General features: G+C 45.2%; 85 protein-coding genes. 67 read left to right on the top strand and 18 right to left on the bottom strand.

What is annotated here, in order from left to right:
• Positions 1-148: 148 nt before the first annotated feature.
• The 5 genes from V6C21_RS05315 to V6C21_RS05295 all read right to left on the bottom strand — a co-directional run bounded on the left by V6C21_RS05315 (position 149) and on the right by V6C21_RS05295 (position 5,478).
• The gene (locus V6C21_RS05315) at positions 149-1,786 is read right to left on the bottom strand and encodes a DAK2 domain-containing protein (protein ID WP_034840315.1); all 1,638 of its coding nucleotides are present in this window, start codon (positions 1,784-1,786) and stop codon (positions 149-151) included.
• 56 nt (positions 1,787-1,842) lie between these two features.
• Positions 1,843-2,202, bottom strand: coding sequence for an Asp23/Gls24 family envelope stress response protein (locus V6C21_RS05310; protein ID WP_034840312.1), 360 nt, complete (start codon positions 2,200-2,202; stop codon positions 1,843-1,845).
• A 191-nt stretch (positions 2,203-2,393) separates the two neighbouring features.
• On the bottom strand, positions 2,394-3,890 hold the full coding sequence (locus V6C21_RS05305) for an ABC transporter substrate-binding protein (RefSeq protein ID WP_479268519.1): 1,497 nt from the start codon (positions 3,888-3,890) through the stop codon (positions 2,394-2,396).
• A gap of 147 nt (positions 3,891-4,037) precedes the next feature.
• Positions 4,038-4,958, bottom strand: coding sequence for a S1 RNA-binding domain-containing protein (locus tag V6C21_RS05300; protein ID WP_034840306.1), 921 nt, complete (start codon positions 4,956-4,958; stop codon positions 4,038-4,040).
• Positions 4,959-5,094: 136 nt separating this feature from the next.
• Entirely contained in the window at positions 5,095-5,478 is a 384-nt protein-coding gene (locus V6C21_RS05295; protein WP_045085253.1) for a hypothetical protein, read from the bottom strand.
• Positions 5,479-5,738: 260 nt separating this feature from the next.
• On the opposite strand from V6C21_RS05295, the gene V6C21_RS05290 reads away from it, so the two are divergent.
• The 6 genes from V6C21_RS05290 (at position 5,739) to V6C21_RS05265 (ending at position 10,903) form a co-directional block, all read left to right on the top strand.
• Entirely contained in the window at positions 5,739-5,945 is a 207-nt protein-coding gene (locus V6C21_RS05290) for a DUF951 domain-containing protein (RefSeq protein ID WP_034840301.1), read from the top strand.
• Positions 5,946-5,986: 41 nt separating this feature from the next.
• Positions 5,987-7,063 (top strand): peptide chain release factor 1, encoded by a 1,077-nt coding sequence (prfA, locus tag V6C21_RS05285; protein WP_034840299.1) that lies wholly within the window; start codon positions 5,987-5,989, stop codon positions 7,061-7,063.
• A gap of 54 nt (positions 7,064-7,117) precedes the next feature.
• Positions 7,118-8,146: an L-threonylcarbamoyladenylate synthase gene (locus V6C21_RS05280; RefSeq protein WP_479268518.1), complete on the top strand. Its 1,029-nt coding sequence runs from the start codon at positions 7,118-7,120 to the stop codon at positions 8,144-8,146.
• 54 nt (positions 8,147-8,200) lie between these two features.
• Complete coding sequence (gene coaE / locus V6C21_RS05275) at positions 8,201-8,845, top strand: dephospho-CoA kinase (protein ID WP_479268520.1); 645 nt, start codon at positions 8,201-8,203, stop codon at positions 8,843-8,845.
• A gap of 1 nt (position 8,846) precedes the next feature.
• Positions 8,847-9,425: a lytic transglycosylase domain-containing protein gene (locus V6C21_RS05270; RefSeq protein ID WP_052659820.1), complete on the top strand. Its 579-nt coding sequence runs from the start codon at positions 8,847-8,849 to the stop codon at positions 9,423-9,425.
• 77 nt (positions 9,426-9,502) lie between these two features.
• The gene (locus tag V6C21_RS05265) at positions 9,503-10,903 is read left to right on the top strand and encodes an aminopeptidase (RefSeq protein WP_034840288.1); all 1,401 of its coding nucleotides are present in this window, start codon (positions 9,503-9,505) and stop codon (positions 10,901-10,903) included.
• Between the two features lie 191 nt (positions 10,904-11,094).
• Here V6C21_RS05265 and galE read toward each other — a convergent pair whose 3' ends face one another.
• Positions 11,095-12,105, bottom strand: a complete 1,011-nt coding sequence (gene galE / locus V6C21_RS05260; RefSeq protein ID WP_034840286.1) for a UDP-glucose 4-epimerase GalE — start codon at positions 12,103-12,105, stop codon at positions 11,095-11,097.
• 450 nt (positions 12,106-12,555) lie between these two features.
• On the opposite strand from galE, the gene leuA reads away from it, so the two are divergent.
• Together leuA and V6C21_RS05250 are read left to right on the top strand one after the other, a co-directional pair.
• Positions 12,556-14,232, top strand: coding sequence for a 2-isopropylmalate synthase (leuA, locus tag V6C21_RS05255; protein ID WP_045085256.1), 1,677 nt, complete (start codon positions 12,556-12,558; stop codon positions 14,230-14,232).
• A 239-nt stretch (positions 14,233-14,471) separates the two neighbouring features.
• Complete coding sequence (locus V6C21_RS05250; RefSeq protein WP_034840282.1) at positions 14,472-15,332, top strand: DUF975 family protein; 861 nt, start codon at positions 14,472-14,474, stop codon at positions 15,330-15,332.
• 203 nt (positions 15,333-15,535) lie between these two features.
• Here the strand turns inward: V6C21_RS05250 and gap are convergent, their stop codons facing one another.
• Complete coding sequence (gap, locus tag V6C21_RS05245) at positions 15,536-16,555, bottom strand: type I glyceraldehyde-3-phosphate dehydrogenase (RefSeq protein WP_034840279.1); 1,020 nt, start codon at positions 16,553-16,555, stop codon at positions 15,536-15,538.
• A gap of 300 nt (positions 16,556-16,855) precedes the next feature.
• On the opposite strand from gap, the gene V6C21_RS05240 reads away from it, so the two are divergent.
• Together V6C21_RS05240 and V6C21_RS05235 are read left to right on the top strand one after the other, a co-directional pair.
• On the top strand, positions 16,856-17,992 hold the full coding sequence (locus V6C21_RS05240) for a sensor histidine kinase (protein ID WP_034840277.1): 1,137 nt from the start codon (positions 16,856-16,858) through the stop codon (positions 17,990-17,992).
• Between the two features lie 299 nt (positions 17,993-18,291).
• Positions 18,292-18,753 carry a chemotaxis protein CheX gene (locus V6C21_RS05235; RefSeq protein WP_479268517.1) on the top strand — a complete coding sequence of 154 codons (462 nt, stop codon included), beginning with the start codon at positions 18,292-18,294 and terminating at the stop codon, positions 18,751-18,753.
• Positions 18,754-18,755: 2 nt separating this feature from the next.
• Here the strand turns inward: V6C21_RS05235 and V6C21_RS05230 are convergent, their stop codons facing one another.
• Positions 18,756-19,409, bottom strand: coding sequence for a hypothetical protein (locus V6C21_RS05230; RefSeq protein WP_034840272.1), 654 nt, complete (start codon positions 19,407-19,409; stop codon positions 18,756-18,758).
• 293 nt (positions 19,410-19,702) lie between these two features.
• Here V6C21_RS05230 and V6C21_RS05225 point away from each other — a divergent pair, with 293 nt between their 5' ends.
• From V6C21_RS05225 to V6C21_RS05065, 33 genes are all read left to right on the top strand, one after another.
• A complete protein-coding gene (locus V6C21_RS05225; RefSeq protein ID WP_479268516.1) occupies positions 19,703-20,101 on the top strand; it encodes a helix-turn-helix domain-containing protein in 399 nt (132 codons plus the stop codon).
• Between the two features lie 111 nt (positions 20,102-20,212).
• The gene (locus tag V6C21_RS05220; protein WP_479268515.1) at positions 20,213-21,181 is read left to right on the top strand and encodes a DMT family transporter; all 969 of its coding nucleotides are present in this window, start codon (positions 20,213-20,215) and stop codon (positions 21,179-21,181) included.
• A 380-nt stretch (positions 21,182-21,561) separates the two neighbouring features.
• The gene (locus V6C21_RS05215) at positions 21,562-23,982 is read left to right on the top strand and encodes a methyl-accepting chemotaxis protein (RefSeq protein WP_479268514.1); all 2,421 of its coding nucleotides are present in this window, start codon (positions 21,562-21,564) and stop codon (positions 23,980-23,982) included.
• A gap of 247 nt (positions 23,983-24,229) precedes the next feature.
• Positions 24,230-25,345 carry a THUMP domain-containing class I SAM-dependent RNA methyltransferase gene (locus V6C21_RS05210; RefSeq protein WP_034840266.1) on the top strand — a complete coding sequence of 372 codons (1,116 nt, stop codon included), beginning with the start codon at positions 24,230-24,232 and terminating at the stop codon, positions 25,343-25,345.
• 282 nt (positions 25,346-25,627) lie between these two features.
• Positions 25,628-25,912 (top strand): co-chaperone GroES, encoded by a 285-nt coding sequence (locus tag V6C21_RS05205; RefSeq protein WP_034840264.1) that lies wholly within the window; start codon positions 25,628-25,630, stop codon positions 25,910-25,912.
• 26 nt (positions 25,913-25,938) lie between these two features.
• Entirely contained in the window at positions 25,939-27,576 is a 1,638-nt protein-coding gene (groL, locus tag V6C21_RS05200; RefSeq protein WP_045085260.1) for a chaperonin GroEL, read from the top strand.
• 175 nt (positions 27,577-27,751) lie between these two features.
• On the top strand, positions 27,752-28,456 hold the full coding sequence (locus V6C21_RS05195) for a DUF6062 family protein (protein ID WP_034840259.1): 705 nt from the start codon (positions 27,752-27,754) through the stop codon (positions 28,454-28,456).
• Positions 28,457-28,882: 426 nt separating this feature from the next.
• Positions 28,883-29,422, top strand: coding sequence for a translation initiation factor IF-3 (gene infC / locus V6C21_RS05190; RefSeq protein WP_084228649.1), 540 nt, complete (start codon positions 28,883-28,885; stop codon positions 29,420-29,422).
• 29 nt (positions 29,423-29,451) lie between these two features.
• Entirely contained in the window at positions 29,452-29,649 is a 198-nt protein-coding gene (gene rpmI / locus V6C21_RS05185; protein ID WP_034840256.1) for a 50S ribosomal protein L35, read from the top strand.
• Positions 29,650-29,688: 39 nt separating this feature from the next.
• Positions 29,689-30,042: a 50S ribosomal protein L20 gene (gene rplT, locus V6C21_RS05180; protein WP_045085261.1), complete on the top strand. Its 354-nt coding sequence runs from the start codon at positions 29,689-29,691 to the stop codon at positions 30,040-30,042.
• Entirely contained in the window at positions 30,017-30,910 is an 894-nt protein-coding gene (locus V6C21_RS05175) for a TrmH family RNA methyltransferase (RefSeq protein WP_051492472.1), read from the top strand. The genes rplT and V6C21_RS05175 overlap by 26 nt, the downstream gene beginning before the upstream one ends.
• Positions 30,911-30,976: 66 nt before the next feature.
• Positions 30,977-32,503 (top strand): DNA-processing protein DprA, encoded by a 1,527-nt coding sequence (dprA, locus tag V6C21_RS05170; protein WP_479268513.1) that lies wholly within the window; start codon positions 30,977-30,979, stop codon positions 32,501-32,503.
• A 187-nt stretch (positions 32,504-32,690) separates the two neighbouring features.
• Positions 32,691-34,769, top strand: a complete 2,079-nt coding sequence (gene topA, locus V6C21_RS05165) for a type I DNA topoisomerase (RefSeq protein ID WP_045085262.1) — start codon at positions 32,691-32,693, stop codon at positions 34,767-34,769.
• Positions 34,766-36,079, top strand: a complete 1,314-nt coding sequence (trmFO, locus tag V6C21_RS05160; RefSeq protein WP_034840249.1) for a methylenetetrahydrofolate--tRNA-(uracil(54)-C(5))-methyltransferase (FADH(2)-oxidizing) TrmFO — start codon at positions 34,766-34,768, stop codon at positions 36,077-36,079. Before topA ends, trmFO begins: the two co-directional genes overlap by 4 nt.
• A gap of 18 nt (positions 36,080-36,097) precedes the next feature.
• Positions 36,098-37,093 carry a phosphate acyltransferase PlsX gene (gene plsX, locus V6C21_RS05155; protein WP_045085263.1) on the top strand — a complete coding sequence of 332 codons (996 nt, stop codon included), beginning with the start codon at positions 36,098-36,100 and terminating at the stop codon, positions 37,091-37,093.
• A gap of 240 nt (positions 37,094-37,333) precedes the next feature.
• Complete coding sequence (acpP, locus tag V6C21_RS05150) at positions 37,334-37,567, top strand: acyl carrier protein (protein WP_034840583.1); 234 nt, start codon at positions 37,334-37,336, stop codon at positions 37,565-37,567.
• A 199-nt stretch (positions 37,568-37,766) separates the two neighbouring features.
• Positions 37,767-38,450 (top strand): ribonuclease III, encoded by a 684-nt coding sequence (gene rnc, locus V6C21_RS05145; protein ID WP_045085922.1) that lies wholly within the window; start codon positions 37,767-37,769, stop codon positions 38,448-38,450.
• On the top strand, positions 38,447-39,460 hold the full coding sequence (locus tag V6C21_RS05140) for an elongator complex protein 3 (protein WP_479268512.1): 1,014 nt from the start codon (positions 38,447-38,449) through the stop codon (positions 39,458-39,460). The genes rnc and V6C21_RS05140 overlap by 4 nt, the downstream gene beginning before the upstream one ends.
• Positions 39,461-39,483: 23 nt before the next feature.
• On the top strand, positions 39,484-43,056 hold the full coding sequence (smc, locus tag V6C21_RS05135) for a chromosome segregation protein SMC (protein WP_479268511.1): 3,573 nt from the start codon (positions 39,484-39,486) through the stop codon (positions 43,054-43,056).
• A gap of 281 nt (positions 43,057-43,337) precedes the next feature.
• On the top strand, positions 43,338-44,249 hold the full coding sequence (gene ftsY, locus V6C21_RS05130) for a signal recognition particle-docking protein FtsY (RefSeq protein ID WP_034840238.1): 912 nt from the start codon (positions 43,338-43,340) through the stop codon (positions 44,247-44,249).
• Positions 44,250-44,264: 15 nt separating this feature from the next.
• Positions 44,265-44,861: an RdgB/HAM1 family non-canonical purine NTP pyrophosphatase gene (rdgB, locus tag V6C21_RS05125; RefSeq protein WP_034840236.1), complete on the top strand. Its 597-nt coding sequence runs from the start codon at positions 44,265-44,267 to the stop codon at positions 44,859-44,861.
• Between the two features lie 50 nt (positions 44,862-44,911).
• Positions 44,912-45,199, top strand: coding sequence for a YhbY family RNA-binding protein (locus V6C21_RS05120; protein WP_034840234.1), 288 nt, complete (start codon positions 44,912-44,914; stop codon positions 45,197-45,199).
• Positions 45,196-46,425, top strand: a complete 1,230-nt coding sequence (gene nadD / locus V6C21_RS05115) for a nicotinate-nucleotide adenylyltransferase (protein ID WP_034840232.1) — start codon at positions 45,196-45,198, stop codon at positions 46,423-46,425. Before V6C21_RS05120 ends, nadD begins: the two co-directional genes overlap by 4 nt.
• A 121-nt stretch (positions 46,426-46,546) precedes the next feature.
• On the top strand, positions 46,547-47,563 hold the full coding sequence (locus V6C21_RS05110) for an LCP family protein (RefSeq protein ID WP_479268510.1): 1,017 nt from the start codon (positions 46,547-46,549) through the stop codon (positions 47,561-47,563).
• Positions 47,564-47,577: 14 nt separating this feature from the next.
• On the top strand, positions 47,578-47,976 hold the full coding sequence (rsfS, locus tag V6C21_RS05105; RefSeq protein WP_479268509.1) for a ribosome silencing factor: 399 nt from the start codon (positions 47,578-47,580) through the stop codon (positions 47,974-47,976).
• 29 nt (positions 47,977-48,005) lie between these two features.
• A complete protein-coding gene (leuS, locus tag V6C21_RS05100) occupies positions 48,006-50,411 on the top strand; it encodes a leucine--tRNA ligase (RefSeq protein WP_479268508.1) in 2,406 nt (801 codons plus the stop codon).
• Between the two features lie 205 nt (positions 50,412-50,616).
• On the top strand, positions 50,617-50,790 hold the full coding sequence (gene rpsU, locus V6C21_RS05095) for a 30S ribosomal protein S21 (RefSeq protein WP_084228655.1): 174 nt from the start codon (positions 50,617-50,619) through the stop codon (positions 50,788-50,790).
• A gap of 251 nt (positions 50,791-51,041) precedes the next feature.
• Positions 51,042-51,554, top strand: a complete 513-nt coding sequence (locus V6C21_RS05090) for a YqeG family HAD IIIA-type phosphatase (protein WP_034840222.1) — start codon at positions 51,042-51,044, stop codon at positions 51,552-51,554.
• Entirely contained in the window at positions 51,554-52,426 is an 873-nt protein-coding gene (locus V6C21_RS05085) for a TIM barrel protein (protein WP_479268507.1), read from the top strand. Before V6C21_RS05090 ends, V6C21_RS05085 begins: the two co-directional genes overlap by 1 nt.
• A gap of 2 nt (positions 52,427-52,428) precedes the next feature.
• Positions 52,429-52,869: a type II 3-dehydroquinate dehydratase gene (gene aroQ / locus V6C21_RS05080; RefSeq protein WP_034840575.1), complete on the top strand. Its 441-nt coding sequence runs from the start codon at positions 52,429-52,431 to the stop codon at positions 52,867-52,869.
• A gap of 61 nt (positions 52,870-52,930) precedes the next feature.
• Complete coding sequence (locus V6C21_RS05075) at positions 52,931-53,998, top strand: M24 family metallopeptidase (RefSeq protein ID WP_034840218.1); 1,068 nt, start codon at positions 52,931-52,933, stop codon at positions 53,996-53,998.
• A 206-nt stretch (positions 53,999-54,204) separates the two neighbouring features.
• Complete coding sequence (efp, locus tag V6C21_RS05070; protein ID WP_034840199.1) at positions 54,205-54,762, top strand: elongation factor P; 558 nt, start codon at positions 54,205-54,207, stop codon at positions 54,760-54,762.
• A 63-nt stretch (positions 54,763-54,825) separates the two neighbouring features.
• Positions 54,826-55,278: a CD1247 N-terminal domain-containing protein gene (locus V6C21_RS05065; protein ID WP_479268506.1), complete on the top strand. Its 453-nt coding sequence runs from the start codon at positions 54,826-54,828 to the stop codon at positions 55,276-55,278.
• A gap of 214 nt (positions 55,279-55,492) precedes the next feature.
• Here the strand turns inward: V6C21_RS05065 and V6C21_RS05060 are convergent, their stop codons facing one another.
• Complete coding sequence (locus V6C21_RS05060; RefSeq protein WP_479268505.1) at positions 55,493-55,618, bottom strand: hypothetical protein; 126 nt, start codon at positions 55,616-55,618, stop codon at positions 55,493-55,495.
• Between the two features lie 320 nt (positions 55,619-55,938).
• Between V6C21_RS05060 and V6C21_RS05055 the strand changes: the two genes are divergently transcribed.
• From V6C21_RS05055 to V6C21_RS05035, 5 genes are all read left to right on the top strand, one after another.
• Positions 55,939-56,397: a CtsR family transcriptional regulator gene (locus tag V6C21_RS05055; protein WP_479268504.1), complete on the top strand. Its 459-nt coding sequence runs from the start codon at positions 55,939-55,941 to the stop codon at positions 56,395-56,397.
• 41 nt (positions 56,398-56,438) lie between these two features.
• Positions 56,439-56,972 carry a UvrB/UvrC motif-containing protein gene (locus V6C21_RS05050; RefSeq protein ID WP_034840136.1) on the top strand — a complete coding sequence of 178 codons (534 nt, stop codon included), beginning with the start codon at positions 56,439-56,441 and terminating at the stop codon, positions 56,970-56,972.
• Complete coding sequence (locus V6C21_RS05045) at positions 56,969-57,985, top strand: protein arginine kinase (RefSeq protein ID WP_479268503.1); 1,017 nt, start codon at positions 56,969-56,971, stop codon at positions 57,983-57,985. Before V6C21_RS05050 ends, V6C21_RS05045 begins: the two co-directional genes overlap by 4 nt.
• A gap of 144 nt (positions 57,986-58,129) precedes the next feature.
• On the top strand, positions 58,130-60,613 hold the full coding sequence (locus V6C21_RS05040; RefSeq protein WP_034840131.1) for an AAA family ATPase: 2,484 nt from the start codon (positions 58,130-58,132) through the stop codon (positions 60,611-60,613).
• 242 nt (positions 60,614-60,855) lie between these two features.
• Positions 60,856-61,596 carry a YebC/PmpR family DNA-binding transcriptional regulator gene (locus V6C21_RS05035; RefSeq protein ID WP_034840128.1) on the top strand — a complete coding sequence of 247 codons (741 nt, stop codon included), beginning with the start codon at positions 60,856-60,858 and terminating at the stop codon, positions 61,594-61,596.
• A 233-nt stretch (positions 61,597-61,829) separates the two neighbouring features.
• On the opposite strand, the gene V6C21_RS05030 is transcribed toward V6C21_RS05035, so the two are convergent.
• Entirely contained in the window at positions 61,830-62,675 is an 846-nt protein-coding gene (locus V6C21_RS05030) for an alpha/beta fold hydrolase (RefSeq protein ID WP_045085925.1), read from the bottom strand.
• Positions 62,676-63,152: 477 nt separating this feature from the next.
• Between V6C21_RS05030 and V6C21_RS05025 the strand changes: the two genes are divergently transcribed.
• Positions 63,153-63,437 carry a hypothetical protein gene (locus tag V6C21_RS05025; RefSeq protein ID WP_034840125.1) on the top strand — a complete coding sequence of 95 codons (285 nt, stop codon included), beginning with the start codon at positions 63,153-63,155 and terminating at the stop codon, positions 63,435-63,437.
• Positions 63,438-63,484: 47 nt separating this feature from the next.
• Here V6C21_RS05025 and V6C21_RS05020 read toward each other — a convergent pair whose 3' ends face one another.
• Complete coding sequence (locus V6C21_RS05020; protein ID WP_479268502.1) at positions 63,485-64,528, bottom strand: peptidylprolyl isomerase; 1,044 nt, start codon at positions 64,526-64,528, stop codon at positions 63,485-63,487.
• 577 nt (positions 64,529-65,105) lie between these two features.
• Here V6C21_RS05020 and V6C21_RS05015 point away from each other — a divergent pair.
• Genes V6C21_RS05015 through V6C21_RS05005 form a run of 3 tightly spaced genes read left to right on the top strand, consistent with a single transcriptional unit; the run spans position 65,106 to position 66,229 of the window.
• Complete coding sequence (locus tag V6C21_RS05015) at positions 65,106-65,906, top strand: dihydropteroate synthase (RefSeq protein WP_479268501.1); 801 nt, start codon at positions 65,106-65,108, stop codon at positions 65,904-65,906.
• Positions 65,896-66,051, top strand: coding sequence for a hypothetical protein (locus V6C21_RS05010; RefSeq protein WP_479268500.1), 156 nt, complete (start codon positions 65,896-65,898; stop codon positions 66,049-66,051). Before V6C21_RS05015 ends, V6C21_RS05010 begins: the two co-directional genes overlap by 11 nt.
• 46 nt (positions 66,052-66,097) lie before the next feature.
• Entirely contained in the window at positions 66,098-66,229 is a 132-nt protein-coding gene (locus V6C21_RS05005; protein WP_479268499.1) for a hypothetical protein, read from the top strand.
• A gap of 92 nt (positions 66,230-66,321) precedes the next feature.
• Here the strand turns inward: V6C21_RS05005 and mnmA are convergent, their stop codons facing one another.
• Positions 66,322-67,407 carry a tRNA 2-thiouridine(34) synthase MnmA gene (mnmA, locus tag V6C21_RS05000; RefSeq protein ID WP_034840116.1) on the bottom strand — a complete coding sequence of 362 codons (1,086 nt, stop codon included), beginning with the start codon at positions 67,405-67,407 and terminating at the stop codon, positions 66,322-66,324.
• A 30-nt stretch (positions 67,408-67,437) separates the two neighbouring features.
• Complete coding sequence (nadA, locus tag V6C21_RS04995) at positions 67,438-68,358, bottom strand: quinolinate synthase NadA (protein WP_084228661.1); 921 nt, start codon at positions 68,356-68,358, stop codon at positions 67,438-67,440.
• 658 nt (positions 68,359-69,016) lie between these two features.
• Between nadA and rny the strand changes: the two genes are divergently transcribed.
• From rny to V6C21_RS04975, 4 genes are all read left to right on the top strand, one after another.
• Positions 69,017-70,570 (top strand): ribonuclease Y, encoded by a 1,554-nt coding sequence (gene rny, locus V6C21_RS04990; protein WP_034840113.1) that lies wholly within the window; start codon positions 69,017-69,019, stop codon positions 70,568-70,570.
• 59 nt (positions 70,571-70,629) lie between these two features.
• On the top strand, positions 70,630-71,448 hold the full coding sequence (locus V6C21_RS04985; protein WP_479268498.1) for a TIGR00282 family metallophosphoesterase: 819 nt from the start codon (positions 70,630-70,632) through the stop codon (positions 71,446-71,448).
• 91 nt (positions 71,449-71,539) lie between these two features.
• Positions 71,540-71,800, top strand: a complete 261-nt coding sequence (locus tag V6C21_RS04980) for a stage V sporulation protein S (protein WP_034840110.1) — start codon at positions 71,540-71,542, stop codon at positions 71,798-71,800.
• Positions 71,801-71,958: 158 nt separating this feature from the next.
• On the top strand, positions 71,959-73,425 hold the full coding sequence (locus tag V6C21_RS04975) for a recombinase family protein (protein ID WP_479268497.1): 1,467 nt from the start codon (positions 71,959-71,961) through the stop codon (positions 73,423-73,425).
• A 79-nt stretch (positions 73,426-73,504) separates the two neighbouring features.
• Here the strand turns inward: V6C21_RS04975 and V6C21_RS04970 are convergent, their stop codons facing one another.
• On the bottom strand, positions 73,505-74,635 hold the full coding sequence (locus V6C21_RS04970) for a GGDEF domain-containing protein (protein WP_479268496.1): 1,131 nt from the start codon (positions 74,633-74,635) through the stop codon (positions 73,505-73,507).
• Between the two features lie 35 nt (positions 74,636-74,670).
• On the bottom strand, positions 74,671-75,189 hold the full coding sequence (locus V6C21_RS04965; RefSeq protein WP_045085273.1) for a glycosyl-4,4'-diaponeurosporenoate acyltransferase CrtO family protein: 519 nt from the start codon (positions 75,187-75,189) through the stop codon (positions 74,671-74,673).
• 615 nt (positions 75,190-75,804) lie between these two features.
• Here V6C21_RS04965 and hpf point away from each other — a divergent pair.
• Complete coding sequence (hpf, locus tag V6C21_RS04960; protein WP_479268495.1) at positions 75,805-76,323, top strand: ribosome hibernation-promoting factor, HPF/YfiA family; 519 nt, start codon at positions 75,805-75,807, stop codon at positions 76,321-76,323.
• 99 nt (positions 76,324-76,422) lie between these two features.
• Here hpf and V6C21_RS04955 read toward each other — a convergent pair whose 3' ends face one another.
• Positions 76,423-77,265, bottom strand: coding sequence for an undecaprenyl-diphosphate phosphatase (locus tag V6C21_RS04955; protein ID WP_034840560.1), 843 nt, complete (start codon positions 77,263-77,265; stop codon positions 76,423-76,425).
• A 704-nt stretch (positions 77,266-77,969) separates the two neighbouring features.
• Here V6C21_RS04955 and thrS point away from each other — a divergent pair.
• From thrS to V6C21_RS04930, 5 genes are all read left to right on the top strand, one after another.
• Positions 77,970-79,883 carry a threonine--tRNA ligase gene (thrS, locus tag V6C21_RS04950; RefSeq protein ID WP_479268494.1) on the top strand — a complete coding sequence of 638 codons (1,914 nt, stop codon included), beginning with the start codon at positions 77,970-77,972 and terminating at the stop codon, positions 79,881-79,883.
• A gap of 505 nt (positions 79,884-80,388) precedes the next feature.
• A complete protein-coding gene (locus V6C21_RS04945) occupies positions 80,389-81,282 on the top strand; it encodes a GDSL-type esterase/lipase family protein (protein WP_034840097.1) in 894 nt (297 codons plus the stop codon).
• A gap of 255 nt (positions 81,283-81,537) precedes the next feature.
• Positions 81,538-81,831: a FeoA family protein gene (locus tag V6C21_RS04940; protein WP_051492469.1), complete on the top strand. Its 294-nt coding sequence runs from the start codon at positions 81,538-81,540 to the stop codon at positions 81,829-81,831.
• Between the two features lie 122 nt (positions 81,832-81,953).
• On the top strand, positions 81,954-83,780 hold the full coding sequence (gene feoB, locus V6C21_RS04935) for a ferrous iron transport protein B (protein ID WP_034840095.1): 1,827 nt from the start codon (positions 81,954-81,956) through the stop codon (positions 83,778-83,780).
• Between the two features lie 138 nt (positions 83,781-83,918).
• Entirely contained in the window at positions 83,919-84,341 is a 423-nt protein-coding gene (locus V6C21_RS04930; RefSeq protein WP_479268493.1) for a Fur family transcriptional regulator, read from the top strand.
• A 93-nt stretch (positions 84,342-84,434) separates the two neighbouring features.
• Here the strand turns inward: V6C21_RS04930 and V6C21_RS04925 are convergent, their stop codons facing one another.
• Positions 84,435-85,214, bottom strand: coding sequence for an NYN domain-containing protein (locus tag V6C21_RS04925; RefSeq protein ID WP_479268492.1), 780 nt, complete (start codon positions 85,212-85,214; stop codon positions 84,435-84,437).
• 228 nt (positions 85,215-85,442) lie between these two features.
• On the opposite strand from V6C21_RS04925, the gene V6C21_RS04920 reads away from it, so the two are divergent.
• The 4 genes from V6C21_RS04920 (at position 85,443) to V6C21_RS04905 (ending at position 88,680) form a co-directional block, all read left to right on the top strand.
• Positions 85,443-85,619, top strand: coding sequence for a hypothetical protein (locus V6C21_RS04920; RefSeq protein WP_479268491.1), 177 nt, complete (start codon positions 85,443-85,445; stop codon positions 85,617-85,619).
• Between the two features lie 147 nt (positions 85,620-85,766).
• Positions 85,767-86,573 carry a glutamate 5-kinase gene (gene proB, locus V6C21_RS04915; RefSeq protein WP_034840089.1) on the top strand — a complete coding sequence of 269 codons (807 nt, stop codon included), beginning with the start codon at positions 85,767-85,769 and terminating at the stop codon, positions 86,571-86,573.
• 86 nt (positions 86,574-86,659) lie between these two features.
• Complete coding sequence (locus V6C21_RS04910) at positions 86,660-87,904, top strand: glutamate-5-semialdehyde dehydrogenase (protein ID WP_034840087.1); 1,245 nt, start codon at positions 86,660-86,662, stop codon at positions 87,902-87,904.
• Between the two features lie 74 nt (positions 87,905-87,978).
• The gene (locus V6C21_RS04905; protein WP_479268490.1) at positions 87,979-88,680 is read left to right on the top strand and encodes a hypothetical protein; all 702 of its coding nucleotides are present in this window, start codon (positions 87,979-87,981) and stop codon (positions 88,678-88,680) included.
• 41 nt (positions 88,681-88,721) lie between these two features.
• Here the strand turns inward: V6C21_RS04905 and sleB are convergent, their stop codons facing one another.
• Positions 88,722-89,429: a spore cortex-lytic enzyme gene (gene sleB / locus V6C21_RS04900; protein ID WP_479268489.1), complete on the bottom strand. Its 708-nt coding sequence runs from the start codon at positions 89,427-89,429 to the stop codon at positions 88,722-88,724.
• Between the two features lie 376 nt (positions 89,430-89,805).
• Here sleB and V6C21_RS04895 point away from each other — a divergent pair.
• On the top strand, positions 89,806-90,006 hold a 201-nt coding region (locus V6C21_RS04895), incomplete at its 3' end, for a hypothetical protein (protein ID WP_479268488.1).

The following is a 90,006-nucleotide window of genomic DNA, read 5'->3' as shown; positions in this document are numbered from 1 at the left end:
AGAACAAACGGATTCTGAAGTACAAGGCAAAGTTTGCTGCATAAAAAGAGCTACCACCATTTGGCAGTAGCTATTCAATAACCATGTTTTAATTATTTCCCTGGTCTACATTGACAGGGGCGGATCATAATTTGCAGGCCTTAATTTATTATTCTATTGAAAGAATAAAGTGATAAACAGGCTGTCCGCCGTCTATTATATTGATTTCAACTTGCTCGCCGAGCTTTTCGCTTACGAGAGCTTTTATAGTTTCCGCCTGCTCTTCCGTAGTGTCAGCGCCAAAGATAATTGTCACAAACGAGGTGGATTTATCCGACAGCTTTAAGATAAGCCTTGCTGCTGCCTGAACAGGATCCGTTTCGGTGAACAATATCTTTCCGTTTGCTATAGCGAGAATTTCATTTTTGCTTATCTTGTTGCCGTCGAAGTCAGAGTCACGGGCCGCAAAGGTAACAAGTCCTGTCTTGACTTTTTCGGCCGCAGCCTCCATGTTGCGCATATTGGTGGTTATGTCTTCATCCGGGTCAAAATTGACGAGAGCGGTCATACCCTGGGGAAGGGTTTTTGTATGGAGAACGTAAACCGTTCTGTCTGCCAGTGACGCTGCCTGTTCTGCCGCTAGAATAATGTTTTTGTTGTTGGGCAAAACGATAACCGTTTCGGCAGGCGTTGCTTCTATATTAGAAAGGATGTCGTCGGTGCTGGGGTTCATTGTCTGCCCGCCCTCAACGACGCGGTCAGCTCCAAGCTCTTTGAAAATTTGAGCGAGTCCCTCACCTGACGCGACAGCGACAAAACCATATTGTTTTTCAGGTTCGACTCTCTGGAGCGTCTCCGCGTTATTTTTCTTCTTTTCTGACTGAATCCTCATGTTGTCGATTTTTATATCAGTTAAGTACCCGTATGTCAAAGCTTCCTGAATCGCATTGCCGGGATTGTCCGTATGGCAATGGACTTTTATAAAACTTGTGTCATCGGCAACGAGAACGCAGTCGCCTATCGACTCAAGAAACGCCCGGAGTGCCAGCGGGTCTTTTGCCGGCTCGCCGGTTTTATTAATGATAAATTCGGTGCAATAAGTAAAATGTATTTCCTCATCACTGGTTCCAACTGCGGCAGGCGCATTTTCGACCTTTTCTGTTTCGCTTTCCCCGATAACGCCGCCCTCTTTTAGCGAACGCAGCATAGCGTCGAAAATGACGACAAGGCCTTTTCCGCCGGAATCAACGACTCCTGCCTTTTTGAGTACAGGCAGCATATCTGGCGTCCTTGCAAGTGTATCGGACGCTGTTTTGCTGATAGCCTCCATAACAGAGACAAAATCATTTTCACCCTCACAGTTTGCGGCAGCCACGCCGGCCTCGGCGGCTTCTCTCGCAACAGTGAGAATGGTACCTTCCTGCGGCTTCATAACAGCCTTGTAGGCGGCTTCGACACCAGCGGTCAAGGCGGCGGCAAAATCCGCGCCAGTCGCTTCATCTAAGCCGTTAAGTTTTTTCGCGATACCGCGGAAAAGCAGTGACAGTATTACACCGGAGTTACCTCTTGCCCCTCTTAGGAGGGAAGACGCTGCAATTTCTGTAACCTGTGAAACTGTGCATGAATCAAGCCGTGAAAGTTCACGGACAACTGAATTCATTGTCATTGACATGTTGGTTCCGGTATCACCGTCAGGAACGGGGAATACGTTAAGCTCATTTATTTCCTGCTTGCGAGCCTCCAACACATGGGCAGCAGATAAAAGCATATCTTTTAGCTGACGGCCGGAAACACAAAGATTTTCCATGAGAATTAATCTTCCTTCACAATATCAAAATACGTTGTTTATTTATTTTGAATTATTTATTCTGGTTTCATTTCATCAACGAATACGTTGACGCAGTCTACCTTAAGTCCGGTTGCTTCTTCAACCGTGTATCTGACCTTTTTTATTATGCTTTTAACAATTACAGTAATATTAACGCCATAGGTAACGATTATATGAAGATCAATAAAGAGCTTTCCGCCGACTGAACTTACCTTTACACCGCGTTTGAGCTTATCGCGTGTCAAACGCTGTGTAAGCCCCTGTACCTTGTTGCTTGCAGCCATTCCTGCGACGCCATAGCACGATGAAGCGGCAAGTCCTATCAGTTTAGAAAAATACTCATGGCTGATTTCTATATATCCATTAGGGTTTTCCAGGCAAATCAAGCTCTTCACTCCTTTACTCCTTTAAGTAGTCTCTCGGCATTAAATATATTTTACCTTATTTTCGCCGGTTTAACAACTATGTTTTTATAATATACAGAATTTATTACTCTGCCGCCGGCGTCACAGCCGTTATTTATTCAAAATAGAAGCGTTGTAATTTTAAAAAAGTCAGTGTGATTATGGGCATTTAAGCAGCGTTCCTACTTCCATTTTTCAAAATTGAAGAATACATCGTTGTCCATTGATTGAACCCCGGTAAGCCCCTTTGTATATGAGGTAAGGCCTGTGCGGTAACAAAGAGGAATAAACGGCATTTCAGCTTCAAAGGTATCAGCCACATAAGCAATGTCCTTATAACCGTTTCGCCAGTCGTTGAATGCCGAGAGAGTGGACGAATTTGGAACAGTGCTGAAGGCTGCCGTCCCGCCGGCTGCAAGCAACGGACTGATGTCCATATTGTTTGAGAGTCTTACCTCACCCAGATACATATCAAAATTACCGCTTTTGATAAGTGATTCATACTCCTCGTATGGCACGGATTTTACTGTCACATTTATGCCTGTCTTATTAAAACAAGAAGCGAGATATTTAGCGACATTGTTTCGGACAGGGTTTTCCTGATTGACGAGGAGGGTCAGCGTTATTCCAGAGGTATTGCCTGCCTGCTGCATCTCAGCCGCAACGGCATCAAAGTCAGACGACAGCTTTTGAGGAATTTTTGAAATCTCGGACCACTTCGGATTAAATGGATAAGCACTGGGATATGCGCGGTTTGAGTAGTTCTGTGAGACCAGCAACTCCCTGCTTATCGAGAAGGAAAGCGCACGCCTGAAATGGGCATTGCTGAGATGTGGTTTTCCGGCATTGATTCCAACATAAATGAGCTGGTTTAGGTTTACGGGCGAAGTGTCGGTATTGGGCACCGAAGCTGCCGAGTTGGTGCCATCGTCTGAATAAACAAAATTAATTTCGCCAATAGCCAGACTCGTCATAATGGCATCGCTGTAAGGTATGTTTACAAGCGAAATCTTGTTGAATTTGGATGAGTTGCCGTTATACCATTTCGGGTTTTTGGTGAGCACAGCGTTTGTGCCGCTTTTTGAATATTTATACCGCCCTGTGCCGATAGCGTTGCCATTTTTATCGCTGTCTGCCTTAATAATCGGTATATCGAGCATATTGGCAATCAGCGGGTCTGGGGTTATAAGCGTCAGGGTCACTGTATTGCCGTTTCCCTTGACTTCAGACACATTGGCAAGCCTTGAATAATAAGGTGAATTGGCGTTTGAGCGTACGGCGTTAAATGTATATACTACATCGGCGGCGGTAAGAGGCGAACCGTCGGTGAATTGGACACCACTTTTAAGTTTTATGGTGGCTGTAGTGCCGCTTGAGTTGACCGATTCGGCAAGGCGCATTACCGGATTAAAGTTTGCGTCTGGCTCGCAAAGGCAGTCGTAGATAAGCGGCCATAAAACCATATTGGCATTAGACGCAGGCGACAGCGGATTAAAGTTTTCCGTTGTCGTATAGGGCAATGAAAACGTTTTCAGCGTTTCGCCTGTTTTTTTTGTCTGGCTTAAAGAGGACTCTGATGCCTTGCTTGAATTGTTTTTTCCTGAAGAGCAGCCTGTAAAAATAATTGTTATTGCCAAGGCCAGTGCAAGGAAAGCGGCCGGCTTCAATCTTCTATTCATAAGCTCCCCATTTTAACTTCATTATGCAGATAATTTTACCGGTATAACACACGGTTATATTTATAATATCACGATTAATATATAAGGGCAAGAAAAAAGGCTGTTTTACAATGATTTCATCATTGAAAACAGCCACAAATGCTGAATTCACTTAAAAACAGTTTCAATAACTTTTTCACATCCGGGGGGAGAATAGACCCATCTGTCTATATGGTCACCGGTTATGTAATAATAAGGCTCTTCCGGCTTATACTCCGCGTCAAAAGCGTCGACAATAATAAGTTTAACTTTCATCTTTTCGGGTATAAGGCTTTTGATGAATACACTTGCGTGCTGACCAGGTTTGACGCCTTCCTTCGGCTCAGCAAGCCCTGCCAGATTCGGCGCCAGCTCAACGAAAATGCCGTAGCTCTCAACAGAACGCACAATCCCCGCAACAGTTTCTCCGGGCGTGAAGTTTGCTGCGTTTTCCTCCCATGTGCCCAGCAGCTCCTTATGCGTCAGGCATACGCGGCTCGGGCCTTCGACTGATTTTACGACGGCGCGTATATCCTGACCGACCCTGAAACGATCGCGCGGATGAGCTATGCGTGAAACTGAAATAAGGTCTATCGGGATAAGCGAGGCTATGCCACATCCGATGTCCACGAAACAGCCGAACGGCTCAAGGTGTGTGACCCGGGCGTCGATGATATCCCCAGGTTTAAGCTTTGATATATAAAGCCTGACGGCTTCTTCCTGCGCTGCACGGCGGGATAATACAGCCATCTTATCCGGCGGATGCGGCAGGCTTATTATTTTGAAGCAGACGGCTTTATTTACCCTTGAAATCACGGCTATATCCCTTGTCGTGCCGTCATCAAGACCCAGCGCGCCTTCTTCACGCGGAATGATACCTTTCATGCATCCAAGATCGACTATAAGATTGTGCGAGCTGTCACATACGAGCGCGCGCGCCTCAACGGTGCGGCCCTCCTCTTCAGCCCTTAAAAGATTTGCGGGGCTGCGCAGAGCCTCACGGTTTTCGGCGGTGTCCAAAAGCCATCCCTCAGGCTTGATAACAGCCATTGCGATTTACCTCCCTTTTTTTCGCTCCACTCAATTTATATGCAAGGGTCAAAAAATATTTCACAAATGACTGTTATTTTATAAATAAATATTTTTTAGTATAAAAAAAGCTTTTTGGACACATTCAAAAACATGGCTATTTTTTTACGATAGAGACGCCGCGCCCGCCGAGGTTTCTGAGAATATAAGACACTGTTTGGGCCGTTTCTTGGTCTTTGGTTTCAACTTTTAAGAGCGCGTCACGCCGCCTTGAAGGCTCGAAGTTTTCGCCCGACTCATCGTCAAACCCACGTGAAAAGGGTATCGAGTAAAACGGGCCGCCGCCAATTCCGCTCGTATACGACCACCCCGTGCCTACGGGAATGAAAGGCAGCGTTGTATCGTTTTCGTCCTCAGCCCGTGCTGCGAAACGGTTTCTCAAAACCTCTATGCCAACAACGCCTTGCATATCGCGTACTTTGCCTGATGCTAAATCGGCCAAATCAACAGAATCAAATTCAGCTACCGTATAAATGCTCATAAAAACAGCCTCCAAAATAAAGCCAGCCTTAGCCTTTTTATAATTCTGCTGATATCATTTCCGTAAAACCCTTTCAAATACCGAAAAGTCGCTGAAAAATTTATACAATATATCGCTGACAACTTTTGCCCAAATAGCTTTGAGATAATCCAAGATTTATGATATACTATAGTGACCGGCACAGTTTATAATCTGTAAACTATATCATATGCGCCGCAGAAATGTGGCTGCGGTACATAAAATGAAAGGCGGAGTCTTTTATGGATATAGCAGTCGGTGACATCATTGTAATGAAGAAAAACCACCCATGCGGTTGCAATAGGTTTATTGTGCTGCGCATCGGCGTAGATTTTAAAATTAAATGCGAGAAATGCGGCCATGAGGTGATGACACCTCGGGTCAAGATAGTAAAGAAAATAAAAAATGTCATTAAGGAAAATACAGCATCTGACAGCTCGAATGCCTGAATCTGCAGGCTGTAGTATCTATTTCGGGGGAAGCAAATGTAATGTTTGAACAGCTTGAAAGTGCAGAAGAAAGATATAATGAGATAACAGAAAAGCTCGCCCAGCCTGATGTGCTGAGCGATAAGGATAAACTGAAAAAATTAATGCTTGAGCATAAAAATTTGGGAACGCTCGTTGAAAAATACAGGGAATATAAAAATGCCTGCCAAACGGAAAAGGACGCACTGGAGATTATAGAGTCAAAGCCTGAACGCGAATTGCGGGAGATGGCGGAAGAGGAGCTTGCGAAAGCAAGAAAAGACAAAGAGCGGCTTACAAATGAGCTGAATATCCTCCTTCTGCCGCGAGACAAAAACGACGACAAAAACGTGATAATGGAGATAAGAGGCGGTGCAGGCGGAGAAGAGGCTGCCCTTTTTGCGGCTGAACTTTTCCGCATGTATTCTATGTATGCCGAGCATAAGGGTTGGAAGATAGAGGTGCTGAACCTCAATGAAACTGAGCTTGGCGGCATCAAGGAAATCAGCTTTATGATTGAAGGGGACGGCGCATACAGCAGGCTCAAGTATGAGAGCGGCGTCCACAGGGTCCAGCGTGTCCCAGAGACCGAGGCGTCGGGGCGTATCCATACGTCAACCGTCACTGTTGCAGTTTTGCCGGAGGTAGAGGACGTCGAGGTCGAAATCAACCCGAATGACATTCAGATTGACACCTTCCGTTCAAGTGGTGCGGGCGGCCAGCACATCAACAAAACCGATTCTGCAATCCGCATTACGCATATACCCACTGGGATAGTTGTCGAATGCCAGGACGAGCGCAGCCAGTACAAGAACAAGGATAAAGCCATGAAGGTGCTTCGCTCAAGGCTTTACGAGCGCCAGCAAAGGGAGCAGGAAGAGAAGATTGCCGCCGAGAGAAGGTCGCAGGTCGGCACCGGAGACCGCAGCGAGCGTATCCGTACCTACAATTTCCCGCAGGGCAGAGTTACGGATCACCGCATAGGACTTACGCTTTATAAAATAGAGTCAATTTTAAACGGCGAGCTTGACGATATAATTGAGCCGCTCATCACTGCCATTCAGGCAGAAAAGCTCAAACAGGGCGGCGCCATAAGCTAACTGCAAACTTTCAGAATTTTTAATCTTCTCTTGGATATCTTAAGGGAGAATCAAATGTTAACAGAAGTTATAAATTGTGAAAAAAATATTGATAAAGAGGGCATAAAGCGCGCGGCTGAGCTGTTAAGGGAAGGGAAACTGGTCGTAATCCCGACGGAAACCGTCTATGGGCTTGCGGCTAATGCCCTTGACGAAAAGGCCGTCGCCAATATATTTACGGCGAAGGGCAGGCCGCAGGATAATCCGCTTATCGTTCACGTCGCGTCAAAGGACTGGCTGCCGCGATACGCCGCCGAGATACCTGAGTCCGCCAAAAAGCTCATGGATGCGTTTTGGCCTGGGCCTCTTACGATAATCTTAAAAAAGCTGCCTGTTATCCCGTCGATAGTTTCGGCAGGGCTTGATACAGCCGGTTTTAGGTGTCCCTCCCATCCTATCGCCCATGCAATAATAGAGGAAGCGGGTATCCCGCTGGCAGCACCGTCCGCAAACCTTTCCGGCAAACCCAGCCCGACGCTGGCGTCCCACGTTTTGCAGGATCTTGACGGGCGCGTTTCCGCTGTTGTCGACGGGGGCTCCTGCGGAGTCGGGGTTGAATCCACCGTCATAACATTGGCGGACGGGCATCCGCGTATACTCCGGCCGGGAGGAGTCACGCCGGAACAGATAAAAGACGTTTTAGGCGAGGTTTTTATCGACCGCGCTGTTACGCATAAAGTGAGCATGGGCGAAAAAGTGGCCTCGCCGGGTATGAAGTACAAGCATTACGCCCCAAAAGCCCATGTCTCGATTATCAATGCCCCGCTTGACAAGATGGCGGAGTTTGTGAATGAGAGGGCAAAAGACGGGGTCGCGGTGCTTTGCTTTGAGGGTGAGCAGAACCGCTTCAATGTTCAGTGTGTCACCTACGGCCAGTCTGACGACGGCGCCTCACAGGCTCAGAGGCTGTTCGACGCCTTAAGGGAGCTTGACGAGATTGGGGCCAAGACAGTTTATGCCCGCTGCCCGAGCCTTGACGGAATTGGGCTTGCCGTATATAATCGACTGTTGAGAGCTGCAGGGTTTGAAATAATTAACCTGTAACGCCATATTTTCGCATTAATATGGAATTTTGCTGCATTATAAACTTGAAACTTGGTGAATATAAAAGTAGTAATCGAAAAGGAACTTAAACGTATGTTTGTTTTAGGTGTTACCGGACCGTCAGGAGCAGGGAAAAGCCTTGCTTCACAGCATCTTGTAAAACGCGGATTTGCTCACATTGACGCCGACAAATCCGCCAGAGCGGTGGTAACCCCCGGCAGCCCGTGCCTTTTAAAGCTCAAAGAGGCTTTCGGGGACGACATAATATTGGATGACGGATCGCTCGACCGAAAAAAACTCGCTCATCTCGCATTTGACGGCGGCAAGGTTGATCTATTAAACAGCATAACCCACCCCTATATCCTTCAGCAGATTCAGTCTGAATTAAAGGGCCTTGCAGACAGCGGCTGCAAGTTTGCGGTCCTTGATGCGCCGACGCTGTTTGAAAGCGGCTCAGACAGGCTCTGTGACAAGGTGATGGCGGTTTTGGCGAACCGTGAACTTCGCATTAAGCGCATAATGGAGCGCGACGGTATCAGCAGAGAAAAGGCTCTTGAACGCATAAGAGCACAGCCTGACGACGAGTTTTATAAGAGTCGGGCGGACTATGTTGTGATAAGCGACGGCGGCGACAAGGAGCTTTTTGCCGGCGTGGACAAGATAGCCGATATTATTTGCGGCGACGGAGGTTTACATTAGCATGAGAAAACGGCGGCAAGGCATAAAGACCCTGACAATTTTGCTGATTATTGCTGTTGCGGCTGCTTTTCTCTGGGAACCTGCCTATAATATCTTTCTTAAATCAGCCTATCCGGACAAGTATAAAGAGTATGTCACCTTATATGCTGAAAAAAATGGAGTTGAACCAAGCCTTGTCTATGCCGTTATAAAAAGTGAGAGCAGCTTTGACCCCAATGCGGTTTCAAAAGTCGGCGCGATTGGGCTTATGCAGGTGACACCGCCGACTCTTGAATGGATAATGAAGAAGAGCAATGATTCGTCGGAATATACGGCCTCTGACCTCTATGACCCGGAAATCAATATTCGTTACGGAACGGCAATTTTAGCGGAACTGCTCAAAGAGTACAATGACGAAAAGGTTGCCCTTGCCGCATATCATGCGGGAAGGGCCAATGTCAGAAAGTGGCTCAGCAACCCTGACTATTCAAAAGACGGAAAAACGCTCAACTACATTCCTTTTTCCGACACGCGGGCTTATGTCAGCAAAGTCAAGAACATCAAAGAGATTTACAAAAAGCTCTACTATGGCAATAAATAAAGCGACTTGCAATCGCTGGTCATAAAGCAATAAGTATGTTAATAGGCTATTTATAAATTCGTTTTGGAGGAATAATAATGGAGGAAAAATCTAAGGCAAAAGCTTTAAAGGAAAAGCTGTTGATGAATCCCAAGAACGGCGGAATTGTGATGTCTGATGAGGAGATTAAAACCGCGTTTAATTACTGCAACGGTTATAAAGCATTTTTAGACGCCGCTAAAACAGAAAGGGAAGCCGTAACTTACGCCATAAACGAGGCGCAGAAGCTCGGATTTGTTCCGTTTGACAAAAAGCAGAAATATAAGAAGGGCGACAAGGTTTACTACAACAACCGCGGCAAGTCGATAATACTCGCCGTCATAGGTTCAAAACCCCTTGACGAGGGCGTACACCTCACCGCGGCCCATATTGATTCACCGAGGCTGGATTTAAAGCAGCGCCCGCTTTATGAGGAATCACAGCTTGGCCTTTTCAAGACGCATTATTACGGCGGCATCAAAAAATATCAGTGGCCTACAATCCCGTTGGCACTTCACGGCGTGATTGTCAAAAAGGACGGAACGCAGATAACTGTCCGTCTCGGCGAGGATGAAAACGACCCTCAGTTCTGCGTAACCGACCTTCTGCCCCATCTTGACAAGGACATGGGCAAGAAGACGATGGACAAAGCGTTCAATGGTGAGCAGCTCAATGTCCTTATCGGCAGCCTGCCTTTCCGCGACGACAAGGAAAGCGAGCTTGTAAAGCTCAATATTATAAAACTGCTCAATGAAAAATACGACATTGTTGAAGCAGATTTCCTGTCTGCTGAACTCACAATGGTTCCAGCGTTCAAAGCTGTCGATATCGGTTTTGACCGCAGCATGATAGGTGCCTACGGGCATGACGACCGTGTTTGCGCTTATCCGGCGCTGACTGCACTCTTCAAATGCGGCGTCCCGGAAACAACATGTGTCTGCTGCCTTACTGATAAAGAGGAAATCGGCAGCGAGGGCAACACTGGTCTTATTTCTTCCTATCTTAAGAATTTTATCGCCGACCTCGCCCGTCCTTACGGACTTGAGGCCAGAGACGTGCTCAGCAACTCAAAATGCCTCTCCGCTGATGTAACGGCGGCGTTCGACCCGACCTATCCGGACGCAATGGAAAAGAACAATGCTGCGTTTTTAAATTACGGCGTCGGCGTCAACAAATTCACTGGCCACGGCGGCAAATATAGTACAAGTGACGCTTCTGCAGAATTCACAAGCTGGGTACGCCAACTGCTGGACAGCAAGGGAATCATGTGGCAGATGGCCGAACTCGGCAAGGTCGACCAGGGCGGCGGCGGAACAGTTGCAAAATATATTGCCGAGCTTGATGTAGATGTCATAGATGTGGGCGTCCCCGTTCTTTCAATGCACTCACCATTTGAGGTTGTCTCAAAGCTCGATGTATATTCCGCCTACAGGGCTTTCTACGAGTTCTATAAAGCGTAATAACGCATAAAAAGCGGTCTGTCTCCTTTTGGGGGCAGACCGTTTTTTCCTTTCAGAGGGGTAATGAGTTTTGTCTTCGTGAATTTAAGTTTTGGCCAAGCCTATTGATTTATTACAAATTAGCATATAAGCCAGAAACAAAAATAAACCTCTGTACTGGATACCAGTACAGAGGTTATTAAACGCTATTTTTACTTGCTGTAACCGTTGGGGTTTAAGGACTGCCAGCGCCATGAGTCGGCGCACATATCCTCAATGCCGAGCTCGGCCTTCCAGCCAAGCTCCTCATAGGCCTTTGTCGGGTCTGCATATACCTCAGCGATATCACCGGGACGGCGATCAGTAATCTCATAGGGGATTTTTACGCCGGAGGCCTTTTCAAACGCCTTGACAACGTCAAGAACGCTGTAGCCTACGCCTGTGCCGAGGTTGTAGATGTGGGTGCCGCCTGCAAAGGCCTTTTTAAGGGCTGCAACATGGCCTTTGGCAAGGTCGACTACATGGATATAATCGCGCACCCCTGTGCCGTCGTGGGTAGGATAGTCGTTGCCAAAAACGCGGAGCTTTTCGAGCCTGCCCGTCGCGACCTGGGTGATGTAAGGCATGAGATTGTTCGGGATGCCGCGCGGGGAGTCACCGATAAGCCCGCTTTTGTGGGCACCAATCGGGTTGAAATAGCGCAGCAGGATTACAGTCCACTCGCTGTCCGCCTTGCTGATATCCATAAGTATTTGTTCAATAAACAGTTTTGTGCGTCCGTAGGGATTGGTTGCCGAGAGAGGGAAGTCTTCTTTTACAGGCACTTTTTTGGGTGAACCGTAAACAGTTGCAGAGGAACTGAATATAATGCTCTTGACGCCGGCTTCACGCATTGCCTGACAAAGCGTGATTGTGCTGCCGATATTGTTTTGATAGTACTCCAGAGGCTTCATGACGGATTCACCGACTGCTTTGTAGCCTGCAAAGTGGATGACGGCGTCGATTTTATTTTCAGTGAAAATGGTTTTCAAAAGGCTGTAGTCATTGACATCGCCTTTGTAGAATTTAAGCGTCTTACCTGTAATCTTTTGGACGCGCACAAGTGCCTCTTCATCACTGTTGCTCAAATTGTCTATAACGACTACCTGATGTCCACTTTCAAGAAGCTCGACACAGGTATGGCTGCCGATATAACCTGCGCCGCCAGTAACAAGAATATTCATAGATTTACTCCTTCTAATCTGTTTTTCATATCGTATTTATTGTTGGTTTGCAGTATATTATATCACTGACTCGAAAAGAGTACAAGACTTTGTAAAATTGTTTAATAAACTTGCGTCAAATCTTCCTTCGCTATTGACTTAAAGAGATTCGGTTGATATACTAAAAGCAAAAATGAATATGCTACCTACAAAGGCTGTGAAGGAACAAAGACCTGTTTATTGCGGCAAAGAGAGACCGCGTTTTGGTGCAAGCGGGGGCGCGGAACAGGTGTATAACTCATTCCGGAGCTGCCGTTCTGACAAGGGACGGACGTTAGAGTTTGCGTTAAAAACCGGGTCTTGTTTGAGACCTTAGAGGGCGGCTTTGCCGTCGAAACAGGGTGGTACAGCGTGGATATAAGTCCTCGCCCCTGATATGGGGCGGGGATTTTGTAATATGGAGGCATTTCAATGGTGCGAGCATATGAAAAATATCATCCGTTTCCACAAGTGCCTATTGAGAATCGCGAATGGCCTTCTAAAACTATTACAAAAGCGCCCATTTGGTGCAGTGTCGACCTGCGCGACGGAAATCAGGCACTTGTGGAGCCGATGAACCTCGATGAAAAGTTACTCATGTTCAACACACTTATAAATATCGGATTCAAAGAGATTGAAGTCGGGTTTCCGTCCGCGTCTGAAACAGAATATGAGATAATCAGGACGCTTATTGAGGAAAATTATATCCCCGACGACGTGACAATTCAGGTGCTCGTTCAGGCAAGAGAACATTTGATACGCAAGACGTTTGAGGCTATCCGCGGTGCCAAAAACGTAATTTTGCATTTTTACAATTCTACATCTGCCTTGCAGCGCAAGGTCGTGTTCAAGACGGATGTGGACGGAATTATAGACATCGCGGTAAACGGTGCAAAGCTTATAAAAAAGCTTTCAAAAGAAGTTGACAGCGATATGAACCTGCGTTTTGAGTATTCGCCGGAGAGCTTTTCCGGAACTGAAATGGACAACGCGGTAAAAATCTGTTCAAAAGTCATGGAGGTTTTTGAGCCTACCAAAGATAATAAAATAATTCTGAACCTTCCGGCAACGGTTGAATGCAGCACGCCGAACTGCTATGCCGACCAGATAGAGTATTTTTGCAAACACCTGCCGGGCAGGGAAAACGCGATTATAAGCATTCATCCTCACAACGACAGGGGAACCGGTGTTGCGTCTGCGGAGCTGGGACTGCTTGCCGGGGCGGAAAGAGTAGAGGGAACGCTTTTCGGCAACGGCGAGCGCACAGGGAACGTAGACATTGTAACGCTTGCGCTGAATATGTATTCGCAGGGCATTGACCCGAAGCTGAATTTCAGCAATATAAAAAAGATAATGGAAGTCTATGAAAAGACGACAAAGATGAAAGTCCCGCCGCGGCATCCTTATGCCGGCGAGCTGGTGTTTACGGCGTTCTCCGGGTCACATCAGGATGCGATTAACAAGGGTATGGAGTATATGAGGAGCACAGGCTCCAAGTATTGGGAGGTGCCGTATCTGCCCATAGACCCTGCGGACATAGGAAGGGACTACGAGCCGATTATCCGCATAAACAGCCAGTCGGGCAAGGGCGGCGCTGCTTATATCATGCAGACCGAGTTTGGATACAACCTGCCTAAGGAAATGCGGGCTGATTTCGGCGCGATAGTCAAGGCTCGGTGCGACGAGACGGGCAAAGAACTCAAGCCGCAGGAAGTGTTCGACCTGTTCAAATCGGAGTATATCGGCATAAACGAGCCTTATGAACTTTGCGGATATAGCTTTAAGCACGAGCGGACAGACAAGGGCACAGTTGTGAAGTTCATAGGCGAAATAAAACATAACGGCGTTGAAAAGGTAATCTCCGGAACCGGTAACGGCCCCATAGACGCATTTTTCAGGGCTATTAAGGGCACAGGCCTTGACAAATATGTATTTGTCTCCTACAACGAACAGGCCATATCCGACGGCTCTGATTCCCTTGCGGTGAGTTATATTCAGTTGAAAGACCCGGACGGCAGACCTGTATTCGGAGTAGGCATTGATTCCGATATCAGCATCGCGTCGCTTAAGGCAATAATGTCCGCTATTAACCGTTCTTTGAAAAAATAATGTTCAAATATATAATCCGAGGCGCGGAGCGCTTAAATTAAAAGCATAAGATTTTCTAAATGAATATCTTATGCTTTTTGTTTTAAGGTGATATAATACATAAAACAGGAAAAATTAATTTTATAAAATGCCGTTTTGACAATATGGCTCTAATAGAGTAAAATTGTTATATTGCCGGTAATGTGTAAATATGTCTTTAAAGGTTTTAATTATAGGAAATTAAACTTGGAGCTGATTTAATGGTAAATTTGCGCGTTCTATCGAAATATAATGGTCTTAAAGCTCTTAAAAACTCGTGGTTAAAGGCAATAGCTGTATTGCTTATATTAGGGCTTTTGGTTTTTGGCATATCTCAACTTGAGAGCGCGTACAGAAAAATCACTGAGATACCTGAGTTAACGGATAACGGGCTTATTAATCTAAATATTTATTCTTTTATAATAAGTCTTGTATTTAGCATTATTGCGTTCTTTATTATGACGCCGCTAATTCTAGGAATGACTGAGTGGTATTGGAATCTGACAAGCGGCGCAAAGCCAGCGATAGGGGATATTTTCGGCTGGTTTGGTTCCGGAAAACTGTATGGGAAAAGCCTCTGGCTCAGATTTTATGTCGGTGTGCGCAAGGCATTGTGGTGGCTTTTAACTTGCGGGCTTCCTGCGGTTTTGCTTGTTGCCGCCGAGTATTATCTTTCAAATGTAAATATCAATAATCCGCAAAACCTTTCGGATTCGGATATCCGTAAGGTGCTGATTGCCGGTGTCCTCTCGTTTTTCGGCGGGACGCTGATGATTGGCGGTATAATCCTCTTTTTATTTGTAACCTCAAGATACACATTGGCCAACTACCTAATTGTAGAAGACAGCAGCAGGAAAGTTTCTGACGTTGTGCGCGATTCTATCAGATATACTAAGGATTACAGATGGGAAATTACAAAATTCTTCCTGTCCTATATCGGATGGGCCATTGCTTGTATCGCAATAGTTCCCATTTTATTTGTTGTCCCGTATTTTTATTCGTCGTTCACAGTTTATTCAAAGCATATAATCTATGAGCAGAGAAAGATTGAGAACAACGGCGCGCCTGTTAATCAGCAATGAGCTGTAATTTGTTTATGAAGAGGGGAACTGTCCCCTCTTTTTTGTTTTGCTGCATTTTTAATAAGCGGGAGCCAATAAGGGTTTGCAGTTATTTTAGCAAAATGAAGGAATATAGCTATTCTTTTAATAAACAAGTGTTGTAAACAAAAAAGCTGGTTTAAGCAAATTGCTTAAACCAGCTTTTATAAAATGCGGAATTTAAATTATTTCGCATCAACTTCGGCCATATGCTTAATCAGCTCAAGGACCTTGTTGGAATAACCCCACTCATTGTCGTACCAAGCAACCAGCTTGACGAATGTCGGGTTCAGCATGATACCAGCCTTAGCGTCGAAGATTGAAGTGCGAGGATCGGTGAGGAAGTCTGATGAAACAACATCCTCGTCAGTGTAACCGAGAACGCCCTTCATTGTGGTCTCGGAAGCCTTTTTGACAACTTCGCAGATCTCTTCGTAGGTGGTTTCCTTTGCGAGCTTGCAGGTGAGGTCAACAACTGAAACATCAAGAGTAGGTACGCGGAATGACATACCAGTCAGCTTGCCCTTGAGTTCAGGAATAACGAGTGCGCAAGCCTTTGCAGCACCAGTTGATGAAGGAATGATGTTGCCAGCAGCTGCACGGCCGCCGCGCCAATCCTTCTTGGAAGGACCGTCAACAGTCTTCTGGGTAGCTGTTGTTGAGTGGACTGTAGTCATAAGGCCTTCGACAATGCCGAAGTTATCGTTGATAACCTTGGCAAGAGGAGCAAGGCAGTTTGTTGTGCAGGATGCGTTAGAAACAATGTTCATATCCTTTGTATACTTGTCAAAGTTAACACCGCAGACAAAGGTCGGAGTAACTGAATCCTTTGCAGGTGCGGAGATAACAACCTTCTTAGCACCGGCTTTGAGGTGAGCGGAAGCCTTTTCAGAGCTTGTGAAGACACCGGTTGATTCGACGACATATTCAGCGCCGCATTCTTTCCACGGAATCATGGCAGGCTCTTTTTCAGCATATACGCAGATTGCGTGGCCGTTAACGACAAGTTTGCCGTTTTCAGACTTGATGTCACCGTTGAAACGTCCGTGCATTGTATCGTATTTTACCATATAGACCATGTAGTCGACATCGATAAACGGATCGTTTATGCCAACAATCTCATAGAGGTCCGGATTTGCTACAGCAGCACGGAATACGAGTCTGCCAATGCGGCCGAAACCGTTAATACCAATTTTGATTCCCATATTGCTTAACCTCCAATTAGTAAATTCCTCAACATATTTTATAACATTTTATCCAATAATACAAGTGATAGTTTGTTAAATATCAAATTTATTAAATTTGACAGCCAAATAAATAATCACTTCGTTATATTTGGCAAAAAGGAATATGGCGTTTTAATATTTTGCCCAAAGTATAGAAAATGTACCGAAAAATTGTTATAATATATAAAAGTTGATTGACCGACAGACACATTAGTATGATGACCAAATGACAGAAGAATTAATTATATTTAATCCTGCATGTGGTTTGGATGTGATGTAATGGATATTGATGAATTTGTCCTTACCGGCAAACGGCTGTACGAAAAAACCAAAGAACCTATAGCGATTACTGATTCGGAGCTGAATACTGTATGGGCAAATGAAGCGGCTTTGAAGCGCTACCCCTCTTTATCGTTGCAAGACGGTGTCCGCGAGCTTATCAGCAGCTATGATTTTGATAAGGTTTTGTCGCAGCTTAAGACCGGAGTATCATTTGAAGCAAAAAAGCAGTCCGAACCATTGAGCGGGTTTACGGCACAGCTTATACCGATTTTAATTGAAGATAAATTTATTGGTTGCCATGTTTTTATAAAAAATGCTGATAAGAATGAATCAGTACTCCCAGACGGGGAGCCGGAAAAGATTATAGCGTCATTTTCAAATGAGTACAAGATTCCGCTGACTGTGATTTTCTCGACTCTGGGACTCATGGCAAGGCATCTTGAGGACAGCGACGACGAGGTAACAAAAACCTATTTAAAACTTATCACCCAGAACTGCTATCGGATTTTGCGGCTGTCCAACAATATCGTCGAGGTTTCAAAATATCGTTCAGGCATAGCTAAGTTAAATCTCAAAAAGGGCAATCTTACAAAATTTATTTCAAACTTGTGCGAAGCTTGCAAAATACTCACAAGGTCGATAAATATTGAGCTTGACTATATTGTTCCGGAAAAAAATATAATCACAGTGTTTGACCCGGACAGGCTTTCTACAGCGATAATAAACCTCATTTCAAATTCCTGCAAATACACAAGAGAGGGCAACCGAATTGTGGTCAAGCTTGAGGACCAGGGCGAAAAGGCGGTAATAAGCGTCAGCGACAAGGGTCAAGGCATAAAAAGCGAGATTATGGGGAGGATATTTGACCCGTACTTTTCGTTTAAAAACGAAAGCGAACTGTCTGGAGCGGGCCTGGGCCTTTCGATTGTAAAATTTATTGTGACACAGCACGGCGGTACGGTCGCCCTGCATAGCAAGGAAGGCGAGGGAACAACGGTGGCTCTGTCCTTGCCGATTCGTGTTGATGACAACATGCCGGATTATATCGCAAAAAACGGAGCCGACTATCTTGCAGACAGATTTTCGTCGCTTTATGTCGAATTATCTGATGTTTGCGGCTGTCCACTTCCATAATATGTATATTACCATTCACATACTTAATAAATATTAAGAAAATTTTTAAGGCGGCTCTTTAAGGAGCCGCCCTTTATTTTATTACCTGCCCTGCTTCTATTATAAAGAATTTTTGCAACAAATTTAAGCCCTACAAAAAGGCTTTATGATGCAAAGATACAAAAGGAAAATTTTATGAAAAAATAATGTTGAAAGGCGTATTTAAAGCTTGATATCTGGTAAAATTTATGATACACTATCCAATTAAAATGAGCTATTATTCAAACCACTATAAAAAATTAAATTATGGATGGAGAATTATGGATAAAACAATTACAGAAAGCATACTTGAATCAGCTTCTACAGTTTTGTCACAAATGGTAGGAATGAATTTTAAAACAGGCGAAATTACATATGAAAAAACGCCTTTTAATGGTCAGAATCTATTGATTTTAGTTGGGATTACGGGCAGGATACACGGAAATGCTGTTATTAGTTTTTCAAATTCTCTTGCCTGTAAATTTGCCGGTACCATGATGATGCCGGACATTACTGAAATTGACGATTTTGCCCAGAGCGCTATTTGCGAATTGTGCAATATGATAATGGGCAATACGGCGACAGCTTTGTCACAAAGGAGCGTTATAATAGACATAACTCCGCCGACGGTTTTGACGGGACAGAATCTCGAGGTTCATGTCGAGCAGACAGAAAACATTAACATTCCTTTGATTTTTGATGGAAATGATGTGTTAAATATAACTGTATCCTATAAAGAGTGAGATCATTTCTCTTTTTCGGAAAATTTTCTGGCAAATATAATAGAGGTTCCAATTAAAATCACTGACATTATGATAAGCGGCAATGCAGAATTGTTTTGACTGCCCGAATTTTCAAACATTTCTGAGTCCGTGTAGTAATGTGCGGCATTGCTGCTTTTTGAAGAATTATCAGGTTTGTTCGGTGAGGAAACATTTGTGCCGTTTACCTCAGAAACGGGAGCCATATAGTAAGAAGTTCCGCTTTCATTAGACCTATTGGTTTTAGTGGAAGCGGAATTTTTGCTGGTGGATGAGGATGCGGAAACTGCTGAAATGCTTTCAGCCACTCCGTATATCGTACCCTCTGCGTTTGTTCCGTCTTTCTTTTTTAATATTGCAGTAAGTATATATGTTTTGCCGGAAACATTGGTGTGTTTGACCGTTTTTTGTCCCTTGGCGAGATTTATTGTATCGAGATAAAAATCACTTTCATCGTCTTTGTTTTTTGAGAGCACAATAACCTGAGGATATGTCCTTGATGAAACGCCGCTGACGGTGACAGTAAGAACACCGTTTTCGACAGAACCCGACAAAGCCGGGACAGCAGCAAACGCAGTATATGGGAATAAAACCATAATAAACGAAGTTACGATGACATATGTCAATAACTTTTTCATTATATGTTTTCCCTTCACTACAAATAATAAAATAACTATGAAATTTGTAGTTGAAATTATTTTTAATTGCAGTATAATACCCTTTTGGGTATTGAAAATAATCTGGTATATATCGGATTATAGTTATGTTGAAAAAACATGTCAAGATTATATCGGATTAACCGGATAATGGTATAACGGCTAACGGCCTGAGTTCAGATGGAGGACTGTTTTTTTCAGTCATACTAAAAAAATGAATATTTATACATGATTAGCTTATAAAAACAAATTTTAACTGAAAGGGGTGATTGCGATTGTTTTCGGAAACATTGCGTAGATTAAGGCATGAGAGACACCTGACCCAATACGACATGGCAAAGGCGCTTAACATTTCACGTGTTGCTTATACAAATTATGAGCTGGGAAACCGTGAGCCCGATTTTAATACCATGTTGAGTATTGCTAATATACTAAATACAACAGTGGACTACTTGCTCGGAAGTTCCAATAACAAAGACAAAGTGGATTACAGCGATACGACTTTAGCAATTCCTTATAAATATGAGCATATGATAAAAGACATAATGACATTAAGCCCGGAAAGCCTTGAAGACCTCAGAAAATATTTGGAGCTTCTTAAAATAAGAGAAAAGGCCAAGCTGACAGAAGACGAAGATAAAAAAAGGACAAAAAAAGGAAATTCAAAGTTATAAAAATACAAACGTGTCTTTTAATATGGACGTAAAACTGTTATAATTAATACCGCTGTGAAAAAACAGCACCATAAAATACAGTATATTTAATATAGAAAACAGGGGTTTTAATTGAAAAAAGGTTATCTTTACATCATTTTATCTACCATTCTATTCAGCACCATGGAAATAGCTTTAAAGATCTCATCAAGCAGCTTTAACCCGATTCAGATGACGTTTCTTCGGTTTCTGATAGGTTCACTGGTGCTAATTACTCCAGCGGTAAGTGCTCTTATAAAGCGGGGTATAAGACTATGTATTAAAGATTTAGGGTATTTTGCCCTGACAGGTTTTATCTGCGTCGTTGTCAGCATGGTGTTTTATCAGCTCGCAATATTAAACGCTCCCGCTTCCTTTGTAGCTGTATTGTTCAGTTGCAATCCGGTTTTTGTGGTATTACTGGCGTTTTTCTTCCTAAATGAACAGATAAATAAATCGACGGTAATTTCACTGACTATAAGTTTCACCGGGATAATGTTCATAATGAACCCGTTTAAGATGTCGGCGAGTGTTCAGGGGATTGTACTCACGCTGCTCGCAGCAATCACCTTTGCGATATACAGCGTTGCAAGCAGGGGGCGCAGCAAACAGTTCGGCGGGCTTGTCCTAACCTGCTTTAGCTTTATTTTCGGAAGCGCTGAGATGCTTGTGTTGATTCTTATTACAAAAATAAGTCCGGTAGCGTCGTTCCTCCAAAGCGTTGGACTCAGTACATTCTCAAACATTCCAATTTTCGGCGGTATTACGCTCCAAAATATAGCGCCGCTAATTTACATAGGCGTTTTTGTAACCGGCTTAGGTTATGCATTTTATCTGCTTGCCATTGAAGTTACAAACGCCTCGACTGCATCATTTGTTTTCTTTATTAAGCCGGCGCTGTCACCTATCCTCGCATTAATAATATTGAAAGAAAAAATAAGTGTTCCAATGATAATAGGCATTGTATGTCTGCTCGCAGGTTCTTCGTTTTCAATTCTTCCCGGTGTTATCGGAAAACCCAGCCTGAATTGCGCAGCAGACGAAAAAGATGAACAAGCGTAAACGGTGGTATATTATTTTGATAAAAACACCCTAAACAGGGTGTTTTTTTATTTAAATTATTGAAAAATAAGGTTCTTTATCTTGATTGTTTACATATTTTTTTTGTATATTATAAATGAACACTAATACACTTATTCCAATATATAAATTAATTGACATCAAATAAAATTTTTTGAAAAGAGGAAAAAACTATGAAAAAAGAAAACATCAGGCAAAACAAACGCAAAATAGCACTGCCCCTGCTAGTAGCTTATATCCTAGCATTTTGCGCAGGACTGTTCGGAGCGTGTGCAATTACGGGGCCACAGTCTTCAAAAATCATTTTTGGAGTACTTTTCTTTGTATTTTTTATTGCTTTACTAATAACAGTTACTTTGACGGTGAGAAAAACAAACAATATATTTAAGTCAGTTAAGAAACTGTTAGATGACGGCAAATATTACAAGGCGGTTCTTGACTGCATACCTTTTCCGGTCCATGCGGTTGACAATAATATGAAATGGAAGTTTGTCAATAAGGCGTTTGAGAAAAGTCTTGTCAAAAGCGGCAAGATAGCTGACCGCAAAAGCGCATACGGCATGGTTTGCAGCACTGCCGGTGCAAATATATGCAACAATGAGAAATGCGGCATTAAGCAGTTGCAAAAAGGCGTTCACGAGAGCTATTTCGAGTGGAGTGGCAACAAATGCAGGCTGAATGCAGCGGCTATTGTCGGCGAAAACGGCGAGAAACTGGGATATGTTGAAACCGTAACCAACTTGACAAAACTCATTGAAAATGAAGAATACTACAAAAAAGCGATAGCCAATCTCATGAGCAATCTCGAGAAGCTCTCAAGGGGTGATCTTGACCTTGACCTGTCAGTTCCAGAGGCCAACAGCAACACCCAAGAATCCAGAGAAACATTTGTCATGATTAATGAGAGTCTCGGTAGAGTAAAGGAATCGCTTGAACTTTTAACAAACGACGCTGCGTATCTGCGTGCTGCGGCTGTTGAAGGACGTTTGGATACAAGAGTTGATGCTTCAGGACACAGCGGCGTATATCAGAAGATTATCAGCGGCATCGACGATACGCTTGAGGCAATTGTTAAACCGGTTAAGTTCACCACTGAATACATATTAAAATTAGCTAATGGCGAAGATTTAGAGGAAATTGAAAATACATACAGCGGCGATTACGCAGTTTTAATGAATAGCCTTAACAGTGTAAGAGAATCATTATATACGCTACTCGACGAATCCATTAAGTTGCTAGAAGCCGGACGTGAGGGTAATCTTACAGCGAGAGCGGATACATCGAAGCTCAAAGGCGGATATGCAAAAATAATTGCCGGCATAAATGGTATGTTTGAGGCTTTCGCAACACCGCTCAATGAAGCGAATGAAATACTTGCTTTAATGGCAAATAACGATTTCACCCGCGGGATGGATAAAGATTACAACGGTGAGCTCGGCAAACTTGCAGAGTCTGTAAACAAATTAAGAGAGACTTTCCTGATAATTGAGGAACTTCTTATAGAAATCTCGAATGGTGATTTGAGCCAGCTCGAAGAGATAATGAAAATGCCGAAGAGAAGTGAAAACGATAGGTTACGGCCTGCTTTCATTGAAATGATGAAATCAGTTAAGCAACTTGTTGATGAAGCTAACATGCTCGCAGAAAGCGCGGCGAACGGCAAACTCAGTGTAAGAGGCAATGCGGCCGGCCTTAAGGGTGAATACGGTGAAGTTGTCGCACATATAAACAGAATGATAGAAGCAGTAGAAAAACCGTTTAATGATCTGGTTTTTGTCCTTGAAAAGTGGACTGAAGGCGATTTGACAGCGGAAATTGACAAAGAATATATAGGGGATTATCTCAGGATCAAGAATGCGGTTAACACAACTGGTGAAAAATTTAGGCAGATGCTCAATAGTATAAACGAAGCGGCGTCACAGGTGGCATCAGGCTCAAAGGAAATAGCTTCCGGCAGCCAAAACCTGTCTCGCGGCACAACTGAACAGGCAAGCTCAATTGAGGAACTGACCGCAGCTATTTCTGAGATTGCGGAGCAGACAAAGAACAACGCAAAGAACGCCGAAAACGCAAAATCACTTTCGCTGGAGGTTCAAAAAGAAGCAATCGAGGGCAATGAAAAGATGAAGAGCATGCAGGAGGCTATGCGCGGCATAAGCGATTCCTCCGCGAACATCGCAAAGATAATAAAGGTCATTGATGATATTGCCTTCCAGACAAATATCCTCTCGCTCAATGCTGCTGTTGAAGCGGCACGTGCCGGACAGGCAGGAAAAGGCTTTGCCGTCGTTGCTCAAGAAGTAAGAACCCTTGCCTCCAGAAGCGCAACGGCAGCCAAAGAGACGACCCAGCTTATCGAGGACTCCAGCAAACGTGTCGAGATTGGGGCTAAGATAGTAGACGAGACCGCCGCTGAATTTGAAAAAATAATGCAAAGCATTGAAAAAACCACAAAACTTGTCGGAGAGATTTCCGAGGCTTCGGCTAAGCAGGCAACGGGTATTACCCAAATTGACAAAGGAATTGAACAGGTTTCTACTGTTGTTCAGACCAACTCGGCAACCGCTGAGGAATCAGCAGCGGCAAGCGAGCAGCTTTCAGCTCAGGCTCAGGCATTGCGTGACATGGTCTCACAGTTTAAATTAGGAAAATCAAGTGAAGAGCCAGTAGAAAAAAGCAATGTAAAAGCTGAAAGAAATGCTGCGCCCGCCATTCAAGAAAAGGAAACACAACCGAAGATTGTTCTTGACGATAAACCTCAAGGCGATTACGGCAAGTATTAATAGTAAATTTTAAGAGCGCGCTGCAAAGTTTCCGCTTTGCAGCGCGCCCCTATATTGCCATTTTACAGAGGTCAGGAGAAGGTGCATAAAATAAACAAGCTACATTGTGTTTGCACAAAAGTTTAATTGATAACTTAAAAAAAATAAACTCATTGTATTTGACTTGCTGCCGCTGCTATAATATATATTGTTTGCCGTTTTATAGAAACTGGCAGCGGCGAAAATATCTTTTAAAAGGAAGCTTTTCATGGATAAAGTAACACTTGCCTGCCCATGCCTGTTTGGCGTGGAAAGTCTTGTTGCCGATGAAATCAAGGCTCTCGGCTATAACGATGTCGAGACACAAAACGGCAGAGTCATCTTCCATGCCGACGAGTCGGCGATAGCAAGGGCGAATATATGGCTGCGCTGCGCAGAGCGCGTTCTTATAATGTTGGGAGAATTTGAGGCCCACAGCTTTGAAGACCTATTTCAAGGGGTCAAGGCCATACCATGGGAAAAATGGATAGGCCGCGATGACGCGTTCCCGGTAAAAGGCTGGTCGCTTAACTCAAAGCTTCACAGTGTGCCGGATTGTCAGGCAATTATAAAGAAAGCCATCGTGGAACATCTGAAAGAAAAATATCACGTCACTTGGTTTAAAGAGACGGGTGCCAAATTTCAAATCCAGTTTTCAATTTTAAAGGATAAGGTTTCAATATACATTGATACGTCCGGTGAAGGACTTCATAAAAGAGGATACCGCCGCAATTCCATTGAAGCCCCGCTCAAGGAGACACTCGCGGCCTCAATGGTAAAAATAGCGCGTTTTTACGCTGACAGGGCATTCTGTGACCCTATGTGCGGCTCAGGCACCATTCTCATCGAGGCAGCGCTTATAGGCAGAAATATAGCCCCGGGGCTTAATCGCAGTTTTGCGGCTGAAAATTTTCACCTTGACAAATCCATTTGGAAAGACGCGAGGGAAGAGGCCAGCGCCGCAATAAACAGCGAACCAATCGAGGTTTTCGGATATGATATCGACCAGAAGGCTGTTGAACTGACGCTTGAAAACGCCAAAAAAGCGGGCGTGGGGGACGTCATAACTGCTTCAAGGCAGGATCTGCGCGATTTTGCGCCTACACAGGAGCACGGGACGGTCGTTACAAACCCGCCTTATGGTGAGCGGCTTCTCGACATAAAAGCCGCTGAGGAAATTTACAAAACTATGGGTTCAGTGTTCTTAAAGCTCAAAGGCTGGCGATTCTATATTATCAGCCCGAGCGAAAATTTCGAATCGCTTTTTGGAAAGCGCGCCGACAAAAAACGCAAGCTCTATAACGGAATGATAAAATGCGAGTTTTTCCAGTATTTCCGAAGATAGCAGAGTAATTAGCAGACAGATATTATGAATGCCAGCGCAAAAAATCCGGTAATTTTTCAATAACACTGTGAATATGATACACAGTACTGGTTATAATTTCTCATGTTACACAAATCGCCCTATTAAAAAAATTGGGATATTATCAATATTGACGAAAATGCAAATGATGCTAATTAAAGACTTGATTTTTAATTAGTCAGTGATTACAATATGCTTAGCACTCATGGTTAAAGAGTGCTAATGGTTGAGTTAATAAAACACAGGTTCAGGGAGGAATTAAAAATGACGATTAAGCCTCTTGCTGACAGGGTGGTTATTAAAATGGTAGAAGCTGAAGAGACCACCAAGAGCGGCATTATTTTAACCGGTTCGGCCAAGGAAAAACCTGAAGTGGCTGAAGTAATAGCGGTAGGCCCAGGCGGTATGGTTGACGGCAAGGAAGTCAAAATGCTTGTCAAGGTTGGAGACAAAGTATTGACCAGCAAATACGCGGGCACCGAAGTTAAGGTTGACGGTACCCAGTATACTATCGTACGTCAGAGCGATATTCTTGCAATAGTTGAGTAATGTTGTAACGGAAGGAAAGAAGAACTATGGCAAAAGAGATTTTATTCGGAGAAGAAGCCCGCAAGGCTCTTCAAATCGGCGTTGATAAACTTGCAGACACCGTTAAGATAACACTTGGACCGAAAGGCCGTAATGTTGTTCTTGATAAAAAATTCGGTTCACCGTTAATTACAAACGATGGTGTTACAATAGCCAAGGAAATTGAGCTTGATGACCCGTTTGAGAACATGGGCGCACAGCTCGTCAAGGAAGTTGCTACAAAGACCAATGACGTTGCCGGTGACGGTACAACAACAGCAACACTGCTGGCGCAGGCTATGATCCGCGAAGGCATGAAGAATGTCGCCGCGGGTGCCAATCCGATGATAGTAAAGAAAGGTATCCAGAAGGCTGTCGACGCAGCAGTTGAAGGCTTAAAGGCAAACTCAAAGAAGATTACCGGCAGCTCAGATATAGCACGTGTTGCTACCATTTCAGCGGCTGATGAGGTCATTGGTAAACTCATAGCCGACGCTATGGAAAAGGTTACACATGATGGCGTTATAACTGTCGAAGAATCCAAGACGGCCGAAACAGAGTGCGAAGTCGTCGAAGGTATGCAGTTTGACCGTGGGTACATTTCACCATACATGTGCACAGACACCGATAAGATGGAAGCAGTCATCGACGATGCTCTCATTCTTATCACAGATAAGAAGATCTCCAGCATTCAGGATATCCTGCCGCTGCTTGAGCAGATCGTTCAGGCCGGCAAGAAGCTGGTAATTATCGCTGAGGACGTAGAGGGCGAAGCTCTTGCAACCCTTATCGTCAACAAGCTCCGTGGAACATTCAACTGCGTTGCTGTCAAGGCTCCTGGCTTTGGCGATAGACGTAAGGAAATGCTCCAGGATATCGCGATTTTGACCGGCGGTGAGGTTATCTCCTCTGATCTCGGCCTTGAGCTCAAAGATACCCAGTTGTCACAGCTCGGCCGTGCACGTCAGGTTAAGATCACAAAAGAGAACACAATCATTGTCAACGGCATGGGCGATCCTGAGGCAATCAAGAGCAGAATCAACCAGATTAAGAGCCAGATTGAGACAACTACTTCTGATTTTGACCGCGAGAAGCTCCAGGAGCGTCTTGCAAAGCTGTCAGGCGGTGTTGCTGTAATTAGAGTTGGCGCCGCGACCGAAACTGAAATGAAAGAGAAGAAGATGCGCATTGAGGATGCCCTCGCAGCAACAAAGGCTGCTGTTGAGGAAGGCATCGTAGCCGGCGGCGGCACTGCTCTTGTAAATGTTATTTCCAAGGTCAGCGCTCTGCTTGACAAGTGCGAAGATCAGGATGAAAAAACTGGTATCCGCATTGTCCTCAAGGCTCTCGAAGCACCGATCCGTCAGATTGCTAAGAACGCAGGCCTTGAAGGCAGCGTAATAATTGATAAGATTATCAGCTCTGGCAAGGTAAATTACGGTTTCGATGCTGCAAAAGAAGAATATGTTGACATGATTTCTGCTGGCATCGTTGACCCGACAAAGGTTACCCGCAGCGCTCTGCAGAATGCTGCTTCAGTTGCTTCTATGGTGCTCACAACCGAGTCACTTGTCGCTGACAAGAAAGAACCAGAAAACTCTGCTCAGAATCCTGCCGGTATGGGCGGAATGGGCGGTATGTATTAATTTCCCTCCCTTCAATAGATTCAGAAAGTGCGTTTCCGAAAGTACGGGAACGCACTTTTTTGCATTTCTTTGAAAAACTTTGGTTGACGCAGCGTCTTACAAAATGCTATTATTGACTATAGCCGAAAATGCGCATAATAATGACGGGAGGATAACGGCTTATAGCCGCAAATTTATGAAAGAGGATATATGTACTATACCGATAAATGTGGTATTTGAGAAAAAAGACGGGTGCCCTATCTGCCGCATGCGTGCAGAACTTGAGGAGCGCGCACTCGATTTCGTAATGGGCCCGGCAATGATGGAGCCTGACGTACGCCATGAAACCAATCGGCTCGGGTTTTGCCCTAAGCACATTGAAATCATGTATGGCCGGGGAAATAAGCTGCCCTTTGCCCTGATGCTTGAAAGCCATCTTATAGAGATAAATAACACGGTTTTTGAACGGCATAAAAAGAGCCTTCTGCGCAGCACAGCGTCACAGGCCGCTGCAAGCGCCAAAGACGCCAGAACAATGGCAGAGTCGTGTTATGTATGCGCGCGTGTTGAAAAAGCTATGAACAGTGAATTTGAAACACTGTGGCAAATGTGGAAAAAAGAAGAGGAGTTTCGGCAAAGCGTAGCCGATCAACCGTGCATCTGCATTTCCGATTATGCTGAGCTTATTGAGAGAGGCATGAAGGCACTGGATAAAAAATCATTTGAAGAATTTTACGATGTGATAACAAAAGTCGCTAAAAAAGGGCTTGCGGAGCTGCAGAGCAACGTCAGCGGGTTCTGCAGGATGTACGATTACCGCAATAACGGCGAGGATTTCGGAAACTTAAGAAACGCAGTAAAAGACGCGGTTTCGTATCTGACGGGAAGAATGCAGAAATAATATTAAAGCGGCGGATACCTATAAGTTCTGTAAAAGCGCGCCTATGTCCGTAAGGCTAACGCAAAAAAGGGCGCAAAAAAGCCCCTTTGTAATGCAGAACAAGGCTGCCCGCTTTTGGTTCCAATAAAGCGTATACCTGCGACAGTAACGGCTATAATACAACAAAATAGGGATTTACGTATATGGCTGTAAAAAGTGCATTTTATTAAAATGTGCCAAATATTAAATAAATTGTTGACAAACAGCTCGAAGGATGTTATTATTATAAGCGACAATGAAGCAGGAGAGCAAAAGCCTTCCTCACCCCATGCTTTTGGTTATGGGGTCAATACCGTAACTTCAGCTTTAGGATAGCTGTATTTATTTGGTGTTGAACGCGGAAGGACGATTTGTCTTTCCGCGTTAGTTGTTTATTAAAGGGCTTTTTTGGAGGTGCCGCATATCAGCAAGGAACTGCTCATCAATGAGGAGATTAAAGACAGGGAAGTTAGGGTAATTGATGCCGACGGTAATCAGCTTGGCATAATGCCGACGCGCGAAGCGCTTAAAATTTCGGCAGAAAAGAATCTTGATTTAGTTAAGATTGCTCCCAAGGCAACACCGCCTGTCTGCCGCATAATGGATTATGGCAAGTATCGGTTTGAATTAGCTAAGAAGGAAAAAGAAGCGAGAAAGAATCAAAAAGTTGTGGATGTTAAAGAGATTCGCATGTCGCTTAATATCGACACGCATGATCTCCAGACTAAGGTTAATCATGCACATCAATTTTTGAAAAGCGGTAATAAGGTAAAGGTAACAGTCCGCTTTCGCGGCCGCGAGATGGCTCATACGGAGCTGGGCGGCAACCTGCTTGCACGTTTTGCCGAGGCTTGCGCGGACTATGCCTCACTGGAAAAGCAGCCAAAGCTAGAAGGACGTAGCATGTCTTTGTTCCTGGCACCGAAGCCTGCGAATAACAAAGCATAACGTACTTAAGCAAAAGGGAGGTTACTACGATGCCGAAGTTGAAAAATCACAGCGGTTTGTCAAAACGTGTAAAGCTGACCAAAAACGGTAAGGTCAAGCGTGCACATGCATATAAGTCACATATTTTAAACAAGAAAACTACAAAGCGTAAAAGAGGTTTGAGACACGCAACCTATTTTGACGCTTCAAACATGAAGGCGGCAAAACGCCTCATCCCTTATATGTAAACAGATAGACCGCTGTCTGCGGTACGGAGGTAATAGAAAATGGCGAGAGTTAAGGGCGCGATAATGACGCGCAAAAGAAGAAAAAAGGTATTAAAGCTTGCCAAGGGTTACTGGGGCGGTAAGAGTAGGCTTTTCCGCACAGCTAACCAGGCAGTTATGAAGTCTTTGGCTTACGCATATGTAGGCCGTAAAAATAAAAAGCGTGATTTCCGTTCTTTGTGGATTACTCGTATTTCAGCGGGTTGCAAAATGAACGGTATAAACTACTCAACATTTATCTATGGACTTAAAAAGGCTGGCATTTCGCTCAACCGCAAGATGCTTTCAGAACTCGCGGTCAATGATGCACAGGCCTTTACAGCTCTTGTTGAGAAAGCAAAAGCGGCGCTTTAATCGCAGCTTAGCCCGGGTACAGAAATGCGCCCGGGCATTCGTGTTTTCAAGTGCAAATAGGTGGGAGGTCGTAATTACGGTTATTTCAAGCCGGGAAAATAAACTTGTAAAAGAATATATATCGCTTCGCGACAAGAGAAATAAACGCCGCGAAACAGGATTGTTTGTGATTGAGGGCGCAAGGCTTTCTTTTGACGCGGCGCAAAGCGGGACTGAGCTGACTGCCGTATTCATAACGCCTGAGGCTCAGGAGAAATACGCAGACTATTGCAGTGCTATTGAGCGGACAGGTGCCCCTGTCTACCAAATTACATCCAAGGTGGCTTCCCACCTGGCCGACACGCGCACGTCACAGGGTATCTTCTGCATAGCTAAAATGCGTGATACCTCCCTTGATATCACAAACTTAAACCCGAACGGCTTATATCTTGCACTTGAAAACCTTCAGGACCCCGGAAATCTCGGGACAATACTGCGTACAGCCGAGGCGATGGGGATTGACGGCATATTGCTTTCCTCAGGCTGCACCGACATCTATTCACCGAAAGTCGTAAGGGCCTCGATGGGCGCGGTTTTTCGGGTTGATTTTGTTTCGGGTCTTGACCTCACCACGGCACTAAGTACGTTAAAGGCAAAAGGGCACACAGTATTGGCCGCTGTTGCAAAAGGTGGGGAGGACTTGCTCTCTGTTGACTTCTCAAAAGGCGCCGTAGCGGTCATTGGCAATGAGGGAAACGGGCTTACCGACGACTGCATAAAGGCATGTTCAAAGAGCGTGACTGTAAGAATGAGGGGACGTGCCGAGTCGCTTAATGCCGCTGCTGCCGCGACAGTGATCATTTGGGAAATGACAAAGAAGCTGATGTAAGGATAGTTATAAATCTGGCTGATTCGGTTCGCAAACACAAATCGTATGGTTTTGACGGAGGTTATTATGGCAGAGGATTTGGTTGAACATTGGATCTGGCTGCAGCAGGTATTTGGAGCGGGCAGCCCTAAACCTGACAAGCTTGTTAAAGAATTCGGCGGCGTCGGGGCCGTCTATGAGGCAGGGCAGGCCGATTATCTGAAAACGGGCTTTTTGACTGAAAAAGAGATAAGGCGCCTTAATAACAAATCCCTTGAACGAAGCAAAAAGATAGTCAGCGACTGTATGAAAAATGGCTATAAGATATTAACGGCGCCAGATATGCCGCAGACGCTTCAAGATATATATGCGCCGCCCTGTGTCCTGTATGTATGGGGTGATCTTCCGCAGCCTTACGACAGCCTATATATTGCGATGGTCGGCACGAGAAACGTAACTCCATACGGGGTGGAGGTCGCCACAAAATTGTCAGTGGGGCTTGCACGCTGCGGGGTTACAGTAGTTAGCGGTTTGGCTGTCGGTGTCGACGCGGCGGCTCACAAAGGTGCGCTTAAGGGCGGCGGAAAAACCGTTGCGGTTGTCGGAGGCGGAATAGATATCGACTATCCTTCGGGACACCGGGAGCTAAAACGACTTATTTCTCAAAACGGGGCGGTTGTCTCGGAATATCCTCCTGGGACGTCTCCCGCCCGCGCGAATTTTCCGATAAGAAACCGCATAATTGCTGGGCTGTCGCTCGGTTGTGTTGTTGTCGAGGCCGGCAGCCGAAGCGGAGCGCTGATTACCGCGTCACTTGCGGCGGAAATGGGCAGAGATGTTTTTGCTGTTCCCGGCAGCATTTTCAGTTCTGAGAGCAAAGGCACAAACAGGCTGCTGCGGGACGGCGTCAAACCGGTTTGCGGCGTTATGGATATTTTGGAGGAATATATCGGACTTTTCCCTCAAAATATAATCTCAAAAATAACTTCAAGAGAACTGGAAATCGAAGAACAGCAGCTTAACTTTGATTCAGTTAAAAATAGTTCCCAAAGTACTGCTTCAAACGCAGAAAGACCGCCGCTTGCTAAAGGGACAAAAGAGAATGCCGATGAGCTTCCCTTTATAACACTTGATAATAACAACGGCCTGCAAAGCAGTGCTGGCACAGAATCAACAGCGAAAGCAAAATATGTTGAAAATAATTCTGTAAAGTCTTATCCACGCGCAGTGTCTTCACATAATGAAGGGGGAAAAACCAAGCAGTTGCCAACGTCCGCGGGGAACAGAGATGTTAACTCTGCGAACCACCTCGCGTCCTGCCCCCACGCAGCGTCTTCACATGATGAAGAGGAAAAAATCAATCAGTTGCCAACGTCCGCGGGGAACAGAGATGTTAACTCTGCGAACTACCTCGCGTCTTGCCCCCGCGCAGCGGGCTTGAGCGAAAAGCAGTTGTTGGTATATAATGTATTATCAGAAGTCCCGCAGCACGTTGATGATATTGCGCTGAAGGCGAATATGGAATTAAGAACAGTGCTGGCAGTGCTGACGACCCTGGAAATCGAGGGCTTTGTACAGTCCTTTCCGGGAAGAAGATATAAATTAGCCAGATAGATGAGAATACTTTTTTATTAAAAAGCATAAAAAGTTCTATTTTTTTAACGATACCCGTTATATAATAATTAAAGCAATTCCATAAGAAGTTAATCCTTTTATATCCACTGAAGAATTGTCCTAAATATAGCGACTGTTTTAGGAAAGAACAGTATTAAGACAAGTAAACTATAAAGGTGATATGTTAATGTCCGATTTGGTAATAGTTGAGTCACCCACAAAGGCGGATACAATAAAAAAATATCTCGGAAGAGGTTATAATGTCATAGCTTCAATGGGACATGTCCGAGACCTGCCAAAAAGCCGCATGGGTGTAGACTTAGACAATGGTTTCACGCCAGAATACATCTCAATAAGGGGCAAAGCCGCCCTTATAAAAATGCTTAAAAAGGAAGCAAAACAAAGCAAAAGAATTTATCTCGCAACAGACCCCGACCGCGAAGGAGAAGCAATAAGCTGGCACTTGTCAAAGATACTCGGTATCGACGAAGACGCGCCGGTCAGGGTTACATTCAATGAGATCACAAAAACCGCTGTCAAAGAGGGAATAAAACACCCGCGCAGCATTGACCTCAACCTTGTAAACGCACAGCAGGCCAGAAGAATCCTTGACCGCATCGTCGGTTACAGTCTAAGTCCCTTCCTGTGGAAAAAGGTAAAACGCGGGCTTTCTGCCGGTCGAGTCCAGTCTGTCGCGGTGCGTATGATAGTCGACAGGGAAGAAGAGATAAGGGCTTTCCAGCCGCAGGAATACTGGACCATAGAGGCCAAAGACCTAACTACAAAGAATTCAAAAAAAACCTTTGACGCAAAATTTTTCGGAGACAAAAACGGGAAAATTGAGATAAAGACAAAAGAACAGGCTGACGCCATACTTGAAAAGGTAAAAGAAGCGGAGTTTGCGGTTGTGTCTGTTAAGAAGAGTGAACGCAAACGCTCGCCCGCCCCTCCTTTTACCACCTCAACCCTTCAGCAGGAAGCGTCCAAACGCCTTAATTTTCAGTCAAAGAAAACTATGCAGATCGCGCAGGAGCTGTATGAAGGTGTTAAAATAAAGGACTACGGTGCAATAGGCCTTATCACCTATATGAGAACCGACTCGCTGCGTATTGCTGATGAGGCGCGGGAAAACGCGGCAAAGTTCATTGAGCAGCATTACGGCAAGGAATACCTGCCGGAAAAACCGCGCGTTTATAAGACGAAAAAGGGCTCTCAGGACGCACATGAGGCTATCCGCCCGACTGTGCAGGAACTGACTCCAGAGAAGGTCAAAGACAGCCTCACAAAAGACCAGTATAAACTCTATAAGCTCATCTGGGAGCGCTTTACGGCGAGTCAGATGGCAAACGAGGTTTTTGACACAGTGTCCGCCGATATTGACGCGGACGGCTATGTATTCAAAGCGGCCGGCAGCACCATTAAGTTCAAGGGCTTTGCCGCCGTTTATGAAGAAGCTGATACGGAAGCCACAGGCAAACCGTTGCCCGCATTGCAAGAGGGCGATATACTCAATAAAGGCGAAATTGAGGCGAGCCAGCATTTCACCCAGCCGCCTGCACGTTATACCGAGGCGTCGCTTATAAAGACGCTTGAGGAAAACGGCATAGGCAGGCCGAGCACATATGCCCCGACCATCACGACTATACTTGCCAGGGGATATGTCACAAGAGAGAACCGCCAGCTTGTGCCGACTCCACTCGGCGAGGTTACGACAAAGCTGATGAAAGAGAATTTTGCGGACATCGTCAGCGTTGAGTTTACGGCAAAGATGGAGGAAGACCTTGACAAGATAGAAGAGGGAGGACAAAACTGGGTTGATACGCTGAGCAATTTCTACAACGGTTTTAAGAATACGCTTAAGACCGCCGAAGAAGTGCTCGGTGACGTACATGTAAAGGTGCCGGACGAGGAATCAGACGTAATCTGTGAGAACTGCGGGCGCCGTATGGTAATTAAGATGGGCAAATACGGCAAATTCCTTGCATGTCCCGGATATCCTGAATGTAAAAATACAAAGCCTTTAGTCCAGGAAACAGGGGCATTATGCCCTGCCTGCGGCGGAAAAGTCCTGCAAAAGAAATCGAAGAACGGCAAGACTTATTACGGCTGTGAAAACAACCCGAAATGTCCGTTTATGACATGGGATGTGCCGCAGCAGCAGAAATGTCCTAAATGCGGGTCAAACCTGTTCAAAAAACGCGGCGGGGTACTGCATTGTCTTAAAGAAGGCTGCGGATATGAACAGGAAAGGGGAACAGATAAGTGAGTGAAGCTGCAATAACGGTTGTGGGAGCTGGCCTTGCCGGCTGTGAGGCCGCATGGCAGGCGGCAAACCGCGGCGTTAAGGTTACGCTTTATGAGATGAAGCCGAAAAAGTTCTCACCCGCTCATCACAGCCCCAACTTTGCGGAACTTGTCTGTTCAAATTCACTCAGGGCCGATAGGCTTGAAAACGCTGTAGGCCTTTTGAAGGAGGAAATGAGACGCCTCAACTCTGTCATTATGCGAGCGGCGGACGAGACCCGCGTTCCGGCGGGCGGCGCTCTGGCAGTTGACAGAGAGAAATTCTCACAGCGGGTAACATCCCTTGTGCGCTCACATCCGCTTATCACAGTCAAAGAAGAGGAAGTAACCGAGATACCAGACGGCTATTGTGTAATCGCAAGCGGCCCGCTGACATCTGATGCATTGTCGGACAGTATCGCAAAACTGACCGGACAATCCTATCTTCACTTTTTCGATGCGGCAGCGCCTATCGTGGAATTCGACAGTATAAACATGGAAAAAGCGTATTTTGCCGCGAGATATGGGCGCGGCGGAGACGATTATATAAACTGCCCGATGAATGAAGAGGAGTATGAGGCATTCTATCAGGCGCTTATTACCGCCGAAACTGCACCCCTCAAGGAATTTGACGAGAAGGAACTGAAGGTTTTTGAGGGCTGCATGCCGGTTGAGGTTATGGCAAAGCGCGGGCACGATACTCTACTTTTCGGGCCGCTTAAGCCTGTCGGGCTTCCCGACCCGAGGACGGGAAAAGTCCCATATGCAGTTGTGCAGCTAAGGCGCGACAATGCGGCGGGAAGCCTGTTCAATATAGTTGGATTTCAAACCCACTTAAAGTTTGGCGAGCAAAAGCGGGTGTTTTCAATGATACCCGGCTTGGAGAACGCCGTATTCGCACGTTACGGCGTCATGCACCGCAACACATATCTTGATTCTCCGGCATTGCTCGACCGCTTTTACAGGCTTAAGAGCCAAAACAGGATTTTTTTTGCAGGCCAGATAACAGGCGTTGAGGGTTATGTTGAGTCAGCGTCATCTGGGCTTGCCGCCGGCATATCGTGCGCGCGGGCGGCATTGGGAATGGAGCCGGCCGATTTTGGGCGCAGCACGGCGATAGGGTCGCTCGGGTATTATATAAGCTCAGCCGAACCCGGGCGGTTCCAGCCGATGAATATAAATTTCGGGATTATGCCGCCGCTCGAGGAGAAAATTCGCGATAAGCGCGAAAAATACAGGCGGATATCCGAAAGGGCACTTAAAGAAATAGACGCTATTGCTGCAAATCTATAAAATATGGAAGGCGTAAATATGAAGATATTAGTGGATGGTTTTGGAGGGGACAATTCTCCTGATGAAGTCATTAAAGGCTGCAGGTTGGCGGCGGATGAATACGGCGTTAATATAGCTCTGGTCGGCAATAAGCAAAAGCTCGAGGAAGCGGCCGGAAAACTCGGCGTGTCGCTTTCAGGGATAACAATAATCCATGCCGATGGGTTTATAACCATGGAAGATTCCCCGAGGGACGTATTAAAAAAGAAAGCTGACAGTTCAATGGCGGTCGGCCTAAAGGCCCTCGCGGACGGGCAGGGTGACGCTTTTGTCTCGGCGGGAAACACCGGAGCACTCGTTATGGGCACCAACTTCATCGTGAGGAGCATAGAGGGCGTTAAACGGATGGCCCTCGCGCCTATTCTCCCGTCAGAAAAGGGCTGTTTCATGCTGCTTGACGGCGGTGCCAACCTCGAATGCCGTCCCGATATGCTCTTGCAGTTCGGGCTGATGGGTTCGATTTATATGAACAAGATTTTGCATCTGGATGCGCCGCGGGTCGGATTGGTCAATGTAGGCACAGAGCCGACAAAAGGCACACAGTTGCAGCACGATACTTATGAGCTTCTTCAGAAGGCTGACTGCAATTTTATCGGCAACATTGAGTGCAGGGACCTGCCCTTGGGTGTCTGCGACGTGGCGGTTGCCGACGGCTTTACCGGCAATGTTATATTAAAGCTGACCGAAGGAGTAGGCCTTACCTTTGTCAATAACCTTAAAGCGCTGCTGACCCGAAACCTCTTGTCAAAACTCGCTGCGTTAGCAGTAAAGCCGGGGCTTTTGGAGTTTAAGAAAAAGATAGATTATACTGAATACGGCGGCGCGCCGCTTATGGGTGCTTCGAGGCCTGTTATAAAGGCCCACGGAAGTTCAAACGCTAAGGCGTTTAAAAACGCAGTGCGTCAGGCTATCGCTTTCGTATCCGAAGGCGTTGTTGATACAATAAAGGACAGCATGCAGGCATATGTCGGATAATTTTTCGTGAACATCAGTATCACTTAGGCATATCATGTAAGGGCCACAAAAAAGACTGCATAAGTTAAGTTTGCCTTTAATTTTGCAACATAATATTAGTAATAATTGACATATATTCTTATTGACAATTAGAGGCATATCGGCTGAACCGCAGGGCAAAATAGCCGCGATGGCAGTCTTTTGGAAACACTTGATTTAAAATTAGTTTTCTAAAAGTGGTAGGAGAGTGGGGTGCCTTTTGTGATAACAGAACGTGTCAAAGCCGTTATTGCCAATCAATTTGATGTTGAAGAGGAAGAAATCACTTCAGAAATGACGTTCAGCGAGCTTGGGGCCGACCCGCTTGACATAGCGGAACTTGTGGACGCCCTCGCTGATGAGTTTGACTGCGACATCCCGGTATCCTGTGCCGACAGTATTGAGACGGTGGGTGACGCGATCAAATGTGTGAAAAAGTATTTACGTCAGGTATAAATTAAAATGTATAATAATTGTTTTTGTCCGAGTTAATGGCTGTTTTACTCTGGAGGCTGAAAGCATAGAACCGGGTAATAGTCAGCCGGTTCTATGCGCTTCCTTAAAAATTTTCCGGCAGTTCTGGGCGATATTATTAAAAATGGTATGTTCGGAACTGCCGGTTGATAATACATTAAAAAGTAACGGAGAAATTTTGATGGATATCTCAGAATTTGAAAAAACAATTGGGTATAGTTTTAAGAACAAACAGCTTTTGATTACAGCCCTTACCCATTCCTCTTATGCGAACGAGGCAAAGGGGAAACATTATGAGAACAACGAGAGGCTTGAGTTTTTAGGCGACGCGGTTCTCGGCATTATTACGGCAGAATACCTTTTCATGCATAACGCCGATATTCCGGAAGGTGAACTGACAAGGCTCCGCGCCATGATGGTGTGTGAAAAATCGCTGTATAAGTTTGCTCTCCAGATAAACCTCGGCAAGTACTTAAGGCTTGGGCACGGCGAAGAAAATACGGGAGGGCGGCAGCGCCCCTCAATTCTCGCAGACGCGTTTGAAGCGGTTACTGCCGCCATCTATATTGACGGAGGGCTTGAGGCTGCAAAACGCCATATCACGCATTTTGCTGACCAGTTCTTTTCCTCACATATGAGCCCGAGGCTCAAGGATTATAAGACTACTCTGCAAGAGATTGTTCAGAAAAATCATGGCGAGCAGCTTAAATATGTACTTATTGAAGAAAGAGGCCCAGACCACAACAAGGAGTTTGTCGTAGAGGTTCACCTCAACAGCAATGTAATCGGCACCGGACGCGGAGGTAGCAAAAAGGAAGCCGAGCAGATGGCCGCCAAGGAAGCTCTGGCTTTGATGGGACAATGAAGAAAGCAAATGTAGCGATTTTTGTGCCGAACCTCGGCTGCCCGCATAAATGTTCGTTCTGTGACCAGACGAAAATAGCGGGGCAGGAATCGGCTCCGACGCCGGATGAAGTGAAAAGGACGGCGGAGACTGCATTGTCACGGCTTGGCCCAAAGGCAAAGGATTCAGAAATTGCCTTTTTTGGCGGCAGCTTTACGGCAGTCGAACATAACTACATGGTGTCCCTGCTTGAGGCGGCGCAGCCGTATATAGGAGAGAACGGCTTCAAGGGAATACGCATATCCACGCGGCCTGATGCCATTGACGCGAATATGCTTATTACCCTGAGGCAATACGGCGTGACGGCGATAGAACTCGGCGCCCAGAGTATGGACGACAGGGTGCTGGAGCTCAATTACCGCGGTCACAAAAAGCGGGATGTTGAACAGGCCTCAAAGCTCATTTCAGCTTATGGCTTTGAACTTGGGCTCCAGATGATGACGGGCCTTTACGGCTCAACGCGCGAAACCGACCTTAAAACTGCCCGAGAAATAGCGGATTTAAACCCCAAAACTGTACGCATTTATCCGACAATAGTTCTAAAAAATACACTTTTAGCGCGTTATCTCGACGAGGGTAAATATAACCCGCCCTCGCTGACGGACACTGTTGCGCTCTGCGCAGAACTGCTCTTATTTTTCCATGAGAGAAATATTTCAGTAATACGGCTGGGGCTGCATGCCGGGTCGGGCATCGAGAAAAATTACAAGGCAGGCCCGTGGCACCCGGCTTTCCGTGAGCTGTGCGAGAGCGTTATATATAAAGAAAAGGCGGAGGCAGCGCTGAAAAAACTCGGCGTCAAAGAAGGCGGCAGTGCTGTCCTTTATGTATCTCCGTCCGCCGTATCAAAGCTTGTCGGACAACACCGCCAGAATCTGACAAGCCTTGAAAACGCTTTTAAGGTGAGGTTAACTGTACGCGAACGCGATTTGCCTGAGTTTGTGGTAAATGCGGAAAAGTTTTCTAAGTAAATCTTTGCGGGGGTAGAAGAGTTTTGTACTTAAAATCTCTCGAAATACAAGGCTTTAAGTCATTTCCGGATAAAACGCTGCTTAAATTTGAAAAAGGGATAACAGCAGTAGTAGGACCGAACGGCAGCGGAAAAAGCAATATAAGTGACGCAATTCGCTGGGTTCTCGGGGAAGTTTCATCAAAAGCGCTGCGCGGAACCAAAATGGAGGATGTTATATTCGGCGGCACAGTGGACAGGCGTCCGCTGGGGTTTGCCGAGGTTTCTTTAACATTGGACAACACCGAGCGCAGACTGCCCTATGACAGTGACGAGGTCAAGATAACCCGCCGCTGCTACCGTTCCGGAGAGAGCGAATATTTAATCTGCGGAAAATCCGTGAGGCTAAAGGATATCCACGAGCTTCTCATGGATACGGGTCTTGGCCGCGACGGCTATTCAATAATCGGGCAGGGGCGTATCGACGAGATAGTCAGCGCGAAAAGCGAGGACAGGCGCCAAATCTTTGAGGAAGCGGCAGGCATATCAAAATACCGCAGCCGCAAAGAGGAATCGGAACGCCGCCTTGCTGAAACGGAGGAAAACCTCGTCCGTCTGCGGGATATTCTTGCGGAGCTTGAGTCCCGAGTCGGCCCACTAAAGGAACAAGCGGAAAAGGCAAAGAAGTACATAGAACTTGCGGGCGAAAAGAAAAATCTCGAAATCGGGTTGTGGCTCAATAACCTTGACAAGCAGCGCAGCGTTTTGCGCGAGCATGAAAACAGGCTGGAATATGCCCGCGCCCAGTACGACGCGGTTAATGAAAAGCTCGAGGCCGCCCAGGCGAAGATGGAAGCGGTATGGCTTGAATCGCAGAAAAAGGCTGCCCAGATTGAGCAGTTGCGCAGGGAAGCGCGCGAGCTTTATGAAACCGCCATACAAAAGCAGTCGCAGACCGGCATACTCCAAAACGATATAAACCACAACACCGAGAATATTGAGCGCTTAAACGATGAGATAAAAAAGGCTGAGAGTTCCGGCGACGAAAGCGAAACCGAGATGGCGAGAATCAATGCGGAAATCGAGAAGAAGCTCGCCGAAGCCGAGGAGATAGAAAAGCGCCTCACCGAATGTGAAAACGGTGTGACGGATATTTCAAAGCAGAGCGAGGGACTTTCTGGAGAACTCGAGAGAGCTGCGGCCGAACTGTCGGCGCTTACAATAAAGCTGTCCGACATCCGCGTCGAGAAAAACGGCGCAGTTGCTTCCATAGCACATTTGAAGGAGCGCTCCGAAGCGATAGACGGCGAAATAGCCGCGAGAGAGCAGAGGCTTTCAGAGGCTAAGTCAGGTTTAAAGGAAGCTGAAGCAAGGCTTTCAGAGCGGGATGCAGATATAGAAACGCTGTCGAATGAGCAGCGGGGCTATGAATTAAAGCTCAATTCGAAAAAGGACAAGCTGTCAAGGATAGACGAAAGCATCCGCTCTTTTACGCTGCAGTATGAAGGGAAAAAGCAGCGCGCCGCAATGCTCGAGGATATGGAACGCAGCCTTGAGGGCTTTTCTCAAAGCGTAAAGACCGTTATGCGTGAAAAAGCATACGGAAGGCTCAGCGGCATACATGCCCCTGTTTCAAAGATAATAGACGTGCCTGCGGAATACGCACTGGCCATTGAAACTGCCCTCGGGTTTTCCGCACAGCACATCGTTGTAGATACAGAAGAAAACGCGAAAGCGGCAATAGGCATGTTAAAGCGGACAAACGGCGGCCGCGCTACCTTCTTGCCAATAAGCTCAGTTCACGGCAATATCCTGTCGGAGCGCGGGCTTGAGTCCGAAAGCGGCTTCATCGGCATAGCAAGTGAGCTTATCAGCTTTGACAATAAGTATCAGGGCATAATCAGGAGCCTTTTGGGCCGGACAGCACTCGCGAAAGACCTTGACTGTGCCGTCCGGATAGCGCGAAAGTACAACTATCGTTTCAGGATTGTTACGCTTGACGGCCAGCTTGTCAATGCAGGCGGTTCCATGACGGGCGGTTCAACAAGTAAGAATATAGGCCTGCTGTCCCGTTCGGCGGACATAGCCAAACTCCGCAAAGAGGCCGAAGCGATAAAGCAGAGAATAGACGCGCTGACGGAGGAGCGGAAAACGCACGCTCAGCAGTATTCTGCGTTAGAGGCCTCCGTTTTGGGGATAAAAGGCGAGCTTGCGACGGCGCAGGAGGATAAAATCCGCATAGAGGCTGAAAAACGCCGCTTTGAGGAGCAAATAGCCCAAATAAACGACGAGATAGCCGCCTTAAAGAGAGAAAAAGAGGAATCCGCGCACAGAATAGCGGAGTATGAGAAAAAGGCCGCTGAAAACGACGAGGCAATAAAAGCTATCACCTTAAAAATAGAGGAAGAACAGCGCAAAACTGAGGACTTAGGTATAAGCAGAACCAAGCTCATGCGTATGCGTGAGGAGCGGACTGAAAAGCTTGCTGCCCTGCGCCTTGAGAAAGTCACATGCGAAAAGGATATCGAGGCTTTAAGGCAGGAACTCAACAATATCATTCTCCGCCGTCAGAGCAGTGAGGACAGGATAAAGGAACTTAAGCTGCAGATTGCGGAGCTTAACGCGAAGAGTGAACAGGCGAGGGCAGATATCCAGAGACTTAAGAATGAGGAAGAAGAGCTGCGCCGCCTGAGCGAAGAAAAGACTAAGGCTGCTGCAGAGCTTGCCGAAGAACGCGAAAAAATGGAGCGCGACACCGCCGATATGCGGGCTAATGAACGCGATCTTTCCGATGAAAAAGAAAAAATCAGCGAGGAGCTTGCAAGGCTCGAAGAGCGCAAGTCCACTGCACAGGCCGAATATGATTCGATTATTGCGCGCCTGCTTGACGAGTATGACATGACACGCTCACAGGCCGAGAAAACAGTGCCGAAGATTGAGAACCCTGCACAGGCGCAGCGAAGGCTCAATGAGGTCAAGAACAGCATAAAGGCCCTGGGTACAGTCAACGTCGGGGCAATTGAGGAATACAAGGAAGTAAACGAGCGGTACACGTTCATGAAGACTCAAACCGACGACGTCGAAAAATCGAAGCGTGAACTCGAAAAGCTCATTGCCGCGCTGACTGACAAGATGAGGGATATATTCAAGGAGCAGTTAGAAATCATAAACAAGAACTTCTCCGAGACATTCGTCGAACTGTTCGGCGGCGGGTCGGCTCATCTTGAACTGACCGAGCCGGAGGACGTGTTGAACTCAGGTATTGATATTATCGTTCAGCCGCCGGGCAAGATTATAAAGAACCTTTCAATGCTCTCCGGCGGAGAGCGGGCGTTTGTCGCAATCGCGCTTTACTTTGCGATTTTAAAGGTTCGGCCGTCGCCGTTCTGCGTGCTTGACGAGATTGAGGCGGCGCTGGACGACGCGAACGTCTCAAGGTTCTCTGCATATTTGCGCCGCATGTGCGGGAATACCCAGTTTATCGTTATAACCCACCGCCGCGGCACTATGGACGAGGCGGACGTGCTTTACGGCGTTACAATGCAGGACGAGGGCGTTTCAAAGCTGCTCACGTTGGACGTCGACGAGCTGGTCGAGAAGCTCGGCCTTAAAAATTGAATATAAGAGGCTAAGGTTCTGCAGGTTCAGGTTTCGGCGGAATCTGGACCTGCCTATTTTATGCCGTTGACGCATCACGTAGTTGTATAAATAAAAGAAATTAAGTAAAATATTGTAATAATTAAAGAATAAATTCAAAAATAATTATTGCCATAAGCGCTAAAATCGCCATGAAACTGTTGCCATATGTCAATACTGATAGTACAATATATATTACTCCTATTTTTTATTTAGCTAATTTTTGAAATTACTTTATGCCATTGCGGCAGGATGGAGTAACGATGGGCTTTTTTGAAAAAATAAAAAACGGGCTTGCAAAAACGCGTGAAAGTGTTATGAAACAGGTTAACGGCGTTTTCAAGTCCTTCACAAAAATTGATGAGGAACTTTTTGAAGACCTGGAAGAAATTTTGGTAAGCTCCGATGTGGGCATCGAGACGTCGGAGTATATCATCTCGGAGCTGCGCGCTAAGGTTAAAAAGGAAGGCGTAAGTGATCCGGCCGATGTCAAAAAGCTGCTTCAGGAGATAATGGCGCAGATGTTGTCTGGCGGCGAGGAACTTGACCTTTCGACAAAGCCGTCGGTAATTCTCGTAATCGGAGTAAACGGCGTCGGCAAGACGACGACGATAGGCAAAATGGCGGCGAATCTAAAATCTCAAGGCAAGCGCGTAATCTTGGCGGCGGCGGATACATTCCGCGCGGCGGCCATCGACCAGCTCGAGATATGGGCCCAGCGGGCCGGAGTTGAGATTGTAAAGCAGAAAGAGGGTGCGGACCCGGCGGCGGTTATATTTGATGCCATCAATGCCGGCAAGGCAAGAGGCGCCGACGTAGTAATATGCGACACCGCAGGGAGACTGCACAACAAGAAAAATCTCATGGATGAGCTGGCTAAGATATCCAAGGTTATCGAAAGGGAACTGCCGGGCGCGGCGCGCGAAAATCTTCTGGTTCTCGACGCTACGACGGGGCAGAACGCCGTCAATCAGGCGAAGGTTTTCAAAGAGGTGGCGGGGCTTACCGGTATTGTGCTGACCAAGCTTGACGGTACAGCCCGCGGCGGCGTAGTTTTCGCGATAAAGCATGAACTGGGTGTACCTGTAAAATATGTGGGTGTCGGTGAAGGAATTGACGACCTGCAGCCGTTCAATGCCAGCGACTTTGTCGACGCCTTGTTTTCAGAAAAATAGAAAAGAGGGACAGCCGTGAAATTTCTAATTGCGACGAACAATGAGGATAAGCTGAAGGAAATCAGGCATATACTCGCGCAGTTCGGTATCGAGGGTATTTCGCTTAAGGAAGCCGGGGTCACATCAAAGCCGGAAGAGACAGGCGCTACCTTTGAGGATAACGCGAGAATCAAAGCGTTAAGCGGCATGGAAGCAACCGGTTTGCCGACAGTTGCCGACGATTCCGGACTTATGGTTGAGGCGCTTCACGGCGCGCCCGGCGTCTATTCGGCCCGTTATGCTGGCGAAAACGCCACTGACAGCGACCGCATAAATAAGTTGCTTTATGAGATGCGCGATGTCCCGGCCGGAGCAAGAGATGCCAAGTTCGTCTGCGCTATTTGCTGTGCCTTCCCAGATGGAAACATAATTAATGCACACGGCGAATGTGAAGGTTCAATTGCTTTTGCACCTCAGGGCAAAGGCGGGTTCGGCTATGACCCAATTTTCATCGAAAAAACCACAGGGAAAAGCTTTGCGCTGCTTGCCGGCGAAGAGAAAGACAGGCTTAGCCACCGCGGCAAGGCACTTGCGCAGTTCGCGAAACTGCTGCATAAGCGTTTCGGTGCGTAGCAGGACCTTTATTAATAAATGTTATTTGTAAATAAGTAGGAGGAATATATTTGCTGACTTCAAAACAACGCGCTAAACTCAAATCCATCGCGAGCACGGCTGACACTATAGGGCAGATTGGCAAATTAGGGCTTAATGACACAACCTACGAACAGGTATCTCAGGCGCTTGCAGCCCGGGAGCTTGTAAAATATAGAGTGCTTGAGACCTGCCCGTTGTCTCCCCGCGAGGCGGCAGAGCTTCTCGCGGAAAAAACGGGCGCCCAGGTGGTTCAGGTCATAGGCTCGCGTATTGTGCTCTACCGCCCGAATCCGGAAAAACCGGTGATCCAACTGTGACAGAGCGCATCGGAATCTTAGGGGGTACCTTCAATCCCATTCACAACGGTCACATCAAGCTGGCTCTTGAATTTATCGAGAGGCTCGGCCTTGACAGGCTGCTTCTGATACCGGTGTGGACACCGCCGCACAAAAGCGCGGACGGCATGCTTCCCGCTGATTTAAGGCTTGAGATGTGCCGCTTGGCTGCTTCAGCTTATCCGAAGATTGAAGTGAGCAGTATAGAAATCGAGCGTGGCGGGACAAGCTATACTGTCGACACGCTTAAGGAGTTAAAGAAGCTGTATCCGGAAGCGAGGCTTTTTCTGATAACCGGCTCGGATATGTTCCTGACTCTCGATAAGTGGAAAGATTTCAAGGCCATTGCGGAAATGGCGGATCTATGCGCATGCGCAAGGCATGGGGGAGAATACTCTAAATTGAAGCAGTTCGCCCTCAAGCTTGAGAAAGAATACGGGGCAAGGTGCCATATAGAGGATTTCCCAGTTGTCGACTTGTCGTCAACGGATGTGCGCGAGCGTCTCAAAAATATGCATAGTGCAAAGGGCCTTGTGCCGGACGAAGTATTGAAGTTCATTGAAGACAAAGGGCTTTATAGGGATAAGCCCGGCAGTGACAGGAGCAATTTAATGGACAGCGGCTCTTACGAAGAAAAACTCAGCTATTTTCGGGACATACTAAAAAGAAGACTTAGCGAAAAAAGATTCATTCATTCGCTGGAGGTATCAAAGGAAGCCGAATTTCTTGCAAAAAAGTTCGGCGCCGATGTCAAAAAGGCTGAATTTGCGGGCCTTGTTCACGATATTGAGAAAGAAACGCCGAAGGATGTCCAGTTGCAAACGATAGAAAAATATAGTATAATCCTTGATGATGTCGAGAGGTCGGCTCCAAAGCTGCTGCACGCTATTAGCGGCGCGGCTGTGCTACAATATGAACATAAGATAACCGATACGGAAATTCTTAATGCCGTACGGTATCACACGACGGCAAGAGCGGGTATGAGCCTGCTTGAAAAGATTATCTACCTTGCCGATTACATTTCGGCCGACCGTGACTATGATGGTGTGGACGAATTGCGCCGAACGGTTCATTCATCCCTTGAAAAAGGGCTGGATGTCTGTTTGCGTTTTTCTATTGAGGAGCTTCTTAAAAAGGGAGCGCCTATCCATCTTGACACGGTACGAGCTCGAAATGAGCTGATATTGGCAAGGAAGGATTCAGAATAAGGCGACTTTATAAGCTGACAGACGGCTGATAAAGTTAATTTGCGCCGGTTTTCCGGTGCAAATGCTCACTTGCCAATCGGCTTAAACGTCCGGACTTTGTCCGGTGCTGGAGGTCGATTTTTTGAAACATCAAGGAGCATTAAAACGCGGCATACTGATATTTGTTATTGCCGCAACTTTTATCACCGTGGCTGCCGCAGCAGGAACGGCTGCGCTCAAAAACTGGAGGCCTTTGAAGGAAAAGGGCTCAGCGCCCGAAACCGCCTCAAAAACATCTTCGACAGAAGACTTTTCGAATTTCCTTTTGTGCGGGATTGATAATACAAATTCGCTGACCGATGTTATCATGGTTGCGAATTTTGACAGCAAAAATCATAAGCTCACGTTGTTGCAAATCCCGCGGGACACCTATGTCAGCGGGGATGTGCCGTCGCACAAATATAACGCCGTTTACAGCCATCACGACAAGAATGTGAGCGGCATGGAGACGCTGAAAGCCCAAATTGAAAACGATTTCGGAATAACTATCGACCATTACGCGGCTGTAACGACAAAAGGGTTTAGAAAGATTGTCGACGCGGTCGGCGGGGTCGACATTGACGTACCGATCAATATGAATTATGACGACGATGAGCAGGATCTTCACATCCATCTGAAAAAAGGGCTTCAGCACTTAAACGGGGCAAAAGCGGAACAATTTGTACGCTACAGAAAAGGATGGTCCCAGGGCGATTTGGGGCGGCTCAACGCCCAAAGAATCTTTCTGGCGGCACTGATGCAAAAGATTAAATCCATGAGCGCTTGGGAAATTGGAACAAAGATAGTTCCGGTAGTATCTGCCCCCAATTTCCTGACGGATTTGTCAGGGTATCAAATGCTTGAGTTTTATAACTTGGCAAAGGATATAAACTTATCCGACGCCGCTGTTTACACTATGCCCGGTGAACCATTCAGTTTGGACGGCGTAGATTATTATTCGGTGCATAAGGACGAACTTTTAGAAATTTTAAATGCTCACTTTGTGCCCGAGGACACTGAGCTAAGCATATATGACCTTAAAATTGTACAGATGGCTGATTCAGTCAAAACGGACAACAACGCCGATGATTTTGAAAATATACTGTCAGGCAACAGATGATTTGATACGAAGAATTGATATTTAAGGAGGCGGTATTCCTGACAGGCAAAGAAATTTTAAAAGAGGCAGTCAAGATTCTAAACGGCAGAAAAGCTGAGGACATCAAAGCGATTGATATTGCCGGCATAAGCATCTTAGCCGACTATTTCCTCATAGCGTCGGGCAGCAGCACCACACAGGTCCGCGCGCTGGCTGAGGAGCTTGAATTCAAGTTGTCAGAGATTGGGGTAGAACCTCTCCGCGTTGAAGGCATGCAGTCTTCTACATGGATTATACTCGATTACGGATCAGTCGTAATTCATATATTCCACCGTGATACGCGGAGTTTCTATAATCTTGAAAGACTTTGGGCCGACGGCAGAGAAGTCGAACTGTCCAAGGTAGCTGACGGCGGAAGTGCTGGGGCACAATAACGCCGTCAAACATATTGGAGGGAAAAACATTGCGTTACGATTTTGCCGCAATAGAGAAAAAGTGGCAGGACATATGGGAAAAGAAAGGCACGTTCCGCGCGAAGGACGATTATACACTCCCGAAATATTATGCACTGGTTGAATTCCCTTACCCATCGGGGCAAGGGCTTCACGTCGGACACCCGCGTTCATATACCGCGCTTGACATTGTCGCGCGCAAACGCAGGCTACAGGGATATAATGTCCTTTATCCGATGGGCTGGGACGCTTTCGGACTTCCGACCGAGAACTTTGCAATCAAGAATCACATACACCCTGAAATAGTAACAAAGAAGAATGTCGCGCGCTTTAAGCAGCAGCTCAAAAGCCTCGGACTGTCCTTTGACTGGTCCCGTGAAATAAATACGACAGACCCGAATTATTACAAGTGGACACAGTGGATTTTCCTCCAGTTGTTCAAAAAGGGTCTTGCATACAAGAAAGAAATGGCCGTAAACTGGTGCACCTCATGCAAGGTCGTACTCGCCAATGAAGAGGTTGTCAACGGTGTTTGCGAGCGCTGCGGCGGCGAGGTCATCCGCAAGGTAAAATCCCAGTGGATGCTCAAGATTACTGACTATGCGCAGAAGCTCATCGACGACCTCGATGAGGTTGATTATCTTGAACGCATAAAAACCCAGCAGCGCAACTGGATAGGGCGCTCGACGGGCGCAGAAGTCAACTTCAAAACAACAGCGGGCGACACGCTCACTATTTACACCACCCGCCCGGATACGCTTTTTGGCGCGACCTATATGGTTATAGCTCCAGAGCACCCGAATATTGAAAAATGGAGCTCGCTTATAGAGAATATGCCAGAACTCATCGCATACCGCGAACAGTCGGCGCGCAAATCTGACTTTGAACGCACCGAGGTCCAGAAGGAGAAGACGGGTGTAGAAATAAAGGGCGTCAAGGCGATAAATCCAGTCAACGGCCGGGAGATTCCGATATTCGTGTCCGACTATGTACTTATGTCATACGGCACCGGCGCCATTATGGCGGTTCCGGCGCACGACACCCGTGACTGGGAGTTCGCGAAGAAATTCGGATTGCCGATAATTGAAGTCGTCAAAGGCGGTGACGTTGAAAAAGAAGCTTTCACCGACTGCGAGACAGGTATTATGGTAAACTCCGACTTCCTCAACGGCCTGACCGTTCAGGAGGCACAGGTAAAGATAAAAAAATGGCTGACCGAAAAAGGCATCGGCCGCGAGAAGGTAAACTTCAAACTGCGCGACTGGGTGTTCTCACGTCAGCGCTACTGGGGCGAACCGATTCCGCTTGTTCACTGCGAAAAATGCGGATGGGTACCGATTCCGGAAGACCAGCTTCCGCTGCGTCTGCCTGAAGTAGAATCATACGAACCGACGGATAATGGCGAATCACCACTTGCCGCAATGGAGGATTGGGTTAACACCACGTGCCCGAAGTGCGGAGGCAAAGCGAGAAGAGAAACCGATACCATGCCGCAGTGGGCGGGTTCATCGTGGTATTTCCTCCGTTACTGCGACCCGCATAACGACAAGGAGCTTGCAAGCAAAGATGCACTCGAGTATTGGTTGCCTGTTGACTGGTATAACGGCGGTATGGAGCATACTACCCTTCATCTGCTCTATTCAAGATTCTGGAACAAAGCGCTTTATGACATGGGCATAGTGCCGTATAAAGAACCGTATAAAAAGCGTACCAGCCATGGCATGATTCTCGGCGAGAACGGCGAGAAAATGTCAAAATCACGCGGCAATGTCGTAAATCCTGATGAAATTGTTAAAGAGTACGGTGCAGATACGATGCGCCTTTATGAAATGTTCATTGGCGATTTTGAAAAGGCAGCGCCGTGGTCCTCAGCAAGTATAAAAGGCTGCCGCCGCTTCCTTGAGCGCGTATTTGCACTTCAGGATATCGTAACAGACGAGGAAGGCTATAGTAAAGAGCTTGAGTCCTCAATGCACAAATGTATCAAAAAGGTAAGTGAGGATATCGAGAACCTCAAGTTTAACACTGCTATAGCCGCCATGATGTCGCTCTTAAATGAGATTACAGACAAAGGCTCTATAACACGCGGGGAATTCAAAACCCTGCTGCTGCTTCTTAATCCTTTCGCTCCGCATATTACAGAAGAACTTTGGGAGATTGAAAAGTTCGGCGGAATGTTGAACGAGCAGAAATGGCCGGAATATGACGAAGAAAAGTGCAAAGATGACTCCGTCGAAATTCCTGTTCAGGTTAACGGCAAGCTGAAAGGAACAATTACGATTCCTGTCGGCGCTGAAAAAGAGCAGGTTCAGGCTATGGCTCAATCCCTCGACAAAGTTGCCTCTGCTATAGCGGGGAAGAATATCATTAAGGTAATTTATATTCAAAACAAATTAATCAATATTGTGGCAAAATAATCCATTTGGGTTTCAGGCCGGACTGTTAAACCCTTGACAGATACTTGTTCGCCATAGTATAATGTGTTTATACAATTATGACTTTTTTGCTTTTGACAGGATAAATTTATTACTTTGAGTTCTCCAGTGCCGGCAGCAGGAGTTTGCCGCGAATGCTGCCGGAAAAAATATATCCCTGCTGGTAGACGGAGGGAGGGAATTTAAGATGGCTGAAATTCGGGTAAAGGAAAACGAATCTCTCGAGAGTGCTCTTAGGAGGTTTAAGAAGCAGTGCGCCAGGGCTGGCGTTTTGGCAGAAATCCGTAAGAGGGAACATTATGAAAAACCCTCTGTCAAGCGCAAGAAGAAGTCTGAGGCTGCCCGCAAGCGCAAGCACTAATATTTCCCTTGCGGTGAACGGGCTTAAAAGCGGGCGTTGAACGCCCGCTTTTTTGCGCTTTTTTAAAATAAAAGAAAAGCCCTTAAGAAAACTAAGGTTTATGGCAATATTATGCTGCGGCAGCACTCTGTTTAAATTGATAAATCAAGTCTTCAGTTGCAAACAATATCAGGGTAGACATATAATGCAGTACAGGCATCTTAAAAACGAAATCTCTCCGCCTTCGCGGTATTTATGGATGGTGTTCACACTTGCGGCTTGTTCCAGACAGAATATTTTCAAAAATCAATGAGATTACTCCGGAAATACTCGAAAAAGAGGGAATAAAGGCCCTTGTTCTCGATATTGACAATACGCTTGCGCCGCGTTATGTGGAACTTCCGGACGAGGCATTGATTAACTGGATAGCATCGCTGAAAAAGGTCAATATTAAACTTTATATAATATCGAATAACCGTCAGAACCGTGTTTCAAAGTTTTCAAAAGCTCTTGGTTTGCCGTTTTATTGCAACGGGATGAAACCATTTCCGCGCGCCTTTTTGCGCGCTGTACGCGAGATGGGCGTTCCCCGCGAGAATGTGGCGGCAGTAGGCGACCAGATTTATACGGATGTGGCGGGCGCACACCTTGCTGGCATAAAAGCATGGCTTGTAACGCCGATTGACCCGCGGGAAAACATTATATTCAAAATCAGGAGAATGCTTGAACGGCCCGTTATAAACCGATACTACAAGAATTTAAAGAAAGACGGAGGCACAAATTAATGAACAATATGCCGTTTTTCGGCCCTGCCGGCAATGAGGACAGCTTCTTTGAGGCTGGGTTTAAGGATGTCATTGAGGCGCCTGCTTATGTTGCTTCGCTGGGCCTTACTGCATATGAGTATCAGGGCGGACACGGGATAAGGATTACATCAAAAAAGGCAGCGGAGCTCGGCAAAAAGGCACGTGAAAACGGAATCCGGCTTTCAGTCCATGCGCCCTATTATATTTCAATGTCGAGCGCTGATGAAGAAAAGCGCAATAACAGTATAGGCTATATCGTCAGAAGCGCGCAGGCGGCCCATGATATGGGCGCCGACAGGATCGTGGTGCACTGCGGCTCTTGTTCAGGCAAAGACCGGCAATGGGCGCTGGAAACGGCGAAAGACACTTTCAAAAGGGCAGTTGAAGCCCTTGACGCCCAGGGGCTTTCTGATATACACATCTGCCCGGAGACAATGGGCAAGCTAAACCAGCTCGGTACGGCAGATGAAGTCATAGAAATATGCAGCCTCGACGAGAGATTGATACCCTGCATAGATTTCGGGCATCTTTATGCACGCACCCTCGGCGGCCTTGCAACAATCGAAGATTTTGAGGCGATTTTCAAGGCGATAAAGGATAAACTCGGCACCGAACGGTTTTATACATTCCATTCCCACTTTTCCCATATAGAATACACCGAAAAAGGCGGCGAAAAGCGGCACTTGACTTTCAATGACCCCGGTTACGGCCCAGATTTTGAAATTGTGGCGGAACTGTGTATAAAATACGGATGCACACCTGTTTTTATCTGCGAATCGCGCGGAACGCAGGCGCAGGACGCCGTTACGATGAAAAAAATATATTGTGAAAAAGCCGGTGAAGTGATATGAGTATGCTTAACAAAAGAAAAGTACTGGTAATCCATGGCCCAAACCTCAACCTCTTGGGCGAGCGCGAAACGGGTATCTACGGGAAAGATACGATTGATAATATCAATGCTGAAATCATGCACAAGGCTCAGGAGCTTGGACTTGAGTGCGAAATCTACCAGTCAAACAGCGAGGGCGACATTATTGACCGCCTTCATTCTGCAAGAGGCGATTTTGACGGCGTTGTAATAAACGCCGGGGCGTACACGCATTACAGCATTGCGATTCGTGACGCTATTGCCGCAATAAAAATCCCCTGTGTGGAAGTGCATATGTCGAATGTTTACGCGCGTGAGGAGTTCCGCCGCCATTCGGTAATTGCCCCAGTATGTGCCGGGTCGATTGTCGGCTTCGGCAAAAACAGCTATATCTTAGCGCTTAATGGCCTCAAGGATCTTTTATAAAATCAAATTTACTAAGTGTGGCGCGGCTGCACCGCATTTAGCATCAATCGGAGGACTTAAGATGAGCAATATTCAAACATTCCAATCTAAGCTAAAAGATGATTCATATGCAGCGATAATCTATTCAGAACATAACCGCTATTATTTTACTGGTTTTCCGTCATCGGATGGGCTGTTGTTCATAACAAAGGACCATGCGGTGTTCCTGATTGATTCGAGGTATATAGAGGCGGCTAAAAAACAGGCACAGGGCTGTGAAGTAGTGCTTATGACTGATACAAAGGCACAGCTTGCAGAGCTTGTGAAAAAGTTTGATGTCAAGGAGATAGGCATTGAGTCTTATGACATGCCGGTGTCTACCGCCCAGCAGTTCAAACGCATGCTGCCGGACATAAAGTTCGATTTGTCAGACAGTATCAGTGAAACTATCTCACATATGCGCATGATAAAATCGGACGCTGAGATTGAGAACATCAAAAAGGCTCAAGCCATAACGGACGCGGCCTTTGACCACATACTCGAATATATAAAGCCGGGCGTGTCGGAGCGCGACATAGCGCTTGAAATCGAGTATTTTATGAAGAAAAACGGCGCAAAGGGGCCGTCCTTTGACCTTATCACCATAACGGGCGAAAATACTTCACTGCCCCATGGCGTTCCCGGTGACAGAAAGATAAAGGCCGGCGATTTCTTTACAATGGATACGGGCGCTGTCGTCAACGGATACTGTTCAGACATGACGCGGACGGTCGCCGTAGGCAAAATTACCAGCGAGCAGAAAAAGGTCTATGACACCGTGCTTAAAGCCCAGACAGAGGCCTTAAACGCCCTTGCAGCAGGCAAAAAGTGCAGTGATATTGACAAAATCGCGCGTGATATAATTGACAATGCCGGATATAAAGGCTGTTTCGGTCATGGCCTTGGACATTCCGTAGGCCTTCTTATCCATGAGGAGCCGCGCCTTTCTCCAAGCTGTGACGCTATCCTCGAGCCTGGCATGATTATGACGGTTGAACCCGGCATATATCTTGAAGGCAGGTTTGGCGTCAGGATAGAGGACATGGTACTCATCACAAAAGATGGCATTATAAACTTCTCAAAGAGCCCGAAAGAGCTTATAACACTGTAAATCATTTCTCTTTTTTAAGTAATATTTTTATTTTGGACTTGCAAATCTTTCTCATATAGGATAAACTTTAATTATATGCTATAAATGCGGCAGAAGGAATACCCGCGAAGCAGTTTACAGGAAAGATTAAGAGATTATGACAATGAATTGTTTGGGCATCCTGCGCCGCTATTCGCTATTATTCTGTATTTAATGGAGGTCACACCATGCTTTCAGCAGGCGATTTTAGAAATGGATTAACTTTTGAAATGGACGGAAGTGTATATTCCGTCGTTGAATTCCAACATGTTAAGCCCGGAAAGGGCGCGGCTTTCGTCCGCACAAAGCTAAAGAATGTTATAACAGGTGCTGTAATTGAAAAAACATTCAGCCCGACTGATAAGTTCCCGACGGCATATGTCGAGAGAAAGGACATGCAGTACCTTTATAACGACGGCGACCTTTATTACTTTATGGATAAAGAAACCTTTGAGCAGATTCCTCTTAATAAGGATCAACTGTCTGATAACTTTAAGTTTGTCAAAGAGAACATGGATTGCAAGATCCTGTCATACAAGGGAAATGTTTTTGGAATAGAGCCTCCGACGTTCGTTGAACTTCAGGTTACCCAAACCGAACCAGGCTTTAAAGGCGATACTGCGACAAACGCCACAAAACCTGCTACACTCGAAACTGGCGCTACAATCAAGGTTCCTCTCTTTATCAATGAAGGCGATATGATTCGTGTTGATACCCGCACTGGAGAGTATATGGAACGCGCGTAATGTAAATAATACAAAGGCAGCTAAAAGTCCAACTGACTAAAACAGATTAAGGAGGCGTTTGTAATGACAGTAACAGAAAAGGTCGCTTATTTAAAGGGCCTGGTTGAAGGTCTTGGTGTTGATGAATCTTCAAAAGAAGGCCGCATTATAAAGGCGATAGTAGAGGTTCTCGACGACATGGCCCTTTCAGTATCTGATATAGAAGACGGTTTATCAGAATTATCCGAGCAGGTTGACGCTATAGATGAAGATCTTGAAGACCTTGAAAAAGATTTCTATGGCGATGACGATGACGACGACGATGACGATTACGATGACGATACGGATTATTACGAGGTAACCTGCCCGAAATGCGGCGAGAAAGTTTATCTCGACGAAGAGCTTCTTTCAGATGGCGAAATAAGCTGCCCGAACTGCGGCGAGAAGCTGGAGTTTGATTTTAGTTGTGACTGCGACGATGATGATACTGACGATGCTGACGACGACAATGATGATAAGGATGAAGAGGACGATTAAGTTTTAACCATTTATAATATAACAGGCGCGCTGCAAAATATGAGTTTTGCAGCGCGCCGATTTATATTTATATCGAAATATTACAGTATAACATGGCGAAAGGGCAGATAGTGAAACTATCCGCCCCGTTTCAAATAGGGACACATAGAAATTATTTATTCGGTTTCCCTATGTAACTTCGCCATTCGCCCGGGCTTTTTATGCTTGTAATCTGTTAGTCGTCGCAGCAACCGCCGTTAAAGCCTCCGTTACAGCAGCAACAAATAATGATGATGATGAGTATAATCCATAAGCACCAGTTGTTATTGTTGCCACAGAAGAAGTTTGAACCACATGACATAGTAGATAACCTCCTTTCATGCTTACATCAATATACTATGGCAGAGACTCAAAATTGGTTACACACAGAAAAGTATAAAATCAACATTTTTGGCATAAAATATATTTAAGTTTTATCAAAAGGCGATAATCCGGGTGAACAAAAGACTGCGAGAAAGTGAGCATTAGTTGGAAAAACGAAGCATGAGTGAGATAATTCGAAGTAGATTCACTAAGATTTAGAAATTTGACTTTAACTGACTTTGACTATTAATAATATGGTTATATAATATAGTTGAAGGTCAAAGAAAGTCAAAGACAAAAATGAAATGAGGTGAGAGCGTGAGACTTAGTGATATGATTGAAGAAATGATACAGCAAATGCTTGCAGAAGCAGACGGTATTGCTGAAATTCAACGCAATGAACTCGCAAACAAGCTGGGATGCGTTCCGAGTCAGATTAATTACGTTATCACGTCACGCTTCACGCCGGAGCAAGGATATATCGTAGAAAGCCGGAGAGGCGGCGGAGGTTTTATCCGCATAATCCGAAAGGTTCAAAGCGGAAACGATATGCTGACTCAGGTTATAAACGCAATAGGAGATAGACTTAACGAGGAAACATCGAGGATATATATATCAAATCTTTTCAATGCCGGTGCAATCGGCGAGGAGGCCGATAAACTTCTGAGGGCGGCATCAAGTGCGCAGGTTTACAGGGGTATTCCCCAACCATTGCGCGACACCGTCAGAGCGTCGGTAATAAAACATATGCTTATTACTTTGGTGGATTCAGATTGACTGATTGAACAAACTGTAAAGTCAGAAAGGGGCTGTTATTTATGTTGTGTGGAAGATGTAAGCAGAATGAAGCGACATTCCATTTTCGCGAGAATATAAACGGTAAAATAAAAGAAGTACACCTTTGCCCGACATGTGCCGCTGAACTGGGTTATGATTCGATTATCAGCGATATGAGCAGCTTTAATCCATTTGGGGCAATGAACTTTGGTATTCAGAATCTTTTAGGAAGCCTGTTTTCACAGGAACTGCCGAACCGCTCGGTGCTTGGCGGCCATAAGTGCAGTTTCTGCGGAACCACGTTTGAACAGTTTGCGCAGTCAGCGATGGCCGGATGTGCTAACTGCTATCGGGAATTTTATGACGAGATGCTTCCTTATATCCAGCGTATTCACGGCAGGACGCGTCATGTCGGCAAATTCCCGGCGGCGGCAGGCAAGGAGCTCAAGCTTCAGCGCGAGCTGACATCTTTAAGGAAGCAGCTCAACGATGCCGTAGCGGCGCAGGAATATGAAAAAGCGGCGGTGCTTCGCGACAAGATCAAGGAAATTGAAAAGAAGGTGGATGGCAATTGAAATGGTATCTTGAAACGGGCCCGGAAGGGTCGGTCGTAATAAGCACAAGGATAAGATTAGCGAGAAATATTGCCGATATTCCTTTCCCATGCAGAATGACTAAGGAGCAGAGCGCGGAGGTTATAGAGAGGGCTCGCGCCGCTCTGTTTGGCAGCGACCTTTCCGGGAAATTCGATTTCATCGATATGCAGAAGCTTACGCCCGCGAGAGCGATGTCATTGTCAGAGAAGCACCTAATAAGCCCGGAATTTGCCGCCAACCGCGAGGGCAGAGGCCTTTTCCTTTCAAAGGATGAGAGCGTAAGCATTATGATCAATGAGGAAGACCATATAAGAATTCAGGTCATGCTTCCGGGCATGCAGCTTGAGCAGGCGCTGAAACAGGCCGATTATATCGACGACCAGTTTGACGAGAAACTGAAATACGCCTTTGATGAAAACCTCGGGTACCTAACTCAGTGCCCTACCAACTTAGGAACAGGGCTGCGCGCAAGCCTTATGCTCCATCTGCCGGCCCTCGAAGAATCAGGTGCTCTCAATAATTTCATTGCCGCTGTATCAAAGCTGGGGCTTGTAATGCGCGGTACTTATGGTGAAGGAAGCCGCGTCAACGGCTCATTCTACCAGTTGTCAAATCAGGTGACGCTCGGCATATCGGAAAAACAGGCTATTGACGACCTGACTGCTGTGGCAAAACAGCTCATAAATCAGGAGCTTGAGGCACGCGAGGCATATAGAAAGACCGGAGCTGTTTTCGAAGATAAAGTCTGGCGCAGTTTCGGTGTACTTAAGAACGCACATATTCTGAGCACCGAGGAATGTATGTCGCTCATTTCAAATGTTAGGCTTGGTGCCACAATGAAGATTATAGATATCCCGCTTGAAATACTCAACGAGATTATAAGCGAGGTGCAGCCGTCAACGCTGATAGCATCAGCAGGCCGCAATCTCGATTCAAAGCAGCGCGATGAACTAAGAGCCAAGATAGTCAGGGAAAAGCTTGCGGGATTATAAGAAAAGCGCCGCTCCGGCGGCGAATATCTTTGCAGCCGTCGGAGCGGATTAAAATAGATTTTTTGAATACTGACTTATATTCAAAATACTTGTCAACCATAGATATGTTTCTGGATAAATTTCAATAGCAGGGAGGCGTAAAAAATGTTTGATAGATTTACAGAAAAGGCCGACAAAGCCTTCAGTTTGGCCATGAAGTCGGCGGGAGAAATGGGACACAATTATATAGGAAGCGAACATATCCTGCTCGGACTTTTGAAAGAAGGAACAGGCGTCGCTGCCAAGGTTCTTGAAAACGCCGGCATAACTGCCGATCAGATAGAGAGAATTATTGAACAGCTTGTCGGCCGCGGTGAGCCTTATGAGGTTTCGGCACAGGATCTTACCCCGCGCGGCAAACGCATTATAGAGCTGGCATATTATGAGGCGCGCAATATGGGGCACAGCTATGTCGGAACCGAACATCTTTTGATGGGGCTGCTGCGCGAAGGCGACAGCGTTGCGGTGAGAATTCTTATTGAACTTGGGTGCGACCCCAGGAGTCTCTATGAAGACATTATCCGTGAAATCGGTCTTGAACCGCAGGCTACCGGACCGAAGACACCGGGATTCTCACCCGCAATAAACAAGGCCGGCAAGGTTCAAAGCAAGCATACAAATACACCTACACTAAACCAGTTCGGCAGGGATCTTACTGATGCTGCCCGCGATGGCAAGCTTGACCCGGTAATAGGCCGTCAAAAGGAGATTGAGCGCGTTATTCAAATTTTGTCCCGCCGTACGAAAAACAATCCGTGCCTTATCGGTGAGCCGGGCGTCGGTAAAACTGCGATAGCCGAAGGTCTTGCGGAAAAGATCGTCGAAGGTAGACTGCCGGAGCTTTTAAAAGACAAGCGCGTATTTTCACTTGATATTTCCGGCATGATCGCCGGCACAAAATACCGCGGAGAATTTGAGGAACGCATAAAGAAAGCCCTTGAAGAGGTCAAGAATGCCGGCAATGTCATTCTATTTATTGATGAGCTGCACACAATCATCGGCGCGGGAGCGGCTGAGGGCGCAGTTGACGCCGCGAATATCTTAAAGCCGATGTTGGCCCGCGGCGAGATTCAGGTAATCGGCGCAACAACACTTAACGAGTACCGCAAATATATCGAAAAGGACGCCGCCCTTGAGCGCAGGTTCCAGCCGGTAATGGTTGGCGAACCGAGCGAAGAGGAGACGCTCCAGATACTTGAGGGGCTCCGTGACAAATATGAAGCGCACCACAAGGTACGTATTTCTAAAGGCGCTTTGGAAGCGGCAGTAAAGCTGTCAGCGCGTTATATCACAGACAGATATCTGCCTGACAAGGCAATCGACCTTGTCGATGAGGCGGCAAGCCGCCTGAGGTTAAAATCAGTTACGGCTCCGAATGACTTAAGAGATCTGGATGAAAAGCTCAGAAAGCTGAGGGAAGAAAAAGAGTCGGCCGTAAAATCCCAGGAATTTGAGCGCGCCGCAAAGCTGCGCGATGAAGAGAAAGCCCTCAAAGAAAAGGTTGAGGCGCAAAAGAAGCAGTGGCAGGAGTCGAACCTCAGCAAAGTCAATGAAGTAACCAGCGAGGACATAGCCGAAATTGTGTCAAGCTGGACGGGAATCCCCGTAAAGAAGCTTGCTGAGGAAGAAAGCGAGCGCCTGCTCCATATGGAAGATATTCTTCACCAGCGCGTTATAGGCCAAGACGAGGCGGTCAGGGCCGTTTCAAGGGCCATCAGGCGCGGCAGAGTGGGCATAAAAGACCCGAAGCGTCCGATAGGTTCGTTTATATTCCTCGGACCGACGGGTGTCGGTAAAACAGAGTTGTCAAAAGCTCTTGCAGAGGCGCTGTTCGGCAATGAGAATTCGATAATCAGGGTAGATATGTCAGAGTATATGGAGAAGTTCGCGGTATCACGTCTTGTCGGTTCGCCTCCGGGATATGTCGGCTATGAAGAGGGCGGCCAGCTGACAGAAAAGGTACGCCGCAACCCGTATTCCGTCATACTCTTCGATGAAATCGAAAAGGCGCACCCGGATGTGTTCAATATCCTTCTCCAGATTCTTGAGGACGGTATCCTGACGGATTCACAGGGTCGCCGGGTTGATTTCAAGAATACTGTTATAATCATGACTTCAAACGTCGGCGCAAGAATGATTACAGATAACCGCAGGCTGGGATTTGCCTCTGATGAAAGCGCCGAGAGGACGAACCAGGATATCAAATCCGATGTTATGGGCGAACTCAAACGCACATTCCGTCCGGAATTTCTCAACCGTATCGACGATATTATAGTGTTCAAGCAGCTTACCAACGAGGATATTCAGAAGATCGCCAGACGCATGCTTGACGTGCTTGAAAAGAGGCTCAAAGGCCTTGAAATTGAGGTCAAGTTCCCGGACGAAGTCGTCGCAAAGATTGCCGAAGAGGGCTTTGATCCAGTGTATGGAGCAAGACCCTTAAGGCGTGCGATCCAGTCAAAAATCGAAGACAAATTGTCTGAACGCATGCTTGAGAACGGCATAAAGGCCGGCGACAGCGTTGAAGCTTTCCTGAACAACGGAGAAATAGATTTCAGGAAAATATCTGCCGGGGCGGCTCAATCGTAAACCTTTGCAAAAATAACGGCCGTAATTGGCCGTTATTTTTTTGCGCTCATTTGCCTGAATTAAGGTAAGGGCGTATTGCATTTGTCTGGCGGGGTCACACCCCCTGCAGCTTGAAGTGCGGCAGTAATAGGCTGAGCGATAGTGGGTTTATGTCTTAATTTGCAGTTGCGAACAGACACTTATGTATGATAAAATAAGATACACTATGTGTTTGTTATAAAATAGCTTTTGGAGGCATTTATATGTCAGGTCATTCAAAGTGGAAAAATATAATGCATAAAAAAGAAAAAAGTGACGCTCAGCGCGCAAAGATATTTACAAAAATCGGACGTGAAATTGCTGTTGCTGTTAAGGAAGGCGGACCCGATCCGGCTTCAAACTCAAAGCTTGCCGATCTTATAGCAAAAGCAAAGTCAAATAATGTTCCGAACGAAAATATCGAAAGAGTCATCAAGAAGGCCGCTGGCGGTCAGGAAAAGAGCGATTACGAAGGTATTATTTACGAGGGTTATGGCCCTTCTGGAGTCGCGGTTATTGTTGAAACACTGACAGACAACCGCAACCGTACAGCAGGCGACCTGCGCCATTATTTCGATAAATTCGGCGGCAACCTCGGACAGAACGGCTGTGTTAGCTGGATGTTCCAAGAGAAAGGCGTTATTGTAATCGAAAAGGCCGCCGATGTTGATGAAGATAAGCTGATGGAAGACGCCCTTGAAGCCGGTGCAGTTGATGTGAATTCAGACGACGAGGTGTTCGAGATCTTCACTGAGCCGAATGACCTGCACAATGTGCGCGTCGCTCTTGAGGCCAAGAAGTATAATATCATATCCGCCGAGGATGAGCGTATCCCCTCAAACTATGTGCATCTCGACAATGAAGACGATATTAAACATATGAATCTCCTTCTCGAGGCTCTGGAGGACGACGACGACGTTCAGCATGTCTGGCACAACTGGGAAAACGAGGGCGAAGAAAATTAAGCCGGCTGATGGCTCTGTTAATATACATCGTGTGTACTATTGTACCTCTCAACTGGGAAAACGGGGGCGAGGATAATTAATCTCGCCGCCAATGCCAATGAATTGTATGTTTTACATACCCAAGTGAGGGCAAACGACCGGCAGAGTATACTTATGTAATATATAAAATCATTTACAAAAAACTCTTTTGGAAAACCCAAAAGAGTTTTTTATTTGGCTTTATAAAGTTTATATCAACCTTCAACAAACTTTATCAGCTCATCATTGAACTTTTCGCGCTGGTCATAGAAAAGGAAATGCCCGCAGGCCTCAAAGGTGACAAGTTTGGAGCCTGCAATGCCGTTCTTCTGTGCGACCGCCAGCGGATACAGGCAGACCTCATCATTGATGCCGTGTAGTATCAGCGTCGGCACATTTACCGCCTTCATGTCTTCAAACAGAATCTCATTGAGCCAGGTATTTGCAATCGCCGCCGTAGCCCAGCTTGCCGCCTGAAGCCCCAGACTGAAAATCCAATCCAAGAACTCCGGCGTCACATATCTGTAAAAAATCATGTCGGCGAAACCTCTGAGCATTTTCGGACGGTCAGTATATGTGCCGTTGATTATATCGGTGACGGCCTGTGTTTTCAGCCCATAGGGGAAATAGGGGCGCTGGACAAGGCTCGGAGCCGCAGCGGCAAAAAGGGCCAGCTTAGAAACGCCGTGGCCGTTATGCCTTGACATGTAGCGCAAGGCGATGGCTCCGCCTGTTGAATGTCCGCCGAGAGTAATATTATTGAGTTTCAGCGTGTCTATCACAACCCGTACATCATCGGCAAGTCGGTCGTAAGTATAACCATTCCACGGTTTATCAGACATGCCAAACCCCCGGCAGTCGATCCCAATACAGCGGTAGCCCAGTTTTGGCAGCTCGTTGAATTGATATTCAAACAGCTTATGGCTTCCCGGCCAGCCGTGAATGAAAAATATTGTTTTTTCTCCTGTGGGATTTAGGTCCTCCACATATACTCTTACGTCAGGTTCAACACTTATATAATACCCCGTAATAATCCCTCCCCAGATATTGTCATTAAACATTACTGCTTGTGGGAGAAAATTATTCGTTGTTGAAACAAGAAACGGGGGAGTGAATTTTTCATCGGGTATAGTTTTTATCATTGTTAAATATTGTATAAAAGCAATACAAAAGCACATAAACTATCTGTAATTTTACATAATGTGCGAAGAAAAACGGTGTTTAAATCGTTTCCAACATTTCAGACGGCATAAATAGTGGACATGCCCGGAAGTTTTCAACCTTTTCAACAGAGTTTTCAACAATTATTATGTAAACCTGTTTAAACCATAATAGCATATCTTGTAGTCCATACGAGTTTTAATCAATAAATCTTTGGTGAGAATTACTTTTTGTATAACACTTAATATTGCTGATTCGAACCAAGATGAGAGTATGCCTATTATTTCCACATAAATATTTGGAACGTACAGCGAATATTTAAAACTGCTTAGACAAGAATATCCTTATGAAGAAAACACTGGCTGGGGGGACTGGACATGGTTAAAGGAGTAACCAGACGTGTTGTAGAAATAAAAGAGACAGGAAGCGACTATTTTGAACGTGCTATATTTTTTATTAACATAGACGGTAGCCGCGGTACAAATGAAAATACATTATCGCAGGAAGCCCGCCGTATCATTGATAACCTTTCACATGAGGACACGCCGTGTTCGGAAGATAAAATGCAGCGCATTAAGAAACGGGCCATCTCGGTTCTGAAATTGCTGATATCAGCGGGTGTCGGCGTTTTTGCAACACTGATTTTCACACAGGTGTTTTAGCGGTGAAAAAAGGCTGTCCGCCTATATAGGGCGGACAGCCTTTTAAATCAGCTCAATTTAATTTTTTTCGGATTAAACTTATTAATTGCCTTGTCGTTCTGAGTGAATTTTTCTTTGGACACAAGGTCTTTTAGAAGATTTTGAAATTCCGGATACTTCATTTCCGACAGAACAGTCTGTTTCATAGAATCGTTATAGGATGAAGCGGAAGGGTCGGTTTTTACCCTGTATTCGATGAAATAGCCCATATCCGATTCCGCCATGCCGACTTCACCTTCTTTAAGTGAAAAGGCGAGGTCCACAAACTTTTGGTCGTATCCGAGTGATTGAGCGGTTTGCTTGCTGAAGATATATCCGTCGGGGTTCTGCTTCATGCCGGTATCTTCATTATATTTGTCGACGTAAGTTTGGAAGTTCTTAAGGTCATTTTTAACAGCGGCATAGGCTTCGTTCGCTTTTTTCTTCTGGGACTCAAGCTTGTCGTTGGACAGGGGCTGATAGGTTGAGGTGTCTATCTTAGAAACAAATATCTGTTTTATATGAGCAAAGTTTTTTGTATAGTAATCAGCCAATTCGGAGGCAGAAACAGCCTTGTCACCTTTCTCGCCGTAGTAAGACTTAAAAAGTTCGTCTTTTAGGTACATATCGTCTAAATATCTTTCGATAGAGGCCTGTGATATGCCGTTTTTAGTGAACAGGTCTTTGTAAGTAGTATAAGCCTGCTCGGCTTTAGCTTTAGCCGCAGACTTTTCATCGCTTGTCAGTGTTACTTTGCGTTCAGCGGCCTGTTTTTCAATTACCATAAGCTGTTTGCAACTGTCAAGCGCGTTGTTTATAGCCCAGGAAACGGCGTTTTTGCTGTCGATTTGCTGGGACCAGGGGTCGGAATTGGACGAAGTTGAAGAAGAGCTGGACGAAGCAGCATAAGTTGTTACGTAACCTGCGTTTTGCATAAGAAAATACACATAAACGCCTGTCGGCATCGTAATATCTCCGGACTTAAGTGACCATGAGGTATCAGCACAGCCTGAAAACGAAAAACTGGCTGCTAAAGCGCATACCAACGCGCATATTTTCGTAAACCTTTTCAATTTTAGATCCTCCTTCGAGTTATATAAGAATTATATACCACAAATTTTGCAATGTCTATAGCAAATCAACGAAAATTTTGTAAATAAATTGATAATTTTAAGAAATATGCTGAGAAAATTTTAAGCTGAGATCGGAATGTTGACTGTTTTGCTCCGTCATGTTATAGTGAAATATCGGTAATTTTATTTTTACAGTCTCACTAACCTGCTTATAACATGGGCTTTGGAGCTTTCTTAAGCGTAAATTTGTCTTTGGTGCGGAAAACAGTGCTTAAGGAAACATCGGCCGCCAGCCTTTCGGAAAACTACGTAGTATTAATCGGAGCAAAAATATGTCACATTTATTGCTATCTAACAGCTTTCTCTATATTGGACAGTCGTCCACGTTTTATTATGTCGTTGTTGCTTTAATAGCCTTAGTTGTCGCCGCTGTGACTTTTTATATTATGGTAAAATTATATGTGCATAAATGAATAAAGACAGAGCGGAATAATACGGGCGCTTTGAAGCCTTGACGCGGCGTTTTTATTTGGTCTGAACGCTGCCAGCCCGTTAATTTATAATAAGGAGAAAAGCAATGATTATAATCGGAGAAAAAATCAATAGTTCTATACCTTCTGCGAAAACCGCAATTGAGAATAAAGACAAAGCGAGAATTATCGAGCTTGCAAAGGCTCAGCATGACGCCGGTGCGGCGTATATCGACATAAACGCAGGGATGTTTCTAAAAGAAGAACCGGAATATCTTGCGTTTCTTGCCCAGACTGTGGGAAAAGAGCTGGGTCTTCCCATATCGGTGGACACACCGAGCGTTGAGGCTGCGAGAGCAGCTTTGAAAGCCGCCGGTGTGCGCGGTGGCCTTATAAACTCGGTGACAACGGAACAGGCAAGGCTTGAGGGCATGACGGAGCTTGCCCTCGAATACGGCTGCGGCGTCGTAGCGCTTTGTTCTCCGGAGCCGGGTATGGAGGAAACGCCTGACTCCGCCATCTCAATAGCCGGCAAGATTGTTTCATACCTAACCTCGAAAGGCATAGCAGAAAGCGACATCTATATTGACCCGATGCTGAAACCGGTAGGTGCCGCGCCGGACGCGGGAAAACAGGCGCTTAAGACGATTGAAAAATTGCACAGCGAATTCCCGAATTGCCATATTTCCTGCGGACTTTCTAACCTTTCATACGGGCTGCCAAAGCGCAGGGTTTTGAACCGGGCTTTCGCTGTCTGCGCCATCGCCGCGGGACTTGACACCGCGATAGCCGACCCGCTCGACAAGGGGCTTATGAGCCTTATTGCCGCGGCAGAAGTTATTGTCGGACGCGATGAATACTGCATGGAGTATATTGAAAAGTGCCGGAGCGGGCTAATTGAAGCGTAAGACAACGCAGAAAAACAGTGTAGAAATAAAGCCGGAACAGTCCCAAAGTGCGGACTGTTTCGGCTTTTTATTTTTCGGCTTTCACATCAGCAAGGAATGGCTTTGGAGTAAATCGAAAAGCCGCATCGGTAATAAAACATTGTAATTTTAAAATAATAAGGGTGATATGAAGTTATTATGGAGATGAGTTAATGGGCAATACAGGCAAGAAAAGAACCGACCCCCGCGGTGCTCAGGATAAAAAGCCGAAAAACGCGCAGAAGCCGGTGCCGGAAATCAAGGGCAAGGCCCGTTCCGGCAAGGAACACGCGGGTCCTATGTAAAACAACAGCCTCCCGGGCGCTTTCGCTCCGGGAGGCTGTAAGCATGATTTGTAGTATTGGCTCCGCTGTGGCAAAATAAGGCTGTTCGAGCATTACTCTTTATCTGAAATGGGCTTTAAAATGATGCCTCCGCCGAGGACAATATCGTCCTGATAAAATACCGCCGCCTGTCCGGGGGTTATTGCCCTTTGGGGTTCATCAAAAACAACCGTCGCTGTGTCGTTCTCAATGTGCAAGGTAGCGGGGGCCTCTTTGGCGCTGTAGCGTATCTTTACGCCGACTCTGGCGCCGTCTTTCATCCTGCTTTTCAGCATATACTTAAGGTCGGTGACAATCATCGAACGGCTGAACAAGTCTTTGCTTTCTCCGACATAGACTGTGGCTGTTTTGCTGTCTATTGATGTGACGAACAGCTTTTCGTTTGAAATAGAACCAAGTCCCTTGTGCTGCCCAATCGTAAAGTTGTAAATGCCGTTGTGGTGGCCGACGACTTTGCCGTTCCATACGATATCGCCGGGGCGGGCAAGGTCCGCGCAGTTATTGCGTATAAATCCGGCGTATCCTTCCGGCCCGACAAAGCAAAGGTCTTGGCTGTCTGGTTTTTTAAAGTTGGGCAGGCCGTACTTTTCTGCAATCGCCCTTATTTCCGGCTTTGTATATTTGCCGCAGGGGAGCAGCAGCTTTGAAAGCTGCCTTTGACCCAGCATATAAAGCACATAGGTCTGATCCTTATGAGCGTCCTTTGAACGCTTGAGGGCAAGCTCCCCTTCAGGGGTTTTTATTATCGTTGCATAATGCCCGGTCGCGACATAGTCAGCGCCGAGCTGCTCCGCTTTGTTCATCAATGCTTCAAATTTAACGTGGGCGTTGCAGGCGATACAGGGGTTCGGAGTGCGCCCCTTCATGTATTCGTCAAGAAAATAGTCTATGACATCTCTTTTAAAAATATCCCGCATGTTCAATACATAATGCGGAATACCCAGTTTGTTGCAGACATGTCTTGCATCGTCGACGTCGGTTATGGAACAGCAGGTGCGTGAGCAAGAAAGCTCCGAATTTTCTGACGGCCATACGTTAAGTGTTACGCCGATTACATCATATCCCTGTTCCAATAATAGAGCTGCGGCTGCTGAGCTGTCGACGCCTCCGCTCATTGCCGCTATGACTTTTTTGGCCATTTGTTCCTCCGAAATCTATATTAACTTCAGTTAAAATTTGAAATCCAGCATGCGCTGCAGGCAGGCAACTGCGCGCTTTCTGATATCCTCGTTTACCTCAATTACAGTTCTGTTTTCGCTCAAAGCGCGATAAACGCTGTTTAAGCTTGTCTTTTTCATATTGACACAGACAAGCCGCGGCGTCATAAGGTAAAATTCCTTGTCTGGGTTGTCATTTTTGAGCTTATGGAGCACACCCATTTCCGTACCGATTATAAAACGCTTTTTGTCGCTCTTGCTGCAAAAATCTATAATCTCGCTCGTGCTGCCGACAAAATCCGCTTTGTCGCAAACCTCAGGCTTGCACTCAGGATGGACGGCGACCGCCGCGTCGGGAAATTTTGAGCGCGCCGCATCGACTTCTTCAGCACCGAAGCGGTTGTGGGTTATGCAGCCGCCATTGAACAGAATAAGGTTCTTTTCCGGAACCTGTTTCTGAACATAGGTGCCGAGGTTAATGTCCGGCAAGAATATAATTTCTTTTTCGGGCATATTGCGGACAATCTTTACCGCGTTTGACGATGTGCAGCAGATGTCACATTCGGCCTTTACTTCGGCGGTTGTATTGATATAACAGACAACAGGCACGCCGGGGTGCTTCGCTTTCAATGCTCTTACATCCTCGGCGGTTATGGAATCCGCCATAGGACAGCCTGCCGTTATTTCCGGCAGCAGGACGGTCTTTTGCGGGGATAATATCTTTGCGCTTTCTGCCATAAACTTGACCCCGCAGAATACAATGACCTCGGCGTCGCTTTTTGCGCAGACGCGGCTCAGATAGAAAGAATCGCCGACCTCGTCTGCGATATCCTGAACCTCGTCGTTCTGGTAGTTGTGAGCAACTATCAACGCATTGCGCTCGCGCTTAAGGCGCATTATTTCACTTACTAATTCCGAATTTTCCTGCTGCACGAATAATAACCTCCAAATATATGATACCCAATAATATGCTTAGCCGCTTGGTTAATTTATTATTTACCTATTATTCGGCCTTAAATTTATGAGTAAAAACATAGGTGATAATAATTATACCAATACATATTGCTATTTTCAAGACGACCTGGTTTTTATGTAGGCTTGGGCGAAAAAGGCCATTTTTTAAAATTTGCGGTGAAGTTCTTGCTGCAGCCTGCTTAAATATTAATTGTAACCACCTTATACTTGACATTATTTCACAAACTAATTAAAATAGTATACTATAGGCTGGTCATACACTTTAACTCTATTTTTACCAGAAAATCATGATTTTACATGCAGGCTTGATATATATCTTTGGAAATATTCTCAATGCCTGCCAAAGGCTGCGGCAGGTTCTGTCAATGGCTATATACAGGTAACTTGTTTAAGTGATATCTGCCGATTTTATGAATATATTTCAATATTTGCTAATACCGCTTTAAGTGGGTAGTTTTGGGATATGTTCATGTTCTGGCAGCTGGGTTTTAAATTTTAATGTAAGTATAGATACTTACTACAAGGTATCAATGCCGTTGAAAATAGAAGAGTTTGGGGGATATATAACGTGTGCCGCCTGCTGTGATTCAAACAACAAGGAGGTGCCCAAAAACAATTGCCGACAGGAATTTATTTAGTAGCATTTATAGTTTTGCTTATTCTGTGCAGCGCGGCAGCTTTTTACTGTGGAATTGTATATAGAAAACGTGTTGCCGAGTCAGAACTTGGTTCAGCCGAGGAACAAGCCAAACGGATTGTAAGTGACGCTGTTAAATCAACTGAGAACAAGAAAAAAGAAGTTTTACTTGAGGCAAAGGATGAAGCACACAGAATACGCAGTGAAGCCGAAAAGGAAGTAAGAGAACGGCGGATCGAAATTCAGCGTCAGGAAAGACGTTTGCAGCAAAAAGAAGAGAATCTTGACCGCAAGATTGAACAACTTGAGGCTAAAGAGGAGCAACTCAACAAGAAAATTGCCGAAGCTGACGCGAAGCTCGCTGAAGCCGGAGAAATAAAGAAGCGCCAATTTGAAATGCTCGAGCGCATTTCCGGATTCACAGTTGAGCAAGCAAAAGAATTTATGCTGAAGAACCTTGAGAATGAGCTTATTTATGAAAAAGCTGTCAAAATCAAGGAATTTGAACAGCAGCTTAAAGAAGAATCAGAACAGAAAGCGCGCAAGCTTATATCCCTTGCAATACAGAAATGTGCCGCTGATCATGTGGCCGAGGCTACGGTTTCCGTTGTACCTCTGCCGAATGATGAAATGAAGGGGCGCATTATAGGCCGTGAAGGCCGCAATATAAGAGCTCTTGAAACTTTGACAGGCGTTGACCTTATTATTGATGATACTCCGGAAGCTATCACGCTTTCGAGTTTTGACCCAGTTCGCCGTGAAATCGCCAGAATTTCACTTGAACGTCTTATTTCAGATGGACGAATTCACCCAGCAAGAATTGAAGAAATGGTTGAAAAGGCGAAAAAAGACGTCGAAAACACTATCAGGCAGGAAGGTGAACGTGCCGTTATCGAGGCAGGTGTCCACGGCATTCACCATGAACTTGTAAAATTAATCGGACGCTTGCATTACCGCACAAGCTACGGACAGAATATACTCGACCATTCACTTGAAGTTTCTCACCTTTGCGCGGTTATGGCGTCAGAGCTCGGCGTCGACCCTGTATTAGCCCGAAGGGCAGGACTTTTGCACGACATAGGCAAGGCAGTTGACCATGAGATAGAAGGCTCGCATGTCGAAATCGGCGTTGAAATTGCCCGCAAGTACAAGGAGCATAGCGAGGTAATTCATGCCATTGAAGCACACCACGGCGATGTTGAACCTCATACTGTTATTGCTTGCCTTGTCCAAGCAGCCGATGCCATTTCAGCAGCACGACCGGGCGCTCGAAGAGAAAATCTCGATAATTACATCAGACGTCTTGAAAAACTCGAGGAAATTGCAAACTCTTTTGAAGGTGTCGACAAGTCATTTGCTATTCAGGCCGGCCGTGAAATTAGAATAATGGTTAAGCCCGATATTGTCGATGATAACAGGATAGTGCTTATGGCAAGAGAAATTGTTGCAAAAATCGAAAACGAACTCGACTATCCTGGACAGATTAAGGTGCATGTAATACGCGAAAACAGAGCTATTGAATACGCTAAGTAATATTACTAATAAAAAGGCCGCGCTGTAAAAAGTGCGGCCTTTTTATTTTACACGGTTGTATGATAAGAAAAGCGGGTATCATATACAAAAAACGAAAGAGGTCTGGTTTGATGAACATAATGGCAATCGGAGATGTTGTAGGAACTTCTGGCTGCGAAATCCTGAGAAAGCGCCTTTCATCGCTTAAAAAGCTGTATAAAATTGATCTGTGCATAGTCAACGGTGAGAATTCAGCAAATGGCAATGGCATTACGCCCGAATCAGCCGAACATATTTTCGCCAGCGGAGCAGATGTCATCACAACGGGAAACCATGTATTCAAACGCCATGAAATTCAAGATTACCTTGAGGAAAAACCATATATTATAAGACCCGCAAACTACCCTTCCTCCGTCCCGGGAAGGGGCTATTGCATAGTCGATATGGGAAAATTCAGGGTTTGTGTTGTAAACCTCATGGGAACGGTTTTTATGGACGCCCTTGCAAATCCGTTTGAAGTTATGGACGATATATTGAGCAAGGTACAAGACGCCTTTATAATCGTAGATTTCCATGCTGAGGCTACATCGGAAAAAAGGGCTATGGGGTTCTACCTTGATGGGAAAGTCAGTGCCATTTTTGGAACACATACGCATGTCCAAACCGCAGATGAGCAGATTCTTCCAAATGGAACAGGTTATATTACCGACATCGGCATGACAGGCCCTTCCCTTTCCGTCTTGGGGGTCGATCCTAAGCTGGTTATTCGACGTTTTGTTACAAAAATGCCAGTAAGATTTCAAAATGCTACAGGCCCAGCCAGCATGTGTGGAATAATTTTGTGCATAGATGACAAAAATGGGCGAACAATTTCTATTGAAAAAATTTGTGTTGAATAAATTATTATATGCCAACTATTGAAAAATATATCATAAAGTTATAAAATATTGATAAGGCGTTTAAAAATGACAATTAACCAGGAGGGGTATTATGGAAATCATCAAAGTTTCATCCAAATCTGCGCCCCACGCAGTTGCAGGTGCTATTGCTAATGTTGTCCGTGAAAAAACAATGGCAGAAATACAGTCAGTAGGCGCCGGAGCAACTAACCAGGCAATAAAATCTATTGCCATTGCTCGTGGTTATCTCGCCCCCTCGGGAATCGACATTGTGTGTGTGCCGGGGTTTGCAAATGTTGATGTGGGCGGAGAGACTCGCACAGCTATGCGTTTAATTGTCAAGTCAATTTAAACGCATAAACCAGCCTCGAGCGGGGTGTTAGCAAACGCTTTCACCTCGCTTTTTTTGAAAATAATTTTTTTTAATGTGTTATATTATTCAGCAGCAGTTAGTAAAAATGACATCGGTGGCGGAAGTTGACAAAGCCCGTACATAGGAGGTATTGACAAATGATTGCAATCTATGCTCGGCAAACAAAAAATGACCCTAATGGCGACAAACAAATTGAACTTTGTTTGCGAGAGTGTACCGGTGAATACGCGCCCTTTATCGAAAAACCGGTTGACAGCAAGAGTAAGGAAAGGCCGGCTATGCGGAGCCTGATACAAGCAGTTGAGCGTGGAGAGATAGAGAGGGTTGTAGTTTACCGCATTGACTTAATGTTCAATACACTGACTGAATTCAGCCATCTGTGGAATGTTTTGCAACAAGCCAATGCAGAATTTACTTCAGTAAGTGAAAATTTCGACACCTCAACTGAGAAAGGCAAAGAAATCCTTAAAATAATGATGGAATTTGCCAGAATCGAACGTGAAAATATCGGCAACCGCATAAGGGACAACTACCGTGAACGGGCTGAAAAAGGAATATACCCTGGTGGGCCAGCGCCTTATGGCTTTACAATAGAACATACTGTCATCGACGGAAAAAAGGCATCCATACTTGTTCCAAACAGCAATATTGAGGTTGTCCAAGAAATATTTGAGCTATATTCGCAGGGCGAGATTTCACTTGGAAAACTTGCAGCATATTTGCATGAAAAAGGCGTGCCGGGAATAAAACGTTCCGGCTGGGATAACGTTTCAATATCACGCATACTTCACAACCCCGTATATGTAAAATCAAATGAAGACGTCTACAATTACTACAAAGAAAAAGGGACAACGATATATAATAGCAAAGAGCAGTTTAACATGGGAAAAGGTTGCTGGTTGCTTGGCAAACGATCGCAAGACCAGGACAAAGAGCAAAACGGTGAGCTTTTGGTTGTTGCCCGTCATGACGGGGTTATTTCCCCGGAAGTATTCTTAAAATGTCAACGGCGTTTAGATGCAAACCGGAAACTCAAAAACACAGGCAACGGAGCTTATACATGGCTTTCAGGACTTGTAAAATGCGGATACTGCGGTTACTCGATGCAGGCGGTCAGCGCAAATGGTGGCAAATATGTATATCTCATCTGTACCGGAAAAACAAATTTCAAAGTTTGTCGAGCAAAGTTCAGAAGTCCGCATGTTGAAGCTGTCGAGCCTTATGTTGAAGAAAAACTTAACGAGCGCCTTATTGAACTGAGAAAAAACAGAAAAACTAAAACCCGAGAAAACATAGAAGTAGAAAAGCTCAAAAAAGAACTAAATGACATTGAAATGCAAATTAATAATCTGGTAAATAGCATAGCAATGGCAAACGACGTATTAATAGGCTATATAAACGCAAGAGTAAAAGAACTGGATAAAAGAAAATCTGAAATACTAAATTATCTGAAAACTAACTTTGAACGTTGTCATTCAATGGAACTTCCTTCATCAGACTTTTCAAGCCTTTCATTTGAACAGAAAAAGGACGTAGCAAAAGCTTTGATAAAGAAAATTTCACTTACAAAAGGCAACATTGATATAGAATGGGCGCAAATATAAACCGTTATGTAAAGAAAAAAAGCCGCTGCAGAATTTATTTTTGCAGCGGCTGCTTTATTGCCGAAATTGTTGTTTTATATTATAAAATGACCTGAAAATCGTCTACATCAGAAATTACAATATTTTTTCCTTGTGCCTTTGCGTCGTAGAGCAGTTTATCTGCCCTTCTGAACAGCGTCGTACGTGTGTCGTTTTTGCGGAATTCTGTAACGCCAAAACTGCATGTCACGATATTATCTAAGCCAAAATCATATTCGGAAATAAGAGTTTTCAACCGTTCGGCGATTCTATTTGCTTCATTAAGCCTTGTGGACGGAAGCAGCAGTATAAATTCCTCGCCGCCCCAACGAGTAAGTATGTCTGCGTTACGTTTGTTACTTGTAACAATGGTAACTATAGTTGTAAGGACCCTGTCGCCGGTTAAATGGCCGTATGTGTCGTTTATACGCTTAAAATCGTCTATATCAAAAATAATTAATGAGAATATTCGTCCAGTCTGCCGTGCCTTGTGTATCAACTTGTTTATATCTTCATTGAATTTGGCCCGTGTATAGGCGCCGGTCAAGGTATCGACATTTATAAGCCTTTTCAGCATAATCGTATCATAATACCTTGAGCGCTTCAAATATCCTTTGTGGTATGCGTTCAGCGAATTTATGGCGAAAAATACAATAATACTTGCAAATCCGAAAATATTGGTGTTTCTGTCTAAAAGAAGATCCGGTTTTATAGCGCAATATACTGAAAACGCGATTATAAGGAGGAATGAGGATAGTAGAGAATTTAGCCATCTGTTGGGAATCATTGAATAGATTGTAATTATCAAAGATACTTCCAGGCACATTACCAGAAAGTTTTTATCACCGCATACGATAAGCTTTACGAAATAGAATCCTATAAAAAGCAGTTCCGTTGCATTAATTATGAGATAGTAAGAGCGAAAATTCTTAAACCTTCCCAAAGTCAGGAAGAATACAACGAGAAGTGCTATGAAAACGGCCCATACTGCAAGGACGGTAATAAATGAATTAGTTGTAAACAGGTCATCGTCTAACAAACAGAAAAAAGCGACTAAAATCAGCCCTACGATGATTAAAGGAATCAAGTAAAACTTGAATCTTGAATATGTATGATTTTCATACGCTAATTCAAAATCCTTATTATTAAAAACACACGCTGCATTTATCTGCTTTCTACTAGTTGCTTTCATATCCTTTACCCGCGGGATTAATAATCCCTAACACGTCATACATTCGCTGTCTTTAATTCAACTTCATTTGCAATGTTCTTCCTCAATAGCCTTACAAGCCGTGGCCTGTTATAGCGCTGGATTATAATGTACGGAAGGTTTAGGACACACGCCAGGAGGAACATTATTATCATCGTTGTTACGTTGCTCCAAAAGACGAAAAACAGTGTTGAAAGAATTATCATCCAGTGCGTAAATTCTGATTTACAGGATTCCATCAGAAAAACTGATAGATAATCTTTGTTTGACCCGGCGAGGTGCTTTTTGTTAAAGCGCCATTTCATAAAGTCGCTGATATCAGGGAGTTTGGTTTTCCACTTCTTGACTCCGAAATATGTATCATAGATCCTTCCGTGGTTTTCCCATTTTCGTTCGCGGTACATCCATTTTTTATAATAAAACAGCCTGTCAGGGAGTTTTTCGCAAATGACTGTCATAGCCAAAGATATAAGTATAAAAACAAGCAGACTTACTCTGAAAAACTTTATTCTGACTACACAGACCAAATTTCCCATTGCAATCCCTTCTTACTTCTCATTTACTCCAGTTAGGATATTTATGTATAATTTTGACTGCTACTATCATATAAGTATTCCGCATTAATTATGTAACAGAAATTAATGTATATATTTAATTTTACGCAGCCCCGCTAAAGGCAGCAATTTCGGCCAAAAATCTTGGCACATGAAAGCGTCACATAAAAAGCATGGTATAAATTTCCGCCGGAAAAAGGATTAACCCTACACCGGCGGCTAAAAAACAGCGAAAATAGTCGATTTGAATATATTTTATTACGAAGATAATTATTTGTCAATTAAACTCCACTGCATTATTTTAAAAAATTATGGTTCGCAGCCTGTGTAAATGCTTATGGTATAACAAATCACAGGTTAAGGCCTATTCAATACAGCACAAAAAATTTTTACCCTAAATGGCTAATCTTGCACTAATGATAGCACAAATGCGACTGATTGGGAATATCGCAGTTCATCTCTGCGTCCATAGGCTTGATAATTTAATCAAATGTGATATAATTATAGTAACAAACCGAACCTTTATTGTTGACATTGACAATATACATATATTTAACTCGTCAGGGACAAGCATCCTACTCCAAAGGAGTTGATTATATGAAGATAATCATTACAGGCAGAAAAGTCACTGTAAAAGATGCGTTTAAGGAGAGGGTGGAAAAAAAGCTCAACAAGCTCGACAAGTTTTTCGATGAGGACGCGCTGGCCTACGTCACAGTAAGTGTCGAAAAGGAGCGGCAGACGGTTGAAGTAACCGTCAAATACAAAGGCATGATTTATCGTGCTGAGGAAACCACAAAGGATATGTTCAATTCTTTTGATAACGCCGTTGATGCGCTGGTTCGGCAGATTAATAAGAACAAAGCGAGACTTGTTAAACGGCTAAGAGAGGGTGCTTTTGAAGGTGAAGAAATCGGTCCGGAAGAGGATTACGGCGAAATTCGCGTAAAGCGCTTTTCCGTAAAACCGATGAGCGTTGATGAAGCAATACTTGAGATGAACATGCTGAATCACGAATTCTTTACATTTTTGAATGAGGAATCGGATAATATATGCGTTATATATAAAAGGCGCGGCGGAGGATACGGTGTACTTGAACCGATCCTGAATAAATAACCGAAAATTTAACGGGACTGCCTCATGGTTTCTGAGGCAGTCCCGTTTTTTGTACGGTATCTAATTTCAAAACCTCAACTTTATGCGCTATGTATATCCTTAACGAATTACTCTAAAGATTGCCAGAATAATAAGAAGTATGCCGACAGCAAGGCGGTAATAGGCGAATCCTTTCATTGGCTTATGTTTTATGAAGTCCATGAATTTCTTGACAACAATCAAAGCAACAATGAATGAAACGACGAAACCAACAATTAATGAGCTGATTTCAAGCCCGCTTAGCTGTAAATCAGAAGTAATAAGGTCTGCACCACTGGCACAAATCATTGCCGGGATTGCGAGAAAAAATGAAAATTCAGCGGCAACCGGCGATGAAAGACCCATTATCCAGCCGCCAATTATGGTTGACGCTGAACGTGAGAATCCAGTCCATACGATAGCAAGACATTGAAATACGCCTATTGCAAATGCCTGCTTGTAACTTACATCTTCAAGCCTTTTGCAGGTGTGATTTTTGCGGTAGCGCCACTCAGCATACAGCATCCAGATAGCGCCGACAACAAGTGCCAGCGAAACCGGGATAGGCTTCATCATGTACCTTTCTATTACATCATCGAATACCTTTTTATCGAGGATACCTATGATGCCTGCCGGGATCATCGCTATTATAAGACCTGTCCACAGCTTAAAGCCAAAGCCGCCGGGTTTAAGCGTTTTCAACGAATTAAGAATCTTTTTGCGATAAAGAACAATAATGGCGAGAATCGCGCCAAGCTGAATTACGACTTCAAACAGGGCTGTAAATTCACTTGAAAAACCGTTTTTACCGCTGAATCCTATAAGCTGGTCAACAATAATCATATGCCCTGTTGAAGATATCGGAAGGAATTCAGTTATACCTTCCACAATTCCCATGAGAACGGATTTGAACAGCATCCATATTATAAAAGCCATATAATTCTCCTATCAATATTTTTTTGCAAGTACTTTATTATTCTATATGAATTTACTGTTATTTGCAAGGAAGTGAAGGAATTTTATTTCTTTTCGGTGCTAAAAATTTCTGAAGGCATAGGCAGGAAACAAATTTTAAGGGGCAATTTATATTAAAAAAGCAAGGCAGTATTAAGAAATAAGGCGCTGCCGCGGCTGCGTTTTTGGAAGCGGCAGCAGTCGGGCAGGGTTGAAACAGCATAGAATATTAAAAAGAATATTTCACTTGAGTGGCCAATTTCAGTGCCATAATAGGCAGAGCATAATGTTGACATAATTTAATTGCAATGTTATAATAACCCTATATAAAGTAAAAGCGTTGATGGGGACAGTAGTGCTTGCAGTCAGTCACAGAGAACGGCGCCGCGTGAAAAAACGTGTGCTGGAAGCGCCCGGCTGTAGCTTGCATGAAGACCACCCCGGAGTGCGCGCCTGAAATTAATTAAGGCGTGACGGCCAGCTCCCGTTAAAGGCTTTCATTGAGTGGCGTCGAAAAGCGGCGCAACATGGGTGGAACCGTGGGGTTATAATACCTCACCCCTGATTTTATTTGGGGGTGAGGTTTTTATTTTATATTTTATAAAAAAATCTTAATCGGATTTTGCTATCACAGGAACATTTATATTGTATTAATTGATTTAGAGGTGTAGAACATGATAAAGGTGACATTAAAGGGCGGCGATGTACGCGAATATGAAGCGGGAACGCCTGCAGAAAGCGTTGTAAAATCACTGGGCGCAGGCCTTTATAAGGCGGCCTGTGCTGTCTTGATTGACGGCGAGTTAAAGGACATCCGTACGGTACTTGACAAAGACTGTACTCTTGAAGTCCTGACTTTTGATGATGAGAGAGGCCGCAGGGCCTTCAACCACACCGCGTCCCATATTATGGCCCAGGCGGTAAAGCGTCTTTTCCCAGATGTCAAGTTGACAATAGGGCCTGCCATTGAGAACGGTTTCTATTATGATTTTGATACTGAAAAACCGTTTACGCCGGAAATCCTCACTAAAATCGAGGAAGAGATGAAGAAAATCGTCAAGGAAAACCTGCGCATTGAAAGGTTTGAACTGCCGGTTGACGAAGCCATAAAACTTATGGAGGAAAAGAACGAGCCTTATAAGGTCGAACTTATAAAAGAGCACGCCTCAAAGGGCGAAAAGATTTCGTTCTATAAACAGGGTGAATTCACCGAGCTTTGCGCCGGCCCGCATATACCGGACACAGGAAGGGTGAAGGCCTTTAAGCTGATTCAGTGCACCGGCGCTTACTGGCATGGCGACTCCAAGAACAAGATGCTTCAGCGCGTTTACGGAATAGCTTTCCCGAAGGCATCGCAGCTTGAAGAGTACCTCAACATGCTCGAAGAGGCTAAAAAGCGCGACCACCGCAAGATAGGCAGAGAACTGGATTTGTTCGACATCTATCCGGAAGGCCCCGGTTTCCCGTTCTTCCTGCCGAAAGGCATGGTTCTGCGCAACACTCTGGAGGATTTCTGGCGCAAGGAACACGTAGCTCATGGTTATCAGGAAATCCGCACGCCGATGATCCTCAGCGAAGAACTGTGGCACAGATCAGGCCACTGGGATCATTACAAAGAGAATATGTATTTCACTAAAATAGATGAGGGCGATTACGCGATAAAGCCAATGAACTGCCCGGGTGGCATGCTTGTTTACAAGCGCAAAATGCACTCATACAAGGACTTGCCGATCCGCATGGCGGAGCTTGGCCTTGTTCACAGGCACGAGCTTTCCGGCACATTGCACGGCTTAATGCGTGTGCGCTGCTTTACGCAGGACGATGCCCACATCTTCATGACGCCGGAGCAGATTGAGGACGAAATAATCGGCGTAATTGACCTTATTGACCATTTCTACAAGGTATTTGGCTTTGACTATCACGTCGAGCTGTCGACCCGCCCGGAAAACTCGATGGGCAGCGACGAACAGTGGGAAATGGCGACCAATGGCCTTAAAAACGCTCTTGAACGCAAGGGTATTGAATATAAGATAAACGAGGGCGACGGCGCATTCTATGGCCCGAAGATTGACTTCCATCTGACCGACTGCTTAGGGCGCACATGGCAGTGCGGCACAATTCAGCTCGACTTCCAGCTTCCTGAGCGCTTTGAACTCGAGTATACTGGGGCGGACGGCCAAAAGCACAGGCCTGTTATGCTCCACAGGGTTGTTTTCGGCAGCATTGAGCGCTTCATAGGTATTCTGACAGAGCAATATGCCGGCGCCTTCCCGGTTTGGCTCGCCCCTGTTCAGGTTAAGGTTCTGCCGATAGCCGACCGCCACAACGAATATGCTTATAAAGTCTGCGATACGCTGAAAGCGGCGGGTATCCGCGTTGAAGTTGACGACCGCAACGAGAAAATTGGTTACCGCATCCGCGAGGCGCAGCTTCAAAAGATACCATTTATGCTCGTTTTGGGTGACAAGGAAGTTGAGAGCGGTTCAGTTGCTGTGCGTGCGCGCAGTGAAGGTGACAAAGGCTCAATGTCCCTCGACGCTTTCCTTGATATGGTTAAAGAAAAAATAGATACAAAGAGCCTTTCATAATTCTGTTGCAGGCAGCCTTATGAGGGCTGCCTGCCTGCATATTGAGCCTATAACTTATCATAAGTATGTGATTATCATCGCTGATTTTTTCGCAGAACTGTGTTAAAATTATTTTAAAGCAAGCTGCTTTTTTACTAATGAATATAAATATGAAAACCTTTAAACGCAGCGTAAAAAAATTGTGCAAAACCACAGGTTTTTGTTCTTATGTAAACCACACGGTTTATCAAAAAATCAACAAAATGCGCCCCTTTAGCAGTTCCTTATATTTACAAGATTCCCTTTTTGTTAAGCAAATGAGCGGGCCTAGTGTTGTTGAAAACTATGTTGAAAATGTTGAATACTCTAAGTATAGTGATAAAATTCAACAGCAATTATGTAAATGTAATGGCCACGAAATATGAACTTTGGGATAAGAAAAGCAGGAAGGTCGTTTTTCCCGCAATACATTAGGGTGAACAGCGGGCAGCCGGGCCAATACTAAGCTGAGAGGAAGGATGGTTACATGAGCAAAAATAGGCAAAACAAACATCGTGGGCTGAAGGGTAATGGGCTGCTTACTTTTGTTACCGTATTGCTCGGATGTGCAGTTATTGTATCAATTTTTGCTTTATATAAAAAGGCGCCTATTATGTTAATAGCGAGCAATTCCGAGGCATCAAGTGGGGCGTCGTCCACAGTGTCATCACAGACTGACGAATATATACAGAATGATGAACTTACACAGCCGAATGAATCTTCACAGGCTGTATCTTCATCATCCCCCTCATCCCCCTCATCCTCTGAGGTATCCAAGCCCTCAGCTTCATCCAGCTCAACTTCAAGTGAAAGCAATACTCCTGTTGACCTTAGCAAGGCAGTATTTATCGGCGATAGCCTGACGGACGGGCTGTCTATATACGGCGGTATAGACTCCGGAAGGATTTTCTATACAACCGGAATGACTGCCAGTTCGGCTTTATATAAGGAAATAACCATAGAAGGTAAAAGCCAGACCGCTGCCGATTTTGTCGCGGCTAAAAAACCAAAGAGCATATACATAATGCTCGGTTCAAACGATATTGTTCAGGGCATTTCGGCAAAAAAGTTCCAGTCATATTACGAAAAGCTCGTAGACAAGATAAAGAGCAGCAGCCCAAATTCAAAAATCTATCTGGAATCGATATTGCCGGTAACCGCGAAATATGAAGCGAAGTCTACGAAATTGACCAATAAGAGGATAGAAAGCTTCAACGCCGCCATTAAGGAGCTATGCGCAAATAAGGGTGTCAACTACTGCGACGTCGCGTATGCACTGAAAGATTCTGACGGCACGCTTCTTTCAGATTTAAGCTGGGATGGGTTCCATCTCAACAAAGCGGGTTATGCGAATTGGATTGCGTATTTGAAAAACCATTAATTTTTTGCGGCTGCGGCTGTCGAAAACGCTCGTTTTCGGCAGCCGCTTTTTATTGTAAAAATATATTTAAAAGTTTTTTTCGCCTGGTTTATTGCTTTGTATTAATGCACACAAATCGTACAATATTATACGCTTCTTTTAACAAAATGCTGAAAATAAATTTTATTTACAATTCGGCGTCAGTACTATTGCAATTTTGAAGAGCATATATTATAATGATAATCGTTATCAATAGTGTGTAAAGAGGGTGGCAGCATGAGGCGAAATGCTGAGAAAATTAAAAAGAGCTCTAACCTGTTTAAACCCGGGCATGCCTTTATTGTAAAGGCGGTTGATTATAATAATGAAGCCGGCAAGCAGCTTATCGACATGGGCATTACACCCGATACACTTATATATATAGACCGTGCGGCGCCGCTTGGAGAGCCGCTGGTTGTCAAGGTAGGAGACTATAAAGTAGCACTGAGGAGCAAGGATTTATCTGCTCTTGAGGTCGAATGTGCAGACGAGGTAAAACCAAATATGACAAAGTTGGCGGAAGCCGTATAAAAAGCCAGATTCGCATTGCGGATTTGGCATATTTATTCTAAGAATGAAATTGCGAACTCGCTTAAAATATACGTCACGTAATTGGTTTAAATAAGCCATACGGTTGAGAAAAGAGGTAATTTATGAAACTGGTACTTGCAGGGAACCCTAACAGCGGAAAGACTTCGCTGTTCAATGCACTGACCGGCAGCAAACAGCATGTCGGCAACTGGCCGGGGGTTACTGTTGAGAAAAAAGAGGGGTTTGTCAACATAAACGGGGAGCGGCATACAATCGTGGACCTTCCCGGCATCTACACGCTGGACGCGGACACAATTGAACAAAAAGTTGCGAGGGATTACATTTTTAACGGAAAGCCCGATTTAATAATAAATATTCTCGACGCCACCAATCTTCGGCGCAATCTTTATTTCACGCTCCAGCTTCGTGAATCCGGTATTCCTTTGATAATAACGCTGAATATGATGGACGAGGTAAATAAAAGCGGCGTTAAAATTGATATGGATAAGTTGTCCAGAATGCTTGGCGTTCCTGTTGTCGGCATTTCAGCATCAAAAGGAACCGGAATTGATGAACTCTTTAATACGATAGATAAGTTTAAAAATAAAGAGATAAAAATTGAGCCGTTCTGCTTAGGTTGCAGCAATTGCACTAAGTGCAAATCAGGCGAATTTCGATATCATTTTATAGACAATATCATCGCAAACTGTGTCATAAGCACTAAGCATGATGCGCTTAATGAGACAACAAGCAAAATCGACAGATTTGTTTTAAATAAATATTTGGCATTTCCTATATTTTTTGTTATAATGTTTTTAGTTTTCTTTATAACTTTCGGTAACGCTGTGACGAAAGTTTCGGATGGTATTGACTATCTGCTCAATACGCTGCTTTCCGGTGCGATAAGCAGTGGGCTTGAGTCGATAAATGCCCCGCAGCCGTTGATTTCAATTATCTGCGGCGGCATTATTCCCGGTATCGGGACGGTTATTTCATTCTTGCCGCAGATAGCAGTTCTCTTCTTTTTGATGTCTGCACTTGAGGACAGCGGTTATATGGCCCGAGCGGCTATAATGATGGACAGGGTCTTTGCTTCGATGGGCCTTTCGGGAAGCTCGTTTATCCCGCTTATCATGGGATTCGGTTGCACTGTCCCGGCTGTGATGGCCTGTAGGATACTCCCGACGGAGAAAGACCGGCGCATGACCGTTTTGCTTACGTCATTCGTCTCGTGCAGCGCCCGACTTCCCCTTTATGCGTTGTTGGCGGGATTGTTTTTCAGAAAATATCAGGGTGCTGTAGTTTTTTCAATCTATGTTCTCGGCATTGTTGTCGCAGTGCTCGTGGCTTTTATTCTGAACAAGACGGTTTTCAAAAAGAGCAACGCTCCGTTCATCATGGAGCTTCCGCCTTACCGTTTGCCCAACGCGCGCAACCTTTTAATGCACACATGGGAAAAGGTCAAAGGGTTTATCATAAAAGCCGGTACGGTTCTGTTCACCGCTTCTGTAATTCTATGGTTCCTGCAGTCGTTTACACCGACACTTTCACTCACAGAAAATCCGGAAAATAGTATAATAGCTTATATAGGCCGTTTTTTGGCCCCGATATTTATACCGCTCGGCTTCGGCAACTGGAAAGCCGTTACGGCTCTTCTGAGTGGCCTTGCCGCAAAAGAGATGGTTGTCTCAACGTTCTCGGTGCTGTCCGGAGCACCTGGCAGCGCTGCCGAGCTTCAAGCAGCGGTATCCCAGCTATTCACTCCTCTTACTGCATATGCATTTATGGTATTTGTATTGCTTTATACTCCCTGCATTTCGGCCATTGCAACAATGAAAAAAGAATTCAATTCATTGAAATGGACCGCAGGGACGCTTGCAATTGACTTTTCAGCCGCTTGGATTATAAGCTTTCTAATTTATAATGTGGGGAGGCTTTTCGGATTATAAAATAGGGCTAATCCTGTGGCGGAAGATGTCACTGCTCTATTTTATCCGTCAATAAGTTTGAATAAATGCTGCCGCCCTTTCGGGCAGCGGCATTTCCCATATTATCATATGGCGCGCATGCGGCGTACGGAGGTTATTATGAATACTCAGAATAAAGAAACAAGAAACACAAAACAAAAAAGATTGATACTCGACTGTATAAAAAGCAGCAACGGGCGTCATATGAACGTTGAAGAAATATATAACAGCATAAAAAAACATGACGAGCAAATAAGTATTCCGACAATCTACCGCAATCTGCGAATACTCGAGGAACAAGGCGTTGTCAAGAAGGTCTATACATCTGATGACTCTCCGTCCTTCTATGAGTTGAGCGACAGCGACGAGCATGCACATCATCATCTGATTTGCAGTGAGTGCGGCGCTATCATCGATTTCGAGGAAGACCTTCTCGATTCGCTTGAAAAAACAATAGAAGAAAAAACAGGCTTTAAAATAAAGGACCATCGTGTTGTATTTTATGGGCTGTGCAAAAAATGCAGTGAAAAAGAAAATAAATAAAAGAAATACCCCGCATAGTCTTCTATGCGGGGTAAAATTTTAGCGGAACCATTATGCAAATCACGCCAATTCATGCTGGCATTTTCATTAAAATTAAATTGAAACGTGTTTATTAAGGGATGGACCCTTCAAAATTTTACCGCAATATGTTTTCTGCAAACGCTGTAAAACAATTTCTTCTTCAATCAGTTTTTTTAATGTGTTGGCTATGGTATCTTTGCTGACATTGTTGTTGGCGCTGACATTTGCAACAGTGTTTGTAAATGTCGGTATAAATGTCGGACTAACCTCATTTTCTCGTATATAGTTGATAATTAGATCCCTGCAATAGTTTTCATTTTTTTCAACATTGATGTCAATTTGTTTGTTGACTTGTGACGTCTCATCTTTTATGCCGGTAGGGTATACTATTTCAACCCAGCTTGCCGAATTTCTCAGTTGTGTACTCAGTGTTCCGGCAACTGCGTAAATACCGACAACTTTGTCTTTAAAATTTTTAAGGAAAGCGGCCACATTTGAAAAATGGCCGTCACCCGAGAATATGATATATTGCTGAATCAAATCATTTCTTATAACTGTCTGATAAATTCGGTCCAGAATTATAAAATCGGTGTAGTCCTTTTTACTCTCTAAATTTGCACAGTCTATGATATTGCTTGTCAGGGTACGCAGTTTTAACCTGTCCTGTGCGATCATTTTATTGTTTTCAAAATCACCGAAAATATAAATATCATCAATTAACCCTTTTGTTTTAAGGTTTTTAAACCAGCCTGTGACATCCGTTTCCGCATTAAATTGATTATGCAGTCCATAAAACCACGATTCATAATCGACGAAAACGACAGTCCTCAAAGCGCTGTTTTGGTCACTCATCTATTCAACCTCTTATTTCTGCCGGTGAATTAACGCGATTTGCAATTTTCAAGGTTCCACAATAAGGATATCATAAGTTAGCTGTATAATCAACCAAATTTTCAAAACAATTGAAACATAGTTGTTATATATGCGCAATTTGTAATCAATATTATTTTGCTTTACGACTGCAAATAATATGATTTGGAAGGGAAATTCCCTTCAAGTTACAAAACAGGGGTGTGAAATATGAAATTTAATATTTTAAAAAACATTCCTGACTTATATAAAAAGAAAGACAGAAACCTGTATATCGCCGAGTCAAAGCGGGCGCAGAAAGATTTCATGCCTGAAATGAGGTCGATGCGGCCTATAAGTAGAAACAGCACGGTTCTGAGCACAGGCTTAGAAACTCGCAACAAATAATTTAAGCGGCGGATGGAATTGTTCTGTCCGCCACTACCTAAAATGTCAACAAATGTCGCATAAATATTCATCTCTGTTTACACTGCGGCCTTATGTTTGATATAATAAATACTGTGATTATAAAAACGCGCAGACTTTGGAAGGCGAGTGAATAGATTGATAAAAAACGCCAAGCGTATTGTTGTGAAAGTTGGCACTTCAACGCTTACATACCCAAACGGAAAACTAAACATAAGACGAATTTCCCAACTTGTTCGTGTACTGTCCGACTTTAAAAACGAGGGAAAAGAGATTGTGCTTGTCACTTCCGGCGCTATCGGTGTCGGAACAGCAAGGTTAAAGCTCAAAGAGCGGCCAAAGGAGACCCGCATGAAACAGGCTGCGGCGGCCATCGGGCAGTGCGAATTAATGTATCTTTATGACAAACTTTTTGGTGAATATGGCCATATCACCGCGCAAATACTGATGACGCGCATCATAACTGACCGCGATAATACGCGCGTGAACCTTATCAACACATTTAATACCTTGCTGAAACTCGGCGCAGTGCCGATAGTCAATGAAAACGACTCAGTGGCCGTCGAGGAAATTGAATGTGATGATATAGCTTTCGGCGGCAACGATACGCTTTCAGCGGTGGTTGCAACGCTCATAGAGGCAGATGTGCTGATTCTGCTGAGTGATATCGAGGGCCTGTATGACAGCGACCCCCATAAGAATCCAGATGCAAAGCTTATCCCATGTGTAGATAAAATAGACGACTATATACGTTCGCTTGCAGGCGGTGCAGGTTCAAGCCTCGGAACAGGCGGTATGGTGACTAAGATTGAAGCGGCACAGATAGCAACGGAAGCCGGCATAGACATGGTTATAATGGACGGTTCAGACCCTCAGAAACTATATGATTTGTTTGAAGGCAAAAGTGTCGGCACTATCTTTCATGCAAAGCACTGAGAAAAACCAGCAGTAGTCTGCTTCTTTTATGGCAATAATATGTGTAGGTGTGCATATAATCTGAACTGATGACAGGGGGCTTTACAATGAATCTTGAAGAGATGGGCAGCCGCGCTCTTGTGGCGTCGCGGGTTCTCGCGTCTGCGGGTACGGCGAAAAAGAATATGGCTCTTGAATATATTGCGGACGCACTTATCGAGTCTGCGGGCAGCATTTTGTCGGCGAATGAGGAAGATGTAAAAGCAGCGAAAAATGCCGGAACCAGGGCTTCTATGATTGACCGGCTCACTTTGACGGAAGAGCGCATAAAAGGCATTGCCGACGGCGTCAGGAAGGTCGCATTGCTGGAAGACCCGGTGGGCAAATCTGACGGCGGTTGGCAGCGCCCCAACGGGCTTAAGATACAAAAGGTCAGGGTACCGCTCGGCGTTATCGGTATAATATATGAAGCGCGCCCGAATGTAACGGTAGACGCGGCGGCGCTTTGCCTCAAGTCAGGGAACGCATGCCTGCTTCGGGGCGGTCGTGATGCGCTGCGCTCAAACCTTGAGCTTGCCCGTATAATGCGCAAAGCCATTGCCAAAGCCGGACTGCCTGAAGACTGCGTTCAAGTTTTAGAAGATACGTCCCATGAAACCGCGCAGAAGATGATGAAACTTAACAAATATATCGACGTTTTGATTCCGCGCGGGGGCAGAGGGCTTATCCGTTCGGTGGTTGAGAATTCAACAGTTCCTGTCATTGAAACGGGAGCGGGAAACTGCCATGTTTATGTAGATGAATCGGCGGATATTGATATGGCGGTAAATATCATTTTCAACGCCAAAACATCGCGCCCCTCCGTTTGCAATGCGGCGGAAACATTGCTTGTTCATAAGAATATCGCGCGGGAATTCCTGCCGAGAGCAAAGGAAATGCTGGATAAAAAGCATGTGGAGCTGCGGGGCGACGAGCTTACAAGAGAGATTCTGGGCAACAGCGTCGTTCCGGCGACAGAAGAGGATTGGGAGACAGAATACAACGACTATATTCTCGCTGTAAAAACCGTCAGCAGTACAGACGAAGCGATTGCGCATATAAATAAATACGGAACAAGGCACAGCGAGGCTATTGTCACCGACAGCTTTGCGAATTCTCAGAAATTCCTGCGGGAAGTCGACGCCGCCGCAGTATATGTAAATGCGTCGACAAGGTTTACCGATGGAAACGAGTTTGGTTTTGGCGCCGAAATCGGCATTTCGACGCAGAAGCTTCATGCGCGCGGCCCGATGGGTCTCGATGAGCTTACAACCGTTAAATATCAGATAATCGGTTCCGGACAGGTAAGATGAAAAAATATTTTCATATGAATTCGGCTCGTCAGAATGGGCTTAATGCTGCAAGCTGAAGTGTCATGGAGGTAAAAATGACGGACGAAAAAAGCCAGGATAATGAAGCGAGAATAAAGGCACATAGGCGCAAGAGAAATGCAACGGCTGCTCTCGGCGCAGGGATATTGGTTTTAGCACTGGCTGGTTTTTGTTTTATAATGTTTTTCGCGGTCAAAGCAGGAGTGGCATATATAAAGAATTTCGTCGGGCTAGAAGAGGATGAGGCATACTTTGAAAAATATCTTGAGCCTGTCGTAATGTTTGACCCCAAACCATTTAATGATATATCTGAAGCAGACCAGGAGTGGGAGATTGAAACGGCAATCTGGGCTTCGCTCGACGAGAATGAAAAGAACGGCGCCTATGCGTCCACTGCGGACGGTCGAGAGATACTCCCTCTTAAGGATGTGGAGGCCAATTTAAAGAAATACTTCGGTATTGTAAACCCCAAATTCATGTCATTTTCAAACGGGGATTTTACATATGAGTATAATCGAAAAGGGCAGTGCTATTATATTCCGCTGATTGCCGTTACTTCATATTACATACCCGATGTCAAGAATATTTCGAGGAGCTTTAATTCTGTAACGCTTACCGTTGATTACAAGGAGGGCCAGAACTGGGGGCAAGAGGACGATACCGCTTCCTCCAAGAAGGCCACCGAAAAAACCGTGAAAATCGTACTTTCAAGAACACGGGGCAACTACAGGGTAAAATCAATACAGGAAGTTGGCTGATAATAAATTAAACGCCCAACCATTTTAGGATGGGCGTTTTTTTATTTGCAGAATACATGGTTGCCGATTCTCAGAAGAACCGGTCGCGACCAGATCCATGCACTCGTGGCAGTAGCGGGGTTGTAGTAATATATCGAGCCGTTTGATGGGTCCCAACCATTTAGAGCATCCTGCGCCGCCCTATATGCGGATTCGACAACGGGCTGATTGAATTGCCCGTCTTGAAGGCAGGTGAAGGCCCCAGGCTGATAGATGACCCCGGCTATTGTATTAGGGAAAGACGGGTGCTCTACGCGGTTTAACACAACGGCCCCGACTGCAACCTGTCCCACGTATGGTTCTCCGCGGGCTTCGGCCGATATAAGCCGCGCGAGCAGATAATAGTCGCTGCTGCTGTAATTTCCATAGCTGCTGTTTCCGGCCGGCAGCCCGAGGGCGCGAAGTGTTGCCGGGCCGACAATACCGTCAGGGGTAAGCCCATTTTTACGCTGGAATGAAATGACGGCGGATTGTGTTAATGGTCCAAAGATTCCGTCGATATCTCCAAAGTAGTATCCCCAGTTTTTAAGCCTTGTCTGAATTTGTACCACCTCGTTGCCGGTTGAGCCATAACTTGAAAGTGTCTGTACGGATTTTGTTTCAATTGATTTAGATATAAAAGAGAAAACCATAAAGGCAATTGATACTAATACCAAAGCAAAAGCGGTTTTAATAATATTGAGCCTAAGTGTCATTATTCTACTTTTCATAGTTTATCCCCCTTATAGAAATAATCTTTTCCATCTGGGGCTAAATTATCCATGTCTATTTGCACTATATAAAAATCTGATAGTATATTTATATATCAAGATAAAAGTTAAAGAAATATTAAAAACTGTTGACAGTGGGGAATGATTTTGATATGATAAATGAGCGCTCGGGAGAGCGGGCCTGAGAGGGCCTAAACTTAGGGCGCACACCGCACAAGAGGATACACAATTTGCCGCTTGCAAAGTTCAGTTTGATATGATAGGCTGAACGTCCTGCGGAATAGCAGGGAAGAGACGAGGAACTGGCAAGAAATTGTGTATTGACAAACGAAGCGGGATAAGATATAATAAATATCCCGCCGCGGAAAAACGGGCGGTGGAGAAACCGCGAGGAAGCACAGAAAAAAAGGTGTTGACAAACGGTTTCGAGTATGATATACTAAGCGCCGCGCCTCAAAGAGAGCGAGGCAAAAACCGCGAAGAAACGACAACAAGGTACTTGACAAGCGGAATATGGTATGATATACTTTCAATTACTGCCGCTAAGGCAGATGGGACCTTGAAAATTAAACAACGT

This window comes from [Clostridium] cellulosi (assembly GCF_036762875.1).
GTDB lineage: Bacteria > Bacillota > Clostridia > Oscillospirales > Ethanoligenentaceae > Ruminiclostridium_D > Ruminiclostridium_D cellulosi.
This window is presented reverse-complemented; position numbering and strand designations above follow the sequence as displayed.

What these genes read in the sequence shown, in the direction of transcription:
- V6C21_RS05205 (WP_034840264.1), top strand. Translation starts at nt 25,628, where the DNA reads ATGACGATTAAGCCTCTTGCTGACAGGGTGGTTATTAAAATGGTAGAA.
- V6C21_RS05295 (WP_045085253.1), bottom strand. Translation starts at nt 5,478, where the DNA reads ATGAGCATTTATACGGTAGCTGAATTTGATTCTGTTGATTTGGCCGAT.
- V6C21_RS04930 (WP_479268493.1), top strand. Translation starts at nt 83,919, where the DNA reads ATGAATACTCAGAATAAAGAAACAAGAAACACAAAACAAAAAAGATTG.
- hpf (WP_479268495.1), top strand. Translation starts at nt 75,805, where the DNA reads ATGAAGATAATCATTACAGGCAGAAAAGTCACTGTAAAAGATGCGTTT.
- V6C21_RS04945 (WP_034840097.1), top strand. Translation starts at nt 80,389, where the DNA reads ATGAGCAAAAATAGGCAAAACAAACATCGTGGGCTGAAGGGTAATGGG.
- thrS (WP_479268494.1), top strand. Translation starts at nt 77,970, where the DNA reads ATGATAAAGGTGACATTAAAGGGCGGCGATGTACGCGAATATGAAGCG.
- V6C21_RS05030 (WP_045085925.1), bottom strand. Translation starts at nt 62,675, where the DNA reads ATGTTTAATGACAATATCTGGGGAGGGATTATTACGGGGTATTATATA.
- V6C21_RS05025 (WP_034840125.1), top strand. Translation starts at nt 63,153, where the DNA reads ATGGTTAAAGGAGTAACCAGACGTGTTGTAGAAATAAAAGAGACAGGA.
- plsX (WP_045085263.1), top strand. Translation starts at nt 36,098, where the DNA reads ATGAAGATATTAGTGGATGGTTTTGGAGGGGACAATTCTCCTGATGAA.
- V6C21_RS05065 (WP_479268506.1), top strand. Translation starts at nt 54,826, where the DNA reads ATGACAGTAACAGAAAAGGTCGCTTATTTAAAGGGCCTGGTTGAAGGT.
- V6C21_RS05040 (WP_034840131.1), top strand. Translation starts at nt 58,130, where the DNA reads ATGTTTGATAGATTTACAGAAAAGGCCGACAAAGCCTTCAGTTTGGCC.
- V6C21_RS04905 (WP_479268490.1), top strand. Translation starts at nt 87,979, where the DNA reads ATGACGGACGAAAAAAGCCAGGATAATGAAGCGAGAATAAAGGCACAT.
- prfA (WP_034840299.1), top strand. Translation starts at nt 5,987, where the DNA reads ATGTTTGAACAGCTTGAAAGTGCAGAAGAAAGATATAATGAGATAACA.
- V6C21_RS05035 (WP_034840128.1), top strand. Translation starts at nt 60,856, where the DNA reads ATGTCAGGTCATTCAAAGTGGAAAAATATAATGCATAAAAAAGAAAAA.
- dprA (WP_479268513.1), top strand. Translation starts at nt 30,977, where the DNA reads ATGGCAGAGGATTTGGTTGAACATTGGATCTGGCTGCAGCAGGTATTT.
- V6C21_RS05300 (WP_034840306.1), bottom strand. Translation starts at nt 4,958, where the DNA reads ATGGCTGTTATCAAGCCTGAGGGATGGCTTTTGGACACCGCCGAAAAC.
- V6C21_RS05270 (WP_052659820.1), top strand. Translation starts at nt 8,847, where the DNA reads ATGAGAAAACGGCGGCAAGGCATAAAGACCCTGACAATTTTGCTGATT.
- V6C21_RS05075 (WP_034840218.1), top strand. Translation starts at nt 52,931, where the DNA reads ATGAGCAATATTCAAACATTCCAATCTAAGCTAAAAGATGATTCATAT.
- V6C21_RS05290 (WP_034840301.1), top strand. Translation starts at nt 5,739, where the DNA reads ATGGATATAGCAGTCGGTGACATCATTGTAATGAAGAAAAACCACCCA.
- rpmI (WP_034840256.1), top strand. Translation starts at nt 29,452, where the DNA reads ATGCCGAAGTTGAAAAATCACAGCGGTTTGTCAAAACGTGTAAAGCTG.
- V6C21_RS05265 (WP_034840288.1), top strand. Translation starts at nt 9,503, where the DNA reads ATGGAGGAAAAATCTAAGGCAAAAGCTTTAAAGGAAAAGCTGTTGATG.
- gap (WP_034840279.1), bottom strand. Translation starts at nt 16,555, where the DNA reads ATGGGAATCAAAATTGGTATTAACGGTTTCGGCCGCATTGGCAGACTC.
- V6C21_RS04970 (WP_479268496.1), bottom strand. Translation starts at nt 74,635, where the DNA reads ATGAAAGCAACTAGTAGAAAGCAGATAAATGCAGCGTGTGTTTTTAAT.
- V6C21_RS04940 (WP_051492469.1), top strand. Translation starts at nt 81,538, where the DNA reads ATGAGGCGAAATGCTGAGAAAATTAAAAAGAGCTCTAACCTGTTTAAA.
- V6C21_RS04910 (WP_034840087.1), top strand. Translation starts at nt 86,660, where the DNA reads ATGAATCTTGAAGAGATGGGCAGCCGCGCTCTTGTGGCGTCGCGGGTT.
- V6C21_RS05015 (WP_479268501.1), top strand. Translation starts at nt 65,106, where the DNA reads ATGATTATAATCGGAGAAAAAATCAATAGTTCTATACCTTCTGCGAAA.
- V6C21_RS05235 (WP_479268517.1), top strand. Translation starts at nt 18,292, where the DNA reads ATGGATAAAACAATTACAGAAAGCATACTTGAATCAGCTTCTACAGTT.
- groL (WP_045085260.1), top strand. Translation starts at nt 25,939, where the DNA reads ATGGCAAAAGAGATTTTATTCGGAGAAGAAGCCCGCAAGGCTCTTCAA.
- V6C21_RS04975 (WP_479268497.1), top strand. Translation starts at nt 71,959, where the DNA reads ATGATTGCAATCTATGCTCGGCAAACAAAAAATGACCCTAATGGCGAC.
- V6C21_RS05240 (WP_034840277.1), top strand. Translation starts at nt 16,856, where the DNA reads ATGGATATTGATGAATTTGTCCTTACCGGCAAACGGCTGTACGAAAAA.
- mnmA (WP_034840116.1), bottom strand. Translation starts at nt 67,407, where the DNA reads ATGGCCAAAAAAGTCATAGCGGCAATGAGCGGAGGCGTCGACAGCTCA.
- V6C21_RS05195 (WP_034840259.1), top strand. Translation starts at nt 27,752, where the DNA reads ATGAAAGAGGATATATGTACTATACCGATAAATGTGGTATTTGAGAAA.
- rplT (WP_045085261.1), top strand. Translation starts at nt 29,689, where the DNA reads ATGGCGAGAGTTAAGGGCGCGATAATGACGCGCAAAAGAAGAAAAAAG.
- galE (WP_034840286.1), bottom strand. Translation starts at nt 12,105, where the DNA reads ATGAATATTCTTGTTACTGGCGGCGCAGGTTATATCGGCAGCCATACC.
- topA (WP_045085262.1), top strand. Translation starts at nt 32,691, where the DNA reads ATGTCCGATTTGGTAATAGTTGAGTCACCCACAAAGGCGGATACAATA.
- efp (WP_034840199.1), top strand. Translation starts at nt 54,205, where the DNA reads ATGCTTTCAGCAGGCGATTTTAGAAATGGATTAACTTTTGAAATGGAC.
- V6C21_RS05250 (WP_034840282.1), top strand. Translation starts at nt 14,472, where the DNA reads ATGGTAAATTTGCGCGTTCTATCGAAATATAATGGTCTTAAAGCTCTT.
- ftsY (WP_034840238.1), top strand. Translation starts at nt 43,338, where the DNA reads ATGGGCTTTTTTGAAAAAATAAAAAACGGGCTTGCAAAAACGCGTGAA.
- V6C21_RS05085 (WP_479268507.1), top strand. Translation starts at nt 51,554, where the DNA reads ATGAACAATATGCCGTTTTTCGGCCCTGCCGGCAATGAGGACAGCTTC.
- V6C21_RS05280 (WP_479268518.1), top strand. Translation starts at nt 7,118, where the DNA reads ATGTTAACAGAAGTTATAAATTGTGAAAAAAATATTGATAAAGAGGGC.
- rpsU (WP_084228655.1), top strand. Translation starts at nt 50,617, where the DNA reads ATGGCTGAAATTCGGGTAAAGGAAAACGAATCTCTCGAGAGTGCTCTT.
- V6C21_RS05060 (WP_479268505.1), bottom strand. Translation starts at nt 55,618, where the DNA reads ATGTCATGTGGTTCAAACTTCTTCTGTGGCAACAATAACAACTGGTGC.
- V6C21_RS04985 (WP_479268498.1), top strand. Translation starts at nt 70,630, where the DNA reads ATGATAAGAAAAGCGGGTATCATATACAAAAAACGAAAGAGGTCTGGT.
- V6C21_RS04925 (WP_479268492.1), bottom strand. Translation starts at nt 85,214, where the DNA reads ATGAGTGACCAAAACAGCGCTTTGAGGACTGTCGTTTTCGTCGATTAT.
- V6C21_RS05050 (WP_034840136.1), top strand. Translation starts at nt 56,439, where the DNA reads ATGTTGTGTGGAAGATGTAAGCAGAATGAAGCGACATTCCATTTTCGC.
- V6C21_RS04920 (WP_479268491.1), top strand. Translation starts at nt 85,443, where the DNA reads ATGAAATTTAATATTTTAAAAAACATTCCTGACTTATATAAAAAGAAA.
- V6C21_RS05210 (WP_034840266.1), top strand. Translation starts at nt 24,230, where the DNA reads ATGGATAAAGTAACACTTGCCTGCCCATGCCTGTTTGGCGTGGAAAGT.
- V6C21_RS05005 (WP_479268499.1), top strand. Translation starts at nt 66,098, where the DNA reads ATGGGCAATACAGGCAAGAAAAGAACCGACCCCCGCGGTGCTCAGGAT.
- V6C21_RS05230 (WP_034840272.1), bottom strand. Translation starts at nt 19,409, where the DNA reads ATGAAAAAGTTATTGACATATGTCATCGTAACTTCGTTTATTATGGTT.
- rnc (WP_045085922.1), top strand. Translation starts at nt 37,767, where the DNA reads ATGGATATCTCAGAATTTGAAAAAACAATTGGGTATAGTTTTAAGAAC.
- leuA (WP_045085256.1), top strand. Translation starts at nt 12,556, where the DNA reads ATGGTGCGAGCATATGAAAAATATCATCCGTTTCCACAAGTGCCTATT.
- aroQ (WP_034840575.1), top strand. Translation starts at nt 52,429, where the DNA reads ATGCTTAACAAAAGAAAAGTACTGGTAATCCATGGCCCAAACCTCAAC.
- V6C21_RS04980 (WP_034840110.1), top strand. Translation starts at nt 71,540, where the DNA reads ATGGAAATCATCAAAGTTTCATCCAAATCTGCGCCCCACGCAGTTGCA.
- V6C21_RS05305 (WP_479268519.1), bottom strand. Translation starts at nt 3,890, where the DNA reads ATGAATAGAAGATTGAAGCCGGCCGCTTTCCTTGCACTGGCCTTGGCA.
- feoB (WP_034840095.1), top strand. Translation starts at nt 81,954, where the DNA reads ATGAAACTGGTACTTGCAGGGAACCCTAACAGCGGAAAGACTTCGCTG.
- V6C21_RS05140 (WP_479268512.1), top strand. Translation starts at nt 38,447, where the DNA reads ATGAAGAAAGCAAATGTAGCGATTTTTGTGCCGAACCTCGGCTGCCCG.
- sleB (WP_479268489.1), bottom strand. Translation starts at nt 89,429, where the DNA reads ATGAAAAGTAGAATAATGACACTTAGGCTCAATATTATTAAAACCGCT.
- V6C21_RS04965 (WP_045085273.1), bottom strand. Translation starts at nt 75,189, where the DNA reads ATGGGAAATTTGGTCTGTGTAGTCAGAATAAAGTTTTTCAGAGTAAGT.
- V6C21_RS05315 (WP_034840315.1), bottom strand. Translation starts at nt 1,786, where the DNA reads ATGGAAAATCTTTGTGTTTCCGGCCGTCAGCTAAAAGATATGCTTTTA.